Annotated in this window: 88 protein-coding genes, 1 other RNA gene and 3 pseudogenes; 28 read left to right on the top strand and 64 right to left on the bottom strand. The window is 61.3% G+C overall.

The window, feature by feature from the left end:
* The 13 genes from QU481_RS23880 to QU481_RS11995 all read right to left on the bottom strand — a co-directional run.
* On the bottom strand, nucleotides 1-270 hold a 270-nt coding region (locus QU481_RS23880; RefSeq protein ID WP_353962180.1), incomplete at its 3' end, for a helix-turn-helix domain-containing protein.
* A gap of 107 nt (nucleotides 271-377) precedes the next feature.
* Nucleotides 378-1451: an RNA methyltransferase gene (locus tag QU481_RS12050; RefSeq protein ID WP_289830261.1), complete on the bottom strand. Its 1074-nt coding sequence runs from the start codon at nucleotides 1449-1451 to the stop codon at nucleotides 378-380.
* 455 nt (nucleotides 1452-1906) lie between these two features.
* Nucleotides 1907-2662, bottom strand: a complete 756-nt coding sequence (locus tag QU481_RS12045; protein WP_289830260.1) for a hypothetical protein — start codon at nucleotides 2660-2662, stop codon at nucleotides 1907-1909.
* A gap of 364 nt (nucleotides 2663-3026) precedes the next feature.
* Nucleotides 3027-3281: a winged helix DNA-binding protein gene (locus tag QU481_RS12040; RefSeq protein ID WP_289830259.1), complete on the bottom strand. Its 255-nt coding sequence runs from the start codon at nucleotides 3279-3281 to the stop codon at nucleotides 3027-3029.
* A gap of 79 nt (nucleotides 3282-3360) precedes the next feature.
* Nucleotides 3361-4563, bottom strand: a complete 1203-nt coding sequence (locus QU481_RS12035; RefSeq protein WP_289830258.1) for an Arm DNA-binding domain-containing protein — start codon at nucleotides 4561-4563, stop codon at nucleotides 3361-3363.
* A complete protein-coding gene (xisR, locus tag QU481_RS12030; RefSeq protein WP_289830257.1) occupies nucleotides 4521-4721 on the bottom strand; it encodes an excisionase family protein in 201 nt (66 codons plus the stop codon). The genes QU481_RS12035 and xisR overlap by 43 nt, the downstream gene beginning before the upstream one ends.
* A 125-nt stretch (nucleotides 4722-4846) precedes the next feature.
* Nucleotides 4847-5194: a hypothetical protein gene (locus QU481_RS12025; protein ID WP_289830256.1), complete on the bottom strand. Its 348-nt coding sequence runs from the start codon at nucleotides 5192-5194 to the stop codon at nucleotides 4847-4849.
* A 126-nt stretch (nucleotides 5195-5320) separates the two neighbouring features.
* Entirely contained in the window at nucleotides 5321-7648 is a 2328-nt protein-coding gene (locus tag QU481_RS12020) for a replication endonuclease (protein ID WP_289830255.1), read from the bottom strand.
* Entirely contained in the window at nucleotides 7645-8034 is a 390-nt protein-coding gene (locus QU481_RS12015; protein ID WP_289830254.1) for a hypothetical protein, read from the bottom strand. The genes QU481_RS12020 and QU481_RS12015 overlap by 4 nt, the downstream gene beginning before the upstream one ends.
* Nucleotides 8035-8047: 13 nt before the next feature.
* Entirely contained in the window at nucleotides 8048-8218 is a 171-nt protein-coding gene (locus QU481_RS12010; RefSeq protein ID WP_289830253.1) for a hypothetical protein, read from the bottom strand.
* A 90-nt stretch (nucleotides 8219-8308) separates the two neighbouring features.
* On the bottom strand, nucleotides 8309-8563 hold the full coding sequence (locus tag QU481_RS12005) for an Ogr/Delta-like zinc finger protein (protein WP_289830252.1): 255 nt from the start codon (nucleotides 8561-8563) through the stop codon (nucleotides 8309-8311).
* Between the two features lie 2 nt (nucleotides 8564-8565).
* Nucleotides 8566-9033 (bottom strand): YmfL family putative regulatory protein, encoded by a 468-nt coding sequence (locus QU481_RS12000; RefSeq protein WP_289830251.1) that lies wholly within the window; start codon nucleotides 9031-9033, stop codon nucleotides 8566-8568.
* Between the two features lie 49 nt (nucleotides 9034-9082).
* Complete coding sequence (locus QU481_RS11995) at nucleotides 9083-9373, bottom strand: hypothetical protein (protein WP_289830250.1); 291 nt, start codon at nucleotides 9371-9373, stop codon at nucleotides 9083-9085.
* Here QU481_RS11995 and QU481_RS11990 point away from each other — a divergent pair.
* The 3 genes from QU481_RS11990 (at nucleotide 9344) to QU481_RS11980 (ending at nucleotide 11649) form a co-directional block, all read left to right on the top strand.
* The gene (locus tag QU481_RS11990) at nucleotides 9344-9700 is read left to right on the top strand and encodes a helix-turn-helix domain-containing protein (RefSeq protein ID WP_346432432.1); all 357 of its coding nucleotides are present in this window, start codon (nucleotides 9344-9346) and stop codon (nucleotides 9698-9700) included. The genes QU481_RS11995 and QU481_RS11990 overlap by 30 nt on opposite strands.
* 3 nt (nucleotides 9701-9703) lie before the next feature.
* Nucleotides 9704-10012: a helix-turn-helix domain-containing protein gene (locus tag QU481_RS11985; protein WP_289830248.1), complete on the top strand. Its 309-nt coding sequence runs from the start codon at nucleotides 9704-9706 to the stop codon at nucleotides 10010-10012.
* A 167-nt stretch (nucleotides 10013-10179) separates the two neighbouring features.
* The gene (locus QU481_RS11980) at nucleotides 10180-11649 is read left to right on the top strand and encodes a P-loop ATPase, Sll1717 family (RefSeq protein WP_289830247.1); all 1470 of its coding nucleotides are present in this window, start codon (nucleotides 10180-10182) and stop codon (nucleotides 11647-11649) included.
* A gap of 346 nt (nucleotides 11650-11995) precedes the next feature.
* Here QU481_RS11980 and QU481_RS11975 read toward each other — a convergent pair whose 3' ends face one another.
* Genes QU481_RS11975 through QU481_RS11940 form a run of 8 tightly spaced genes read right to left on the bottom strand, consistent with a single transcriptional unit; the run spans nucleotide 11996 to nucleotide 18977 of the window.
* A complete protein-coding gene (locus QU481_RS11975; RefSeq protein ID WP_289830246.1) occupies nucleotides 11996-12301 on the bottom strand; it encodes a hypothetical protein in 306 nt (101 codons plus the stop codon).
* Nucleotide 12302: 1 nt separating this feature from the next.
* Nucleotides 12303-13469 (bottom strand): phage late control D family protein, encoded by a 1167-nt coding sequence (locus tag QU481_RS11970; protein WP_289830245.1) that lies wholly within the window; start codon nucleotides 13467-13469, stop codon nucleotides 12303-12305.
* Nucleotides 13466-13894, bottom strand: coding sequence for a phage tail protein (locus tag QU481_RS11965; protein ID WP_289830244.1), 429 nt, complete (start codon nucleotides 13892-13894; stop codon nucleotides 13466-13468). Before QU481_RS11965 ends, QU481_RS11970 begins: the two co-directional genes overlap by 4 nt.
* Before the next feature lie 11 nt (nucleotides 13895-13905).
* The gene (locus tag QU481_RS11960) at nucleotides 13906-16686 is read right to left on the bottom strand and encodes a phage tail tape measure protein (protein WP_289830243.1); all 2781 of its coding nucleotides are present in this window, start codon (nucleotides 16684-16686) and stop codon (nucleotides 13906-13908) included.
* The gene (locus tag QU481_RS11955) at nucleotides 16683-16802 is read right to left on the bottom strand and encodes a GpE family phage tail protein (protein ID WP_289830242.1); all 120 of its coding nucleotides are present in this window, start codon (nucleotides 16800-16802) and stop codon (nucleotides 16683-16685) included. Before QU481_RS11955 ends, QU481_RS11960 begins: the two co-directional genes overlap by 4 nt.
* Nucleotides 16803-16828: 26 nt before the next feature.
* Nucleotides 16829-17188, bottom strand: coding sequence for a phage tail assembly protein (locus QU481_RS11950; protein WP_289830241.1), 360 nt, complete (start codon nucleotides 17186-17188; stop codon nucleotides 16829-16831).
* Between the two features lie 57 nt (nucleotides 17189-17245).
* The gene (locus tag QU481_RS11945) at nucleotides 17246-17758 is read right to left on the bottom strand and encodes a phage major tail tube protein (protein WP_289830240.1); all 513 of its coding nucleotides are present in this window, start codon (nucleotides 17756-17758) and stop codon (nucleotides 17246-17248) included.
* A gap of 43 nt (nucleotides 17759-17801) precedes the next feature.
* Nucleotides 17802-18977, bottom strand: a complete 1176-nt coding sequence (locus tag QU481_RS11940) for a phage tail sheath protein (RefSeq protein WP_289830239.1) — start codon at nucleotides 18975-18977, stop codon at nucleotides 17802-17804.
* Nucleotides 18978-19179: 202 nt separating this feature from the next.
* On the opposite strand from QU481_RS11940, the gene QU481_RS11935 reads away from it, so the two are divergent.
* Nucleotides 19180-19530, top strand: coding sequence for a helix-turn-helix domain-containing protein (locus tag QU481_RS11935; protein WP_289830238.1), 351 nt, complete (start codon nucleotides 19180-19182; stop codon nucleotides 19528-19530).
* Nucleotides 19531-19857: 327 nt separating this feature from the next.
* Here QU481_RS11935 and QU481_RS11930 read toward each other — a convergent pair whose 3' ends face one another.
* From QU481_RS11930 to QU481_RS11850, 17 genes are all read right to left on the bottom strand, one after another.
* A complete protein-coding gene (locus QU481_RS11930; RefSeq protein WP_289830237.1) occupies nucleotides 19858-20946 on the bottom strand; it encodes a DUF4376 domain-containing protein in 1089 nt (362 codons plus the stop codon).
* Between the two features lie 12 nt (nucleotides 20947-20958).
* Complete coding sequence (locus QU481_RS11925) at nucleotides 20959-22941, bottom strand: phage tail-collar fiber domain-containing protein (protein ID WP_289830236.1); 1983 nt, start codon at nucleotides 22939-22941, stop codon at nucleotides 20959-20961.
* Nucleotides 22938-23555 carry a phage tail protein I gene (locus tag QU481_RS11920; RefSeq protein ID WP_289830235.1) on the bottom strand — a complete coding sequence of 206 codons (618 nt, stop codon included), beginning with the start codon at nucleotides 23553-23555 and terminating at the stop codon, nucleotides 22938-22940. Before QU481_RS11920 ends, QU481_RS11925 begins: the two co-directional genes overlap by 4 nt.
* Nucleotides 23548-24459, bottom strand: coding sequence for a baseplate J/gp47 family protein (locus QU481_RS11915; protein ID WP_289830234.1), 912 nt, complete (start codon nucleotides 24457-24459; stop codon nucleotides 23548-23550). The genes QU481_RS11920 and QU481_RS11915 overlap by 8 nt, the downstream gene beginning before the upstream one ends.
* Nucleotides 24456-24839 (bottom strand): GPW/gp25 family protein, encoded by a 384-nt coding sequence (locus tag QU481_RS11910; RefSeq protein WP_289830233.1) that lies wholly within the window; start codon nucleotides 24837-24839, stop codon nucleotides 24456-24458. The genes QU481_RS11915 and QU481_RS11910 overlap by 4 nt, the downstream gene beginning before the upstream one ends.
* Nucleotides 24836-25486, bottom strand: coding sequence for a phage baseplate assembly protein V (locus QU481_RS11905; RefSeq protein WP_289830232.1), 651 nt, complete (start codon nucleotides 25484-25486; stop codon nucleotides 24836-24838). Before QU481_RS11905 ends, QU481_RS11910 begins: the two co-directional genes overlap by 4 nt.
* A gap of 71 nt (nucleotides 25487-25557) precedes the next feature.
* On the bottom strand, nucleotides 25558-26001 hold the full coding sequence (locus QU481_RS11900; protein WP_289830231.1) for a phage virion morphogenesis protein: 444 nt from the start codon (nucleotides 25999-26001) through the stop codon (nucleotides 25558-25560).
* Nucleotides 25986-26465, bottom strand: a complete 480-nt coding sequence (locus tag QU481_RS11895; RefSeq protein WP_289830230.1) for a phage tail protein — start codon at nucleotides 26463-26465, stop codon at nucleotides 25986-25988. The genes QU481_RS11900 and QU481_RS11895 overlap by 16 nt, the downstream gene beginning before the upstream one ends.
* Nucleotides 26462-26662 carry a TraR/DksA family transcriptional regulator gene (locus QU481_RS11890; protein ID WP_289830229.1) on the bottom strand — a complete coding sequence of 67 codons (201 nt, stop codon included), beginning with the start codon at nucleotides 26660-26662 and terminating at the stop codon, nucleotides 26462-26464. Before QU481_RS11890 ends, QU481_RS11895 begins: the two co-directional genes overlap by 4 nt.
* The gene (locus QU481_RS11885) at nucleotides 26659-27465 is read right to left on the bottom strand and encodes an N-acetylmuramidase family protein (RefSeq protein WP_289830228.1); all 807 of its coding nucleotides are present in this window, start codon (nucleotides 27463-27465) and stop codon (nucleotides 26659-26661) included. The genes QU481_RS11890 and QU481_RS11885 overlap by 4 nt, the downstream gene beginning before the upstream one ends.
* Entirely contained in the window at nucleotides 27456-27776 is a 321-nt protein-coding gene (locus tag QU481_RS11880) for a phage holin family protein (RefSeq protein WP_289830227.1), read from the bottom strand. The genes QU481_RS11885 and QU481_RS11880 overlap by 10 nt, the downstream gene beginning before the upstream one ends.
* The gene (locus tag QU481_RS11875; protein WP_289830226.1) at nucleotides 27773-28150 is read right to left on the bottom strand and encodes a putative holin; all 378 of its coding nucleotides are present in this window, start codon (nucleotides 28148-28150) and stop codon (nucleotides 27773-27775) included. The genes QU481_RS11880 and QU481_RS11875 overlap by 4 nt, the downstream gene beginning before the upstream one ends.
* 3 nt (nucleotides 28151-28153) lie before the next feature.
* Nucleotides 28154-28360 carry a tail protein X gene (locus QU481_RS11870; protein ID WP_289830225.1) on the bottom strand — a complete coding sequence of 69 codons (207 nt, stop codon included), beginning with the start codon at nucleotides 28358-28360 and terminating at the stop codon, nucleotides 28154-28156.
* A complete protein-coding gene (locus QU481_RS11865) occupies nucleotides 28360-28827 on the bottom strand; it encodes a head completion/stabilization protein (RefSeq protein ID WP_289830224.1) in 468 nt (155 codons plus the stop codon). Before QU481_RS11865 ends, QU481_RS11870 begins: the two co-directional genes overlap by 1 nt.
* A gap of 93 nt (nucleotides 28828-28920) precedes the next feature.
* Nucleotides 28921-29595, bottom strand: coding sequence for a phage terminase small subunit (locus QU481_RS11860; protein ID WP_289830223.1), 675 nt, complete (start codon nucleotides 29593-29595; stop codon nucleotides 28921-28923).
* The gene (locus QU481_RS11855; protein ID WP_289830222.1) at nucleotides 29595-30641 is read right to left on the bottom strand and encodes a phage major capsid protein, P2 family; all 1047 of its coding nucleotides are present in this window, start codon (nucleotides 30639-30641) and stop codon (nucleotides 29595-29597) included. The genes QU481_RS11860 and QU481_RS11855 overlap by 1 nt, the downstream gene beginning before the upstream one ends.
* 28 nt (nucleotides 30642-30669) lie before the next feature.
* Nucleotides 30670-31488, bottom strand: coding sequence for a GPO family capsid scaffolding protein (locus QU481_RS11850; protein WP_289830221.1), 819 nt, complete (start codon nucleotides 31486-31488; stop codon nucleotides 30670-30672).
* A 157-nt stretch (nucleotides 31489-31645) separates the two neighbouring features.
* On the opposite strand from QU481_RS11850, the gene QU481_RS11845 reads away from it, so the two are divergent.
* Entirely contained in the window at nucleotides 31646-33412 is a 1767-nt protein-coding gene (locus QU481_RS11845) for a terminase ATPase subunit family protein (protein ID WP_289830220.1), read from the top strand.
* Complete coding sequence (locus QU481_RS11840) at nucleotides 33412-34455, top strand: phage portal protein (RefSeq protein WP_289830219.1); 1044 nt, start codon at nucleotides 33412-33414, stop codon at nucleotides 34453-34455. The genes QU481_RS11845 and QU481_RS11840 overlap by 1 nt, the downstream gene beginning before the upstream one ends.
* 227 nt (nucleotides 34456-34682) lie before the next feature.
* Here QU481_RS11840 and QU481_RS11835 read toward each other — a convergent pair whose 3' ends face one another.
* From QU481_RS11835 to ilvA, 7 genes and pseudogenes are all read right to left on the bottom strand, one after another.
* Entirely contained in the window at nucleotides 34683-38051 is a 3369-nt protein-coding gene (locus tag QU481_RS11835) for a tetratricopeptide repeat protein (protein WP_289830218.1), read from the bottom strand.
* 712 nt (nucleotides 38052-38763) lie between these two features.
* A pseudogene (locus QU481_RS23875) lies at nucleotides 38764-39027 on the bottom strand (SOS response-associated peptidase family protein); the annotation flags it as partial.
* Between the two features lie 478 nt (nucleotides 39028-39505).
* On the bottom strand, nucleotides 39506-39988 hold the full coding sequence (locus tag QU481_RS11830; RefSeq protein ID WP_289830217.1) for a F0F1 ATP synthase subunit B family protein: 483 nt from the start codon (nucleotides 39986-39988) through the stop codon (nucleotides 39506-39508).
* A gap of 734 nt (nucleotides 39989-40722) precedes the next feature.
* Nucleotides 40723-41432: pseudogene (locus QU481_RS11825) on the bottom strand (IS5 family transposase); the annotation flags it as partial.
* A gap of 285 nt (nucleotides 41433-41717) precedes the next feature.
* Nucleotides 41718-42081: a transfer-messenger RNA gene (gene ssrA / locus QU481_RS11820) on the bottom strand.
* Between the two features lie 87 nt (nucleotides 42082-42168).
* Nucleotides 42169-42819: an HAD family hydrolase gene (locus QU481_RS11815; RefSeq protein WP_289830216.1), complete on the bottom strand. Its 651-nt coding sequence runs from the start codon at nucleotides 42817-42819 to the stop codon at nucleotides 42169-42171.
* Between the two features lie 52 nt (nucleotides 42820-42871).
* Nucleotides 42872-44443 carry a threonine ammonia-lyase, biosynthetic gene (gene ilvA / locus QU481_RS11810; protein WP_289830215.1) on the bottom strand — a complete coding sequence of 524 codons (1572 nt, stop codon included), beginning with the start codon at nucleotides 44441-44443 and terminating at the stop codon, nucleotides 42872-42874.
* Between the two features lie 226 nt (nucleotides 44444-44669).
* On the opposite strand from ilvA, the gene QU481_RS11805 reads away from it, so the two are divergent.
* The 4 genes from QU481_RS11805 to lipA all read left to right on the top strand — a co-directional run bounded on the left by QU481_RS11805 (nucleotide 44670) and on the right by lipA (nucleotide 48065).
* Entirely contained in the window at nucleotides 44670-45812 is a 1143-nt protein-coding gene (locus QU481_RS11805; protein ID WP_289830214.1) for a D-alanyl-D-alanine carboxypeptidase family protein, read from the top strand.
* A gap of 406 nt (nucleotides 45813-46218) precedes the next feature.
* Entirely contained in the window at nucleotides 46219-46485 is a 267-nt protein-coding gene (locus QU481_RS11800; protein ID WP_289830213.1) for an HP0495 family protein, read from the top strand.
* Nucleotides 46486-47109 (top strand): lipoyl(octanoyl) transferase LipB, encoded by a 624-nt coding sequence (gene lipB, locus QU481_RS11795; RefSeq protein ID WP_289830212.1) that lies wholly within the window; start codon nucleotides 46486-46488, stop codon nucleotides 47107-47109. It abuts the gene before it with no gap.
* Nucleotides 47106-48065 carry a lipoyl synthase gene (gene lipA, locus QU481_RS11790; protein ID WP_289830210.1) on the top strand — a complete coding sequence of 320 codons (960 nt, stop codon included), beginning with the start codon at nucleotides 47106-47108 and terminating at the stop codon, nucleotides 48063-48065. The genes lipB and lipA overlap by 4 nt, the downstream gene beginning before the upstream one ends.
* Nucleotides 48066-48390: 325 nt before the next feature.
* On the opposite strand, the gene QU481_RS11785 is transcribed toward lipA, so the two are convergent.
* On the bottom strand, nucleotides 48391-50634 hold the full coding sequence (locus QU481_RS11785; RefSeq protein ID WP_289830209.1) for a TonB-dependent receptor: 2244 nt from the start codon (nucleotides 50632-50634) through the stop codon (nucleotides 48391-48393).
* A gap of 259 nt (nucleotides 50635-50893) precedes the next feature.
* Entirely contained in the window at nucleotides 50894-52213 is a 1320-nt protein-coding gene (locus QU481_RS11780) for an MFS transporter (RefSeq protein ID WP_289830208.1), read from the bottom strand.
* Nucleotides 52214-52626: 413 nt separating this feature from the next.
* On the opposite strand from QU481_RS11780, the gene QU481_RS11775 reads away from it, so the two are divergent.
* Nucleotides 52627-53286 carry a cytochrome b/b6 domain-containing protein gene (locus QU481_RS11775; RefSeq protein WP_289830207.1) on the top strand — a complete coding sequence of 220 codons (660 nt, stop codon included), beginning with the start codon at nucleotides 52627-52629 and terminating at the stop codon, nucleotides 53284-53286.
* Between the two features lie 533 nt (nucleotides 53287-53819).
* Nucleotides 53820-54236, top strand: coding sequence for a phasin family protein (locus QU481_RS11770; RefSeq protein ID WP_289830206.1), 417 nt, complete (start codon nucleotides 53820-53822; stop codon nucleotides 54234-54236).
* 183 nt (nucleotides 54237-54419) lie between these two features.
* Here QU481_RS11770 and QU481_RS11765 read toward each other — a convergent pair whose 3' ends face one another.
* The 3 genes from QU481_RS11765 to QU481_RS11755 all read right to left on the bottom strand — a co-directional run bounded on the left by QU481_RS11765 (nucleotide 54420) and on the right by QU481_RS11755 (nucleotide 56356).
* The gene (locus QU481_RS11765; RefSeq protein ID WP_289830205.1) at nucleotides 54420-55055 is read right to left on the bottom strand and encodes a 2-hydroxychromene-2-carboxylate isomerase; all 636 of its coding nucleotides are present in this window, start codon (nucleotides 55053-55055) and stop codon (nucleotides 54420-54422) included.
* Nucleotides 55056-55319: 264 nt separating this feature from the next.
* A complete protein-coding gene (locus tag QU481_RS11760; protein WP_289830204.1) occupies nucleotides 55320-55751 on the bottom strand; it encodes a c-type cytochrome in 432 nt (143 codons plus the stop codon).
* A gap of 176 nt (nucleotides 55752-55927) precedes the next feature.
* On the bottom strand, nucleotides 55928-56356 hold the full coding sequence (locus tag QU481_RS11755) for a c-type cytochrome (protein WP_289830202.1): 429 nt from the start codon (nucleotides 56354-56356) through the stop codon (nucleotides 55928-55930).
* A 150-nt stretch (nucleotides 56357-56506) separates the two neighbouring features.
* On the opposite strand from QU481_RS11755, the gene QU481_RS11750 reads away from it, so the two are divergent.
* From QU481_RS11750 to QU481_RS11725, 6 genes are read left to right on the top strand one after another with little or no spacing between them, the layout of a single operon-like run.
* Nucleotides 56507-56941 (top strand): transcriptional repressor, encoded by a 435-nt coding sequence (locus tag QU481_RS11750; RefSeq protein ID WP_289830200.1) that lies wholly within the window; start codon nucleotides 56507-56509, stop codon nucleotides 56939-56941.
* Nucleotides 56929-57858 carry a CobW family GTP-binding protein gene (locus tag QU481_RS11745; protein ID WP_289830266.1) on the top strand — a complete coding sequence of 310 codons (930 nt, stop codon included), beginning with the start codon at nucleotides 56929-56931 and terminating at the stop codon, nucleotides 57856-57858. The genes QU481_RS11750 and QU481_RS11745 overlap by 13 nt, the downstream gene beginning before the upstream one ends.
* Before the next feature lie 11 nt (nucleotides 57859-57869).
* Nucleotides 57870-57995 (top strand): hypothetical protein, encoded by a 126-nt coding sequence (locus QU481_RS11740; protein WP_289830198.1) that lies wholly within the window; start codon nucleotides 57870-57872, stop codon nucleotides 57993-57995.
* On the top strand, nucleotides 57992-58735 hold the full coding sequence (locus tag QU481_RS11735; RefSeq protein WP_289830197.1) for a metal ABC transporter ATP-binding protein: 744 nt from the start codon (nucleotides 57992-57994) through the stop codon (nucleotides 58733-58735). Before QU481_RS11740 ends, QU481_RS11735 begins: the two co-directional genes overlap by 4 nt.
* A complete protein-coding gene (locus QU481_RS11730; RefSeq protein ID WP_289830264.1) occupies nucleotides 58735-59616 on the top strand; it encodes a metal ABC transporter permease in 882 nt (293 codons plus the stop codon). The genes QU481_RS11735 and QU481_RS11730 overlap by 1 nt, the downstream gene beginning before the upstream one ends.
* A 10-nt stretch (nucleotides 59617-59626) precedes the next feature.
* Nucleotides 59627-60514, top strand: coding sequence for a metal ABC transporter substrate-binding protein (locus QU481_RS11725; protein ID WP_289830196.1), 888 nt, complete (start codon nucleotides 59627-59629; stop codon nucleotides 60512-60514).
* Here QU481_RS11725 and QU481_RS11720 read toward each other — a convergent pair.
* A complete protein-coding gene (locus QU481_RS11720; RefSeq protein ID WP_289830195.1) occupies nucleotides 60507-61190 on the bottom strand; it encodes a sulfite exporter TauE/SafE family protein in 684 nt (227 codons plus the stop codon). The genes QU481_RS11725 and QU481_RS11720 overlap by 8 nt on opposite strands.
* A gap of 349 nt (nucleotides 61191-61539) precedes the next feature.
* On the opposite strand from QU481_RS11720, the gene QU481_RS11715 reads away from it, so the two are divergent.
* On the top strand, nucleotides 61540-62337 hold the full coding sequence (locus QU481_RS11715; RefSeq protein ID WP_289830193.1) for an enoyl-CoA hydratase: 798 nt from the start codon (nucleotides 61540-61542) through the stop codon (nucleotides 62335-62337).
* Nucleotides 62338-62409: 72 nt separating this feature from the next.
* Here QU481_RS11715 and QU481_RS11710 read toward each other — a convergent pair whose 3' ends face one another.
* From QU481_RS11710 to QU481_RS11675, 8 genes are all read right to left on the bottom strand, one after another.
* Nucleotides 62410-63168, bottom strand: coding sequence for a peptidylprolyl isomerase (locus tag QU481_RS11710; protein ID WP_289830191.1), 759 nt, complete (start codon nucleotides 63166-63168; stop codon nucleotides 62410-62412).
* Nucleotides 63169-63185: 17 nt separating this feature from the next.
* Nucleotides 63186-63983 carry a peptidylprolyl isomerase gene (locus QU481_RS11705; RefSeq protein ID WP_289830190.1) on the bottom strand — a complete coding sequence of 266 codons (798 nt, stop codon included), beginning with the start codon at nucleotides 63981-63983 and terminating at the stop codon, nucleotides 63186-63188.
* 23 nt (nucleotides 63984-64006) lie between these two features.
* Nucleotides 64007-64273 carry a BolA family protein gene (locus QU481_RS11700; protein WP_289830189.1) on the bottom strand — a complete coding sequence of 89 codons (267 nt, stop codon included), beginning with the start codon at nucleotides 64271-64273 and terminating at the stop codon, nucleotides 64007-64009.
* Nucleotides 64270-64572 carry a YciI family protein gene (locus QU481_RS11695; protein WP_289830188.1) on the bottom strand — a complete coding sequence of 101 codons (303 nt, stop codon included), beginning with the start codon at nucleotides 64570-64572 and terminating at the stop codon, nucleotides 64270-64272. The genes QU481_RS11700 and QU481_RS11695 overlap by 4 nt, the downstream gene beginning before the upstream one ends.
* The gene (locus QU481_RS11690) at nucleotides 64572-65105 is read right to left on the bottom strand and encodes a septation protein A (protein ID WP_289830187.1); all 534 of its coding nucleotides are present in this window, start codon (nucleotides 65103-65105) and stop codon (nucleotides 64572-64574) included. Before QU481_RS11690 ends, QU481_RS11695 begins: the two co-directional genes overlap by 1 nt.
* Before the next feature lie 152 nt (nucleotides 65106-65257).
* Nucleotides 65258-66223, bottom strand: a complete 966-nt coding sequence (locus tag QU481_RS11685; RefSeq protein WP_289830186.1) for an SPFH domain-containing protein — start codon at nucleotides 66221-66223, stop codon at nucleotides 65258-65260.
* 2 nt (nucleotides 66224-66225) lie between these two features.
* Complete coding sequence (locus QU481_RS11680) at nucleotides 66226-66663, bottom strand: NfeD family protein (protein WP_289830185.1); 438 nt, start codon at nucleotides 66661-66663, stop codon at nucleotides 66226-66228.
* 81 nt (nucleotides 66664-66744) lie between these two features.
* The gene (locus QU481_RS11675) at nucleotides 66745-66870 is read right to left on the bottom strand and encodes a hypothetical protein (RefSeq protein WP_289830184.1); all 126 of its coding nucleotides are present in this window, start codon (nucleotides 66868-66870) and stop codon (nucleotides 66745-66747) included.
* 173 nt (nucleotides 66871-67043) lie between these two features.
* On the opposite strand from QU481_RS11675, the gene QU481_RS11670 reads away from it, so the two are divergent.
* From QU481_RS11670 to QU481_RS11650, 5 genes are all read left to right on the top strand, one after another.
* A complete protein-coding gene (locus QU481_RS11670) occupies nucleotides 67044-67631 on the top strand; it encodes an IMPACT family protein (protein WP_289830183.1) in 588 nt (195 codons plus the stop codon).
* 205 nt (nucleotides 67632-67836) lie between these two features.
* A complete protein-coding gene (locus QU481_RS11665) occupies nucleotides 67837-68478 on the top strand; it encodes a nucleotide-binding protein (RefSeq protein ID WP_289830182.1) in 642 nt (213 codons plus the stop codon).
* A 199-nt stretch (nucleotides 68479-68677) separates the two neighbouring features.
* On the top strand, nucleotides 68678-69628 hold the full coding sequence (locus QU481_RS11660; protein WP_289830181.1) for a GMP reductase: 951 nt from the start codon (nucleotides 68678-68680) through the stop codon (nucleotides 69626-69628).
* Between the two features lie 298 nt (nucleotides 69629-69926).
* Entirely contained in the window at nucleotides 69927-71525 is a 1599-nt protein-coding gene (locus QU481_RS11655) for a methyl-accepting chemotaxis protein (RefSeq protein ID WP_289830180.1), read from the top strand.
* A 719-nt stretch (nucleotides 71526-72244) separates the two neighbouring features.
* On the top strand, nucleotides 72245-73327 hold the full coding sequence (locus tag QU481_RS11650) for a calcium:cation antiporter (RefSeq protein WP_289830179.1): 1083 nt from the start codon (nucleotides 72245-72247) through the stop codon (nucleotides 73325-73327).
* Nucleotides 73328-73545: 218 nt separating this feature from the next.
* On the opposite strand, the gene QU481_RS11645 is transcribed toward QU481_RS11650, so the two are convergent.
* The 5 genes from QU481_RS11645 to QU481_RS11625 all read right to left on the bottom strand — a co-directional run bounded on the left by QU481_RS11645 (nucleotide 73546) and on the right by QU481_RS11625 (nucleotide 78491).
* Nucleotides 73546-74178 carry a LysE family translocator gene (locus tag QU481_RS11645; RefSeq protein WP_289830178.1) on the bottom strand — a complete coding sequence of 211 codons (633 nt, stop codon included), beginning with the start codon at nucleotides 74176-74178 and terminating at the stop codon, nucleotides 73546-73548.
* A gap of 180 nt (nucleotides 74179-74358) precedes the next feature.
* Nucleotides 74359-74979, bottom strand: coding sequence for a M15 family metallopeptidase (locus QU481_RS11640; protein ID WP_289830177.1), 621 nt, complete (start codon nucleotides 74977-74979; stop codon nucleotides 74359-74361).
* Entirely contained in the window at nucleotides 74948-75817 is an 870-nt protein-coding gene (locus QU481_RS11635; protein WP_289830176.1) for a S66 peptidase family protein, read from the bottom strand. The genes QU481_RS11640 and QU481_RS11635 overlap by 32 nt, the downstream gene beginning before the upstream one ends.
* Before the next feature lie 94 nt (nucleotides 75818-75911).
* The gene (locus tag QU481_RS11630; RefSeq protein ID WP_289830175.1) at nucleotides 75912-77003 is read right to left on the bottom strand and encodes a serine hydrolase family protein; all 1092 of its coding nucleotides are present in this window, start codon (nucleotides 77001-77003) and stop codon (nucleotides 75912-75914) included.
* A gap of 237 nt (nucleotides 77004-77240) precedes the next feature.
* Nucleotides 77241-78491, bottom strand: a complete 1251-nt coding sequence (locus tag QU481_RS11625; protein WP_289830174.1) for a D-amino acid dehydrogenase — start codon at nucleotides 78489-78491, stop codon at nucleotides 77241-77243.
* Nucleotides 78492-78766: 275 nt separating this feature from the next.
* Here QU481_RS11625 and QU481_RS11620 point away from each other — a divergent pair, with 275 nt between their 5' ends.
* From QU481_RS11620 to QU481_RS11600, 4 genes and pseudogenes are all read left to right on the top strand, one after another.
* Nucleotides 78767-80350, top strand: coding sequence for an ABC transporter substrate-binding protein (locus QU481_RS11620; protein ID WP_289830173.1), 1584 nt, complete (start codon nucleotides 78767-78769; stop codon nucleotides 80348-80350).
* Nucleotides 80351-80415: 65 nt separating this feature from the next.
* Nucleotides 80416-81615, top strand: coding sequence for a M20 aminoacylase family protein (locus QU481_RS11615; protein ID WP_289830172.1), 1200 nt, complete (start codon nucleotides 80416-80418; stop codon nucleotides 81613-81615).
* 47 nt (nucleotides 81616-81662) lie between these two features.
* Nucleotides 81663-82492: pseudogene (locus tag QU481_RS23870) on the top strand (LysR family transcriptional regulator).
* 170 nt (nucleotides 82493-82662) lie between these two features.
* Nucleotides 82663-83628: an IS1595 family transposase gene (locus tag QU481_RS11600; RefSeq protein WP_289830262.1), complete on the top strand. Its 966-nt coding sequence runs from the start codon at nucleotides 82663-82665 to the stop codon at nucleotides 83626-83628.
* The last annotated feature ends 2 nt before the right edge of the window (nucleotides 83629-83630 follow it).

Genomic DNA, 83630 nt, shown 5'->3' with positions numbered 1-83630 from the left:
TAGCAGTTCAACGACAACGAGGAATGCGGCGCTGTGAGGCTGAAGTTTGCGTGGTCGGCGAGGGAGGCGAGAGCGTTGCCTGGCCTTGCGCCCGGCAGCGGCGGCATCGTAGCGATGGGGGCTGCAGGCATTACGGCGCACTTCCCGGCAGATGGAGCTGGGCGCCCGCCGCAATAAGCGGGCGATGTGGCGCAGACTGTGTCCCTGCGCGGTCATTTGCATGATGCAGGCACGTTCTTCTGGGCAAAGCTGATGGTAGTGGGAGGGCATGGCAACACCTTATCAGGGTGTTGCACTTGGGGTTGGAAACCGCCCTGCTTAACCTGACTTGTTGCTGGCCAGTGGCGGGTGTCGCCGCTAGGGTCAGTGCCTAATGATCATTCTTGCGGAGCTTGCGCGATGGGGTTGTGGCCGTTTGCCTTCCGCAATAAACGGCTGCTGTCGATCACGTCGGCTGCCCGTGCTCGCAATTGGCCGCAACCACCGTCAATGTCCTGTCCGGCCGAATCGCGCACCTTGGTCAGCACGCCGTTGTTGTGCAGGTAGCGTTTCATTGCCTCAATGCGCTCGTTGCTCGGACGCTGGAAACTGTCACCCTCCACGCTGTTGTAGGGGATGAGGTTGAGCACGCCGTACTTGCCTTTGAGCAGTCGCACGGCAGCCTCTATTTCGTCCGGGCTGTCGTTGACGCCAGCCAGCAGGGTCCACTGGTACTGGATGGGATAGCCGACACGCCGCGCATAGGCCTCGCCCAGCTCGATCAATTCGGTGGGGTCGATGCGTGGAGCCCGTGGCAGCAATTGTGCGCGTAGATCGGCTCGAGTGGTATGTAGCGACAGCGCCAGTGCTGGCTTGATGCGCTGCTGCGGCAGCCTTTCGAACACGCGGGGGTCGCCTACCGTGGAAAACACTAGGTTCTTGTGGCCGATGTTGCCATCGGTACCCAGCAGGTTGATCGCTTCGAGCACATTGTCGATGTTGTGCGCCGGCTCACCCATGCCCATGAACACCACCTTCTTCACCGGGCGAATCCGCCGCGCCAGCGCCACCTGCATCGCAATCTCGGCGCTGCCAAGTTGGCGTAGCAGGCCGGACTTCCCTGTCATGCAGAAGGTGCATCCAACCGCACAGCCAACCTGGCTGGACACGCACAGGCCACCCCGCGGCAGCAGCACGCTTTCCACCATCTGTCCGTCATTCAGCGCCACCAGCAGGCGCAGCGAGCCATCTGCTGCGGTGTGCTGCGAGTGAATGCGTGCCAAGGTCTCCACCTGAGCCGCTATCGGCGGTAAGCCATGACGTACCGATAGCGGAAAATAGTCTTCACTTTTTTGGTGCCGGGTGCCGGCATCAAGCTGCAGGCCCTTGAGCCATGCACGGTTGATGCGACCGATATGACAGGGGCGGGCACCGATTGCGGCGAGGGATTGGTGGAGTTCCTGGATACGCATGTGCTGCTTCTTTAAAGACGGTTAGTACCAATGCGTGGCCTAAGCCGCAGTTTTTTGTTTACGGCGCGTAGAGTACAGCAAGCCGGGGAAAAACGGGTGGTGCTCTGCTTGAAGCAAATCATGCAGGGCAGGTTGGCCCAGAAGGCACCAAGGGCGAAGGACAGCCAGGCGTGAGTGGCATGCCGGATGGCGTGCCGAAAAGACAGAAAACAAAAAAGCCCTGAAAAATCAGGGCTTTTCCTTTCGGTTCTGGTGGAGGCGGCGGGAATCGAACCCGGCTTCTCTAGGAAAATTTCCCTGTAACTTCATTGGGTTGTGGGTGTGGCGCCAACGTTGGTGCGACAAACGTGCGATGTCGTCACACTTTGCCGGTAGCATTGGGGGCTATGAAGCTCTTTCGTGGTGGTCTTCAGTGCAGGCGCTGCTTCTAACTTGCCAAACCGATTCGGCTGCGCCTAGGGATTCTGGTCTTGATTGTCAGCGGGTGCCCTAACAAGGGTTTCATCGGGAATAGCTGTCGACGTTGGCATCATGTTCAGCGCAAGCAGTGCGTTCTCAAACCCACCAATCTTCGGAGCATGATTAAAAATGTTTTCATAAAAATCAACATACCGGCTCATCCACTGATGCTTTGACATTGAACGCACATCCCCCTCCGACGTTGGATTACTTTCCAGTGCTTTTCGAGCAACGTTTACCTTTGCTTTGAGCAACAGCTCGTTGCTGATCGGGCTCTGTTGTATAGCGACATCCGAGGAAAGCATTTCGCTGCGGGGCAGCATGGCTGAGTGCGCCATGACGTGCACAAACTTCCAACCATCAGAGTCTTCCTTCAAGAGTGCAATTATCGGAGTTTCGCTGGGATCTACTCTCCCGCTAAGCTCTCTTGCTTTTTCTGCAGCACCATGAGCGACGACAATTCGGGGATAAATGGCTACTTGGCTCTCAAGCTGGTACGCCTCTAGCAACGCGGGCCCATAGATAATGCTTCCCTTGTGATATAGCTCACCGAGTGCTATTCCACCTCGGGACAGCACGCCCTTGGCCAACAACTTCCATGTGAGGTAGCAGGAGAAGTGAAGCAGTTCGAGTAAGTCGTTCCCCTGTTCCAATCTTACGGAAACCGCAATGTTGTCGGAAAACGCGGTTACCTCAAATCTAGATTGATACTGGCCGAAGGTAACACTCAACGAATCCTCGATCAGATTCATTCTACCTTCACGTATTAGCCGACTGAAACCCAGTACATCCAGAAACAGCACCGCCCGTTGCTCGTATTTGCTAGTCATAGTCGCCTTGAAATTTGAAAGTCTTATCGTCGGTCAGACACGTTCGCGTTCCCTCGCGAGGACCGTTGTCTGGACGGATCGGCCGTTTGAGTGGCAGCGCGGACTTGCCAGCAAGTGGCTGCTTCTGGCCGGTAGCGGGCTTCTGGAGCGCCCTGTCTGTTCGTCCGTTATGGTCGAGGTGCCGCCACTTGGGGGGACTTCGACGTCGCCTGCAAGTGAGTGATGGCAGCGTCCAAGGTGCGGATGGTGGTCGTGTCAGGAGAGCGACGCCCTAGGTAAGCCCACCTCATGCATTGGCGAGAGCACGGCGTCCAGCCTCGGTGATGCGGTATAGAAAAGGCCGCTTCATGTCTTTGCGTTCTACAAGAGCCAGATCTTCCAGAGAGCCGTGTTTGATCACATTAGTCGGCGCACCCATGGCCGCGGAATACCCCTTTGACCGTCCTGAGATTTCTCCGATTTGTTTTCTCGTCATCCAGTCGGTAGCTTTAGCTAAGACATTGAGGATCTTGATCTGATCTGAAGTCAGGGAGTATTTCATGTGTTGGTAATTTATATGGGTGAGAAGGAGACCCAACGTGGATAGTTCGTCAGGAAGGGGGGCTGCCATAGGGGCTACGTTACTCATGCGAACTCATTGAGTTAGGCAAAGTCCACGAGTTCAGCGTCTGATAGCCATTTCTATGCTTCTGGTCCGGGATCCAGCGGCCGTAGTTCTTGAAGATCATCTCTACGTCGACATGGCCCATCTGGGTGGCTACCCACCATGGGTTTTCTCCCTTGGATAGCAGCATAGAAGCATAAGTATGCCTCGTTTGATATGGATTGCGGTAGCGGACGCCCACCTCTTGCAGTAGCGGTGTCCAGAGCGTCTTGCGGATCTGGCCATCGTGTAGCCAAGGCTGCATCGTCTTGGGGTTCAAGAAAACGCGGCCGTGGTACTTCAGGCCCTTCTCGTAGAGGGCGAGCAGCGCCTCGCGTGCGGCAGGCAGCATCAGCACCGATCGGATGCCGGCCTGTGTCTTTGGGGTATCCACCTGGCCCAGCACCTGGCCGCGGCGAACGTGGATCAGGCCTGCCTTGAAGTCGATGTCGCGCCACTCCAGGGCGATTAGCTCGTTGGTGCGCAGGCCCGAGTAAAACGCGAACTGGAGTAGGGCGCGGCCGTGGCCTTCGGTTCCGTTCAGGATCTTTAGGATCTCTTTCTCGTTGAACGGGTCCACCTGATAGTTGGTGGTCGCGGTGGCTCGGCTGACCAGCTTGTTGAGGATCAGGTTGTCGAGTGGGTTCTTTTCGATGAGCCCGTCCACGATGGCCTGCTCGATTACATGCCGGAGCGGGATGATGATGTTCCTGATTCGCTTCAGCGTGCAGGCCTGGGACGTCACCCATTCCCGGATGTCGGCCGAGGACAGGTCACTGATCAGCTTCTTGCCAAAGGCAGGGCGAAGGTGTGACTCGATCGACTTCTTGTAGTCGTTCACCGTGGACAGCTTCAGCGTCTTTTCTGCCAGGGTGACGTAGGCGTCCAGTAGGTCGCCGATGCGGGCTTCGCTGATTGCTTGGCCGAACAGCTTGGCGCGCTTGCTGTTCGGGAAGTACTTGCCGTAGTGAAAGGTGCCACGGCTGATCGCGTTCTCGATCTCGGCCTTCAGGTTGCTCGCGTACTTGATGTTGCCCTTGGTGGGCTCGATGTTTTTCAGCGTCTCCCGGCACTCCACCCCCCGATACTGGAAGTGGAGCACCAGGCTCTGCTTGCCGCTCGCGTAGGTGCGGATGGTTATGCCGCGCGGCGTTTCAGGGGTTTGCTGGTTTCTGCCCATTTTTCCACTTCTTCCAGGTTGATCCATACGCGGCCATCTGCCGGGATACGCCAGTGCGTGCCTTCCAGCCACTTACCACTTCGTTTTTTTGAATCGACAGCGTCTGGCGTATCACCAGACAGCTCGCAGTACTTTTCGAGCTTCACCCACTTCAACATGTCGGGTCCTTTCTTGTTGTGCGGCCATTGGCTGAGCGGTCAGCCGGTTTTCAGAGGACGGCGAACTCCGGTTGTGTTGGTCGGAGGCGACCGCTCACCGATGGCCGCGTGGTCGCGGTTTGGGGCTAGTGGCCAATCAGGTCGAGGGTGATGACGCCGCCGTTTTCCTCGTGGCCGGGCGGCAGCAGCTGGTGGCGGTCAGCTTGGCCGGCGCGCACCAGGGCGCGGCCGAAGGGGCGGCTGATCTCTTCGACGGTGACGAGCAGCGCGGGCAGGGTGTCGATTGGGCCGTGAAGCTGGACGAGCACGCCGTCGTCGTGGCTGTAGTCGATGCGGGCATCGAGGCCGGCGCAGGCGAGGGCTTCGGTCAGGCGCTCGCCGCGCAGGATGCTGGGCAGGCGCTGGTTCAGCTTGGCGATGCGGTCCTGCATGCGGCGGGTTTCTTGTACGGCGATCCGGGTGTAGAGGTTCATCCCACAATCCTTTCCAGAAGCGCCCCAACAAACACCGCCGACGATGCCGCGGCGATGCACATGCCGGCGATGATCATCACCACGGCGATTGCCTTGCTAACCATGCTTTCCTCCATGTCGGCCGGCTTACGCCCGGCCCAGGTTGAGAACCCCATGCGGGTCCGGGTTGACTCGTTGCATCCACTGCCGGCTGCTCGCCATGGCGGCAGCCAGCTGTTCCTTGATCGATAGCGAGCTGCCGTCCTCGGCCTTCCAGCGGTCGCCGCTGGAGCTCGGGCGCGGCCTGCTGGCGCGTTCCTGTTCTTCGCGGACCTTGGCCAGCAGCGCGATGCCGATGCCTTGCTGTAGGCCGGCGAACTGCTTGTGCAGCTCGCGGCCGCGCCGGCGCACGGTAACGGCTTCGCGTTCGGCCTCAGCGCGCTCGCGCTGGGCGTTGACCCAGTGGTCGCAGAACTGCATGAACTCCGCTTCCTGGGCTCGCTGGCGGGCCTGTGTCAGCCGGCGCAGTGCGGCGCGCTGGCGGCGTTGGTGCTCAGCCAGTTGCGCCGGTGGCTGGAACTGATCGTCCAGCGGCTGGACGGCGCGAATCAGGTCGTCGGCCGCGATTTCTTCCAGCCAGCGAAGCCGGTCTTCGTCGGTGGCCTGGGTGGCCACCGGGCCGATGGTCAAATTCGTAGAGTTATTGACACGAGTCCAAGCGGCCGCTTCGCGACCGGTCAAAACCTTCCACTCGTGAACGCGGGTCATGGCGAGCTGACCCCCGTCGACCTCGACCACGCCGAACAGGCGCTTTTGGCCGGCTTCGCCATAGCGGTTCACTACAGGCTCGCTGTCCTTGGCCAGCTGCAGCGGCATGTCGCGGCGGCTTAGCTCTAGTCCGCCCATCACCTCAACAAAGCGCGCCCAGTGGCCGACGTCGGCCGCTGCGGCGGCTTGCATCAGCACGCCTTCGGCGTCGCCGTAGTCGTAGCGGCGCAGCTCGCGCCACACACCTACCGGCGGGCCGCCCACCTGTTGGAACTGGCGAATGCCCCAGGTGGCCGCCCAAGCATCCACGCGGCGCGCGGTCGACATGGCGTCGGTGTCGTCGCCCTGGTGCTGCGCGGCGCCGTCGTCGCCATCGGCGCGGCTGTTGCGGTCGGCCGTGGCCTCGAAGTCCTGGCCGATCGAGGTGCCGTCGTTGCGGACACCGTCGATGTTTTTTGCGATGTACTTGGCGATGTAGCCGGCAGCCGAGCCCTTGTTCCAGTCGATGGCCTTGAACCACACGCGCGGGCCGATGGCTTTCCACACCCAGCGCGGCGGGTGGCTCCAGAAGGTCGCCTCGTCGCCGATGCGTTCGGCCAATTTCTCCACCGATTGCGGCGCGCCGTTGCGCTTCAGCTCGCGCGCCTGTTCCTTGGCCGCCTTCTTGGTGAGCGCATAGCTCAAGTCTTTGCCCAGCTCGGCGCGGTCCTCGCGCACCGCATAGCGCGCCACGGTCAGGCGGAAGTCGCGCACCTGGCTCGGGTCCATGAAAAACAGCCCGTGCAGGTGCGGTGTGCCATCGTGGTGCGGCTCGGCCACGCGGAAGCCGAACACCTTGATGCCCTGGCGGGCCAGCGACGCGGTGATGCGTGACCACACTTGCGCCAGATAGTCGCGGGTGGTGCCCGGCGTGCTGCCGTCGTACTTCGGATTGCGCTGGCCACTCTTGGCGCGGCGAGGGTGAAAGCGACTCGGCGCGGTCAGCGTGATGAACTCGCCCGCCATGCCCAGGCTCACAGCGATGTATTCGAACCCGGCAATGCGCGTCATCAGCTCGGCGCGGCGGATGGCCGGGTTGGCCATGCCCTTGTCGGCCAGCTCGGCGAGGGTGAATTCCTGGCCCAGCTCATTGATGGCGACCATGGCGTCGAGCAGGGCACGGTTGCGGCGTTGCTGCTCGCCGCGGCGGTTTACCGCATCGTTGCTGCAATACAAGTTGTTGCGCTTGTGGACCAGCCCCAGGCTGATCGCCATGGTTTCTACCTGGCGAGCCTTCACCCGGCGCAGGTTCCGGCGCCACCACAGGCTGCAACCCACGCGGCGGGCGATGCCTTCCTCGCTGTCGCCGCTAGGCAGTGGCATGCCGTGCTCTTGGCAGAACACCTCCAGCGCGTTCAGGTCCGCCCCATGGATGCGAAGCTGTTCGCCTTCTTGTGCCCGCGCCTTGGCATAGGCCACGGTGGCTTCGTCGCTGGCGCCCAACTCCAAGGACTTGGTAGGGAACTGCGCCACCAGCTCGCGCAGCCATTCGTTGGCCTCGCGCTCGCGGCCGTCGTCCATGACTCCGATTCGGTGTGCCAAATCCCGCAGCGGCCGGTTACGCCGGCGCAGCCACTCCCGGCGCACTGCATAGGCGAGATGCGGGGGGAAGTGGTTGATCCAGCCCAGGACCGTACTGTCGGGCAGGTGGCAGACCAGCGGCATCATGCTGCGCGGCTCTCCAGCGCTACGGCCTCGCGGCGCAGTTCGGATTGGCCCTCGGCCGGGACGATGCCCTCGCCGCGTTGCAGCTTGCCGCTGGCACTCTTGTGCTCGAACAGCACGTCTTCAAGGTCGTGATGCAGGCGGCCAGCGGCGAACAGCTGGATGCCCTGGACCGGCAGGCGGTTGAGGATGATCAGGCTGTTGATGCTGCGCTCCATTTCGCCCAAGGCGAGCAGGGCGCCCTGCAGCTGTGCGATAGCATCCAGTTGCTCCAGAGACATCACCTTTCGCTGCAACGCCTCGACCGTGGTCAGCGGGTTGGATTGGTTGGCTGAAGCTGCCGGCAGCAGGCCGGCGCGTACAGCCTGGAAGTTTTCGTAGGCACCCATTGCAGGCACTCCCTTAGAGAACGGCGCTTAGTTGCTGCAACACGAGCAGCACCAACAGCAGGAGGCCGCAACGGATGGCAGTGAACAGCCAGTCGGACACGGTGTCCGGCTCGACCGGTTTGGGTTGTGCCGGCGTGTAGCAGTGCTGGCCGGCGCCAAGCGGTACGCGGTTCAGGTCTTGCATGTCAGCCTCCTTTGGCAGAATTTGGGCAAAGCCTCTCCCTGCGGGCCGGTTTGGCGGCTCGCCGGGGCAGGGTTCGCGGGGTTGGGGGAGTTAGCCGGCCGTGTCGGCTAGCAGATCGAGCTGGCGATCATCCGGTGGCTGGGCCTTTTTGCCGTAGGGGATGAACACCAGGGGGTTGGGCTTGGCGCTGGGGGAGAGCGTCCGCACCACCTCGGTGAGCGTGGCGAAGGTGTGGCCGCACTCCAAGTCGCTGCACTGGTGGCGGGCCTCACGCAGCTTCGCGCTCATCATGCGGCTGGTGCGGGTGTTTGCGATGGCGCCGCAGTGGGGGCAGGTAAACGCCATGGCTACGCCTCCTGGCACTCGATGAAGACTTTAAAGGTCATGTGGTTCATCTGCGTGACCTTGGTGCAGATGGCCTGGCGGATCGCTTCCAGACGGGCGCGCTCTTTCTTGTCGATCTTCCCGTCGCGGGTGGCCTCGCGCCATTCGTGCGCCAGCTTGCCCACCTCGTCGACCAGTTCCATGTAGATGGTCTGGATTTCGCCGCGGTCGATCAGCTCGATGTCCGGCAGCTCGATGAACACGCCGCCCGACTCGGCTGCAACGGCCTCGGCAAAGTAGGTCGTGCCGCTGAGCGACTGCATCAGCATGGCGTCCTGCACGTACATGCTTTGGCCGCCGTTCTCGTAGACGCGGTTTTCGAGCGACTTCTTGCTCGTGTTCATTGCCGCCGCCATCGCCGCCCAGCCGCCACGCATCGCGCGGCACATGGCCTGGTACGCGCTGCGGACTCGATCCTCGGAAAATTCCATATCTCTCTGGTTTCTACTCAGTTTATTAAGCGCTAGAGTTCGAAGCAGATCAGGCGGCTTCTGCTGGCAGGCCCATGGCCTTCATGCCTTCCAAGTACATTTCGCGAGCAAATGCGCCTTCCATCATTCCGCGCTCGTCAGCCAGCTTGACCAGCTGTTCGCGCTCAGAAGGAAACAGACGCATGGCAACTTGCTTGCGATCCACCCCGTTCGGGGCACGACGACGAACCGGTTTAGATGTGGTTGGCATGTCAGGCTCTCTGTTAGGATGCTTGAGAATGTGTGATACAAGCCGAATCATACTTGAAAATTGAATCAACGCAACATCTTTAGGCTTCATATTTTGAGTATTTCTGACCGACTGCGCGAAGAACGGATGCGCCTGAACCTGAACCAGACCGAAACGGCTAAAGCCTGCAATGTGGGTTTTTCGACGTATCAGGGATACGAGCGCGGGGAGCGATTCCCTAACGCTGAGGCCTTGGAACTGCTGTATCACGCAGGCTTTGACGTGCTTTACGTGGTGGCTGGGGTTCGCAACACGGCCGAGCTATCGAACGAAGAAAACACGCTGTTGGCGGTACTCAAGTCCGTGGATGCGCGCGCTCGGAAAGCGATCGTTTCAGGGGTTGTCTCTGGTGTGCAGGTTTACAACAGCGAGGCGTGATCGATGACTGCGATTGCCCACCGGCTGGAACAGGAACGCATCCGGCTGAACATCAGCCAGATGGAAATGAGCCGCCTGGGCGGCGTGGCGCTGTCGGCCTATCACTCGTTCGAGAAGGGCACCCGGTTGCCGAGCGGCGACTTCATCGAGCAGGCCCAGGGCGCTGGCGTGGACGGGCTCTATATTGTGACCGGCCAACGCGACACCGCGACGCTGTCGGCCGACGAAACTCGCCTGCTGGAGCTTTTCCACCGCGCTGAAGAGCGCATGCAGCAGACGGTGTTGCAACTACTACAGAGCTATTCCGCATGACGGCCTGAACGCCCGATTGCTCCAAGAGCGCCGGCCCGAAAGGGTGCGGCGCGTTTTCACATTATTCCGGCAACATGCCGGAGGAATTATTTTTATGCGGCATGGTAGGGGGTCCACTTAGCATGCCGCAAGAGATAACTATATTAACAATATTGCAAGGTTAAATTTTGTCAAATCCTGCCAACATAAAGCTTAATGTGCTTAATGATCTCAGCTTTGGGTTTGTTGATGCTGAAAGCGAAGAAGATTTAAACATTAAATTTCTGAAAACTACAGATTTTGAAGAGTTCTTAAAACCAGAAATATCCTTGGTTCTTGGCTCTAAGGGGGCTGGAAAAAGTGCGCTATTTAAGCTGTTGACTAAGTTTGATTTTATTGCAAGAAAACTAGCGAACGGGGCCTTGAATGAAGTAACAATCGTAGAAGCAACGGGGTTTAATGATGTTTCTGAAATTGACACCGAGTCAATTTTAGAGCTTCAAAAAAACCCTGATTTCGACTATGCAAAGCTTTGGAGGCTTTATTTTGCTGTTAAATTGGCCAAAAAATTGGCTGCCCAAGGTGTTAAAACAAAAGGCGCGGCAGCAATTCTTTTGAAGGATTTGAAGGCAGAAAAAGATTTTAGATTGCTGCCATTGTTGACTAGTGTTTGGGAGAAAATAATTGGTCGCGCTCCGAAGAAGGTAACATTTCCTATCTTTGGAGAGTTGCAGATTGGCTCAAAAACTGTTGATGTAAGTGCGGCAGAGGTTTTGACGGAGCTGAATAGTGAGCTGGCTTCTAGAAATCAGAAAGCATGGCTCGTGTTTGATCGGATTGATGAGCTATTCGCAGGAAGGCCAGAAGAAAGAAAGAGAGCAATTTCTTCATTGCTAGTGGAGTGCAAGAATTGCCAAGATAAATATAGCCACATACGGTTTAAAGTCTTGCTCAGAACTGATATTTGGGCGCAGTTGGAATTTATCAATAAAACGCATTACTCCGATAAAACAATAAAAATTGCTTGGTCAGAAAACGACCTTGCGGCAATGCTTGTAAAACGCGTTCTTGCAAATGCAAATGTTCGAGGCTACTTTGCAGATTTGCTAGGCAGTTTTGTAAGAAAAGACGTCGAAGGGATGAGCGAGGCTGAAGTAGATGAAATCTTCTACAGCATCTTCGAGGGGCAAATCTATAAAGGTCCCAAAGAAGCTAAAACTCTTTCTTGGATGATCGAGCGTTCTACTGATGGGACGGGGTGCGTATATCCGCGCGAGCTTATTATGTATGCTCAAATATCAAAACAAAAGCAGTCAAGCTCTGGTCCTGGTGGTGGTGCTTTAATTGAAGGGGCTTCAATTAGAGATGCATATTATGAGGTTTCAGAAGCTCGATGCAATAATTATTTAGCTGAATTTCCATGGTACTCTCAACATTTTAAGAAGTTTTCGGGTGCAACTAAGACGGAATTTTCTCGCGATGAATTGCTGGCTATGTTTGATGGACTTGGTCTTGAAGCGGAAGAGGCAATTAAGGATTTGGCCACTAATGTTGGTGTTTTAAAGCCCGTTCGAGGGTCGGTTCATACCGCAGAAACATTCCAGATACCAAAACTTTATGTTTATGGCCTGGGTATAACGATTCGGGGGCGACCTTGACTGCCTGCTCGCCAGATCCGACGATGTGGTGAGGTGCATCGAAGGCTGTACGAGCTGCTAGTTAGAGCGAAGTGATCAAAAGCTACTGTGGTCAATCATGTGGTTGACCCTATATCCGATCAAGCTAGGCGATCCGCCACGATTTCAATGTAAGGTATGGTGTGAAACAGAGCGATGCTTTTCAAGTAATTCTCGAGTTGTGGCTTATTCGACCTGTCGAGGCTAGACGTAGCCGTGACATTGACCTTTTTACGATGGAGGTGAGCCGTAGCCACCCCCATCTTTTTGAGTTTCGGTGTGCAGGGAGAAAAGAGGCCGCGCTCAAAGCGTTTCTACTGAAGCACACTCACAGCGCTTGAATAGCGGCTTTGCTAATCTCGTACGGATCGAGCAGGCGCAGGCAGTCGGTGATACGAAGTGGCTGCGCCTGTTCTTGCAATACAGCGTCCAGGCTGGCATTGAACCGTGCCAGCGTCTCGGCGGGCATGCCCTCCATCCTCTCCAGCACCTTGACCGCGGCGTTGGCGCTGCTGCTGTAGTTAGGCAGAGGGAAGTCCGTTCTCATTACTAGCTCTTCTGGAAACCCGAACACCTTGATGGCGACTTGTTCATCCAGTTCTTCCAGGTAGGGGGCTACGTCTCTTTCTCGCATTTCAGTCTTCCTTTTCTTGCAGGTTTTCCAGTCGCATTTCCAGCCGCAGCTGGTTGGTATAGCCGCCGTTGTCTAGGGTGTGCTCGACGCTGGCCAGCAGCCACAGTGTCCTGTCGATGATGGGCTTGAAGCCGGACACGGTGACGGGCACTTCGGGCATGAGGTCGGGCCGGCCCATGGCGAGGGTGAGGCTGAACTCGGCCAGGCCGCGCTGCATGCGTTCCCAAGCTGAGCGGGCGGCGCGGGTGGCGTTGGCCTCGGTGGCATAGACGTGGCGCAGCACTTTGACGTTGTCGGCGGCCGGCTCGATAGGGGGCTGATTGACGGCTGCGACCTTGGTTCGCTTGCTGGTTTTCCCGGTCTTGGTCTTGCCGTGCACGCGCTTGAACTCGGTGTTGGCGTCGACGACGACTTCGCCTTTTTTGGCGCCGGCGGTGTCCTGCCAGCAGGCTTTGACGGCGGTGTAGTTTTGCCGCTCGGCGATGCTGAAGGTGTGGCGGTCGCCGGCGGCGCGGGCGATGTGCACCGGCTCGATGGGCTGGCCGCTGGCGGTCTGGCCCATGCCGGCCTTGAAGAACAGCAGGCGCTTTGACTTCACCGTGGCCACGGCGTCGAACTGCTCGGCCAACCGGGTGAGCAGATTGGCGTCGCTCTCACTGGTCTGGTCGAGGTGGTCGATCAGCACATTCTTGAACTCTTCGCTGACCACTGGAATCAGGTTGTTTTGCCCGGCGATGGTGGCGACGATCTCGCCGATGGTCTTGCGGTGGAACGATCGCTCGCGCTTGGTGGTGAGCCCTTGGCGCAAGTCGGCGCTGCGGCCGCGCACGGTGAGCACGTCGGGGGCGCCGCTGTGCTCGACCTCGTCGACGGTGAACTCGCCTTTGTCCACCAGCGGCTGGCCGGCCCAACCAATGAGCACCTGCAGGCGGGCATTGCGAGGTGGGATGTCGAGCAGGCCGTCGCTGTCGTCGAGCTGGATTTCCACCTGATCGGCTTCGAATGCCCGGTTGTCGGTGAGGTGCAGGCTGATGAGCCGGTCGCGAAACCGGTCGGTGATGTCCTTGCCGTTGAGCAGGATCTGATAGGCAGGGGTGCGATTCTGGCCTGCAAAAAAGCTGCCGATGCCGGGCAGGTTGGTCGAGGCGTTGAGTGCCTGAAAGGTCATAGCAGCAGCCCCTTGATGATGCTGGCGAGGTCGCCGAGCTTGGCGGTGTTTTCTTCGCGCTTGAGCTGCAGGGTGAATTCGTAGCGGCGGGCGGCGCCGTCGGAGAAGAACACGCTCTTGGTGATGTCGAGTGATTCGATGACGAACAGCCCGAGCATGGCCCCGGTGCCCTCGATGAGCGGCCACGACCGGCCTTGGTTGGCCATGGCCTCGATGGTCTCCAGCGATAGGCGGCCGCCGGTGATTTCCGGCAGCAGCACGCCGGACAGGGTGATGGTTTCGTCGTCGATGCCCAGGAACTGGCTGGCCGGCCGGGCCCCGACGCGGCTGTTGCTGGGGTGGCGCCACGCGACGCGGCGCTTGAATTCCTGATAGGGCAGGGTGTCCATGCTGAACACGAACAGGCCCAGCGTCATCATGGCCATGGGGTGGTGTCCTAGTCGTTGTCGGTGAGTTTGCTGCGACCGCGTGCGGCCTGTTTGCGCTGGATGCGCTCGACCTCAGCGGCTACCAGCTTGGCGAGCCGTTCTTCGCTCATGCCCGGGGCGGGCTGCACGATGATCTGGATAGGCTGGGTGGCTACCGGTGCGGCGGCGGTCGTTGCACGGGCGGCGATGGGTGGGCGGGTGTCGAGGTTGATGCCGGCCACGGCCGAGCCAGCGGTGAGGGCGATGCCGGCGCCGGCGGCGGTGAGGCTCTTGGCGATGCCCTTCACGGCGCTCATCGGGCCGCCCTGGTTGTCGGTGAGCCCTTGCTCTAGCCCTGCCATGGTCCAGCCGCCCAGCTGGGCGAACACGCGGGACGGGGAGTGGATGCCGAGCTTTTCCTTGAACCAGGCGATGGTGCTTTCGCCGGCACCCATGATGGTGCTCTTGACCAGGGTGAGGCCGTTGGTGATGCCGCCGACTAGGCCCTGCATGATGTTGGTGCCGAACTGGGTGAACCTGCCCGGCAGGCTGGCCATGAACGCCATGATGCTGTCCCAGTGGCGGTAGATGATTCCGGCCAGACTCCAGTTCATGAACAGGGTGACGACGAATTGAGCGGCACTCGATGCGGCGCTCTTGATCCAGGCCCAGCCTGTGGCGAATGCCTGCTTGATCTGGTCGATGAGCCCCCAGAACTTCGGCCCGATGACTTCCCAGTTGCTCCACAGGTAGTAGGCGAGCGCAGCGATGCCGGTGATGATGAGGCCAATCGGTGTCGTCAGCAGAAGCCGCGACAACATGAAAATGGTCTTGGCAATCACTGACACCGGACCGACGAAAGCCTGAACAAGCCCAAGCCCGAACGCGCGAGCAAACCCTAGTACCGCAGTAAGAACGTTGCGCAGTGTGCCGATCTTGCTGCCTACCCAAGTGGCAGCACTGCCAATCCGATTGAAAATGCTACGCATCAGGCCGACCTTGCTGCCGGCCTCGGCCGCGCCTTTTCCAAGGATCCCAAATCGGATACCAAGCACGGACAAGCTAAGCTTGGCCATCGCTATTGGTCCGAGAATGGAGGCGACGGCCAGCCCCAGGGCGCCGGTGACGGTCAGCACGATGGCAAGCACGGCGGCGGTTTTCATGAGGGTGTTGGCCAGCGTTGGGTTTGCCTTGGCCCAGTCGCCCATCCTTTCGGAAAGGCTACCGATCCATTCGGTGGCTGCTTTCAGCTCCGGCGCGATCGCCTCGCCGAAATTCACCATGGCGTTGGTGAACGTCCCCGATGCGGCATCCCACAGGTTCTTGAGCGTGCCAAGCTGCTCATTCACCCGCTCTTGCAGTGAGGCTTGGTCGGCCATCTTCTTGGCCATCTCGTCGTAGCCGGCCTTGCCCTTGTTGATGAGCATGTTCAGGGCTTGCAGCGTTTCGGCGTCGTCCCCCCAAATCTCGGCAATTACCGCATTACGCTGCTGAGTGTTGAGCTTTTGCAGCTGGGCGGCTTGGTTGAACATTTTGTCCAGGCCGCCGAATTCGCCCTTGCCGTTGGTGAAGTCGAGTTTGAAGTCGAGGCCGGCCGCCTTGATCAGCTTGTTACCCTTGGCGATTTTCTTGGCGTCCATGCTCCGCTGGAACACTTTGCGGAATGCGTTGCCCGCGGACTCGCCCGACAGGTTCTGCTGGTCGGCCATCGCCAGTAAGGGGGCCAGCACCTTGGCGCCGGCGAGCCCTTTCTGCTTGATCATGTCGAGGGCGGGAGAGAGCTTCGCGAAAGCGTTGAGCATGTTGCTGCTATCAACGCCGACATAGAAGGTGCGCTGGATGACATCCATCAGCCCCATCATGTCTTTCTCAGTGGTGCCCGTCGCATCCTGCATCTTGGCGGCGAAGTCGGCTGCCTGTTCGAACGGCAGCTTCAACTGCACACCCAGGTAGGCCGCTGCTTCACCCACCCCGCCAAGGATTGCCTTGGCACTGATGCCCTGGCGCACCAGGGCCGTCATCATGTTCTGGAAATCTGCCGTCGTGCCTGGCAATCGGTTGCCAAGCTCGACCGCCAATTTATTGATGGCACCGAAGTCGCTGCTGACCTTCTTGCCCGCGCCCATCATGGCTACTTTCAATTGGGTGGCCGCGTCCTCTGCCTTCGCATACTCGCGTACCGGCATCATCACGGCCGCTCCGGTAGCGGTGCCTGCCGCCAGTGCTCCAGCGCTGTTGCCGGCAACTTTGTCTCGTACTGCTGTCAGCTTGCCGTAGCTGGCATGGGCGGCAGCGAGGCGCTTTTGCTGGGTGTTGACGCGAGCGAGCCGTGCTTCCTGCTGCTGGAGGGAGGAGGTGGTACTGGCGATCTTCTGCTTGAGGGTCTGCTGATGGCTGGCCAGTGAGCGGGTACTGATGCCGGCTTGTTCCAGCCGACCCCGGGCCATCTGGAGGTTTCGAGCGAGTTCCTGGCTGCGCTGCTTGAGAGCGGACGCCTCGCGGGTGGCCTGTTGGAACTGCCGCGTCATGGCGGCCGTTGGCTTGTCGACGGTGGCCAGCTCTTGGGAGAGGCTGCGCACCCGGTCCTGGGCGGCCTTGAGCTGGTTGCCGGTGATGGCGGCGTCGCGGGCGAGCTTGCGGAAGCTGTCGATCTGCCCTTGTGCGCTGTTCAGCTGCTTGAGCTGGTTGCGGGTCTCTTTGAGCGTGTGCGCGAGCCCGACGCTGGAGGTGGTGGCCTCTTTGATCGGTCGGGTGATTTTGTCGATGGCCTTGAGGACCACTTCCAGCTTGAGGCTGCGCGCTGCGCTCATTCGTCGTCGACTCCGCTACGTACTCGGGCGCGCTCGCGCCACTGCATCAGTTCGGTGGGGGACATGTCGCCGATCTGTTGCGGCGACCAGTGGAAGATGACGGCGACGTCGGCCATGGCATCTTCCACGCGGTTGGGCAGGCTTAGGCGCTGACCGGGGCTTGCTTGTTCGAGGAAGTAGAAGTCGATGGCGCCGTCTGGCCGTCGCCAATCTCCGCTTTCACTTGGTCCACCGTGCGCTTCGGCAGCAAAAAATAGGTGACTTCCTGGCCCAGTGCCATGAGGTCGGCCGGGTCCATTTCCTTTACTTCGTGCTGGGTCAGCGACGGGGTGGAGATACGCGGCAGCAGGGTGACCAGCGTTTGCACGTCCATGCTGAGGACGTCGGAGAGGGCCAGCCCCTTGAGGGTTTCGACGTTGGGGCGGCGCAGTGCGATGGTGGTGATGGTGTTGGCGCCGCGGGTGATCGGGTTTTCGAGGGTGACGGTGGTGGTTTTGCTCATGATGGTTTCCTGTTTGGAGGGAGTGAGCGGCCTGCTCATTTGGCTGGCCGGATGGGGTTAGGCCAGGCCGATGGCGCGGCGGTGTTCGGCGAGGCGGTCGACGCCGCCGAATTTCTCGACCATGCCAAGCATGTCGATCTCGACCAGTTCTTCGCCGTTGGCGATGAGCTTGTAGTAGGTGAGTGAGGCTTTGACCTTGTGCTCGGTGTCGTCGCCAGCCTTGGCGCCGCCCATGTCGATTTCGGTGTAGCGGCCGCGCATGACGACTTCGGTGGCGATGACTTCGCCGGTGTCGTCGTCCTGATAGGAGCCGGCGAAGCGCAGCAGGGTGCCGCCGGCCTTGGCGGAGCCGAAGTTGCGGAAGACGTCGAGCATCAGGCCGCCGAAGGCGATCTCGGCTTCGAGCTTTTCCTGGCCGAGGTCGACGTCGACTTCGCCGCCCATGCCGCCGCCACGGTACGCCTCCATCTTGCGGGCGAGCTTCGGCAGGGTGATTTCCTTGACCTCGCCGCGCCAGTCGTTGCCATCGCCGTACATGTTGAAATGCTTGAGCTTGCGGGGCATGCCCATGTGCTTGTCCTTTCAGTGCTGGCCAGTCGTTGCCGGCCGGTGGTCAGCGGGCGACGGCCTTGGCGAAGTCGACCAGGTAGCTGTCGGTGATGGTCTGGTAGAAGCCCAGGTCTTCCAGCGGCGGCACCGGGGTGTAGTCGTAGCTGATGCGCAGCTTGCCGGCCTTGAGGCTGTCTTTCGGGTTCAGCTCTTCGTCGAACCACGCGCTACCGCCGATGAGGTATTCGCCCCGCACCAGCTCGGCGATCTTGCCGCCGATGCCTTCGATGATGTCGCGTGCCCGGCGCGGGGTAATCGGGCCATCGACGGCCCACAAGTGCGCCAGGGCGACGGTGTCGGCCAACACCTGGGCGGTGCGGGTATAGCTCTCGAACGCGAACAGCGGGTCTTTGCTGCAAGTGCGCGAGCCCCAGAAGCGGTAGCCGCCCTCCTGAATCAGCGTGGTGACGTCGTGGCTGTTGAGATAGCCTGTGTCGGTGTCCGGGTTTTGCAGGTCGAAGAACAGATCGTGGCTGATGCCGGTGACGCCGTTGACCGGGACGTTCGAGATGGTCTTGTGCCAGCCGATGTCGTTGTCGATCTTGGCGCGCAGACCCAAGGCACGGGCGATGGCGTAGGCGGACTTTTCGGCGTTGGCGGTGGTGTCCCAGCCGGTGAAGTCCGGCCAGATGACCATGGCTTCGCGGGCGCCGAAGTTGTCACGGTAGGCGACGGCTTCTTCCTTGGTGGTGGCGCCATGGCCGGACAGGTAGGCGAAGCCGCGCAGCTGCTGGGCGATGCTGATCAGCTCGGTGGCGACCGGCAGGTTGTCGAGGCCCGGCACGCCGAGCACGCGCGGTTTGACCTTGAGGCGGGCCGGTGAGGCGAGCAGCGCCTTCATGCCGGTGTAGCGGCCGCTAGCGTCGGTGCCGCCAATGATGTTGCTGATGGTCTGCTCGGGCGTGGCGCCTTCCTCGACGCGCACGATGACGGTGGCCGGGCTGGCCTGGTCGCCGATGGCGTCGAGCGAGCGGGCGAGGGTGCCCTTGTCGCCGGCCTTGCCGGCTGCGCTGCGCACGCTGGTGACGAGCACCGGGGTGTTGAGCGGGAACGCGGCGGCGTCGGCATCGTCGGCGGTGCACACCATGCCGACGACGGCGGTTTCCACGGTGCGGATCGGCCGGGTGCCGTCGTTGACCTCCTGCACGCGCACGCCGTGGTGGTACTGGTCTAGAGCCATGCCCTGATCTCCGGGTGATTGGAATGCAGACAGAGCATGACGCGGCGCGAGAGTGGGCGCCGCTTGTGCTTGTTGTGCGGAGTGGCGCCACAACCTTGCCAGCTCTATCACGGATTAAACAGCCCGAGCATCGCCCATGGACACATCGTCTGCCGTCCTCCTAAGTGACATCCTGGGGGCGGTAGACGAGGTGGATATGCTAATGGTGTGTGACATTGCCATTAGCAAAGTCAACGGTAGGGTGGCGGCTGCGTTGCTCGACAGGCGGGAGATGATCGCCGGCGAGGGCTTGGCGCTGCTGCGCCAGCTGACCCAACAGGAGGCCCGGCGTCAGGCGGTGCTGGCGCGGCTGACCGACCGCGAGCGTGACGTGGCCAATCTGCTGGAATGCGGGCTAACCAATGCCGGCATTGCGGCGTCGCTAGGGGTGACAGTGCGGACGGTGCGGGCGCATGTGGCGGCGATGCTGGACAAGCTGGAGTGCCCGACGCGCACGGCCTTGCTGGCCAAGCTGTTGGGGCGGGATATTGGCCTTTCGGCCAATATCCCTTGATGGCGCAAAGTTAGAAAATACTTGTTCGTCATCAATAAACAAAAACAGTAATGCAATTCAGAACTAGATCAGACGCATCCCGCTTGAACCCCCTGATCGGCTGTAGCCCGGCCGATACCTTGGAAAACCTGTGCGCGTGCCTGGCTGGCATGGGGTCGGCCATGGCGGATTTTCACGATGACCCGACGCTGAAGTTTTTCATGTCGTCTGTGAGTAGCGCCTTGCAGTTCGAAGCGTCGCAGATAGAGCCAACGGCCAATTAGCTGGTTGCGTCACAAGGAACAAGCCCCGCGTTTGCGGGGCTTTTTGCTGTCAATTCCTGGTGAGCTAGTGCTTTGGCCAGCACGGCACAAACTCGGCCAGCTGTTCCAGTGTCATTTCCGCGACCTCGCGTTTCATCTCGCGCTGCCGGGCATGAATCTCCCAGCCGCGCGCCACCATGGCCAATTCGTGCGCTGACTGCAGCGCCTTGAGTTGGTCCAGGGTGACGGCCACGTCCCGGTCGTCCGCGTCGGTCCAGAAGAACCCCGTCGGCAGGCCGATCTGCTCGGCCGCTGCGATGGTCGACGCCATCTGGTAGCGCACCGTCAGGCCACCATCCCAGCGGTGCCCGTCGAACTCGAACACGGTGCCGGCGGCGATCTGGGCCTCTTTCCATTGGGTCACGGCAGCAGCAGCGGCTTCTCTCTGCTCCGCCAGCAGGGCTACTGTGCCAGCTTCGTCGAGTATCCAGCCAGCACCGTCCCAGTGGTGATGGCGCGATGGCGGCGGTAATTGGGTCAGCCCATCCGGCACAGCGCCGATCTCGGCCAGCATGGTCGGGGAGCCGTCTGCGGTGCGATACCACGTTTCGCCGCGATGGTCCGGTACGATCTGCCACGCCTCCTGCACGACGTCCCATTGTGCCGCCTCCTTTGGGGCCATGATCGGCAGCGGCACCGCCGTGACTTTGGCTGGCAGCGGCAGGCCGCGTGGCGGCGACGGAACTAGGGCAGTTGTCTCGGTCGAGCGCAATACCGCGCCGGAGTAGTCCGGCACCAGACGCCAGCGGCGCTTCTTGGTGTCCCATTCGCATGCCTGATATTCGCCGGTGGCCGGCGGCGGGTCGGTGGCCAAATTGGCCGGCAAGGACTCGCCAAACGCAGTGGGCGCACAGCGCAACCCGGTTGTGGTATCCCAGATTTCGGCCTGGCTGTAGTCGGGCACCACGTCCCAGGCATCCCCGGCCGCGTTAAGCCGGTAGGACTGGCACGGAGCCAACTCTCCGGCCGGCGATGCGGCAATGGCATTCGCGGGAGCCGCGTAGACAGGTTGCTCGTCACTGCTCTCCAGCGGATCGAGGTAGGCCGGCACTGGGCCGAGGTAGCGCCCGGTGACGCTGTCATAGCGATGGAATTCGATAAACGGAACGTGCATGGGTTACCTCGGTTAAAACACGATGCAGGGGAGCAGTTTGATACCGGCGGCCAGGTTGGCCGAGCCGCCGGCCGCGTTGACGGTGACCGTGTGAGAGTGGTCGCCGACGGCGCCGACACCGACGCCGTGGGCGTGGGCGCCATCCCAAGTTCCGCCACCTGTGGCGACACCGGCACCGCCTGACGCGTTACCGCCATTGCCGACCCAGGTCGCTGCGCCGCTGTAGTGCTGGTGGGCGCCATCTGTGCCCGTCCATGCCGAGTGGGTATGACTACCGCCGGCACCGGATGAGGCCGTATGGCTGTGGCTGATCACGTCACCTGTCACGACCTTCCCGACGTTGCTGGCTGCACCGGCCAGCAGGGCGTAGCCGTCCGGGATGTTGGGCAGGTTGAACGTCGTCAAACCATTTCCGGCGCCATACTTGGTGCCGATGGCGGCAAATAGATTGGCGTAAGTGGCGCGGGACACGGCTGCACCATTGCAGACGAGCGTACCGGCCGGAGGCGTGTCGGCGAAGGTGACCGTCAATGTGCCCGGCTTGGCGCCGACGGCCTCCACTGTGGCAATTCTACTGACTGGCAAGTCGATGTAATTTCCGGAGGGAGAGTCAGCAGCACCATCGTGACCCCACTTACCCCCAGCAATGCTGATTTGATACGTGGAAGGTCCTGGGACGACCAGGAATTGCACATAAAAATCGAAGGTGTCGCGGTCAATCTGCACTACAAAAATATGGCCCAATGCACTGGCGCCTTTGACCCATCCCCACCCACTTCCGTAGAAGTCACCAGAGCTACCTGTCTGGCCGTTAATCCCGTTCGCCGTCTGGAAATGAACCTCGCATATGGCGCTTTGATCGTTTAAAGCGTTGTACCCAGCTCCGGTGATGAGTTTTAGATACAGTTTCCTCCCCACTTGCGATGTGCCTGACCACCGGCCGAGGCGCACCCATGTCGGAGCACCTCCAGTTTCGCCCAGTGCGAAATTTCGGACTGTTTCCCGAGCTACATACTCGGTGTTGACTAGTCTTTTAGAGTTGTCACCAACATCGGGTGTGGGGGCAGTCGGCTTGTCGGTGAAGGTTGGGCTTTTGAGTGTTGCGGCGTCGGTTATGCCATAGCCGTCTAGGGTGGTCGGTTTGTCCCGAACATCACTCCAATCTGCTCCGTCCACACGGCGCCATTCTCCCCACGTATCGAAATCCAGGCCGATTTGTACGTACAGCTTGCCATTCACCCAGAGCTGCCGCTGAAAAGTGGAGACGCCAGAGACGTCCACCCATTCGCGTGTGATGTACATCACGCCATACGTACCCTTCCCACCGCCGACCCCGAGTTCGCCGCAATCGACCAGCCCGACGCGCACGCCCATTGGCATGTCACGCGGCTTTTTGGGGAGAGCGTTACCGCGCAGGTCGAGCACGCCACCGATGCCCAGCTTGCCGAGTTCCTCGACCGCGATCGTATGAGACTCTTGCTCGGTGGTGTATTGGGGGTGTGGGTCGGTCGCTTCCAGGTGGGCACTAATGACCCGTTTGAGTTCGTCGCGAGTGGCGAGAACCACGGACGGGTCGATTTTCAGCTCGACGGCCGCCGTGTTCGAGACGACCAGCACAATACGGATGGTCTGGACGCGGCCGCTGCCGCTGGCGAGCAGCGGCTTGTAGGTGTCGGGGAAGTTGGCCACGGCGCAGAGGTTGCCGTCTTGGTCGTAGAGGCCGCCCTCGCGTATCCACCAACCGCCAACGTCCTCGGGGATGATTTGTTCGGCGACGATTTGCGACGGGTTGAGCGGGTCGACGTACAGGCTGTTGAGCGGCGCGCGGCGCTTCTCGTTGACCAGCTTTTTCTGGTCGCGGTCCGGCTGCGGCGTGCTGCCGCCCCCGTCGCCGACCGCCATCGCGGTGAGCTTGAGAGTGGTGCCGAGCGCGGTGGCGTTGGCGAGCTTAGCCTCGCCGATGGCGGTTAGGATGGCGTAGTAGGTTTGGCTCATGATGGGTAGACGCTCAGGGTGTCGACGAGGTGGGTGGCGCCGCGCACGCTGACGACGCCTCTCGCCTCGATGGTGGATGAGGTATAGGGGTAAACGGTGAGCACATCGCCCAGGTAGGCGGCGGCGCCGACATAGACGCGGCCGCGCGACTCGGCGCTAATGGCCAGGCCGAGCAGGTGGCGCGATACTGGCCTGGCGTCGTCAATCAGCCGCTCCAGCTCGCGATACATCTCGTCGGTGATGCCGTTATCGAGCACGCCGACCTTGAGGCGGAAGGTGCCGCGCGGGCCTGGCGGGTCGGTCTGCCACCACTCGATGACCTCGATCAGATAGCCCAGCGGTTCGACGACGCGTCGCAGCGCGCCGATGGTGCCTTTGTGCTGATGCACGTAGAACGATGCGCGGATGACCGCGCGCTTGGTCGCCTCGCTCCAGTTCTCGTCCCAGCGGTCGACTGAAAACGCCCAGGCGAGATAGGGCAGTAGCGGCACCGGGCAGGCGTCGGGGTTCCACAGGTCGCGCAGTGGGACGGGCAGCTCGGTGGCGGCGGCTAGTGCGGCGGTGGCCGCGCGCAGCAACGGCGAGGCGCTGGTCGGCAGCAGCGATCTACTCATCCGTGCCCCCGATGGTGACGCTGTAGCCGGTGCAGTAGCCGGCCTGGTGGTCGTCGAGCACAAGGTCGACGGCCGGTGCCAGCAACTCGATGCGCTGAACCCCCTCGACGTGCATGACGGCGGTCTGCTTGGTGCGGCGAATGTCCTGGCCTAGCCGGCGGCGCTGGTTGACCTGGGCGGCGAGCGCTTTCTCGGCCGCGCGCTTGATCGGTTCGGCTTCCGGGCCGGGATAGAGGTAGAGCACGGCGTCGGCGCGGTAGTTGACGATGCTGGCGCTCTGCACGGTGAGGCGGTCGGCGACCGGGCGGCGGTCCTCGTCGCTCAGGTAGGCGCGCACCTTGTCGAGCAGGTCCGGCGAGGCGGTGCCGTCGCCCTCGCGCGACAGGACGGTGACGACGACTTCGGCCGGCGCCGGGCTGGTGACGGCAACGTCGGCGACACGCGGGTCGGCCTCGCGGGCGAACTTGCGATAGGCCGCTTTCGGCCCGGCCACCGACAGCCCGTCGAACGCCTCCTGAATCCGCTCACGGAAATCCGGGTCGCCCTCCATGACGGCCGACACCGGCGGCACGGCGTCGAGGTCGGCCGGCACCAACTCCAGCCGAGCGACCTTGTAGCGCGCGCCGATCTGGTCGAGGTCCGGCCCCTCGGCGTAGGCCAGCATGGTGGCGAGCGCCGCCTCGTTGATGCGCTGGCGCAGCAGCATTTCGCGGTAGGCGTTTTCGCGGGCGATCTTGGTGAGCGGTTCGGACTCCAGCTCCAGCGTGCGGCGCACGGCGTCGCGCTGATCCTCGGGAAACTGCGCGACGATGGCGGCCTTGCGCTCGGCGAGGAGGGTGTCGAAATCGACCGGCTCCAGAACATCGGGCGGCGGCAGGCGCGAGAGGTCGACCAGTTGGCTCATGCGGCGGCCCTCCGGGTCAGTGGCACGTCGACGGTGAGCTGTTGGCCGGACTGCGGGCCTTCCTTACGGGCGAGCACGACGCCGAGCTGCCAAGAGGTGCCCGGCTGCTCGGCTTGTTCGTTGGCGGTGAGATCGACGCTGACCGGGGTTAGCCGCGGCTCCCAGCGCATCAGCGCCATCACGCTGGACGCCATGATTTGCAGGCGCAGGGCCGGCGTCATGGGCTGGTCGATCAGCTCGCGGTTGTACGAGCCGTACTCGCGCAAAGTGACCATGCTGCCGATGGGAGTGCCCAGGATGTCGGCAACCGATTGGCGCTCGTGCTCCTGGTCGGTGATGGCGCGGCCGGTGGTGGCGTTCATGCCGAGGTAGCTGGTCATTTGTTTGGTTTCTCGGTGTTGGGGCCGTCGTGCTCCGGGTGGGTGTGCTCGTCGATGACGACGCCATTCGAGGACAGTTTGCCGTTGCGGTGTTCGATGTTGCCCTCGATGACAGTTTTCCCACTGCCACCCTTGCCGCTCATGCCGGCCATGTAGCTGAGCAGCGCCTTGAGCAGCGTTTCGCCGTTGACCGTCAGCTTGCCGAGGATGTCGACGTCGCCGGTGAACTCGGTTTTAGGGCAATCGACCGTCACCTTGACGTCGGCCTGCACGTTGGCGGTCTTGATGCCAGTCACCGACAGCGCGCTGGTGGCGTGGTTGTAGGTGATGCGGGCACCGTCCGGGTAGTCGATGATGTCTTCGTCCGGGCTGTCGCTTGGCGGTGGAATGAGGTCGGAGGGCAGGCCGACCAGCACGATGCCGGCGCCGGTTTCACCGCTGGGGCTGAACACGATGCACTGTTCGTCCTTGGTCGGCGGACTCCAGCGACGGACGCGGCCGGCGCGCAGGCAGAAGCATGTCAGCCAGTCGGTGGTGAGCTGGCCGGATTTAACGCGCACGCGCAGCGGCTTCATCTGCACGTCGGCGATGGTGCCGAGGCGGATGAGCGATTCGAGGCGGCGGGAGAGGTCGGCGGGTTGATCCATGGCGACAGCGTGCCGCGCCATGGCGAGGTGGTCATGCGTTGGCTGTTGTGCCGGCCGGCGGCACAACCCGGTCAGCGTGCGAGGTGCGCGAGTACCACGTCCTCGACCATCTGGACGTCTTGCTCGGTGTAGCCCAGCAGCTCGCGGCGGGCATAGTCCACCTCGGGGCCACCGGGGCGGACCCGGTCGCGCAGGCCGTACTGGTGCACCCTGGCGATGCGCTCGACGCGGCCGGCGAAGCCGACCACGGCGGCGCTGTCGTTGACGGTGTTACGCAGGAAGCGCGCCGTGCGCAGCTTGGTGAACATCTTGCCCTGGCGCAGTTTGCCGACCTTTTGGCGCAGGCGTGGCGCGTAGGCGCTGCCGTCCGGGTTCTGCTGGGCGGCGATGCGCTGTTGCTGGCTGGCACGCAAGCGCTGGGCAATCTCGCGGGCGAGCTGGCGGCGTGCGGCTGGGGTGAGGTTTTGCAGCAGGCCGTCGGCCCACTGGTGCAAGCGACTCAGGTCGTCGGCCATACCTGTTCACCATCCTCCATGACGACGAGTTCCCAGTCCTGGCCTGCATAGGGGTCGAGCGGTGGCTCGCCAAAGTGCGTTGCGATCCAGCGGCCGGCGTTGGCCGGGTCTGATTTGACGCCGACGCGCTCGGTGAGCTGCAGGGTGATTTCGATGTCGACTTCAGTGTGGTCGATGATGTCGACCTGAAAATGCAGGCCATCGCGCTGACGCTCGGGATTGAGCAGCAGCTCGGGCTGATGCTCGCGCAGCCACTCCTGCAGGGTGATGAACAGCACGTCCGGGTGATCGCCGAACCCGATGACCAGCACCTTGAGCTGGTAGCGGTACTCGAACGAGCGTGAGGCGGTGCCGGTGTTCGCGATGCCGCCCCGGTCGACGTACAGCTTGAGCTTGTCGGGGTTGGCGCGCAGATCGGGCAACGCCGCCTCGATGGCGGCGCGCAGGTGGGCGGGCTTGTTCATCGCTCGGCCAACGCCTGGCAGGCGATGCAGCGGGTGCAGCCGGGCGCGGCACGACGGCGGGCCTCGGGGATGTCGTCGCCGCAGTCCTCGCAGTGGTGCAGGCTGGTGCCGACGCTGCGGCCGGCAGCGTGGCGGGCGAGCGCTTCGTCGCGCTGGCGCTGCTCCAGCGCTTGGGCGCGGTCGTAGAGGTCGGTCATTTGACGGCCCTTTCGATTGCCCTAGCGAAGCGCTGGTCGGCGCGTTCGAGCTTCACGTCGTAGAGGTTTTCGCTGTAGCGCGGCCCGTTGTAGAGGCGGGCGAACGCAGCCCAGCGCCCCTCGCGCAGCGCGCGCAGCATCAGTGGGTTGATCAGCAGGAAGCGCACGAAGGCGTCGAGGTGCTGGCCCTCGTCCTGTTTCATAAGCGTGGCGAACTCGTCGGCGCTGGCGTAGCCGAGGGCGTCCCAGTGATAGCCCATGATCTGGAAGCGTCCCCAGCTGGCCGACTCCAACGCGGCGAGGCGGTCGATGGTGCAGGCGGTGTTGAGGCGTGCCCATTCCGCCGGGCCGCCGGTGTAGCCGCCTCGCTGTTTATTGACCAGGGCGGGGTAACGCTCGGCCAGCGCCTCGACGTCGCGGCCTGCTGCAGCGAGGCGCTGATAGAACACATGGCGCTCGAACAGCACGACCGGGTTGCCGAGCGCGGTGAAACCCATCCCCGCACTTTCCACCTCACAGACAGCGCGGACGCGCGAGGCGGGCAGATCAAGGCGCTTGGCGGCCCGGCGGATGTCCGCATCAGTCAGCGACCTGGCATTCCGCGTGCCGGCGCGCAGGGCGTCGAGGGTGTGCGGGCCGGCCTTGCCGTCGACCAACAGGCCGGATTTTTTCTGGTAAGCGGCGACGGCCTTGGCGGTGGCTTGGCCATAGTCGCCGTCGACGACCAGCTTGGCGCCGGCCGTGACCAGCAGCCGCTGCAACTCGGAGACGTCCTGTCCCTTGCTGCCGATTGTCAGAACCATCGGGTTTTCCTCAACAGGTGGATGAACGGGTGGTCTGGCTCCTGCTCGCGGCCACGGAACAGCTCGACGACGTTGCCTCGCACCGCGAGCAGGGCGGCGCACAGCACGGCGAGCAGCACCAGGCGGAACGGATCGGTCGGCGTCAGCTGGCCGAACAGCAGCAGGATGGCGGCGATGCCGGCGGCGGCGGCGATCAGGTAGGCGAGCAGGGCGGCATAGGGGCGGTGATCGGCGCCGTGCCGCTCGAACAGCACGACGCGGCCGACGATGACGCCCAGGAGCGACAGCTCGAACAGGGTCGGCAGCGTCATTTGCTACCTCCCTTGAGCCGATCCAGCCAGCCACCACCGTCGCGGCCGGCGCGCTCGATCAGCAGCAACAGCAGGTTGACGACGACGGCGGCGGCGACCAGGGCGCCGACCTCGACCTCGACGCGGATCAGTCCGCCGGTCAGCATGGTCAGTCCGTCGGCCGCCATGCGCTTGCCGACCAGGCCACCGATAAACGAGGCGCAGCCGTAGCCGAGTTTTTTCCAGAGGTTGAGTTCGCTGCTGGCGAGCACGAACACGACGGCACCGGCGAAGGCGGCGGCGACAACACCGGCCTGCGGGCCGGACAGGATGGATAGCAGCGTCACGGCGCCGACGGCGGTGGCGGCGGCGCTGCTGGTTACAGGTTCAGCCATGGTTCAGTCCCACAGTTTGACCATCCGCGCGGGTTGCGGGGTCGGGGTTAGGTTGGGCAGCTCGACGGCGGTGCCGTGCGGCAGGATGGCGCCGAAGTCGGCGAGCCCTGGGTTGGCGGCGAGCACCGCTTCGGTGACGCCGGCGGTGCGGCCGTAGTGGCGCCAGCACAGCGCGTCGACGGTGTCGCCCTGGTGGGCAATGACGCGCATCAGATCAGCTCGACGGTGGTACGGCGGACGCCGAGGATGTCGCGCACCGCCCAGGCTGCATCGCGGCGCAGATCGTCAATGGGCGCTTCCAGCAGATCGGCACGCTTGTTACCGTCGGCGGTGGCGTCGATGTCGCGATAGCGCTCGGCGAGGCTGGCCTTGGCCGTGCTGTAGACGGCGCGCAGGTAGCGGGCGACCTGGACGCTGTCGCCATCGACCTGTTCGGCCGGCACCGCGTCGAGCGTGGCGAAGCCGGCGGCCAGCTGGGCCTGGCGCCAGTCGCGCAGCTGGCCGTTGATGGTGGCCACGGCCTCGACGATGGCGTGATGCAGGCGAGGGGCGGTGACGGTGTCGTCGATCCGCATGGCGCCGCGCACGGCGGCCGGGTCGATGTCGGGGAAAAACCCGCTGTTGCGGACGACTGGTTCCGGCGCGGTCTGCGCGTTGGAGGTGCTGGGATAGATCATGGGTGCGGCTCCGGTTGGGGGCGGTGGAGGGGGCTTTGATCAGCCAGGCTGTCGCCGCCCCCTGCCGCCCTGGTGCGCGGGGTACGCTCGGTGTCAGCTGCCGCCCGGTTGGCCGGCGCTGTCGTTCTTGATGGTCTTCTGGATCCGCTCGATGTCCTTCACCACACCTACCTTGTCGTGCAGTTGTTTGGCGCGTGTGAGCTGGGCGAGGGCGGCCGGCGGGTTGGCCGGTTCGAGCAGGAGGCCAAGTTCCTTGTAGAGCTTGGCGCGGACCTCATCCGGCATGTCTTGGTCGGCGGTGAGGTCGACCGCGCGCTGCAGCTGCTCCAGGTCGAAGGCGGCCTTGCCATCGCGGGCGCGCTTGGCGGCTTCGGCCAGTTCCTCGGCAATGACGGTCGGAGCTGTCCGCGCGAAGCGGTCGGGCATGGTGAGCTGGTGGCGGATGGCGTACTCGGCGATGTCGAGCGCGCCGGCATACTCGCCGGCATCGATGCGCCACAGCATGACGACCATCAGCACATCGTCCTGGGCGCCATTGCCGGCGGCGAGCACGCCGTCGACCCAAGGGACGTAGTCCGGCAGCAGTTTGCGCTTGATGTCGGCGCGGGTTTCCATGGACTGGATCCCTTTGAGCCGGCGGTTGTCCTCGGCGAGCTTGAGCAGCATCAGGTCGTATTCGGAGCAGCCCATCGGCTTTCCGGGCGCCGCCGAGGCGGCGACCTCGGCGGCGGTGACCCGCTGGAAGTGGGCGCGTGCAGGGCTGACCATTACGCCTTCGTCTCCTCTTCCGGCTCCACCAGCTCGATGTTTTCCACCAAGCAACCGGCCTCATAGACCTCGACCACATAGTCCTCGTTGGAAGACTGGTAGTCGGCGATCCAGTTGTAATCCGGCTCGTCGCGCAGATGGCGACGGCGGGCGCCAGTCTGGTAGTAGATGGACAGGTTGGACAGGCTGGTGATCAGCATGGTGTTGGCCGGGAAGAACGGCACGCGCACCGCGGGCAGATTGCCGATGGTTTTCTGCGCCACGATGATGTCGGTGGCGAGTTCTTCGCTTGCCGGCTGGTCCCTGTTGATCTTGGGGAAGTACTTCTCGCTCAGCAGGTCGCGGCCCACGATGACGACCAGGTCTGTGCTTTCGGCGAACACTTCGTGAATGAGGCCATTGACGGCATCAAACACCAGGGCGTCGAGGGTTTTGTAGCCCTTGGCGGTGGGGATGTCGGGACCGATCAACACCTTGCCGGAGCCCTTCTCGACCTCGTGCATCACGCGGGCCGGCGACTCTTCACGGTATTTCTGCAGCCAACCCTTGTTCACGTCCTGAAGCAGCGGATTGGCGTCGCGGTCGGTGTCCTCGGCGATGCTGGTGCCATTCCAGCCGATCATGATGCGGTCCAACGCCTGCTGGGTGGCGATGGCGTTTGTCAGGCGGTTCTGGAAGTCCGGGAACTTGGCCCACAGGTCGAGCTGGGCATACGGGATGGCGGTGTCGAAGTCGGTCTTCTGGCACTTGTAGCCGCCCTTGCTGAAGTCGGCCAGGCTACGCGGCCAGCGCTTCTTGTTCGGGCCGGTCTTGGTTCGGCCTGCCGAAGTGCCGAGCACGCCGAGGCCGACCTTCTCGCCGTCCTTCTCATCAACCGGGACCATGTTGATCTTCTGCAGGAAGGCGCTGGACAGCTGGATGCGGTCTTCCAGCTTTTGCTGGACAGATGGTTCGACGGTGAAGGTGTTGGCGGCAGAGGCAACACCGTTGAGCTTCGCTACCTGGGTGGCGAATGCTTCGTAACGCGGGCGAGTATCGTTTTTCATGGGTGGGCAGTCTCTCTGTAAGGGCGGGTTAGCAGTCGGTCAGGGTTTCGCCAGCACTACCGCCTGGCGTGCGTTCGCGCGGTTGGCGCTGCGGTTCGCGGCTGAGCTTCTGCACCAACTCGTCGTGGTCGGCGCTGAGCTGGTCGAGCTTGTCTTGCAGGGGCTTGAGGCTGGGGGCTTGGGGCAGGGTGGCGAACTGCTGGAGCAGCTGTTGCTGGGTCTCGGCGATGACCTCGATGGCGCTGCGCAGCTCGGCGGTGTCAGCGTCTGTTGCCTTGCGCGCAGAGCTGAACATGTTCTTGATCTTGGCGCTAAAGCCTTCCAGCAGCGTCTGGGCACTGTTCTCTTCTTCCAGTTCCAGGGTGAATTCGATGGCTTCGGAGAACAGGTTGTCCGGGTCGGTTTTGCGCTTGGTCAGCGGGCTGGCCTTCGCCGATGCGCTGAACTGGAGCATCTCGGTGCCGAGGCTGGCCGGGTCGTCGGTGACTGCTAGGCCGACCAGGTAGGCTTCGCCGGAATCGGCGAACTTGGGATTGACCTCGATCGAGGTGTAGACCTTCTGACGGGCCTTGGTCATGACGATCAGGTCGTCGGTCGGGTCGATGACGGCATACAGGCGTAGCTTGCCGTCGTCGCCTTCCTTGGTGCTGAGCGACAGCACGTCGCCATAGCGTTTGAACGGACTATCTGGGGTGTAGCCCTTGATGTGTTCCATGTTGACGCGGGCGCCGTAGCGTTTTGGGTCGTAGTTCGTGGCCATCTGTTCCAGCCAGGTGCGTTCGATGACGCGGCCGTCGGTGGTGGCGCCTTCGGTGGCGATGCAGAACTGCTTGGACTTGCCTGCCATTTCGGATCCTTTTGCGGGGTTGCCAGGGGCGACTCAGGTGAGATGTCGCCCATGCTGAAACCCTGACGGGACACGCTCAACCGCTGGCTGTTGTGCCGTTTTCCGACACAAACTCGACTGTGAGGCGCGGCGATGTTGGCACGGCAGACTGGCGGGCATGACTGCATCCACCCCCACTATCCCGACCGATTTGGACCCACGCCGTGTCGCCCGAGCTCTGTACTGGCAGGGCTGGCGGATTGCGCGCATTGCCGAGCACTTGGGGCTCAACGCGGCGACGTTACATAGCTGGAAACGGCGCGATGCCTGGGACGAGTCGGACCACGCCGAGCGCATTGCCTCCACGATCGAGGCCCGGCTGATCCAGTTGATCCAGATGCCCAACAAGGGCAACTCCGAGTACAAGGAAATGGATGCGCTCGGTCGGCAGGTCGAGCGCATGGCGCGGGTCGACAAGTATCAGAAGACTGGCCGCGAGGTCGACCTGAATCCGGCGATTGCCAACCGCAACGCGGCGCCGAAGCGCCAGCCCGAGAAGAACGCGATCAGCGAGGAACAGCAGCGCAAGCTGGAGGAGGCGTTCCTCGATCGGATGTTCGGCTACCAGAAGCACTGGTATCGGGCCGGCCTGGTCGAGCGGATCCGTAATATCCTGAAGTCGCGCCAGATCGGCGCGACCTACTATTTCGCCCACGAGGCATTCATCGATGCGCTGAAGACCGGGCGCAATCAGATTTTCCTGTCGGCCTCGAAGGCTCAGGCCTTCCAGTTCCGCAGCTACATCGTCGATTTCGCCAAGGAGGTGGCCGACGTTGAGCTGAAGGGCGAAGTGATCAAGCTGCCGAACGCGGCCGAACTGATGTTCATCGGCACCAACAGCCGTACCGCGCAGGGGCGCCACGGCAACCTGTATGTGGACGAGTATTTCTGGATCCCGCGCTATCGTGAGCTGCGCAAGCTGGCCAGCGGCATGGCTTCGCAGAAGCAATACCGGATGACGTACTTCTCGACCCCATCTGCGATGAGCCACGAGGCTTATCCGGTGTGGATCGGTGAAGCCTTCAACAAGGGGCGGCCGAAGTCCGAGCATATCCGGCTGGACGTGAGCCACGAGGCCCTAGCTGCGGGCCTGCACTGCCCTGACGGGCAGTGGCGCCAGATCGTGACGATCCTGGACGCGCTGGCCGGCGGTTGTGATCTGTTCGACCTGGATCAGCTGCGCCTGGAGTACATCCCCGAAGAGTTCGCGCAGCTGTTCATGTGCCAATTCATCGACGATGGCGACTCGGTGTTCGGCTTCTCGCTGATGCAAAGCGCCATGGTGGACAGCTGGGAGGTATGGGGCGACTGGAAGCCGTTCACCGCCCGGCCATTTGGCGACCGCCCCGTCTGGCTCGGCTACGACCCGGCGAACGGCGGCGACAAGGCGGCGCTGGTGGTGCTGGCCCCGCCAGCCGTGCCCGGCGGCAAGTTCCGCATTCTGGAGCGGATCCAGTTCCATGGCTCTGACTACGAGGGCCAGGCCAAGGTGATCATGGATACCTGCGGCCGCTTCAACGTGACCTACATCGGCATGGACGTGACCGGCATCGGCTCGGCGGTTTACCAGCTGGTGCAGCGCTTCCGTCCTGACGCGGTGCCGTTCAGCTACAACGTGGAGCTGAAAACCAAGATGGTGCTGAAGGCGCTGAACGTGCTGCACCACGGTCGCCTGGAGTACGACGCAGGTCATACCGACATCGCCGCGTCGTTCATGGCGATCAAGAAGACTATGACGCCGAGCGGGCGTCAGGTGACCTATCAGGCGGGTCGATCGGAAGAGGTCAGCCACGCCGATATCGCATGGGCCACCATGCACGCCCTTTTCAACGAACCGCTGGAGGGGGCGACAGCGGCCAACTCCGGTTTCATGGAGATTTACTGATGGCCGAGCATCGCCAACCCCCTCACTTCACGGCAATGGATCCGTCGCCGGCTATTGTCCCGACAGCCGGTGCCGGCATTGAGGCATTTACCTTTGGGGAGCCGCTGCCAGTGCTCGACCGGCGCGAGATCATGGATTACCTGGAGTGTCAGAACGCCGGCCGCTGGTATGAGCCGCCAATCAGCTGGGAAGGGCTGGCGCGCAGCTGGCGAGCCTCGGTGCATCACAATAGCGCGATCGCGGTGAAGCGCAACGTGCTGACCCGGACGTTTCAACCGCACCCGCTGTTGAGCCGATCGGCATTTCAGCAGCTGGCGCAGGACTATCTGGTGTTCGGCAATATGTACGTCGAGGCACCGCGCAATCGCCTTGGCGGCCGCATGCCGCTGGCTCCGGCATTGGCAAAGTTTGTTCGCCGCGGCACTGATCTGCAGCGTTACTGGTGGGTGCCAGGTTGGAACCAGGAGCGCGAACTTGGCGAGCTGTTCCACCTGATCGAGCACGACATCAACCAGGAGGTGTACGGCCTGCCGGAGTATCTGGCCGCGTTGAACAGCGCCTGGCTGAACGAGTCGGCGACGCTGTTCCGGCGTAAGTATTACCTGAACGGCAGCCACGCCGGATTCATCCTTTACATGACCGACCCGGCGCAGAACCCTGATGACGTCGACGCGATGCGCAAGGCGCTGAGGAATAGCAAAGGGCCAGGCAATTTCCGCAACCTGTTTATGTACGCGCCGAACGGCAAGAAGGATGGGATCCAGATCATCCCGATCAGTGAGGTGGCCGCCCGCGATGAGTTCTTCAACATCAAGAACGTGACCCGTGATGATGTTTTGGCCGCGCATCGGGTGCCGGCCCAGCTAATGGGCATTATCCCCAACAACACTGGAGGATTTGGCGATGCGGAGAAGGCGGCCCGAGTGTTCTACGAAAACGAGATCGCACCGCTGCAGGCTCGATTCCAAGAGCTGAATGACTGGTTAGGTGTGGAGGTGGTGAGGTTTGGGCCGTATTCGTTGACCGAACAGCCGGCGCCGTGAGGTGCCGAGGATGGATTGAAGCCGCTCGGGTGGGCGGCTTTTTTGTTGCTCTTCATCGGTTTCAAAGACGACGTTGCGCAGATCATGAGGAAAAATAGTTGTTGCCGCAGAAGCCTTAGGCCTGCTCTCGGATCCAAGCAGTTCGAATGATAGGCAGGTGAGATTTACACTGTCTTCACTTCCCATTCAGATCGCCTTCCGAAAATGAGAGGGACCGTATCGCACTGTTACCCCGCATAGTGTGAGCAGCTTAGTCCCTGTCCTTGGCTTTCGATCTCATGAATGAACTTAGCATTCGAAGCTCCAGTCAGGTTAAGTTTTGCCCAACGTTTTAACATTTCGCAAGCATCACGTAGGTCGGAATACTTTTCGGGTAAAGAGATCTCGGCGCTGGCGAGTTGAAGCAAAACAAAGCCAAGGCTGTAGTACGAGTCAGCAAATGCTAGTTTAATCCGGATAGCCTCTTTGTATTCAGCGATCGCATCCTCCCCTTTACCCTTTTTGCGCCAGAGGTTGCCTAGGTTGTAGTGGGGGCTTTCGAAATTCGGATCCAGACGGATGGCTGCTTTATATTCGGCGATCGCCTCTTGATCCTTGCCCAGTTTGGCCAAGACGTGCCCCAGGTTGTTGTGTGGAACGGCTTCCTTCGGCTCCAGGCGGATGGCCGCTTGATATTCAGCGATCGCAGCCTCCTCCTTGCCCAGTTTGGCCCAGATGATGCCCAGGTTGTTGTGCGGAAGGGCATCATTCGGATCCAGACGGATGGCTGCTTTATATTCGGCGATCGCTTCTTGGTCCTTGCCCTGTTTGCCCCAGATTCTTCCCAGGCCGAAGTGCGGAGCGGCGAACTTCGGGTCCAGGCGGATGGCCGCCTGATACTCGGCGATCGCAGCCTCCTCCTTGCCCTGTCTGTACCAGTCGAGCCCCAGGTCGAAGTGTGGCATGGCGAACTTGGGGTTCAGGCGGATGGCTGCCTGATACTCGCTGATCGCCTCTTGGTCCTTGCCCTGTTTGTCCCAGACGAGCCCCAGGCTGTAGTGCGGAGCGGCGTACTTCGGATCCAGGCGGATGGCCGCCTGATACTCGGCGATCGCAGCCTCCTCCTTGCCCAGTTTGGCCCAGACGAGCCCCAGATTGTTGTGCGGAATGGCATCTTTCGGATCCAGACGGATGGCTGCCTGATACTCGGCGACCGTAGCCTCCTCCTTGCCCAGCTTGTTCCAGTCAACCCCCAGGTTGTTGTGCGGAGCGGCGTACTTCGGATCCAGGCGGATGGCCACCTGATACTCGGCGATCGCAGCCTCCTCCTTGCCCAGCTTGTCCCAGACGAGCCCCAGAATGTTGTGCGGAATGGCATCTTTCGGTTCCAGGCGGATGGCTGCCTGATACTCGGCGACCGCAGCCTCCACCTTGCCCAGTTTGCTCCAGACGTGCCCCAGGTTGTTGTGCGGAGCGGCGTACTTCGGATCCAGGCGGATGGCCGCCTGATACTCGGCGATCGCAGCCTCCTCCTTGCCCAGTTTGGCCCAGACGAGCCCCAGATTGTTGTGCGGAAGGGCATCTTTCGGTTCCAGGCGGATGGCTGCCTGATACTCGGCGACCGCAGCCTCCTCCTTGCCCAGCTTGTTCCAGTCAACCCCCAGGTTGTTGTGCGGAGCGGCGTACTTCGGATCCAGGCGGATGGCCACCTGATACTCGGCGATCGCAGCCTCCTCCTTGCCCAGTTTGGCCCAGACGAGCCCCAGATTGTTGTGCGGAAGGGCATTTTTCGGTTCCAGGCGAATGGCCGCCTTGAATTCGGCGATCGCAGCCTCCTCTTTGCCCAGCTTGTCCCAGACGAGCCCCAGGTTGTTGTGCGAAGCGGCGAACTTCGGATCCAGGCGGATGGCCACCTGATACTCGGCGATCGCAGCCTCCTCCTTGCCCAGTTTGGCCCAGACGAGCCCCAGATTGTTGTGCGGAAGGGCATTTTTCGGTTCCAGGCGGATGGCTGCCTGGTATTCGGCGATCGCCTCTTGTTCCTTGCCCAGTTTGGCCCAGACGACCCCCTGGTTGTAGTACGGCCATGGACTCTTCGGGTCTAGGTGGCTAGCCGTCTGGAATTCGGCGATGGCCTCTTGGTCCTTGCCCTGTTTGGCCCAGACACTGCCCAACAGGATGTGTATGTCGGCATTCTTTGGCTCCAGGCGGATGGCTGCCTGATACTCTGCGATCGCCTCTTGGTCTTTGCCCTGTTTGGCCCAGGCGCACCCCAGGTTGCGGTGCGGATCGGTGAGCTTCGGATCCAGGCGGATAGCCGTCTGGTATTCGGCGATGGCCTCTTGGACCTTGCCCAGTTTGATCAAGACATTCCCCAGGTTGTTGTGCGGAGCGGCGTACTTAGGATCCAGGCGGGTAGCCGTCTGGTATTCGGCGATGGCCTCTTGGTCCTTGCCCAGCTCGTCCCAGATGACGCCTAAGTTGTTGTGTGGCAGGATGGACTTAGGCTTCAGACGGATGGCCTCCTGGTATTCGCCGATGGCATATTCTTTTTTGTCCAATATATTCCAGACATTGCCTAGGCCGAAGTGTGCGAAGGAATTTTCTGGATCAAGTCTGATCGCTTTGCGATATGCAGCAACTGCGTCATTGTACTTGCCCTGATCACTCAGGAGACTCCCCAGGTTATAACTTGCCAGGGACAAGTCTGGAGCACGAGAAAAGTAAGAGACCGCATCGTCTGGTCTATTCCTCATCCTTGCAATCACCCCTTTTAATACATAGGCATGCTTCGTGTTCTCGTCTTCGGTAGGCAGCATTGCTATGATCCGATCCGCAGCATCATCCGCCTTCAAAAGGTCACCATTACTCTCCTCTAAGAGAAAAGCTGCAGCGATATATGGCTCCGTTTTTTCTTCCACAATGTAGGCAGCTTTTCGGATCAGCGTTTCCACCTCATCTGGTCCGTTTGCTGTCGCCACAAAAATAACAACGCCGTTTAAACGCAATCGCATAGAAATTTCACTTCCAGCTTGAGTGAATTCTCCAGTTATTTCTTTGCGTGTCCAATTCCAATTAAACGGAAAAAGGCTGCGGATCATTGCTGCTATGCTGGCGACAGAGATACCTGCTTTCGGGATGTCGATACTGACTTCCTCATTTGACAATATGATTTGAGATTTAAATGTGGTTTTTACTTCTTTCTCGCTAATAATTTGTAAGCCATCCCATGCTTGTTCTTTGGAAGATATGGATCTGGATTCAGTGTTAAATTCAATGTTTCCCAGGGCTTTCTCATGAACAATTAGAATCTCATCTTTTAGCTGGCGTGTGATAACTTCGGAGTTAAAACCATTGTCACCCAAAGCCTTCGTCACTGAGAGAGGTTGTAGGTCTATTGTATGTTGTCGGAATGTTTCTTTTAGGATTGAGCCAATAATCAATGCAACGAAAATGAAGGTAGAGAATGTAGAAGCAATTGCAATAATGCGTTTTACCCATAGAAGCAGTAGACGCCACGGTGGGAGAAACTTTGGGTGATTTGACTGAGGGCGAGGCGCTTCGGTTGTCGTTTGAGTTGAGGAGGGTGAGGCGGCTATACCTTGCTCTTCTGTCATCACTTCCTCCGGGAAAGTCAGGAAAAACTGTGAGGACGTACTGTAGTGAAAACCACTTATTTCGAATATTAGTGTTGAAATAACAGTCTGCAAAGGATGCTTTCGGCCGAGCACTGCTGCCACGATTTTTGTGCTCTTTCAAATTGTCGAAGAGCTTTATTGTTTGATCAATCGTTGACGTTCTGAACGCCTTCGTCTGGATTTAGCACAATGTATGCTTCCTTGGTGTCATCAATGCTGTCGCATCGTACGCGACACACCCCGCCACGGAATGGCGATCCATTCCACAATTCGTACTGCACTTGTCCCCCAATCGAAACCCAACAGATCGAGCAGCAGGACACGGTCCGGGAATCGTGCGGCCAATTCTGCCAGCGTCAGTTGCGAGGCGAGACTCTTGGCTTGGTGCCGTTGCGCCAGTTCAATGACTGCTTCAGTGTCTAAGGAGGGGGCGCGCACGCGGCTGATGGACTCAGAAGAATCGAAATGACGGTCACTGCCGGCAGGGCTTCTGGCACCAAGGCGCGCATCGCCACAGTGGTGGTATTCATCATCGTGCTCGATGATGGTTTGCTAGTATTTGATCATTGCACCCATAAATCAAAATGGCGAAACCGAGTGCGACGGACGGCTAGAATAAGTCGTCCTGCTTTTGTGTAGGAAGGTGGTGTTGGATTGCTTCGGCTAGGCAGCGGTGCCGGCTTTGCATGCATCAGCTCGGCGGGGTAGGGCTGCAGGAAAGTGCGTGCCAGCTCCGGTCACGCCAGTCGAGCCAAGCATCGTAGTCTTCGGGGCGGAGGATCGCCAAGCCGCGCTTGTCGAGCGGCTCACCTGGTTTCGGCGGCTTGTGGAATGGGTGGGCGGCGACGTTGATGGTGATCGCGGTGAACGAAATCGACAGCCTGCTGTCTGGCTCACGCCAGTTGCGCCACAGGCCGGCAATGGCAAATGGTAGGTCATCGTGCAGACCGATCCGCCACCAAACTGGCTTCTCAGTCTCCCAGTTGGGCTAGAAGAAAGCAGTCATCGGGATAAGGCATAGACGGCTCTGACTGGCCAAGATGGTAAATGTCTAGCGCTGTCAGCGCCCGGCGCGCGCACTCGTGACCCCGCCACGCCCGCCCGCTTCATGTGTCGTGAATTATGCAGCTGCATGAATCCCATCTAAAGACCTGGTAACTGGCCTATTTCCCCTTGAGACCGTGTTTTGAAAACTTGCGATTTTATGCGCGCTAAGCATCTGCAGACGGTCATCGTTCCTCCGTTTTGGGCTTGTGCGCGAAAATGCTTTGCAGTAGCACACCGGTGATTGGTGCGCGTGATGGGTAAAAACCGGCCAAAAGCAGTTATTTCCGGTGGCTCGGTATGCATCAAATGAAACGGCAACCCCTGCTGTCAATGCCAAGCATGGGCAGAGGCTAGCGGTGTCTTGTTCAGTGCCTGTATATGAAGGGTTAGCTATCTTTACCTTCGCTGAACTCATTCTTGATATTTTCAAGGATATCCTTGTACAAGGTCTCACTTAGCTCCCGCTGCAGGATTTGCTCTGCACCTTTGAGGGCGAGCGTGGCTACCTCTTCTCGTAGTGCCTCCCGAGCTATCTCAATTTGCTTCTCTGCCTCTAACCGCGCCGCGTTAACAATGACTTCGGCCTCCTGCTGTGCGCTGGCCCTAGCTTGCTCAAGCACCTCGCCTATAGTGGCGAGGTGATGAGCCCTGAGCTCGCGAAGTTCGGAGAGAGATCGCTCTAACTCCGCATTAGCCTCTTGCTCTGACAGGAGGGATGGCACGAAGTTAAGCCCTTCTATGCGAAGTGCCGCAGTTAGAGGTTTGAAAAATCTGTGTCTGGGGAGCCCCTCTACATAGATGGCGAGCCTCCAAAGTACCGGACTTAGTATCAGAAGAACTAGGATGCCGAAGAGTACTTGCATAGCCATAGTCATAGCATCACCTTTGAGATTTACGATGCGACAGCTACCCAGGAAGCTGCATACAGGGCAACAAGCCCTAGCAAGAATGAAAATATGTGGCGCGGTCCAGCTTTTGGCTCCGAATAAGACGGTCTTGAACTCGCGGTCGATGCAGAGCTAGCGAGACGTAGGCATATGCACCATATTATGCCAAGCGATATAGCGATGAAAGTAACGACGACAGATGTTCCGGGCCCCTTAAATCCATTAAGCTTTGTAATAACGGCAGAAATAAGAAGAGCCATAGCCGCAGCAGCCAAGTCGGCACCGAGAGTCTTGGCACTAAATGTCGCGAACATGACTTGAAGAAATGTGGACAGCAATAAAAAGATAATTGGAATTACAATCGGTTCGAATCTGATCTGCAGCAAGTAAGTGAGAGTTTGGGTCATAGGAAGTTCTCGGAAGTGCGCGCTTCAGGGGCATGGTTGTGACGGCTAACGTTGGACGTAACCGACGCCAGAGCTAAGTGGACGGTACCAAGATGCGTTGTATTTAGGCGTCCGGTTGACGAACTGGTCAAAGAGCTTCTTCATCATAGGCGAACGATGAGTGGCCGTATGCCAGCAGGTGCAGGTGTTACACATCGTTTTACTCGATGGCGGAACAGGAACGTTACCAGTGGCGGTGGTATTGGTGATCGAGATTAATGCACCAGCAGGCGTCAAGCCGGTGAAGTGGCAGCTGCTGACTAAGAGCCGCTAACAAAACCGTTCGACAAAGCGTAAGCAAATCAAGGAACAAGCCAGTTTGAGCAGAGCGTAATGGGTGTCCAGTCGTCGCTCGAAGCGAATGCGCAGCTTGCCCAGTGCCGCAAACCAGGCGTGGGTACGTTCAACTACCCAGCGGTGCCGCCCCAGTTTCTCGCTGCTCTCGACGCCTCGTCGGGCGATCCGGGCCAAAATGCCCCGACGTTGAAGGTGTTCCCGGCAGCGGCAGAAATCGTAACCCTTGTCCGCATGCAGCTTGTACGGCCGCCGGCGAGGGCGCCCCGGTAGACCGGGAATGGCCGGAATGGCATCTACCAAGGCATCGAAGACCATCACGTCGTGGCGGTTGGCCCCGGTCACGCTCAGCGCCAGCGGTACGCCGCGGCGGTCGACGATCAGGTGCCGCTTGCTGCCGAGCTTGCCCCGGTCGGTGGGGTTGGGGCCGGTTTGTTGGCCCCCCGGGGGCTGGCGACACTGGCCCCGTCGATGCTGGCGCGGCTCCAGTCGATCTGGTCGCATTGGCGCAGCTGGGTTAGCAAGGCCAGATGCAGACGATCCCAGACGCCTTGCTCCTGCCTGTCGCGCAAGCGACGCCAGCAGGTCATGCCGCTGCCAAAGCCGAGTTCCTGCGGTAGATCTTCCCAAGGGATACCGGTGGTGAGGACAAACAGGATGCCATTGAGGGCAGCCTTATCATCCAGTAGGTTTTGTTAGCGGCTCTAACTACCGCGAGTCTAGTGTGCGTCAAGAAGGACGAAGCGGCTTGGATCTGGTGCTCAGAAATTGAGTGCGAAGGAAGTGCGACGCAAGAGCGAAGAAGGAGCGAAAAAGGAGCGAAAAAGGAGCGAAAAAGGAGCGAAAAAGGAGCGAAAAAGGAGCGAAAAAGGAAACGGCAGCAGACGGTAATAGACGGCCCCTAGTGGGCTGAAACCCTTGCTGCGCAAGCGTTTCGAGTCGTCTGCTATCGTCTGCTGCCGTTGATAGGCTGGTGGAGGCGGCGGGAATCGAACCCGCGTCCGAAAGTCCTCTACAGTGAGTTCTACATACTTAGCCTCGTCTTTTGGATTTAACCGCAGACCACGCCGACGGACAGGCTTGGCTGAGGCGAGTCACCTATTAGTTCGCCCTGGGTCAAGTGACCCGGCACAGAGCTAGCTGATGTAAAGTGACACTGCTGTGGGTTGCCCCACACGGCCCATCAGCGAACCGTTGCAGTGTCTGGCGCGATTAAGCGGCCAGAGCGTAAGTTTCGTCGTTTGCGACTATAGAATTTCAGCGTTTTACGGGGTGACTGAGATCCCGGTATGCCCTCATCTGCTTCGCAACCCCCGTCGAAACCAGGTCGCCCCCAGATGAGTTTTCAGTATATCTGATAATCCCCCTCCGAGCCAAGTGTGGCGCGGTTTTTGCCTGTGCCGGCCGAGTGAGGGGGCTTTTTCAGTCTAGGTGCTTCAGCACGTCGAGGGGGTGGTCGATGAACGCGTCGGCCTGCCAGGCGTGGGGTAGGTCGTCGTCGGCGATGTAGCCCCAGTTAGCGATTAGTGTGCGCATGCCCGTGACGCGCCCCGCTTCGATATCACGCTCGGCGTCACCCACGTACAGGCAGTATTCCGGCGCGATACCGATCACGTTGGTGGCGTGCAGCATCGGGCGCGGGTCGGGTTTTGGTGCTGGCGTTGTGTCGCCGCTGACGATCACCGCTGGCGCAACAGGGAAGGCAAGGGCCTCGACGAGGCGGGCGGTGAAGCGCTGTGGCTTGTTGGTGATAATGCCCCAGGGTAGGCCGCGTTCGGTCAGCTTCACGATTAACTCGGCGACACCATCGAATAGAACGGTTTCTTTGTCGAAGCTGTTCTCGTACTCGTCCATGAAGCGGGCGCGTAGTGCTGGGAAGTCGGGGTGCTCCTTGTCGATGCCGAAGCCAAGCTTGATCAGTGCGCGTGCGCCGTGCGAAGCGATGGGGCGCATCGCCTCGTAAGGTTGCAGAGGTAGGCCGTGCTCGGCCAGCATGGCATTGAGCGCGGCGCCGAGGTCGCGGGCTGTGTCGGCAAGAGTGCCATCGAGGTCGAACAGAACTGCTTTAATCATGTTTCGTCACTAGCTAGGGCATTCGGCCAACCCGAAGGTCGGCCGAAGCGGGTCAGTGGGCAGTCTTGCCGAGGAACAGCTTGTACGCCGGATTGTCGGTCTCCTCGACGCAGGGGTAGCCCAGGGTGTCGAGGAAGCGCTGGAACTCGCCGTTGCAGCTGTCCGGCACCTGGATGCCGACCAGCACGCGGCCGTAGTCGGCACCGTGGTTGCGGTAATGGAACAGGCTGATGTTCCAGTCGGTGCGCATCGCTTCGAGGAAGCGCATCAGCGCACCTGGGCGTTCCGGGAATTCGAAACGGAACACTCGCTCGTCTTTTAGCTGTGGGGCATGGCCGCCAACCAGATGGCGGATGTGCAGTTTGGCCAGTTCGTTGTCGGTCAGGTCTAGGCCGTCCAGATCGTTGGCGCGCAGGTCGGCGATGATGCGACCGACGTCGTCCTTTTTCTGGATCTGCACACCCACGAATACGTGGGCGGTGCCGGCATCGGCGTAGCGATAGTTGAACTCGGTGATGCTGCGGCTGCCGATCACCGAACAGAACTTCTTGAAGCTGCCGGGTTTCTCCGGGATGGTGACGGCGATGATTGCCTCGCGGCGCTCACCCAGCTCCGAGCGCTCGGACACGTGGCGCAGCCGGTCGAAGTTCATATTGGCGCCGCAGGCGATCGCTACCAGCGTTTCGCCGCTGCAGCCCTCGCGTTCGATGTAGGCCTTGGCACCGGCTACCGCCATCGCGCCGGCCGGCTCGGTGATCGAGCGGGTGTCCTCGAAGATGTCCTTGATCGCCGCACAGATCGCGTCGGTATCGACCAGGATGATGTCGTCGAGCAGCTCACGGCAGATGCGGAAGGTTTCTTCGCCGACTAGCTTTACTGCGACGCCATCGGCGAACAGGCCGACATCCTTAAGTTCGACGCGCTCACCTGCTTCGATCGAGCGCTTCATCGCGTCCGAGTCGACGGTCTGCACGCCGATTACCTTGATTTCGGGCTTCAGTCGCTTGATGTAGCTAGCCACGCCGGCCGCGAGGCCACCACCGCCGATGGCGACGAACACCGCGTCGATCGGTCCGGGGTGTTGGCGCAGGATTTCCATCGCTACTGTACCTTGGCCAGCAATGACGTCCGGGTCGTCGAATGGCGGAATGTAGGTGAGGCCGGTTTCTTCGACCAGCTTCATCGCGTGCTGGTAGGCGTCGCTGTACGAGTCGCCGTGCAGCACTACCTTGCTGCCGCGGCTGGCGACGGCGTCGATCTTGATCTGCGGGGTGGTCACCGGCATCACAATGGTGGCGGCGCAGCCGAGCTTCTGCGCCGACAGCGCGACACCCTGGGCGTGGTTGCCGGCGCTGGCGGTGATCACGCCTCGCGCGAGCTGTTCGGCCGTCAGCTTGGCCATCTTGTTATAGGCGCCGCGGATCTTGAACGAGAAGACCGGCTGCAAATCTTCACGTTTCAGAAGAATATTGTTGCCGACTCGGCGAGACAGGTTGGGGGCGAGTTCGAGCGGGGTCTCTTCGGCGACGTCGTATACTCGGGCGGTCAGGATGCGTTCTAGGTAGTCGTGCTTCGCTTGCATGGTATCAGTGGGTCTCTTGGTCTGTCGTTTTCGTTGAGCCATATGCAGCTTCTCTCTGCGTGTTGCGCTTGCGGCAAGCGCGCCGGGCCTAGATTTGCTGGTGGCTTTTATTGAAGTCCAGATTATCAGGCGCCGCCTGGAACTCCAAGCCGTTGCCCTGCACCAAGTCTGCGCGGGCACGGCTTTACGCTGTCCCTCGCCAGGTGTAGGGGGTGTATAATCGCCGCCTACAGTATTTGCCGCCCACCCCTCGTAGTACGTAATGCCAATGAAAAAACTGACCAGCCTGATTGTGGCAGCATCGCTCGCGCTGCCTTCGTTCGCTTTTGCTTCCTCGGCCTTTGTGCCGCCCGCTCCCGACATCGCTGGCAAAGCCTACTATCTGGTGGATTACCAGAGTGGCCAGACCCTGGCTATGCGCGATCCGGATGCCCGCATCGAGCCGGCATCGCTGACCAAGCTGATGACCGCGTACGTGGTTTTCAAGGCGATCAGGGAAAAGCGCCTGTCGATGGATCAGATGCTGACGGCATCGACACGTGCCTGGAAGACCGAAGGTTCGCGGATGTTTCTCGACCCGAAAAAGCCGGCTAGTGTCTCTGACCTGATCAAGGGCATGATCGTGCAGTCGGGCAACGATGCCTGCGTTACGTTGGCCGAAGCCATTGCCGGCAGTGAGGACGTGTTCGCTCAGATGATGACCCAGCAGGCGAAGAAGCTGGGCATGAAGAATACCAACTTCATGAACGCCACCGGTCTGCCGAATCCGAACCACTACACCACGGTTCACGATCTGGGTATCTTGACCGCGGCGCTGATCCACGACTATCCCGAGGATTTCACGACTTACTCGATCAAGTCGTTCACCTACAACAACATCACCCAGCCGAACCGCAACCTGCTGCTGTATCGTGACCCGAACGTTGACGGGATGAAGACTGGCTATACCGACACTGCTGGTTACAACATGGTCACCACCAGCCACCGCGACGGCCGCCGCGTCATCTCGGTCGTGGTGGGTACCGCCAGTGTCGAGGCGCGCGCGGTCGAGAGCGCCAAGCTGCTCAATTACGGTCTGCAGTTCTTCGATACGCCGAAGCTCTACGCCGGGCAGAAGCCGGTGTCGGAAGTGTCGGTGTACAAGGGCGACGCCAACAAGCTGCCGATCGGCTTCGGAGGTGATATCTATGTGACCGTGGCCAAGGGTCAGGCTTCCAAACTGAAGGCCGAGCTGGTGACCAAGCAGCCGGTGATCGCGCCGGTCCAGGCCGGTCAGCAGGTTGGCACTCTGAAGGTCAGCCTGGACGGCAAGCCGCTGCTGGAGCGTCCGGTGGTGGCGCTGAAGACGGTGGGCGAAGCCGGCTTCTTCGGCCGACTGTGGGACAGCATCAAGCTGATGCTGGGCTTGTAAGGCAGGGTAAAGACCTCACCTGACCCGTTGGGCGGCGCGCAGCCTCGCAGCTTGCGCGTCGCCTTGTGGAATCGCTACCCAGTAGCGATGGCGCCCTCAGGTGGCCGGCTTGGCGGGCTGTTGGTTATGGTAAGGTATTGTAAATTAACGATTTGCACGTTAGTGTCGAGTGTGAGGTAAAACCCTGCTTCCGGTCGGGTGGAACGTCGTCCCGCATAGTGCGACAATAAGAGCCGTTAACAAAATTCAATGCAATGTTTGCTGCAAGGCGCGCGCCGACACGCAGGCAGTACAGGTGGTACGGCTAGGAGGCGCAACGCTGCAGCAGGATTTTTGTTAGCGGCGCTAAGCCGTTGTGAATCCGGTCATTGGTGTTAGCCAGTGGCCTATCAGTTGGGCCCAAGTCATGAGTAACAAAGACGATCTGTTCGATTTTCCCTGCCGTTTCCCGCTGAAGATCATGGGTGATCGGCACGATGAATTTGCCGTGACCATCCTTGAAGTGGTGAAGCAGCATGCCCCGGCCACAACTGAGGCAGACCTCGACGTGCGCGAAAGTTCCAGCGGCAAATACCTGGCGCTGACGGTGACCATCACCGCGCATAGTCGCGAGCAGCTCGACGACATCTATCGCTCGCTGACCAGTCACCATATGGTCAAGGTGGTGCTGTAAATGGAACGCCAGGTCAAATGGCTGGGCCGGGTCGATTACGAGCCGACCTGGCGCGCCATGCAGGCGTTCACGGCCGAGCGTAGCGTCGATACTCCGGATGAGATCTGGGTGGTCGAGCACCCGCCGGTGTACACGCTCGGCTTGGCCGGCAAGGAAGAACACCTGCTCAAACACACCGCCATTCCGCTGGTGAAGACCGATCGGGGTGGCCAGGTGACCTATCACGGTCCGGGCCAGCTGGTCGTCTACCTGATGGTGGACGTGAAGCGGCTCGGCATCGGCGTGCGTGAGCTGGTTCGCCGCATCGAGCGCTCGGTGATCGACGTGCTGGCCGATTACGGTGTGACCGGCTACGGTGACGTTGACGCACCGGGCGTGTACGTCGACGGCGCCAAGATTGCCTCGCTGGGCCTGCGCATTCGCAACCACGCGACCTACCATGGCCTGAGCCTGAACGTGGACATGGACCTGACCCCGTTCAGTTGGATCAACCCGTGTGGTTACGCCGGGCTGCAGGTCACGCAATTGAAGGATTTGGCCGGACCGGTGACGCTGCAAGACGTCGCCGAGCGGCTGCTACCGCATCTGGAGCGTCACCTCGCGGTGACGGAGGAGACTGCATGAAGATCGACAACGCCGCCGGCGTGAAACACAAGGGCGCGGACAAGACCGCGCGCATCCCGATCAAGATCGTTCCGCTCGACGAAAAGCTGAAGAAGCCGGAATGGATCCGCGCCAAGCTGCCGAACGGTCAGCGCTTCCACGAGATCAAGCAGATCCTGCGCGAGCAGAAGCTGCACACCGTCTGCGAGGAAGCCACCTGTCCGAATATCGGCGAGTGCTTCAGCAAGGGCACGGCTACCTTCATGATCATGGGCGACATCTGCACCCGTCGCTGCCCGTTCTGCGATGTGGGCCACGGCCGTCCGAACCCGCTGGATGCGAACGAGCCGATCCACCTGGCTGAAACGGTTGCGGCGCTGCGCCTGAAGTATGTGGTGATCACCTCGGTGGACCGCGACGACCTGCGCGACGGCGGTGCCCAGCACTTCGCCGACTGCATCAGCGAAATCCGCAAGCAATCGCCGGGCACCCAGATCGAAGTGCTGGTGCCGGACTTCCGCGGCCGCCTCGACATCGCGCTCGACATCATGACCGCGATGCCGCCGGACGTGATGAACCACAACCTGGAAACCGCGCCGCGTCTTTACAAGCAGGCTCGCCCGGGTGCGGACTACGAGCACTCACTGAAGCTCTTGAAAGACTTCAAGGCCAAGAACCCTAACGTGCCGACCAAGTCGGGCATCATGGTGGGCCTGGGTGAGACCGATGAGGAAGTGCTTGAGGTGATGCGCGACATGCGTGCCCACGACATCGACATGATCACCATCGGTCAATACTTGCAGCCGACCGACGGCCACCTGCCGGTGCTGCGCTATGTGCACCCGGACACCTTCAAGTGGTACGAGGAAAAAGCCTATGAAATGGGCTTCAAGCACGCCGCCGTCGGTGCGATGGTGCGCTCCAGCTACCACGCTGACGAACAGGCGCATGGTGTGGTGAACGAGGCCGTGGCTTGATGGAGCATTGACCCGCCGCCTGCTGGTGGCGAACAAAACGGATTGGTTGCAACCTTGGGGTTGGCCAGTCCGTTTTTTATTGCGCAGCGCGCCGTGGCAGGGGCGCTCTGCGTCACATCTTTGTTCAGCAGCATTGCCGATACATTCGGCAGTGTGCGCGACAAGGTGATTTCTCCGGCCAGCGTTGGCCGAGCCGTCCCGAAGTACTGCACCAGGTACCATGGCCTGCGATGAGCAGGGCAGGCCCGGCCGACCCAACGGAGACATTGGTGGCATTGAAAGGCCAACCCGCCAGCGATTCCGGCGGGTTGGTAACGCAGCAGGCTCAGTAGCTGACGGTATAGGTCACGCCGTAGGTGCGACCACGGCCCTCATAGTAGACGGTCTGCGGGGTGACCAGCTTGCCGTAGTAGATTTGCGAGCGCTGGCTCCACAGGGTCTGGTACTGCTTGTTGAACAGGTTCTGGATACCGAAGTTCAGCGTGCCGACCGGTAGCTTATGGCTGCCAAGCAGATCGAAGATGGCATAGCCCTTGAGCTTGTTGCCCGCTGCATCCGACAGGTCGAACACCTGCTGCCCCTGCAAGCGCAGCGCCGTGTCACCATGGGTCCAGTCGGTAAACAGGCTGACCTTCGACGGGCTGGCGGCCGTTACGTCGCGCTTGCTCCAGTTGCCCTTGCTGTCCTGCTGTTCCGATTTGATCGCGAGGAAGTTGCTGCCGACGCGCCAGTTGTCGTTGAGGTTGTAGGCGACCTGGCCTTCCAGACCGTAGGTGCGGACCTTCTGATTCAGCTCCTTGATCAGCAGAGTCGTCGAGTCATAGCTGAGCGACTTATCCGACCAGGTGTAGAACGGCGCAGCCTGGAGCTGCCAGCCATTGCGGCCGTAGCGCCAGCCCAGCTCGACCTGATGGGTCTTGATGCCGTCGAGTGCGGAGTTGGTGACGCTGACACCCTGGATCAGCTTGCCGGTCGACGTGTAGTTGCCCTGGCCGTACCACTTGGCGGCATCCGGCAGCTCAAAGCCTTCCGAATAGTTGGCCCACACCTGGCTGCCCGGCATCAGCTTGTAGACCACGCCGACGTTCGGTAGCGTGACGTCGTAGCTCTTGCTGCCGCCCGGCACCGCGTCGGCCGACTTGAGGTTGCCGTTGGCGATGTAGATCTGCTGGTTGAATGCGACGAAGTCGTCGACTGAGTTCTTCATGTGCTGCTGGCGCAGGCCGAAGTCGAGGTTCAGCTTGTCGGTGAGGCGCCACTTGGCCTGAGCGAAGGCCGATATGCCGCCTGTCTGCACGCCGGGATAGCGACCGATCTGAGTGGTTTCGTGCAGCTGCATGCCGCCGCTTTGCGAAGCGGTCTTGAAGTCGAACAGCATCTGGTTGGAGTCGAACTCTTCGCGGCTGGCTTCCAGGCCATAGCTCAGGCTGAAGATGTCGCCCCAATCCTTGTTCAGCACAGCCTTGAGGCCGTACAGGTCGGTGTTCTGCTGCGAGGCGCCGTAGTAGAGCACGGTCGGCTTGGTCGAGGTGTAGCCCGGGAAGGGGAAGAAGTCGATCTTCTCTTGGCGGGCATAGCCCTGCACGTACAGCTCCTGGCCACCCAGTATGTTCGGCGCGAAGTAGTCGAACTGCCCCATCAGCCGCTTGGTTCGCGGGGTGCGGTCGGAGTCGAAACCGTCGCGCATCTCAAGCTGGCTTGGGTCGGACTTGTTGCCGTTGAGGACCGGGAACGAGCCGATCAGGTTTTTGCCCATGTAAAGGCTGCGGTCGCCGTCGTAGCCAGAGTCGTAATACTGGGCCATGACGGAGAGCTTCTGCCCGCCGGACAGCTTGAAGTCGAGGTTGCCCAACAGGTCGATAGACTGGTTGTATTGCAGGTCGGTCTGCGTGATGTCGGTGAAGACCTGCTTGCCGTCTGCGCCGTAGACAGCGCCGTTCTTCTGGTAGGCGAGTCCCAAGCGGCCGACGACCCAGTCGTTGCCGCCGCTGACCGACTGCGCAAGCTTCCAGTCGGCATCGTCGCCAGCGTTGAAGCCGGTGCGCACCCCCGCTTCGGTGGTGAAGCGGGCCGGGCCGGCTTCGCCATGCTTGGTGATGATGTTGATAATGCCGCCGGTGGCGCCTGCGCCGTACAGCGCGTTGGCACCGGAGATCACCTCGATGCGTTCGATGTTGAACGGGTCGATTGAGTCGAACTGGCGGCTGAGGTTGCGCGAGCTGTTCAGCGACACGCCGTCGATCATCACCAGTACGCTGCGGCCGCGCATGTTTTGGTCGTTGTTGCTGCGGCCTTGCGAGCCGATGTCGAGGCCCGGCACCAGATTGCCGAGCGCCTCCTTCAGCGGAATGCCAGCCTTGGTCTGTTCCTGCAGTTCTTCGGCGGTGACTACCCAGGCGACACCGGGTAGTTCACTGATCTGGGTCGGTTTGGCGGCGCCTGCCGATACCACGACGTTGTCGAGCGTGGCGCTGTCGGTGGCAAAAGCCGGAATGGCGGCGAAGGTGGCCAGCAGGGCGAGGGGGAGGGAGCGGAGAGGGGTGGCCGGAGCCAGTCTGATCGGATTCATAGTGGGCAGATGATTCGCTTGTAGTTATCGGCAGCTTTGAGGCGACTTGCGCTGGGGTTTGCTGTGTTTCCTCGCCCAGGCAAGGCCGGCGCCATTTTATTTGCAAATGAGAATCGATGCTATTTGATCTGAATAGATGGCGTATCGATTGGTAAAAAAACAACGAAATAGGAATTATTTGCGTTTTGTTTGGCAGGGTGGGCTGCCAAGATCAGGGGAGGGGCCGAAGCGGAAGGTATTCCGCCTCGGCTTAGCTGAATCAGCGTTCGGTGGCGAGGCTGATGTCGCGGGTTTCGCGTAGGCCTAGTACGGCGATGAAGCTCAGCAGCGCAGCGGCGGTAACGTAACCGCCTACCCAAGCGAGCCCTCCCTGGGCGACTAGCAACTGCGCGGCGTACGGCGCAACCGAGGCGCCGAGGATGCCGCCCAGGTTATAAGAGATCGATGCGCCGGTGTAACGCACTTGGGTCGGGAAGATCTCCGGCAGCAATGCGCCCATCGGACCGAAAGTGAAGCCCATCAGGAACAGCTCGATCACCAGGAACAGTGCCACCGCACCAATCGAGTGGCTGCCGAGCAGCGGTGCCATCGTGAAGCCCGACAGCGCGGCGAGCAGCGTGCCGAGCAGCAACACCGGTTTGCGCCCCCAGCGGTCGCAGGCCCAGGCCGACAGCGGTGTGCCCAGCGCCATGAACAGTACGGCGAAGCACAAGAGGCCGAGGAATTCCTGGCGCGAGTAGCCCATTGCGCTGGTGCCGTAGCTGAGCGAAAACACGGTCGAGATATAGAACAGCGCGTAGCACACCACCATGGACAGCGTGCCGAGCAGTACCGGCCGCCAATAGTAGGTCAGCGTTTCGAACAGCGGCACCTTGACGCGCTGATCCTCGCTCATCGCCTTGGCGAACACTGGGGTCTCGGCCAGCTTTAGCCGCACGTACAGGCCGACCAACACCAAGAGCGCGCTGACGAGGAAAGGAATGCGCCAGCCCCAACTCTTGAACTGGGCGTCGCTGAGGACAAGCGCCAGGCCGAAGAACAGACCGTTGGCGACCAGGAAGCCAACCGATGGCCCCAGTTGCGGAAACATGCCGAACCAGGCCCGCCTGCCGGGTGGGGCGCTCTCGGTCGCAAGCAGTGCGGCGCCTCCCCACTCGCCGCCAAGCCCAATGCCCTGACCGAAGCGCAGCACGCACAACAGTACCGGCGCTGCCACGCCGATGCTAGCGTAACCGGGCAAGAGCCCGATCAGCACGGTGGAGATGCCCATGACCAACAGCGATGCGACCAGAGTGGACTTTCGGCCAATCCGGTCGCCGAAGTGTCCGAACAGTGCCGAGCCGATTGGGCGGGCGAAAAAGGCGATGCCGAAGGTCAGGAAGGCGCTGAGCAGCTGTACGGTCTCAGAGCCCTTGGGGAAGAAGGTCGGGCCGATCACCAGCGCGGCGGCGGTGGCGAAGACGTAGAAATCGTAATACTCGATCGCGGTGCCGATGAAGCTGGCGAGCGCAATACGGGCGGTGGAGTTTTCCCCTGGCCGGCTCGACTGATCGAGCGTCAGCGGCGCATTGGTTGTCATGGCGGTTCTCGTGCGTGGGCTGGATGGAACACCGCCTGTTCCGTCGGGCACGGCTGGACGATACCCGGCGGCCCGACCCGTTGCGGATGGCGCCGCAGGGCAGGGGCAGTGCGTGATTCAGCATGGCGAGGCGGGGCGCGGGTAGCGAGGGATGGGCGTCATGCCAGGGCTGAGGCCGGGTAAGCCTTGGATTTAGTATACGAATGGAATGATAAATGCGGCAAGAGTATTGCCTTAATCATGGTGGGTGCCAGCATTGCGCCGATCGGCGGCAAGCCGGGCTGCCAAGGCGTTGCCGTATAATTTCCGCGCCGCCGGAACGGTTGTCGGGCAGCTGGGTCTGATGACGGAATTCAATGCTCGGCCCGATGGTGGCCGAGTCAGCTTTTGGAATGGAGCAAAGGGATGACAGCATGATGCAGGGAGTACGGGTCTGGGATGCGCCGACGAGGCTGTTCCATTGGTCGCTGGTCGCCGGCTTTGCCGGCATGTGGTATAGCGGCAAGCAGGGAGGGGATCTCTTGCAGTACCACATTTGGTGCGGTATTGGCATTGCCGGCCTGTTGCTGTTCCGCTTGCTGTGGGGTATGGTCGGTAGCGACACGGCGCGCTTTGCACACTTCGTGCGTGGCCCGGGGACGATCATGCGGTACCTGAAGGGCGAGCTGGCTGAGCACGAGCAGCCTGGGCACAACCCCCTCGGCGCGCTGATGGTGGTGGCATTGCTGGGCGTGCTGCTGTTTCAAGTCAGCACCGGCCTGTTCTCCGCCGACGTCGACAGTTATCTCTACGATGGCCCGCTGGCGGCGCGCATCGACAGCGGCCTGGCCGAAGCAATTACCGCCTGGCACAAGCTGTCGTTCAATCTGCTGTTGGGGCTGGTCGGGCTGCACGTGCTGGCAATCCTCACCTACAAGCTCGTGAAGAAGCAGAACCTGGTGCACGCGATGGTGACGGGTCGCAAGCCGCTGGGTGGCGTTGCGCCGCGTCTGCGTTTTGCATCGCCTGCGCTGGCGGTGCTGATGGCCTTGCTGTCGGCCGGCGGCGTCTATCTGCTGCTGACCCGCGTCTGAGCCGGTTCGGCCAGGCAGGGTCGGAGACCGGTATGTCAGCGTGGCGGATTTGACGACATGGAGCGGTCCGCTCGGCGCCGATAATGGCGGTGCACCGCATTGCTTATATTTTTTGCATTAATGTGAATCAGGCCCGTATTGCAGGAAACGGGGCTTTTTTAGACCGAAAGGCCGGTGGCCAGTGCATTGGCAGTGCCATGGGCGGCAGAGAAGGCGGGGGCCGGTGGCGTGATTCCGAAGATTTGCCGGGATGCGCGGTATTGCTGGGATGACGGCATCGCTATAGCCGTTGGCAATCGGTTTCGATCGTGGCATAACCATACCCTTGTTGACTGGAGGCCGACCCTTCCTAGAATGAAGCAGACTTAACCTGTTGTTTCGACAACGCATGTCGTTCTCCGGTCTCGCCAGGGAGGTTGCCTGCAATGGGGCACCAACCTGGCGTTTTCGTTAAGTCCAATCGCTGGTTTGCGGAGCCGGCGTCCTGTTTGCTAGCGGCGAGAGCCTTATTCAACTCCAGCAAGGTAAGCACAATGGAAAACCCTCAGTTTGCATTTGCTCCATGGGCTGAAGTATGTCAATCGCAATATTCCAATACATTGAAGGCGTCGAGTATCGGTGTCGAATGCGTGGAAAAGATATTCAACCTGCAGATCAACCTTTTAAAGGACATTGTCAATTCGACCGCAGAGGCCTTCAAGGGGCTCAATGACGTCAAGAATCCGCAGGGCCTGAGCGAGTTTCAAGACGCCTTGACGAAACCCACCCTCGAAAAGTCCATGGCCACCTCGAACGCCATCTACGAGCTCCTGGCCGAGGCACAGCAGCAAATCCTGGCGATTTCGCTTGCACCACTACCCGAAGGCAAGCATCCCTGGGCGTATCACCTCACGAAAAGTGAAGAGACAGCCTTGAAGAAGGGTAGCCAGCGCGCGGCCGAGCAGCTTTAGGGCCGCTAACAAACCCCTCCTGGCCTTGCTGCGCTACCTTGTCGTTCTGCTCGTGTTGTCGAAGGCAGTGCGACTAGCGGGGATTGCTGCGCGGGGTTTTGTCAGCATCGCGTTAGTTGCGATGTTGTTTCACTAATGGCCGGGTGAGCAGATCGGGCCCCCCCCCGGGCTCACCCGATTGCTTTATTGCCGGTTCGATTGAGCGGCGAGCGTGAGCGCATCATCGAGCCGGTCGTTGCCCCAGAACATCTCCCCACGAACAAAGAAGGTCGGTGCGCCAAACACGCCACGGTCCAAGGCTGTGCTTGTCTGTTCGCGTAACCGAAGCTTGGTCGGTTCCGCCTGTGCGGCGTCGATGAGCTGCGCGGCGGGCAAGCCAAGCTGCATGAGCACGTCGCCTACCGCCTCGGGCGAGTCGATGTCCCGGTCTGCGGCAAAGTTTAGCGACATGACGCGTCGACAGTATTCGCCCGCCCACGGCGTATCGGCGCCGATCAGCGCGACCCGTAACGGCAGCAAGGCGCGGCGCGGAAAGGTGGTCGGCCGGGTCCAAGGCAGCCCGTACTTGCGGCATTGGCGTGCCATGTCCTGCCACATGTACTCGCCTTTCGCCTTTTGCTGCAGAAATGGTGAGCTGTCCCAACCGAGGGATTTGAAGATCGGCCCGAGCAGGAACGGTTTCCATATCACCGTCACACCGTGCCGCGCCGCAGCGTCCTCGATGCGCATGACGCTGAGGTAGCTGTAGGTGCTGGCGAACTCGAACCAAAACTCGATTTCGCTGTTCGATTGGGCCGCTTGCGTCAAGGCTGTTTCCATCGTGATGTCTCCCTGCGATCGTCCGCGGTGAGCAAGTGGCTCCGGTGCCGTTCTTCTGCTATGGGGGGGGCGGGGCCGGCGATGGGGGCGAGAGGAATCGGTATTCTCGTGCTTCATGCCGGTTTGCCACCTCAATGGCAATCCCGCTTAGGCAGAGCCAGGTGAGGGCGGCAAGTCGAGGAGGCGATTGCCGGTGGAGGGCTGGCTAGGTGGGGGATTGCCGATCACCCGGTGCTCAGGGTGACCGGCCACTGTGCCGGGCGCTTACTGCTCTGGGCCGCGGAAGCTGTCGTGACACGCCTTGCAGCTTTGCGCTACAGCGCTGTAGGCGCGTTTCACTTCAGCCAGCTGGTGAGTTTGCGCAGCGGTGGCCAGTGCGTCGACCTTGGTGAACAGGTCCTGCTTGTCGGCGTTGAACTTGGCCGGTTCACTCCAGATGGCTGGCTTGGCGCGGCTCTTGCCCTCGATGCTGTTCGGCGGGAAATGCTCGAACGGGGCACGAGCCAGGGTCTTCAGTGCGTCAGCTTGTTTCTGGAACTGATCCGGACGATATGGGTCGCGGCCGCGTACAACTACGCCCATCGGTTCGAAGGTGCGTAGCATGGTTTTGAAGGCGCTGACGCGGTCCTGATAGGGGCTGGCGAAGGCCGTTGCGCTGGCGGCCAGCAGGGTACAGCAGACAAGGAAGCGTTTCATGGTCTGGATTCTGGTTTGTTGGTGAAGACCGGGATGTTGTCGGCGTAGTATGCGCCTGCTCGCCGCAACTGGGCAGACGCATCATCGCACGTATTCTGAAGTCCGGCCGCGGTTCAGAGTGCGTGCACACCAAAAAGTTCGGCCCTGCAAAAGCAGGGCCGGGGGGAGAGGGTGGGTCAGTCCTGCCGGAAACTGTCGTGGCAGGCCTTGCAGGTTTTCTGTACCGCGTTGAACTGGGCCTTGATCGCATTCAGGTCGCCATCGTTGGCGACCTGTTTCAGTTTGGCGGTTTCGGCCTTGTAGTTGTCGATGTCCTTTTGAAACTCGGCCGGTTTGCTCCAAATTTCCGGCTTGGCGTCGGTCTTGCCCTTGTCGCTGCCAGCCGGGAAGTATTGCCACGGTTGCTGCGCGAGCATGTCGAGGTGGGCGGCAAGCTTGGCGAATTCATCCTTGTTGTAAGGGGCTTGGCCTTTGACGGTCTTGCCCATCTGGCCGACGGTTTGTTTGTACTGTTTGAAGACTTCCTTGCGCTGAGTCACCGGGTCGGCGGCAAAGGCCTGACTGGCGAACAGAGCTGTCAGCGCGAGTAGTAGCCATTTTTTCATCGGTTTTTTCCTATTGTCATGACGGTTGAGTCGGCAAAGATTAACACAAGCTTATTTGGCTGAATGTGTGAGAAATGTTAATGCTTGTTAATGTATGATGTTATACAGTAACATGCCGTTGTTCGAACAATCCCCCTCTGTTGTGTACTCATGGATAAGACCGTTTACCTCGATGCCGCACGACGGCATTGCGAGTCGCGTGGCTGTCGTCTGACCGAGTTGCGCCAGCAGGTGCTGGAACTGGTGCTCGAGCACCCCGGTGTAGTGAAGGCCTACCAGATATTGGCCGATCTGCAGCGTGAACGCGGCGTTGCCGCGCCGCCGACGGTCTACCGTGCACTCGACTTTCTGGTGGAGCAAGGACTGCTGCACCGGGTCGAAGCATTGAACGGCTTCATCCTTTGCCATCATTTCGATTGTCCGCATGACGGACTGATTCTGGTTTGCGAGCGCTGTGGTGGCGTCGAAGAGCTGGATGCTACCGGCTGTCTAACGTCGCTGACCGATGCGATGAGCGCGGTGGGTTTCACGCCGCGCGCGCAAAACCTGGTGCTGACCGGTACCTGCAGGAGCTGCCAGGCATGAAGAAAACCCTTGTCAACCTGTTTTCCGGCTTTCTCGGCGTCGGCAAGAGCACTGCGCTGAAGGCGCTGCTTGCGCAGCGGCCTATCCACGAGAAATGGGCGGTGATCGTCAACGAATTCGGCGAAGTCGGTATCGATGCCGCGGCGATCGACGACGGCACCTTGCCGGTAGCCGAGATCGCCGGTGGATGCTTGTGTTGCGTGGCCGGCCCGCAGATGACGGTGACCGTCGCCAATCTGCTGCGCCGCGAGCGCCCGGATCGCTTGCTGATCGAGGCGAGTGGTCTTGCCCATGCCGCCAGCGTGATTGACGAACTGCGCGAGAAACCGCTCGGCGATGCGCTGGAGGTCGGTGTGGTGCTGACCGTGGTCGACCCACGCCAGTTCAGCGATCCCGATTACAACCGCCAGCCGCTGTATCGCGACCAGATCAGCATTGCTGATGTGCTGGTGGCGAACAAGATCGATCTGGCGGACGTCGACACGATGGCCGAGTTCCGCCGTCTTTCGGCCAATCTGTTCCCGGCCAAGACGCTGGTAAGCGAGGTGGTCAACGGCGCCGTCGACGTCGCATGGCTGGATTTGCCGTTGGCCGAAAAGGCCCGTTACCGCCCGGCTGCACCGGCCGAGGCGCACAGCGACTGGCAGTCGCAGGGGTGGACCTTCGACGCCGGCCGCAATTTCGACGGGGCTCGACTCACCCGTTTCTTCGATGCATTGCCCAAACAAGTGCCGTCGCTGGTACGCGCCAAGGGCGTGTTTCGCGTGCTCGACAGCTGGGTGTGGCTCAACTGGGTCGACGGCCAATGGGGCGCAAGCCAAGTGGCGTGGCGGCGAGACAGCCGTTTCGAACTGATCGCCCGTGAGATTGACGCCGATGCGATCGAATCGGCTCTGAATGCCTGTCTGGAATCCTGAAGTTATTCGCAATGAATTTATCTGATTTGACTCCCAGCCTGCTGGCGATGGCCGTCTGGCAGCGCCTGCTGTGGGCTGCGCTGGTGCTGACCGGCCTCTGGGCCGTGGTCGGCTGGGCGCTGGAGGGCAGCGCATGAGTATCGCTCTCGAAAACATTACCGTTTCGTATCAGCGACACCCCGCGGTACACCACGCCAGTGGCCAGTTCGTCGAGGGCGAGTGCACTGCGATCTTCGGCCCGAACGGCGCTGGCAAGAGCACCTTGCTGAAGGCGATGATCGGCGCGCTCAAGCCCGACCACGGCAAGGTACACCTGAACGGTTTCAAGCGTAACGACATCGCCTATCTGCCGCAGCAGTCGGAAATTGACCGAAGCCTGCCGGTGAGCGTGATCGACCTTGTGTCGACCGGCCTGTGGCACCATACCGGCCCATTTGGCCGGGTCGGTCGGGAGGGGCATGCGAGGGTGTGCGCGGCGCTCGAGCAGGTGGGGTTGGCCGAGTTCCAGCATAGGCCGATCTCGGCACTGTCGAGCGGCCAATTCCAGCGCGTGCTGTTCGCGCGCATCGTGGTGCAGGACGCCCGGCTGATTCTGCTCGATGAGCCATTCAACGCGGTAGACGCCAAGACGACGTACGACCTGTTGGAGCTGGTGCGTCGCTGGCGCGATGAGAAGCGTACTGTGATTGCGGTCCTGCACGACTACGAGCAGGTGCGCGCGTACTTCTCGCAGACGCTGCTGATGGCGCGCGAAATCGTGGCTTGGGGACAGACCGAGAAAGTGCTTACCGACGACAACCTGCTGCGCGCGGTCAACCGGGCCGCGCACTGGCAGGAACATGCGCCGGTGTGCCGTGTCGATGGGGAGGCCGCATGATGGTTGCCCATGCCCTGTACGACCTCTTTGTCTCGCCGTTTGCCGACTTCGCATTCATGCGCCGTGCGCTGGCGGGGTGTCTTGCGCTGGCGCTCGGCAGCGGTCCGATCGGCCTGTTTCTGGTGATGCGCCGCATGAGCCTGATGGGCGATGCAATGAGCCACGCAGTGCTGCCTGGTGCAGCGGTCGGCTTCCTGCTTGCCGGTCTGAGCTTACCGGCGATGAGCTTGGGTGGCTTCGTTGCGGGCGTGCTGGTGGCGTTGCTGGCCGGCCTTGCCACCCGTTTCACCAGCCTGAAGGAAGATGCCAGTTTCGCGGCGTTCTATCTGCTGTCGCTGGCGCTCGGGGTGCTGTTGGTCTCGAAATCGGGTAGCAACGTCGACCTGATGCACATCCTGTTCGGTTCGGTGCTGGCGGTGGACCAACCGGCGCTGATCCTGGTGGCGTCGGTGGCCACGGTGACGCTGCTGTTGCTGTCGGTGATCTACCGGCCGCTGCTACTCGAAAGCCTCGACCCGGTGTTCCTGCGTGCGGTCGGCAGCCGTGGCGGTTTCTGGCACATGCTGTTCCTGATGCTGGTAGTGCTCAACTTGGTCGCCGGTTTCCAGGCTCTTGGCACGTTGATGGCGGTCGGCCTGATGATGCTGCCGGCGATCACCGCGCGGCTGTGGGCCAGCTCGGTTGGCGGCATGCTGGCCACCTCGATCGGCGTGGCATTTGGCAGCGGCGTCGGCGGGCTGTTGCTCTCCTATCACTTCGAGCTGCCGTCCGGCCCTGCGATCATCCTGCTGGCGGGGCTGGTGTACTTGTTTTCCTTATTGTTCGGCAAGGTCGGTGGTGCGCTGCCGCGTTATGTCCGGACGCGTCATTTAGAAGGTTGAAGGGGTTGCAATGAAGAAACTGCTGTGGGCTGGCGCGCTGCTCGGTCTGTCCAGTTCGCTCTGGGCCGCGCCGATGCCGGTGGTGGCGAGCTTCAGTGTCGTCGCCGACCTGACCCGCCAGGTCGGTGGTGATCGGGTCGAAGTCAGCTCGCTGGTGGGGCCGAACCAGGACGCGCACGTGTTCCAGCCGACGCCATCGGATGTGAAGAAGGTGGCCGGGGCTAAGGTGTTCGTCGTGAATGGCCTGGGATTCGAAGGCTGGATCAACCGCTTGAGCCATTCGGCCAACTTCAAGGGCGTGATGGTCGAGGGCACCAAGGGGGTGACGCCGCGCAAGGCCGATGAGCAGGAGGAGGGGCACGACGAGCACGGTGGCATCGACCCGCATGCATTTCAGGATCCTGCGCGGGTGCAGATCTACGTGAAAAACATCGCTGCCGGTCTCGCCAAGGCCGACCCGGCCGGCGCAAGCTACTACCAGACGCGCGCGGCCAGCTACACCAAGCAGTTGAAAGAACTCGATGCCTGGGCCCAGCAGCAGTTTGCCAAGGTGCCGTTGGCCCAACGCAAGGTGCTGACTTCGCACGATGCGTTCGGCTATCTCGGTGACCGCTACAAGGTGCGATTCCTTGCGCCGCAAGGCGTCAGCACCGAGACCGAGGCCTCGGCCAAGGGCGTCGCGATGCTGATCAACCAGGTGAAGCGGGAGAAAGTGAAGGCGGTGTTCTTCGAGAACATGACCGATCCGCGCCTCTTGAAGCAACTGTCATCCGAGGCCGGGGTGAAGATCGGCGGCAAGCTGTATTCGGACGCGCTGTCGCCAGCCGACGGTCCGGCAGCGACCTATCTGACGATGTTCCGCTACAACGTCAGCACCATCATGGCGTCGTTCAAATAAACAACGCCCCGCTCAACAGCGGTTCGGCCAGCCTATAGAGGCCGATCGCCGTAACGGCCAGTCCCGCCAGCAGGCGGACTGGCCGTTTTTGTATCTGTGCGCGCAAACGATCGGCGAACGCCCCCATTAGCAGCAGATTGGGTAGGGTGCCCAGCCCGAACGCCAGCATCGTCAGCGCACCACTTGCCGCGTTGGCCGCAGCGAGCGCCGACAGGCTGGCGCTGTAGACCAGCCCGCAAGGGAGCCACCCCCACAAGGCGCCGACCGCAATCGATTGCGCCGGCGAGCGGACCGGCAGCAGCCGGGCAAGCCGTGGCTGGAGTAAACGCCACAGCGGGCGGCCGAACGCTTCGATCCGCGTCACCGCACTCGACATCCCCGCCAGGTATAAGCCCATGCCGATCAGCATCAGATTGGCGAGGAAGTACAGCACCCACTGGAATGGACGGGTGGCAAGCAGCGTCAGTCCGGCTCCGGAGAGGCCGCCGAGCAGGGCGCCGATCAGCGCATAACTGCCGATTCGGCCAACGTTATATCCAAGCAGGAATGGCGCCCGACGCACCCCGGAAGGGAGCTGGAGGGTGAACGCCGTCACTAGCCCGCCGCACATGCCGAGGCAGTGGCCGCCGCCGAGCAAACCGACGACAAACAGGGCGAACAGACTGGTCTCAAGCATGGCGAGCGGAACAGAGATTGTGAGGGAGTGGCGGGTCGATTTTAACAGAGTGGGCCTGGTATCCCGCAGAGAACGAAAAATTGTCCATTTGTCAGACTTGATGTAATCATTTTTTTCTAGCGGTTTATATTATGAGAGATGCGATCAGGACCGGTTGCAGCATCCATTTTTCAGTGGGATGTCGTCCGTAGGGCGGGTTTCTGCGTTTATGGCATGAAACAAGGTGGCATTTTTTGCCGCCTTGATTTTGACTGGTACTGATGGCGTTTCTGGTGGTGGCATAGCTTTACGGCCGGACTGCCTTGCAATTGGGCAGCCCCTGAGCGTCTGACTATTGTGGAGAGCCGTAATGGCGAAATATCTGGTAGTAGAAAAACTAGGCCATACGGCCATCATCACGCTAAACAACCCACCGGCCAACGTGTGGTCGCTGCAGGCGCTGCAGGAGCTGCTCGCGGAGATGAGCACGCTCGACCGCGATCCGAATATCCGATCAGTGGTGATGACCGGCGCGGGCGAGGGCTACTTCTCGGCCGGTGCCGACCTGAAACAGTTTGCCAGCGGCGACGCGGCGCTCGCCGCCGAAGTGGCCGACGCGTTTGCCAATGCTTTTCGCGCGGTGCGCCAGTTCCATGGTGTGACAGTGGCGGCGATCAACGGTTATGCGCTGGGCGGTGGGCTGGAGTGGGCGCTGTCCTGTGACTATATGGTCGCTGAGCGTGGTGCCAAGCTGGGGCTGCCGGAGGCGCGAGTAGGGCTGGTGCCGTGTGCGGGCGGCACCAAGGCGCTGACCGACAAGGTCGGCGTGGCCTGGGCCAAACGTATTGTGCTCGGCGGTGAAACCATCGGGGCCGACAAGGCGCTGGCGATCGGTCTCGTGGAAGAGGTGGTCGACCCGGGCTTTGCCAAGATCGTTGCGGTGAGCCTCGCCAACAAGGTGACGGCGCAGGGGCCGGACGCGGTCAGCGAGGCCGGCAAGCTGATCGAGGCCAGTCAGTTGCGTTCGATCGACGAACAACTTGCGCTCGAAAAGGCCGCATTCCTGCGCCTGTTCGGCCAGAGTGAGCAACGCGAAGGGGTGGCAGCCTTCCTGGCGAAGCGTGCGCCGTCCTGGCAGGGTGCCGGTGAGGACGACGACGAGGAGTGACCGGTTCCGCGCCAACGTCTCAAGAAAAAAGGGCGATGCATGCATCGCCCTTTTTGTCGTCATTGGCAGCGCTTACTTCACCCCGGCCTTGGCCTTCAGGTCGCTGATGTACTGATCGACGCGCTCCTGGCCGATCTTCTGTTCCAGCTGCGGCTTCAGCGCCTCGAGCGGCGGTGCGCTCTCGGTGCGCACGTCGTCCAGCTTGATCACGTGCCAGCCGAACTCGGTCTTCACCGGGGTCGAGGTCACCTGACCCTTCGACAGCTTGGTCAGCGCGTCGCCGAATGGGCCGACGAAGTTGGCCGCATCAGCCCAGCCCAAATCACCACCGTTGGCCTTGCTGCCCGGGTCGAGCGACTTCTCGCGGGCCAGCTGGTCGAACGGCTTACCCTTGCGCAGCGCTTCGATCACTGCCTTGGCTTCGGCTTCGGTCTTCACCAGAATGTGGCGGGCGTGGTAACTCTTCTTGGCCGGCATCTGCGCGACCAGACGGTCATACTCGGCCTTCAGTTGAGAGTCGGTCACCGGGTTGCGGCGCTGGAAGTCGCGGATCGCCTGGTTGGCGAGCGCCATGGTCTGCATGTTTTCCAGTTCGGCACGGAATTCCGGTGTCTTGTCGAGGCCTTTCTTCTCGGCGTCCTGCTTCAGCAGTTCGGCGGTCACCAGCTGGTTGCGCACCATCTCGCGCTGTTGCGGGGTGACCTGTTGGCCCTGCGCTTGCAGCGAGCGCACGATGGCGTCGATGCGGGCCTGGGAAATCGTCGGCACAGCGGCGAAGCTGCTGCCGGCGACGGCGGCCATAAGGCTGGCCGCAACAAGGGTTTTGCGCATGATTGATCCTGTTGGAGTTATTGGATTTTGGCCGAACTGCGCAGGCCGTCGACCGTCTTGGCGATTTCCTGCTCTTGCAGGTCACGGGCCAGTTGGCCTTTTACTTGGTCGTACGAAGGCACCTTCGCGTCACGCACGTCGGTCACCTTGAATACGTGCCAACCGGCGTTGGACTTCACCGGAGCCGGGCTCACGCCGCCCTTAGGCAGGGACTTGAGTGCAGCGGCCAGCGGCGGCACGTCGCGTTCCAATGCGGACAGGTTCATATAGCCCATGTCGCCACCGCTTTGCTTGGCGCTCGGATCCTTCGAGCGGGATTTGGCCAGCGATTCGAAGTTGCTGCCTTTCTTCAGGTCGGCAATGGCTTTCTTGGCATCGTCCTCGGAGCCCAGCACGATCTGGTAAGCATGGACCTCCTTGGTGCCTCGCACGTTGCCGGCGATCTTGTCGTAGGCTGCTCTCACTTTGGCGTCGTCAACCGGGTTCTTCTTCAGAATGTCGGCGAACAATGCTTCCTGAACCAGGTCGTTGCGCACTTCGTCCAGGCGCTTTTGCACTTCCGGGCTCTTGTCGAGGCCGCGACGCTTGGCCTCCTGGAGGATCAGCTCGCGATTGATCAGGCGGTTCTTCACCTCTTCGCGCAGCGCCGGGCTGTCCTTCACTTGGCCGTTGCTGTTCTTCTGCAGCATGGTCACGGCGTTGTCCACTTCGCTCTTGTCGATAGCTACGCCGTTGACGGTGGCTACCGGAGCAGCCAGAACGGGCAGGGCCAAGGTGGCTGCCACCATGGCAGCGGCCAGTCGATTCAGTCGCATATGCTTTTTCCTCGAGTGTAATGCTAGATTTCTTCAGGGCTGAGCGCTCGGATGCCCAGTGCGTGGATACGCGTCGACATCAGGTCGCCCAGTGTGCCGTAGATCAGTCGCTGCCGCTCAAGTCGGGACAGGCCGGTAAAGCGGGCGCTGACGATGGTTAGCTGATAATGCCCGCCACCACTTCTGGCCCCGGCATGGCCGGCGTGCAGGGCGCTTTCGTCTTCGATGTCGAGATGCTCGGGCGCGAGTGCGGCCAACCTATCTCGCATGAGCGCGAGTGTATCACTCATGCCGGCAGGACTTGTTTGAAAGGTTTGATATCGACGCTCTGGTAAACGTCGGCCGCCACATATGGGTCGGCGTCGGCCCAGGCGCGTGCCGCGTCGAGGGAGGCGAATTCGGCAACGATCAGGCTGCCGGAGAAGCCGGCTGGCCCCGGGTCAGTCGAGTCGATCGCCGGGAACGGCCCGGCGAGCACAAGACGCCCTTCCTGCTGCAAGGCATTCAGGCGCTCAAGGTGCGCCGGGCGTGCCGTGAGGCGCGCATCTAGCGAACCTGCGCGGTCGTGGCCGATGATGGCGTAGAGCATTACTTGGAATCCTCGATGTATTTGGACAGGTACAAGCTTTGGGCGATGACAAAGGCGACCATCAGGCCGATCCCGCCAAACAGTTTGAAGTTGACCCAGATTTCCTCGCTGAAGCGATAGGCGACCAAGAGGTTGATGCCACCCATTGCGAGAAAGAACACCGACCAGGCCAGATTGAGTTTCTTCCAGACGCCGTCGGGCAGGTTGATCTGCTGGCCCATGACGGCACGCATGCCGTTCTTGCCAGCCAGCGAGCCGGCCAAAAGCCCACCACCCATGATCCAGTAGAGCAGGGTAGGTTTCCACATGATGAAGTGCTTGTCGTGCAGCAAGAGCGTGGCGCCACCGAGCACCATGATCAGGCCGAGACTGACCCACTGCATCACCTCCACCTTTCGGTGGCGTATCCAGGCAACGGAGACCTGCAGTACGGTCGCAACCATAGCAGCGCCGGTGGCGATGAACATGTCGCGGGTGAACCAGTAGGCGCCGAAGAACAACAGGACGGGAAAGAGGTCAGCGAGAAATTTCATGCGAACGATTATGGGGGCAGGCGCGGGCTTCGACAAGCCAAGATGTCACAAGGGCACGGGCCGGGCAGGCGGTGCAGCCAAGAGCTGTCACCCCCGTTTAACTGGCTTGTGACCTGCCCGGCTTCAATGAGTTCCCTGGCTTGGTGCTGGCATTACTCCTTCGACACCTCCTTGCCGGCTCCCTGGCTGCCCTTGACGATCTGCAAGGCCGAGGCGACCAGTCCGCCGACATCGGCGACATTTGCCGGCAAGATCAGTGTGTTACCGCTCTTGGCCAGTTGACCAAATGCGCCGACGTATTGCTCGGCTACCTTCAGGTTGACTGCTTCCAGCCCGCCGGGTTCCTGCAACGCGCTGGCAATGCGGCGAATCGCGTCGCCAGTGGCGTCGGCGACCAGCCGCAGCGCCTCGGCCTCGCCCTGTGCTTTGTTGATCGTGGCCTGTTTGGCGCCGTTCGATTGGTTGATCGCCGCCTGCATCTGGCCCTCGGACTCCTGAATCGCCGCCTCGCGTTGACCGGTGGCGAGGTTGATCTGTTCGATCTTGCGTCCCTCGGACGTGGCGATGCGCGCGCGCTTTTCTCGCTCGGCGGTGATCTGCTGCTGCATTGCGTGCAGGATTTCTTGCGGCGGCACCAAGTCCTTGATCTCGTAGCGCAGCACCTTCACCCCCCAGGAGACCGCCGCCTCGTCCAGTGCAGCGACGACGGCGCGGTTGATCTCGTCGCGCTCTTCGAAGGTCCTGTCGAGTTCCATCTTGCCGATCACCGAGCGCAGCGTGGTCTGCGCCAACTGGCTGATCGCGACCACGTAGTTGTTCGATCCATACGAGGCGAGTTGCGGGTCGGTGATCTGGAAATACAGGATGCCGTCGACCTTCAGTTGGGTATTGTCACGGGTGATGCAGACTTGGCTCGGTACATCGAGAGGAATCTCGCGCAGATTGTGCTTGTAGGCGATTCGGTCGATGAACGGAATGATGATGTTGAGACCTGGAGTCAGCGTGCCGTGGTAACGGCCGAGCCGTTCCAGGATATAGGCGCTTTGCTGCGGGACTACGGCGACGGCTTTGAAGACGAAAATGACAAAGGCAACAAAAAAGGCGATCGCAAATTCCATGCTTACCTCGGGAGGGGGGGCTGCGGGGAAAGAATCAGTCGGTTGCCGTCACGGCCGACGATATAGCCGTGCTCGGGCGTGGGGCTTAGGGTGGCCGCAGCATCGAGCTGGATGTCCCACTCTGCGCCGCGATAAAAGCCTCGCCCGCGACCTTCGGCATCCAGGTGCAGGATGGTGACCTGCTGATAGAGGTCAGGGTCGTCAATGGTCGGGTCGACCCGACGCGGATTCAGGCGGCGCCGGTAGCGTATGAGTATGGCGAAGCCAACCAGGCCGATCAGGCTGCTGGCCAACAGGGAATAGGCCGGCTCCCCGCCAAGCAGCGCGGACAGACCGCCACCTGCCAGAGCAATGGCGACAACCAGCAGATAAAACGAACCGGACAGAAACTCGAGAATCAGTGCGATCAGTGCACCGACAAACCAGGCAGTAGGCGCCATCAACGATACCGGGAGGCCAGACTCCGACCATTGTCGACTTCCGGACGCGCTATCGCAAGTCCGAACGTCATGTTGATGGCATCAGACGTGATCCCGGTCAGGCAGGGTGTGAGACAGCCGTTCTTCCCCCTCATCATCGAGCCAAGTGCGCAGTGCAAAGCCGACTGCAACGATGACAACCCCGAAACCAATCAGCAGCATCACCATGATGACTCCTCCTTGTGGGAAGCAGGCGGCCGGAAAACGGGTTCTTTTAACCAGTGTAGTTGTTGGACCTGCCGCTTGCAGGACAGTTGCGTGAGCCTCTCGTTTTTACCGCGGCTCGCCGATTTCGGCCGGGCGCTCTAAGATACCGGACTGTCCATGTCGTCGAATTGTTCATGTACCACCTGAAAACACCTTGTCAGAGCGAGATCGAGATCAAGAAGAGCCGCTTCATTGCCTACGTCGAGCCGGTTGCTAACCGAGCCGAGGCGATGCAGCGGCTGGCCGAACTGCGCAGACAGTACCCAGACGCTCGTCACCACTGCTGGGTGCTGCTCAGCGAGACCGACTCCGGCCTCGACGATGACGGCGAGCCGGGCGGCACAGCCGCCAAGCCGATGTACAACGTACTGATGCACCGCAAGCTGACCAATGTGCTGGCGGTGGTGGTGCGTTACTTCGGCGGGATCAAGCTTGGTGCGGGCGGCTTAGTGCGTGCGTACTCGCAGGCAGTCAGCGAAGCGCTGGCCGATGCCGAATTGGTCGCGGTGGTGCGCAGCAAGACCTTGTGGTTCGGCGTACCGTTTGCGCTCGAGTCGGCGTTACGGCGCTGGTGCGAGCAGCAGGGGGTGCCGATACTGGAAGTGGACTACGGCGAGGCAGTTCGGCTTAGGGTCAGGTTGCCGGAGGACAGCGCCGATGCGCAGTGCGCGGCGCTCGCCGACAGCCTGCATGGCGCGCTGACGGTCGTCGCTGACGATTGAGAGCCTGTTCACGATCTCGCGAACGAAGGGTTGGCCAAGGCGAAATGAGGCGGAAAAGCGGAATGTACGGAGAGTGCATGAGCATGTTGAGCATTATTTCACCGCAGGATCACCCGAATGCAGCAGATCGTGAACAGATTCTGAGCCGGACCGGTGCCGTGGATGGCTGGTATAGTGGGGTTATACCGATGGCCAAGGGGTGGCGATGTTTTCAATCCTGATTGCAAATCCCAAGGGGGGCAGCGGCAAGTCGACGCTGGCGACCAATCTGGCCGGCTACTATGCTGCGGCTGGTCGCAAGGTGATGCTCGGCGATGTCGATCGCCAGCAGTCGTCGCTTGGCTGGCTGACGCGGCGAGCGGCGTCCCTGCCGGCGATATCCGGCTGGGAAGTCAAGGTTGGGGAGCCGACCAGGGCGCCGAGGGGGACCGAGGTGATCGTGCTCGACAGTTCGGCCGGCTTGCACGGCAAGAAGCTGGAGGCTTTGGTCGAGCGGGTCGACCGGGTCATCGTGCCGATTCAGCCATCGCCGTTCGATATGGCGGCAAGCGAAGCGTTTCTGGCCAAGCTGTTCGAGGAGAAAGCGGTGCGCAAAGGCCGCGCTTACGTCGGCGTGGTGGGCATGCGGGTTGATCCGCGTACTCGTTCGGCCCGCGAACTGGAGTCCTTCCTCAGCCAGTTCGAGGTGCCGGTGCTCGCGTGGTTGCGCGATACCCAGCTCTATGTCCATGCTGCAACGCAGGGGGCCACGTTGTTCGATTACCGGCCCGCGCAGGTGGCGCGCGAGCGGGAAAGCTGGCAGCCGATCATCGATTGGCTCCGTATCAGCGAAGGCCGAGTTGGTTAACGTGGCGTATTTATTTTAATGCGAAGTATTGACGCGTTAAGATAACTGGCCTAAATTCATCAGGAATTCTGTGTGCGAGCCGCGGTGCGGCAGCGCAGGGAAAAGTGCAAACGGGAGCCCCTAGGGGCTCCCGTTTTGTTTGGGGCCTGTCGTTTTGTGGGCCGGTCAAACACCGCATTACCCGTTGGAGAACGCACGCATGATCAAGACTGAATTCAACTACGGCGACATCTATCTCGTCCCGAAGAAAACCCTCGTCGACAGCCGCAAAGAGTGTGACACCTCGGTGCAGTTTGGCCCGCGCCGCTTCGAAATGCCGATTTACCCGGCCAATATGAAATCGGTGGTGGACGCGGAGACCTGCGAATACTTCGCGCGCCGTGGCTGGTTCTATACCATGCACCGCTTCAACGTCGATGCGGTGGCTTTCTGCTGCGACATGCAGTCCAAGGGCCTGTTCGCCTCGATCAGCATGGGCGTGAACGAAGACTCGTACCAGCAGCTGCGCGAGCTGAAAGCCGCCGGCATCACTCCGGAATACATTACCGTCGACGTTGCCAACGCCTGGTGCGTGAAGGCCGAGCGCATGATCAAGTACATCAAGGCCGAACTCCCAGGCAGCTTTCTAATCGGCGGCAATATCGCGACTGCTGGTGCGGCTCGCGATCTACAGGCCTGGGGCTGCGATGCGGTGAAGGCCGGTATTGCCGGTGGCCGAGTCTGCATCACCAAGAACAAGACCGGCTTCCACCGCCCGATGGTATCGACCGTCCTCGATGTGGTGGCGGCGGTGACGATCCCGGTGGTGGCCGACGGTGGTATCGTTGAGCACGGCGACATGGCAAAGGCGATCAACTGCGGGGCAGCGATGATCATGGCCGGCTCATTGTTTGCCGGCTATGACGAGTCGGCCGGCGAGATCGTGGAGATCGACGGCAAACACTATAAGGAATACTTCGGCAGCGCCTCGCAGTTCAACAAGGGGGCGTACGTCAATGTTGAAGGTAAGAAAATCCTGGTCGAATACAAGGGCAGCATTGACAAGCTGCTGAATGAGCTGCAAGAAGACCTGCAATCGTCGATCAGCTATGCCGGCGGCACCTCGCTGGTGGCGCTAACCGATGTCGAGCGAATTTTCGTGCATCGTTGATCAATGGTGAGGTCGTAATAAAAGGGACAGAAATGTCCTAATGCCGTTCACTTAAGGAAAAAGCACCGCCCACCAAGGTGGAAAAACGGTGCTTTTTTGTTACTTCCAAGCGTTCTTCGAAGCTAAAATCCGGACTGAACGGCTTAAGTGAACGGCATTACAGAAATGTCCCTTTTTTTCATTTTTGATTCAGTAGAAGATTTTTGTAGGGGGACACTCATAAATTTCAACCATCTAGCATGACCATTTTGTTAGAATGGCTTAAACAAATCAGCCCATTCGAAAAGAATAGCTACAAATGAAGACTAACCTGCCCATTACCGACGAAGAGCTGTTCGTTCACTCTGACCATCCCATTGTCACCAAGACCGACCTGAAAGGCGCGATCACCTATGCCAACCGGGCCTTCATCGAGATCAGTGGCTTCAGCGAGGCGGAGCTGATCGGCAAGAACCACAATGTGGTCCGCCACCCGGACATGCCGCCGGAGGCGTTCAAGGACCTGTGGGACACGGTCAAGACCGGCAACCCGTGGCGCGGCTTGGTGAAGAACCGCGCCAAGAACGGCGCGTTCTATTGGGTTGAAGCCTATGTGACGCCGATCACCGAGAACGGGAGTACCGTCGGTTATATGTCGGTGCGTTCGGCACCGAGTCGTTCCGAGGTGCAGGCGGCTGAGGCACTGTATCGCGCGGTGCGAAGCCGCACCGCAACAGTTCCGTCGTCGCTGCAGGCCTTGCAGCGACGCGTAAACCCCTTGCGCTGGGGCACGATCGGATTGGGGCTGGGTGGTGGCTTGATGTTGGGTGGCGCTGTGGTGCCGGACCTTGTTCTGGGCGGACGCCTGATGCTGGCACTGCCCGGTGCTGCGTTGGCGTTGGGCAGTGGCGGCTGGATGGTAGCGCATCTGAGCAAGTCGCTTGGCACGTTGCGTAAGGGCTTCCAGGCGCTGGCCGAAGGGCGGCTCAACCATAACTTTGCTATCACTGACGGCGGTCCGATCGGACGCTTGGTCGTCAACCTCGAATCGTTGCGCATTCACCTGCGTGCGGTGATCGCCGACGTATCCAGCGTCGGCGGCGTGACCTCGGCGGGTGCGAACTCGCTGCGCGAGGAGATGCACGCGCTGGCGGCGCGCTCTGTCGAGCAGGGCAGTGGGCTGCGCCAGATCAGCGGCAATATGGAAGTGATGAGTAACGCAATCGGTGAGGTGGTGGGGTTGGCCGACCAGGGGCGGCAGGGCGCTGCGCATACCCGCGAGGTGGCCAGCTCCGGTAGTGCCACGATGTTGGCTGCCACACAGGCTGCCGAGCGTGCGGTGGGCGTGGTCGACGAGTCGCGTCGGGCGATGCAAGAACTCGATCAGGCGATGACCGAGATCCGCAGCATGACTACCTTGATCCACGAGATCGCCGATCAGACCAATCTGCTGGCGTTGAACGCGGCGATCGAGGCGGCGCGGGCCGGCGAACTGGGCCGCGGCTTCGCCGTGGTGGCCGACGAGGTCCGCAAGCTGGCCGAGCGCACCACTACCACCACCGATTCGATCGGCGGCATCGTTGGGCGGATCGGTACGATCACCCAGTCGGCGGTGGCAAGCATGGACGCCACGGTCAGTGAGGTGGGGCAGGTCACAGAACAGATCCGGCTTTCTTCGGTCAATCTCGATGGGCTGATCGCCGCCGCCGAACAGGCCAATGCGCAGGCGGTGGAACTGGCCGCGCAAGTATCGCAAAAGTCGCAAGCGGTGCACGAGGTGGCGTCGGCGCTCGAGCAGCTCAACGTGCTGGCCGAGGATAACCTGGCCACCACCCGTCTAGTCGAGGGTAGTGCTGACCGGTTGGCTGAAGCAGCGGGGGATCTGGCCAAGCTGACGCGCGATTTTCGCAAGCACTGAGGCGAGTGCGCTCTCAATTAAGAAGAGGTCTGCCGAATCGTTGCTCACCCAGCTAGTGAACATGGTTTTGCCTGTAACGTTATTCTGCCTGCCGAACACCCCGCTTGCCGGGGTGTTTTTTTGTCCTCATCTGACGAGAGACCATACCTCCTCCAGACATGGCATGAATTTTTCAGGGCAGCTATGTTGATAAGCTATGTTTTTGGAGTATTCCTTCTGACGGCTTCAGGCTTGTTGAAGCAGACAATTGCAGCGACCAGAGGGGAATCTAGCAATTCCTCGGTCGGAGGATGTCGCCGTTCAGACGCACTGTAATTAACTGGGCTTCCCCAAGCCGTGGACACTCTCGACTCTCACGTGAAAGCCGTTCAATGGCTTTGGAGCTGACGTCACCAAGGCGATGGCGGCGGCGAGTTCGGTTGTGAGTGGGGGCAAGTCGCGGGCTGGTGGTACTAGTCCGTGCCGCTGCGGTGGTAAGGGGTCAATGTTCTATGCTGAGCAATGCGATGCCGACGATAGCCTGCACGTAGCTGTGAAGGGGCCCTGCATTGTTATGAAGGTGATTAAGCATACGGGTGCATCCAGGGCTGGCTTTATCCTGTTGACCCCCGTTTAGGTACAGCTTGCCTGTGCCTTTGCCCTACTGTTCCAGTGGCGGCGTGGATTGGGTCGCCAAAGTTGGGCATTACCCCCACCAACAGGGAAAGGGAGTTCGGGAAATGGCCGTTGTATCGACGGTTTTGTCACGCTGGACGATCTGGGTGCCTGCTACGGCATGGCTTGTATTGGGGGTGATCTATGTCATGCCAAGCCATGAAGCGCTGCTGGTGCTCGCTGCTGTTGCACTTGCGGGTGCGGTATTCAGTGCGGTGCATCACGCCGAAGTGGTTGCCCACCGTGTGGGTGAACCATACGGCACCTTGGTGCTGGCTGTGGCCGTCACCATCATCGAGGTTGCGCTAATCGTGTCGGTCATGTTGACTGCAACGCCCGAGAAAGCTGACCTTGCACGCGATACTGTGTTCGCAGCGGTGATGATCGTCTGCAATGGGATTGTCGGAATTTGTCTGCTGGTTGGAGGGATACGTCATCATGAGCAGGATTTCCAGGTGCGTGGTGCTAGTGCCGCGTTGGCCGTGCTTGCTTCACTGTCCATTCTGACCCTGGTGATGCCGAATTACACAAGCACTGGCCATGGCGAAATGCTATCGCTATCGCAGCTCATATTTGCTGGCTTGTCGTCTCTGGTTCTTTACGGCGTTTTTGTCTTTGTGCAGACCCTTCGGCACCGCGATTATTTCATCGCAAACGTGCCTGACGAGGATGTGCACGCCGAGCCCCCCAGTATTGGCACCGCCCGGTTGAGTGCCGGCTTTTTGCTGATATGTCTTGTTGCAGTGGTCCTGTTGGCGAAGGTGTTGTCGCCAGTGGTTGAGTCCCTGGTCGAAGATGCGGGTGCTCCAGACGCCGTAGTTGGCATTGTGATCGCAGCGCTCGTTTTGCTGCCCGAGGGTCTGGCTGCCGTGCGTGCCGCACGGGCCGACCGCCTGCAAAATAGCCTGAATCTGGCGCTGGGTTCGGCGCTCGCCTGTATCGGGTTGACGATTCCTACGGTGGCTTTAGTGTGTCTGTCCACCGGGCAGGCGCTTCTCCTGGGTATCGGTAGAAAAGAAACGGTGCTACTGGTCCTGACGTTGATGATCGCTACCCTCACGCTTGGTACAGGGCGCACGACACTGCTGCAAGGAGCGGTACATCTTTCGCTGTTCGCAGCATATTTATTCATCTCCTTCATGCCATAGGCTTGAAGGCATCCCCCATCCTCAGTGGCCCCGACATGCCTCTGTTTCGTCAAGTTCGTGCGTAGGAGCGATCCGCTTTCATGGTGTGATGATCAGTCGCAGCCTTAAATGTGCATATCTGAATACGTCGGTGATTGCATAGGGTTAAATGGTTCTTTCCTGTCTGGACAGGCAAGGAGGGCAGGCTCCGCTGCGGCGAAATGCGGGCAGTCCTGGGCTTAGCGGCGTGCCTCGGTCAGCATCTTCAGCGCAAGGCCGCCCAGCACGGCCCCCATCAGCCAGCGCTGGATCCGCTGCCAGAGCGGGCGCCCGGCCAGGAAGGCGGCGATGCCGGCAGCGCTGATGATGATCAGCGAGTTCATGGTAAGGCTAATCGCGATTTGCGTCGTGCCCAGTAGCAGCGACTGAACGAGGACGCTGCCCTTGGTCGGGACAATGAACTGCGGCAGGAGTGCGAGGTAGAGTAGCGCGACCTTGGGGTTGAGCAGGCTGGTGAAGAGGCCGACGGTGAACAGTTTTTTCGGGCTGTCCGGTGCCAGTTCGCGCACCTCGAACGGTGAGCGACCACCCGGCTTTAGCGCCTGCCAGGCAAGGTAGAGCAGGTAGACGGCGCCGGCCAGGCGCAGTGCGTCGTAGGCAAAGGGGACTGCGAACAAGAGTGCCGAGATGCCGAAGGCCGCACACAGTAGATAGAACACGAAGCCGAGTGCCACCCCTCCGAGCGAGACGAAACCGGCCTGACGTCCCTGGCAGAGCGAACGGGAGATCAGGTAGATCATGTTTGGCCCCGGGGTCAGCACCATGCCGAGGGCGACGAGCGCGAAGGTGAGCAGATGGGGTAGGTCGGGCATGGCGGGGCTCCGGGCGGGATGAAGTCATGAGCATAACACGGGCGTCTCAATACGGTTTTGGCGCGGCTAATAAGGTCCTTTCAGCATGGTTGCTCTGTCATGCTGGTCTGCTGTGCTGGATTGCAGTCTTACCGAATTTTGTCCGGGTTAGCGGCTCTTGACTGCAGATGGGGCGTGTCCTTATTCCACCAGACGGAAAGTGGCGCGGATCATCACCTTGTCGGCCGCGTCAAAGTGCCACCATTCGGTCGGGATGGTGGCAAAACCGGCCTCGGTCATGCAGCGGCGCAGCAGCAGCCGGTTGGCGTGTTGCTGGGCGTTGAGCTTGCCGTTGGCGAGCATTTCCTTTTCGCGGGCCGGGTGAGACAGCAACGTGAAGTCGTCAAACGGTGTGCCCATGTCTTGCTCAACGCCGTTTTCGTCCTCAAGCGTCAGGTCGATCGCCATGCCGAAGCTGTGGATCGAGCCCCGGTCGGGATTGGCGACGTAGATTTCCTTGGGCGTGCCTTCCACCGCGGCCCACAGTTGGCGCTGCACCCGGCCGGGGCGCAGTGCGTCGAGCACCAGGAGGTGCCAGCCGGGCTTGTAGCGTTGCAGCCGTCTAGCCGCTTCGGCGAGCTGGGTGGCGGCGCGCCGGTGCAGGAAGCCGCCGTCGAAGTGGCCGTACAGGTCGCGGCCGATGAAGTTGTTGTTGCTGGCGTAACGCAGATCGATCCGAACATGCGGGATGTCGCGGATCGTCACGTATTCGTCGTGGCCGGCCAGCGCCTCAAGCGGGATGATGATGTGCGCGGGTTTCATCCGGGGTCTCCGCGGTGAATAGGGTTTGGTCTAGCCGCAGTGTTTGGCGGTCGGCATCGAGGGTGACGAGTGCGCCGAACGGCAGCGTCAGGTTCGGCGTGCAATGTCCGGCCCGCCAGCCGCCCAGCACCGGAATGGACAAGGGCAAGAGATAGTCCTGCCAGACCATGTCGAGCGCGGCGAGCTTGCCTGGATCGGTCTGGGCAAAATCGCCGAGCAGCACGCCGCTGAGCTGCTCGAGCACGCCGGCGAGGCGCAGGTGGTTGAGCAGCCTGTCGACGCGGTATGGCTCCTCGTTGACGTCCTCGAGGAACAGGATGGCGCCGTCTGCCTGCAGCGCCCATGGGGTGCCGAGCATTGAGCACAGCATGCTCAAGTTGCCGCCGACCAGCCGGCCCTGCGCCACGCCGCCGTGCAACGTTATGAGTGGGTAGTCGGCAGGATGAAGCAAGGTGCTGCCGGCTCCGATCTCGCCGCGCAACTGCGCCCACAGCGAATGTTTCGTGTGTGGCTCGTCGTAGCGCAGCAGGTCGGTGGTCAGCATCGGTCCGTGAAACGTGACGAGGCCGGCCTGCTGGTTGAACAGCGTGTGCAAGGCGGTAAGATCGCTATAGCCGACGAAGGGCTTGGGGTGGGCGGCGATCAGATCGACATCGATCGCGTCGAGCAGGCGCGGGGAGCCGTAACCGCCACGTAGACACAGCACCGCGGCGAAGCGCGGATCGGCAAAGGCGGTGTGCAGGTCGTCGAGGCGCACCGCATCGCTGCCGGCCAGATGGTGCCGGCGCGAGTGGCAGCTCGGCGCGGTAGCCTTGTTCGGCCAGCCACGGCGCGACACGGACGACCTGGTCGGCAGAGGCGGGGCCGGCCGGTGCGATCACCGCGAGCGTGTCGCCTTGGCGTAGCGGGCGCAACAGGGGCGATGGGGTCATTCAGGGCTCCAGCCAGTGTTTCATCAGATTGTCGATGGTGGCTCCCAGTGTAGCCAGTTGCACCGGATAACAGCCAGGGGCCAAAGCGGGGTCGGCATAGCGCTCCCCCAGATTGCTGGTGAGCGACACGATGTAGTGGCGCGACGCCCGTCCCGGAATGCCGCGCACGATGCCCGCGTCGCTGCCGTAATTCTCGGTGCGACCGGTCTTGTGGTCGAAGTAGACCTCCGCATCGGATGCGGCAGCGGCAGCTCCTGAAGGGTAGGTCTTGCCGTCGAGCCGCGCACCACCGCCAGTGCTTAGCCAGCGCGGCGCAAGCCAAGCAGGCAGGCCGCATGGGTAACCCGGTACCCCGGCTAGCGCCGTGCTCGACAGCATGTCGTGCAGGCCTTGATTGCGCAGTAGATGGCGCAACAGTGCCCGTTCGGTCAGGCCGAGTGGGCGCTGTACCGGCTCGCCGTCGACCCTCCAGTCGGGCATCAGCGCCTCGTCGTCCAGCAGCCAGAGCAGGCGGGCCATGTCCCAGGCGCCGACGTGGATGTGTCCGACTCCGGAGCCGGCCGTATTTCCCCAGCCGCCGTCCGCGGCAGTGTCGTCGAAGCGCAGCAGCGGCAAGCCGAGCCGCCCGCACAGCGCATTCACCGCATTGCGGGTCTCGCCCTCGTCGCGGCGGGTTATCTGGCCAGCCTGGTGCAGCAACCGGGTCAACACGCTGGTGGCGCGGTTGCAGCTGACCGTGATCATCGCGTCGAGCCAGTCGATCAGCGGGCGGGTTTCGCCGTCGTACTCAATCGGGTTGTGCAGGGTGTAGAGACCGACTGCGACCAGCTCCAGCACGCCGAGAGCCGGCAAGAGCTTGAGTAGCGAGGCCGGGTAAGGGGAGACAAAGTCGTATTCGGGGCGGCGCGGCGTGTTGAGTGCGCGCCAGCGAAGCCGCAGCCAGTCGCTGTCGGCTCGCCAGGCGATGCTGTTGCCGGTGGCATCCTGCTGGTCGGCGAGGAAGCGGACGTTGGCGACCGCAAAGCTGGCTGAATCAAAGCGGGCGATGATGCCTTCGGGAAAGGCGCGTGAGAACAGCACGTTGGCGTACACTGGTGCGGCGCCACGCGGAAAGGCGATCAGCGCCAGGTCGAGCGATGGAAAGTGGCGTATCGGCCTGCCACCGTCCTGCGGGTCGGCGATTGATTCGAAATGCTGGTCCAGAACGGCGCAGCGCGTCGGCGAGTGTCGCCGATGTCAGTGGCGGCTTCGTCGATAGCGGGGTTTCTCGCGGGCGGGATGAGGGCATGTCGTCAGTCTAGATTAGGCACGACCTGGATGGCGATGGGATCACTGCGCCGGCTGCAAGCCGTCCAGCCCCGGCGGGATGGGCCGGCCGAGAAGCTGCCGGGCGAGCAGTTCGCCGCTGCCGGCCGCCAGGGTGAAGCCCAGCGCGCCGTGGCCGAGGTTGAGCCACAGATTGTCGGGGCCGGCGCGGCCGATCATCGGCACGCCGCTCGGGGTGGCCGGGCGCAGGCCGGCCCACGGGAGAGCCGACTCAAGCAGGCCGCTTTGCGGCAGGCTGCTCCTGACCAGCCGGGTCAGCGTATCGATGCGGCCGCGGTCGATTCGGTTGTCGAAGCCGACCAGATCGACCATTGCGGCTACCCGCAACCGCTCGCCGATCGGCGCGTACAGCACCTTGTTGTCGAAATCGGTGACGCTGAGGCGGGGCGCTTGGCTGCCTAGCGGCATGTCGAGGCTATAGCCCTTGAGGGGGTAGAGCGGCAGACGCAGACCCAACTGCCGTCCCAGCGCGACGCTGCCGACCCCGGCGGCCAGCACCACAGCGTCGCAGTCGTAGCGACCCGTTTTCGTCAACACTGCATCGATCCACTGCCCGTTGCACTCGAAGCCGGTCACGGTTTCGCCGAAGCAGAAGCGCACATCGAGGCCCTCTAGGGCGATCCGCTCTTTCAGTCGCAGGCAGAACAGCCGGCAGTCGGCGACTTCCTCGCTGGGCGTATGGATGCCGCCGGCGATCCGGCCCCGCTGGTTCTGCAACGCCGGCTCCAGTTCGAGGCACGCGTTGCCGTCGAGCGCTCGCTGTTCGGCGCCGAGGCTGCGTTGGTAGTCGAGCAGGCGCTGTGCCGTCTCGAAACCGGCCGCTTGGCGGAAGATCACCAGTTTGCCGTTGCGTCGCCAGTGATACCCCTCCAAGCCCTCGTCGCGCAATTGTTGCATCAATGCACGGCTATGCTGCGCCAGCTGCCAGAGGCGAGCGGTACCGCTGCGGTTGGCCGCGACATTGCAAACACGCAGGAACTGCCACAGCCACGCCCACTGGCGCGGGTCGGCGCGCAGCTTCAAACGCATCGGTGCGTCCTTCTTCAACATCCAGCCCAGTGCCTTCATCGGCATGCCGGCATCGGCCAGCGGTGAGACATAGCTGTAGCTGAGCTGCCCGCCGTTGGCTCGGCTTGCCGCTTGCGCGACGTCGTCGGCCTGCTCGAGCACGGTGACGCTCAGCCCCCGCTGAGCCAGATAATAAGCGCTGGTCAGGCCTATCACGCCGCCGCCGATGATGCAGATTCGTTCCATGAAGCCAGTCCGTTGGGAGGTACTTTCAGCGTACGCAGCCGCTGCAGGGCTGACCAATGAAAAGATGCACGAGGGGGAGAACCTGCGGTTCTGGGCGGCGACTGTTACGCGGGTGTTACATCTGTAACCCCTTGGCTGCTACTCTAGCTCTACAGCCTTCCCATGACTTGGGGTTATGCCTGTCCCACATTAATTCATTTGGGGTGGGCCGGCCTCTTGAATCGGCGAAGCGGCTCAAAAGGCCCGCCAATAAAAAAGTACAAAGGAGAAATTGGATGAAGCATCGCTTTGCCGCCCTGATGGCGGCTTGTGCAGTGAGCGTGGCCGCGCCTGCTGCCATGGCCGCCAAACCGCTGGTGTTCTGTGCCGAGACGGCGCCCGAGGGCTTCGATCCGGCGCTGTGGGACAGTGCCTCGACGTATAATGTCGCCCGCCAGATCTTCCAGGGCCTGGTCGAGTTCAAGCGCGGTGGCACGGCCTTGCAGCCGGCGCTGGCGACCAGTTGGGAAGTGTCGGACGACGGGCTCGAATACACTTTCCATCTGCGCCACGGAGTGAAGTTCCACAGCACTGATTACTTCCAGCCTAGCCGCGACTTCAACGCCGACGATGTGGTGTTCACCGTCACCCGTTGGATCAATCCGGAGACGCCATTCAACAAGGCGTTCAGGACTCAGATGATCGGCCCGAACGACTACGGCATCGCGCAGAGCGTGGAGTCGGTGCAGAAGGTGGACCCGTACACCGTCAAGCTGCGCCTGAAGGAGCGCAACTCGACTTTCATCAACTTCCTGGCGATGGGCTGGGCGGGCATGCAGTCGGCCGAGTACGCGGGCAAGCTGTTGGTCGAAGGCCGCGCCGCTGACATCAACCAGAAGCCGATCGGCACCGGCCCTTATCTGTTCAAGAGCTATGCGAAGGATGCGGCGGTGCGCTACGCGGCCAACCCGAACTACTGGGGTAAGAAGCAGAAGACGCAGAGCTTGGTGTTCGCGATCGTTACCGACCCGCAGGTGCGGCTGCAGAAGCTCAAAAACAACGAGTGCCAGGTGGCCGCGGCGGTGCGCGAGTCCGATCTCGACGGCCTTGCTGGAGTGCCGGGCATCAAGATCGTGTCGACTGGGGCGATGAACATTTCCTATCTCGCCTACAACCTGAAGCGGCCTCAGCTTGCCAACCGCGATGTGCGTGTGGCGCTCGACATGGCGATCGACCGGGATGCGCTGTTCCGCGCGATGTTTCCCAAGGGCGGCGCGACGCAGGCGATCAACCCATACCCGCCGTCGGTGTGGAGTTGGAACGGCAGGAACAAGAACGAATACAACCCGGAGAAGGCCAAGCAGTTGCTCGCCAAGGCGGGCTATCCGAACGGCTTCACGCTGAACCTGTGGGCACTGCCGGTACAGCGGCCGACCAACCCCAACGGCAAGCTGATGGCGCAGATGATTCAGCAGGACTGGGCCAAGATCGGCGTGAAGGCGAATATCCAGAGCTATGAATGGGGCGAGTACCTGAAACGCGCCGCCCAAGGCGAGCACGATGTGTACATGAGCGGCTGGACCAGCGACTCGGGCGACCCGGACGACTTCCTGTGGGGCACGCTGTCGTGCAGCGTCAGCAAGGACGGCCAGCGCTTCTGCAACAAGGAATTCGATGAGCTGCTGCAGAAGGCGCGGCAAACCAGCGACAAGCGCCAGCGCACCGCCTACTACCTGAAGGCGCAGGAGATTTTCAAGCGCGAGCGGCCGTGGATCACCATCGCGCATTCGAAGATCTACATCCCGATGCGTAGCGACGTGCAGGGCTTCGTGATGAACCCGAACGGCTCGTTCGATTTCGAAGACGTATCGATCAAATAAGCATCGCGTTCAAACACCGCCGGCGGCGGCTTCGGCCGATCCGCCGGCGTTTGCCTGGTGACATAATGGCTCACACACCTTTCCATCCGCTGCTCGAGGCACTGCGTCCGCTGGCACCCGAACTGATCGCCTTCCGTCGCGAGCTGCACCAGTATCCCGAACTATCGCAACAGGAATACCGCACCAGTGACCGGGTCGCCGAGCTGCTGACCGCTTGGGGCATCGAGGTGACGCGAGGCATCGGCGGCGCGGGACTCGTCGGCACGCTGCGTGCCGGCACCAGCCAGCGTAGCATTGGTCTGCGTGCCGATATGGATGCGCTCCTTATCCAGGAGGAAACCGACAAGCCGTACGCGTCGCAGCACGCCGGAGTGATGCACGCCTGCGGCCATGACGGCCATACCGCGATGCTGCTGTTGGCGGCGCGCTATCTGGCTCAGACGCGCCGCTTCGACGGCACCGTGCAGTTTATCTTTCAGCCCGACGAGGAAAAGGACGCCGGCGCGGCGCGAATGATCGCCGACGGGCTGTTTGAGCGTTTCCCGGTCGATGGCGTCTACGCGATGCATAACCAGCCCGACATGGAGCAGGGGGCGCTGGCGGTGCGCGCCGGCCCGGTAATGGCGGGCACGGTGCGCTTCGACATCGACATCGTCGGCGTCGGCACGCACGCGGCACGGCCGCACAAGGGGGTCGACCCGATTGTGGTCGCCTCGCACGTGGTGCTGGCGCTGCAGACCATCGTCAGTCGCAATCTAGACCCGCTCGAATCGGCGGTGGTGACGGTGGGAACGCTGCAGGCCGGTACCGTGCACAATGTGGTGCCGCAGCGCGCCACGCTGTCGGGCACGATGCGCTACTTCAAGCCCGAGGTGCGCGACCTGTTGGAGCAGCGCCTGCCGCTCTTGGTCGAGCAGACCGCCGCTGCGCACGGCGCGCGCGCCATCGTGAAGCTCACGCGCGGCTATCTGTCGACGATCAACCACGAGCGCGAGGCCGGCTACTGCCGCGAGGTGGCGCGCCGGCTGGTCGGCGACGACAAGCTGTTCCTCGACAAGCCGCCGAGCATGGGAGCAGAGGACTTCGCCTATATGCTGCAGGCGGTGCCAGGGTGCTACGTCTACATCGGCAACGGGCCGGGCGAGGGCGGCTGTCTGCTGCACAACCCGCATTACGATTTCAACGATGACAATGTGCTGGTCGGCGCCGCATTCTGGGTGGCGTTGGCCGAAACCCAGCTCGGTGGTGAGGCACCGCCGGCATGAGGCTTCGCCATATCGAGATCTTCGGCGTGGTGATGTAGGCCGGTTCGATCAGCGCGGCCGCACAGTGGCTACATGTGTCGCAGCCGGCGGTGACCAAGGCGCTGCAGCAGGCCGAGCAGCAGCTGGGTTTTCGGCTGTTCGACAGGGTGAAAGGGAAGCTCTACCCGGCGCCGGAGGCGACCGAGCTGTACGCCGAGGTGGAGAAGCTCAACGCCAACGTCCAATCCATGCGGCGGCTGGCGACGAATCTGCGCGGCGGGGTGGCAGAGCGGGTGAAAGTGGTGGCGACGCCGGCGTTGGCAGTCAGCGTGATGCCGCAAGCGCTCGGTCAGTGGCGGCGGCGCCAGCCGCATGCCTTGTGTGACCTGGCGACCCAGCATACCCTCGAGATCGTCGAGGCGTTGCTGATGCGCGAGGCGGATGTCGGCTTCACCTTGCAGCCGCCCGACCATCCCGGTATCGACAGTGGGTGCTGGCACGGGCCGAACTGGTTGTGATCGCGCCGGCGGCCTCCGAACCGATGACGATCGCCGAGTTCGATGGGGCGCCGACGGTCGGCTTTCCCGAGACCGACCATATCGGCCGGCTGTTTGCCGACGCCTGTGCGCAGCATGGCGTGACGCCGGCCGTCACCACCTGCGTGCAGACCTTCCAGATCGCTCGGGAGCTGGTGGCGCAGGGCGGCGGCTTGGCGCTGGTCGACCCGTTTACCGCGAGCCTGTCGAGTGGGGCCGGCATCGTCGCAAGGCCGCTGAGCCCGGCGATAGGGCTGGGGGTCTGCGCGCTGACGGTGCGCGGCATGGCTGTGGGTGACAGTGTCGCGCAGATGATCGATGCATTCGCCGGGGTAGCCCAACGGGTCGTCTCGACGGATTAGCTTCCCGCTCTGTTTCGACCAACCCTGGCCTATTTCAATGCCCTGTCGGGCTGCCTGACCCCGTTTTTGACCGTTCAGCCAAATAAAAAGGCTATGTCACCGTTAGGTGTGGAATTGCCTCCTCAGCGACCTAATCTTCCAGATTGATGGTCATCACGACGGGGGAGATGATGAAAGCGACTGAGTTTGAACGGTGGCTGAGCCATGTGTCCCGTCTGACGAGGCGTCAGCGAGAGCGGCTTGCTGATGCATTGCGGGAACACGATGACACCGAACGCTGCAGAGCCCTCATTGAGTCACGGCTAGCCGATAAGGCTTGCCCACATTGCGGGACCACCGCGGCCTACCGGCATGGAACGGCTCATGGTTTGCAGCGGTATCGCTGCCGGCGCTGCCAGAGAACTTTCAACGCGCTGACGAACACCCCACTAGCCCGGCTCCGCCGGAGGGAGAAGTGGCTCGGCTACAGCCAGGCGATGCTGGATTCGCTGACGGTGCGCCGCTCAGCCGGGATGCTGGGCCTGCATCGGAACACGACATTTCGCTGGCGTCACCGTTTCCTGGCCTGGCTGAAAGACGACCGTCCGGCCCGCCTGTTCGGCATTACCGAGGCCGACGAAACCTATCTGCTCGAATCGGAAAAAGGCGCCCACCACCTGCAGCGCTCCTCGCGTCGGCGCGGGGGCGTCGCGAGTTTGCGTGGCTTGTCCAAACAGCAAGTCTGTGTGCTGGTCGCCCGCGACCGCAGTGGGCAAACCCTCGACTTTGTGACGGGGAAAGGGCAAGTGACCAAGGCACAACTCAAAGCGGTCTTGCCGGCTGTTCTCGACAAAGACGTGCTGTTGGTGAGCGATGGGAATGCCACCTACCGGTACTTCGCCCGCGAGGCTAACATCTCGCATGAGGCGGTCAATCTCAAGGCAGGTCGCCGTGTTCGGGGGGCTTACCACGTTCAGAACGTCAATGCCTACCACAGTCGCCTACGCGCGTGGCTCAACCGCTTCCACGGCGTGGCGACTAAGTACTTACCCAACTACTTGGGCTGGCGCCGACACCTTGACGCCCACCGTATCAGCACGCCGGCAGCCCTCCTGGATGGTGCTCTTGGCAAGTTTCCACACCTAACGGTGACATAGCC

The sequence above is a fragment of the Crenobacter oryzisoli genome (genome assembly GCF_030385785.1).
GTDB classification, from domain to species: Bacteria; Pseudomonadota; Gammaproteobacteria; order Burkholderiales; family Chromobacteriaceae; genus Crenobacter_A; species Crenobacter_A oryzisoli.
The sequence above is the reverse complement of the archived record's forward strand: the minus strand, read 5'-3'. Positions and strand labels throughout refer to the sequence as shown.

Bases quoted from the DNA above. Each gene is read 5' to 3' on its own strand.
- QU481_RS11710 (WP_289830191.1), bottom strand. From the start codon at position 63,168: ATGCGCAAAACCCTTGTTGCGGCCAGCCTTATGGCCGCCGTCGCCGGC.
- QU481_RS11895 (WP_289830230.1), bottom strand. From the start codon at position 26,465: ATGAACAAGCCCGCCCACCTGCGCGCCGCCATCGAGGCGGCGTTGCCC.
- QU481_RS11855 (WP_289830222.1), bottom strand. From the start codon at position 30,641: ATGAAAAACGATACTCGCCCGCGTTACGAAGCATTCGCCACCCAGGTA.
- QU481_RS11775 (WP_289830207.1), top strand. From the start codon at position 52,627: ATGATGCAGGGAGTACGGGTCTGGGATGCGCCGACGAGGCTGTTCCAT.
- QU481_RS11955 (WP_289830242.1), bottom strand. From the start codon at position 16,802: ATGGCCGACGTCGCCGTCATCTTCCACTGGTCGCCGCAACAGATCGGC.
- QU481_RS11690 (WP_289830187.1), bottom strand. From the start codon at position 65,105: ATGAAATTTCTCGCTGACCTCTTTCCCGTCCTGTTGTTCTTCGGCGCC.
- lipB (WP_289830212.1), top strand. From the start codon at position 46,486: ATGGAACGCCAGGTCAAATGGCTGGGCCGGGTCGATTACGAGCCGACC.
- QU481_RS11905 (WP_289830232.1), bottom strand. From the start codon at position 25,486: ATGGATCAACCCGCCGACCTCTCCCGCCGCCTCGAATCGCTCATCCGC.
- QU481_RS11970 (WP_289830245.1), bottom strand. From the start codon at position 13,469: ATGACCTTTCAGGCACTCAACGCCTCGACCAACCTGCCCGGCATCGGC.
- QU481_RS11910 (WP_289830233.1), bottom strand. From the start codon at position 24,839: ATGACCAGCTACCTCGGCATGAACGCCACCACCGGCCGCGCCATCACC.
- QU481_RS11675 (WP_289830184.1), bottom strand. From the start codon at position 66,870: ATGGTGATGCTGCTGATTGGTTTCGGGGTTGTCATCGTTGCAGTCGGC.
- QU481_RS11740 (WP_289830198.1), top strand. From the start codon at position 57,870: ATGAATTTATCTGATTTGACTCCCAGCCTGCTGGCGATGGCCGTCTGG.
- QU481_RS12035 (WP_289830258.1), bottom strand. From the start codon at position 4,563: ATGGGCAGAAACCAGCAAACCCCTGAAACGCCGCGCGGCATAACCATC.
- QU481_RS11950 (WP_289830241.1), bottom strand. From the start codon at position 17,188: ATGAGCAAAACCACCACCGTCACCCTCGAAAACCCGATCACCCGCGGC.
- QU481_RS11815 (WP_289830216.1), bottom strand. From the start codon at position 42,819: ATGATTAAAGCAGTTCTGTTCGACCTCGATGGCACTCTTGCCGACACA.
- QU481_RS11880 (WP_289830227.1), bottom strand. From the start codon at position 27,776: ATGACGCTGCCGACCCTGTTCGAGCTGTCGCTCCTGGGCGTCATCGTC.
- QU481_RS11750 (WP_289830200.1), top strand. From the start codon at position 56,507: ATGGATAAGACCGTTTACCTCGATGCCGCACGACGGCATTGCGAGTCG.
- QU481_RS11935 (WP_289830238.1), top strand. From the start codon at position 19,180: ATGGTGTGTGACATTGCCATTAGCAAAGTCAACGGTAGGGTGGCGGCT.
- QU481_RS11805 (WP_289830214.1), top strand. From the start codon at position 44,670: ATGAAAAAACTGACCAGCCTGATTGTGGCAGCATCGCTCGCGCTGCCT.
- QU481_RS11945 (WP_289830240.1), bottom strand. From the start codon at position 17,758: ATGGGCATGCCCCGCAAGCTCAAGCATTTCAACATGTACGGCGATGGC.
- QU481_RS11940 (WP_289830239.1), bottom strand. From the start codon at position 18,977: ATGGCTCTAGACCAGTACCACCACGGCGTGCGCGTGCAGGAGGTCAAC.
- QU481_RS12050 (WP_289830261.1), bottom strand. From the start codon at position 1,451: ATGCGTATCCAGGAACTCCACCAATCCCTCGCCGCAATCGGTGCCCGC.
- QU481_RS11645 (WP_289830178.1), bottom strand. From the start codon at position 74,178: ATGCCCGACCTACCCCATCTGCTCACCTTCGCGCTCGTCGCCCTCGGC.
- QU481_RS11755 (WP_289830202.1), bottom strand. From the start codon at position 56,356: ATGAAAAAATGGCTACTACTCGCGCTGACAGCTCTGTTCGCCAGTCAG.
- QU481_RS11650 (WP_289830179.1), top strand. From the start codon at position 72,245: ATGGCCGTTGTATCGACGGTTTTGTCACGCTGGACGATCTGGGTGCCT.
- QU481_RS11715 (WP_289830193.1), top strand. From the start codon at position 61,540: ATGGCGAAATATCTGGTAGTAGAAAAACTAGGCCATACGGCCATCATC.
- QU481_RS11900 (WP_289830231.1), bottom strand. From the start codon at position 26,001: ATGGCCGACGACCTGAGTCGCTTGCACCAGTGGGCCGACGGCCTGCTG.
- QU481_RS12010 (WP_289830253.1), bottom strand. From the start codon at position 8,218: ATGCAAGACCTGAACCGCGTACCGCTTGGCGCCGGCCAGCACTGCTAC.
- QU481_RS11780 (WP_289830208.1), bottom strand. From the start codon at position 52,213: ATGACAACCAATGCGCCGCTGACGCTCGATCAGTCGAGCCGGCCAGGG.
- lipA (WP_289830210.1), top strand. From the start codon at position 47,106: ATGAAGATCGACAACGCCGCCGGCGTGAAACACAAGGGCGCGGACAAG.
- QU481_RS11735 (WP_289830197.1), top strand. From the start codon at position 57,992: ATGAGTATCGCTCTCGAAAACATTACCGTTTCGTATCAGCGACACCCC.
- QU481_RS11665 (WP_289830182.1), top strand. From the start codon at position 67,837: ATGTTTTCAATCCTGATTGCAAATCCCAAGGGGGGCAGCGGCAAGTCG.
- QU481_RS11875 (WP_289830226.1), bottom strand. From the start codon at position 28,150: ATGGCTGAACCTGTAACCAGCAGCGCCGCCGCCACCGCCGTCGGCGCC.
- QU481_RS11830 (WP_289830217.1), bottom strand. From the start codon at position 39,988: ATGGCTATGCAAGTACTCTTCGGCATCCTAGTTCTTCTGATACTAAGT.
- QU481_RS11760 (WP_289830204.1), bottom strand. From the start codon at position 55,751: ATGAAACGCTTCCTTGTCTGCTGTACCCTGCTGGCCGCCAGCGCAACG.
- QU481_RS11670 (WP_289830183.1), top strand. From the start codon at position 67,044: ATGTACCACCTGAAAACACCTTGTCAGAGCGAGATCGAGATCAAGAAG.
- QU481_RS11860 (WP_289830223.1), bottom strand. From the start codon at position 29,595: ATGGTCAGCCCTGCACGCGCCCACTTCCAGCGGGTCACCGCCGCCGAG.
- QU481_RS11960 (WP_289830243.1), bottom strand. From the start codon at position 16,686: ATGAGCGCAGCGCGCAGCCTCAAGCTGGAAGTGGTCCTCAAGGCCATC.
- ilvA (WP_289830215.1), bottom strand. From the start codon at position 44,443: ATGGCTCAACGAAAACGACAGACCAAGAGACCCACTGATACCATGCAA.
- QU481_RS11840 (WP_289830219.1), top strand. From the start codon at position 33,412: ATGGCCGAGCATCGCCAACCCCCTCACTTCACGGCAATGGATCCGTCG.
- QU481_RS11620 (WP_289830173.1), top strand. From the start codon at position 78,767: ATGAAGCATCGCTTTGCCGCCCTGATGGCGGCTTGTGCAGTGAGCGTG.
- QU481_RS11720 (WP_289830195.1), bottom strand. From the start codon at position 61,190: ATGCTTGAGACCAGTCTGTTCGCCCTGTTTGTCGTCGGTTTGCTCGGC.
- QU481_RS12040 (WP_289830259.1), bottom strand. From the start codon at position 3,281: ATGAAATACTCCCTGACTTCAGATCAGATCAAGATCCTCAATGTCTTA.
- QU481_RS11835 (WP_289830218.1), bottom strand. From the start codon at position 38,051: ATGACAGAAGAGCAAGGTATAGCCGCCTCACCCTCCTCAACTCAAACG.
- QU481_RS11730 (WP_289830264.1), top strand. From the start codon at position 58,735: ATGGTTGCCCATGCCCTGTACGACCTCTTTGTCTCGCCGTTTGCCGAC.
- QU481_RS11850 (WP_289830221.1), bottom strand. From the start codon at position 31,488: ATGGCAGGCAAGTCCAAGCAGTTCTGCATCGCCACCGAAGGCGCCACC.
- QU481_RS11885 (WP_289830228.1), bottom strand. From the start codon at position 27,465: ATGGTTCTGACAATCGGCAGCAAGGGACAGGACGTCTCCGAGTTGCAG.
- QU481_RS11930 (WP_289830237.1), bottom strand. From the start codon at position 20,946: ATGCACGTTCCGTTTATCGAATTCCATCGCTATGACAGCGTCACCGGG.
- QU481_RS11975 (WP_289830246.1), bottom strand. From the start codon at position 12,301: ATGCGAGAAAGAGACGTAGCCCCCTACCTGGAAGAACTGGATGAACAA.
- QU481_RS11640 (WP_289830177.1), bottom strand. From the start codon at position 74,979: ATGAAACCCGCGCACATCATCATCCCGCTTGAGGCGCTGGCCGGCCAC.
- QU481_RS12000 (WP_289830251.1), bottom strand. From the start codon at position 9,033: ATGGAATTTTCCGAGGATCGAGTCCGCAGCGCGTACCAGGCCATGTGC.
- QU481_RS11845 (WP_289830220.1), top strand. From the start codon at position 31,646: ATGACTGCATCCACCCCCACTATCCCGACCGATTTGGACCCACGCCGT.
- QU481_RS11725 (WP_289830196.1), top strand. From the start codon at position 59,627: ATGAAGAAACTGCTGTGGGCTGGCGCGCTGCTCGGTCTGTCCAGTTCG.
- QU481_RS11600 (WP_289830262.1), top strand. From the start codon at position 82,663: ATGAAAGCGACTGAGTTTGAACGGTGGCTGAGCCATGTGTCCCGTCTG.
- QU481_RS12045 (WP_289830260.1), bottom strand. From the start codon at position 2,662: ATGAATCTGATCGAGGATTCGTTGAGTGTTACCTTCGGCCAGTATCAA.
- QU481_RS11870 (WP_289830225.1), bottom strand. From the start codon at position 28,360: ATGCGCGTCATTGCCCACCAGGGCGACACCGTCGACGCGCTGTGCTGG.
- QU481_RS11705 (WP_289830190.1), bottom strand. From the start codon at position 63,983: ATGCGACTGAATCGACTGGCCGCTGCCATGGTGGCAGCCACCTTGGCC.
- QU481_RS11925 (WP_289830236.1), bottom strand. From the start codon at position 22,941: ATGAGCCAAACCTACTACGCCATCCTAACCGCCATCGGCGAGGCTAAG.
- QU481_RS11785 (WP_289830209.1), bottom strand. From the start codon at position 50,634: ATGAATCCGATCAGACTGGCTCCGGCCACCCCTCTCCGCTCCCTCCCC.
- QU481_RS11655 (WP_289830180.1), top strand. From the start codon at position 69,927: ATGAAGACTAACCTGCCCATTACCGACGAAGAGCTGTTCGTTCACTCT.
- QU481_RS11985 (WP_289830248.1), top strand. From the start codon at position 9,704: ATGACTGCGATTGCCCACCGGCTGGAACAGGAACGCATCCGGCTGAAC.
- QU481_RS11865 (WP_289830224.1), bottom strand. From the start codon at position 28,827: ATGATCTATCCCAGCACCTCCAACGCGCAGACCGCGCCGGAACCAGTC.
- QU481_RS11770 (WP_289830206.1), top strand. From the start codon at position 53,820: ATGGAAAACCCTCAGTTTGCATTTGCTCCATGGGCTGAAGTATGTCAA.
- QU481_RS11685 (WP_289830186.1), bottom strand. From the start codon at position 66,223: ATGGAATTTGCGATCGCCTTTTTTGTTGCCTTTGTCATTTTCGTCTTC.
- QU481_RS11615 (WP_289830172.1), top strand. From the start codon at position 80,416: ATGGCTCACACACCTTTCCATCCGCTGCTCGAGGCACTGCGTCCGCTG.
- QU481_RS11920 (WP_289830235.1), bottom strand. From the start codon at position 23,555: ATGAGTAGATCGCTGCTGCCGACCAGCGCCTCGCCGTTGCTGCGCGCG.
- QU481_RS11965 (WP_289830244.1), bottom strand. From the start codon at position 13,894: ATGGCCATGATGACGCTGGGCCTGTTCGTGTTCAGCATGGACACCCTG.
- QU481_RS11695 (WP_289830188.1), bottom strand. From the start codon at position 64,572: ATGCTCTACGCCATCATCGGCCACGACCGCGCAGGTTCGCTAGATGCG.
- QU481_RS11995 (WP_289830250.1), bottom strand. From the start codon at position 9,373: ATGAAGCCTAAAGATGTTGCGTTGATTCAATTTTCAAGTATGATTCGG.
- QU481_RS11890 (WP_289830229.1), bottom strand. From the start codon at position 26,662: ATGACCGACCTCTACGACCGCGCCCAAGCGCTGGAGCAGCGCCAGCGC.
- QU481_RS11915 (WP_289830234.1), bottom strand. From the start codon at position 24,459: ATGAGCCAACTGGTCGACCTCTCGCGCCTGCCGCCGCCCGATGTTCTG.
- QU481_RS11800 (WP_289830213.1), top strand. From the start codon at position 46,219: ATGAGTAACAAAGACGATCTGTTCGATTTTCCCTGCCGTTTCCCGCTG.
- QU481_RS11765 (WP_289830205.1), bottom strand. From the start codon at position 55,055: ATGGAAACAGCCTTGACGCAAGCGGCCCAATCGAACAGCGAAATCGAG.
- QU481_RS11700 (WP_289830189.1), bottom strand. From the start codon at position 64,273: ATGAGTGATACACTCGCGCTCATGCGAGATAGGTTGGCCGCACTCGCG.
- xisR (WP_289830257.1), bottom strand. From the start codon at position 4,721: ATGTTGAAGTGGGTGAAGCTCGAAAAGTACTGCGAGCTGTCTGGTGAT.
- QU481_RS11625 (WP_289830174.1), bottom strand. From the start codon at position 78,491: ATGGAACGAATCTGCATCATCGGCGGCGGCGTGATAGGCCTGACCAGC.
- QU481_RS12005 (WP_289830252.1), bottom strand. From the start codon at position 8,563: ATGGCGTTTACCTGCCCCCACTGCGGCGCCATCGCAAACACCCGCACC.
- QU481_RS11680 (WP_289830185.1), bottom strand. From the start codon at position 66,663: ATGGCGCCTACTGCCTGGTTTGTCGGTGCACTGATCGCACTGATTCTC.
- QU481_RS12025 (WP_289830256.1), bottom strand. From the start codon at position 5,194: ATGAACCTCTACACCCGGATCGCCGTACAAGAAACCCGCCGCATGCAG.
- QU481_RS12015 (WP_289830254.1), bottom strand. From the start codon at position 8,034: ATGGGTGCCTACGAAAACTTCCAGGCTGTACGCGCCGGCCTGCTGCCG.
- QU481_RS12020 (WP_289830255.1), bottom strand. From the start codon at position 7,648: ATGATGCCGCTGGTCTGCCACCTGCCCGACAGTACGGTCCTGGGCTGG.
- QU481_RS11660 (WP_289830181.1), top strand. From the start codon at position 68,678: ATGATCAAGACTGAATTCAACTACGGCGACATCTATCTCGTCCCGAAG.